This window comes from Paenibacillus sp. PAMC 26794 (assembly GCF_000316035.1).
Classification (GTDB): Bacteria; Bacillota; Bacilli; order Paenibacillales; family Paenibacillaceae; genus Paenibacillus.
In genome coordinates, this window is record NZ_ANHX01000011.1 from 576,465 (window position 1) to 680,473 (window position 104,009).

Here is a 104,009-nt window from a genome sequence, read left to right on the forward strand (position 1 = left end):
CACCTCCAGCTACACCGCCAACAATAAGTACTTTTTTGCTCATGATTCACAATCATCCTTTTCAAATAAAGTTTTGATAATCTGTTCAACCCGTGGATCGGCAAGCACATAGTTCACTTCAAGACCATTGCGCTCCGTAGCAACAATACCTGCACTACGAAGCTTCTGGAGATGTTGGGAGACTGTTGATTGGGGAAGTTCCAGACATTCCTGCATATAAGAAACATTACATTTCTTTTTCATCATCAGTCCCCGCACAATGCATAAACGAATGGGGTGAGACAAAGCTTTCAGCAGATTAGCAGGTTCATCGAACTGTTTAATATTATTGCTGTCAAAAGCGGGAGTGTTCAAAAGTATTCCTCCTAAATCGTTATATCGTAATAATACGTTTTATTGATTTGCTTGTCAAATTTATTCTGGAGTGAATACGTTCAATAAGTTCCATACCCGCTCAACCCTACGGCTTTGCTTGTTCCAGGTGGAAGATAAAAATGCCTGCCAAAACCGCTAAAAGCGACATTTGACAGGCATTCATGCTGTATCAGGTATTCATAAAATAGCGATTCAATTGAACGTCTTCTGTTAGAGTATGACAGGCTGAATCAGTCCGTCCTTACCAAAAAGAATCGGGTCCATACATATTTCGCGGTGATAACCCTTTCCAGAGGAAAATCTGGACAGTGGCGTGACAAAACGGTGATAGGCAATCCGGTATTGACCGGTTTCATTTTCATTAAATATACAGTGATGACCTGTTCCCAGCATGCCCTTCTCGACATTTTTGCTCAGGATTGGGTATCGATAGGTAATTGGACCGTATAACTGCTCTGACGTACCGTAATTCACATGATAGTCTTCGCTGCCTGTATCATCACAGGACCACGTAAAGTGGTATAGTCCACCCTGCTTCAACACGGTTACCGCCTCACGAAAATCATGCAAGCCCACCAGATTGCTCATTGTGTCCTCCACGACACTTATCATGTCTTCACCAAGCTCCACAATGGCAGCATGTCCATTGCCAAATAGCAGATAAGGTCTTCCATCATCTTCGACATAGATGGAGGGATCAATAGCCTGACCCATGGTAATGCCCAAACGTTTCAACTGTTCCATTGTGATTAAAGGCTGCGGCTCGGCCAGGAATGGACCAATTGGTGTATCTGCTACAGCAACGCCGATGGCACTCTCGCCGTTCAGCATTTTGCCACAGAAATAAAAATAGAACTTTTCGTTTCGGCTGGCAATTGCCGGTGCCCAGGCATTACCGGTTGCCCAGGCCACATCCTCTGTTCCCAGATCAAGGATAACACCTTCGTCTTGCCAATGCTTCAGGTCTGAAGAAGAAAACACCTTGAACTGTGTCCCCGACCACCCCTCGAAGCCATCTGTTGTCGGATACATATAGTAACGATCCTCAAACTGTGCGACATCAGGATCGGCATATTGTCCGGGAAGCACCTGATGACCATCCCCAAAAGCCGCGAGAAGCCGGCTGCACTCCTCAGCTGTGATTGGCAGGACACTTCCATGCCGCTTTTGAGTCGTTCCCATATCGAATTCACCATCAGGGACGATTCGGAATTCTCCGCTTCCCAGATCTGTAGTCAACAGAGGAAGATAACCCTTACCTTCAGCAAATCGATCAACAATCAGGCACCATTCCTCCCGGTCATTGAATTTAAAGATTTGAGGTCCCTCCACACCTGCCACAGCCTCCAGTACCGGGGCTTGCAGCGTAACAAACGCCCCTTTGTCAAGAGAGTCTCCTTTTTCTACACGTATGTTTTTGGTTGTTTCATCCTTGGAGTATCGATAATAAGAGCCATCCGCAGGTAGAATCGTTGTATCAATAATATGATTATCCCGCTCAATGTATTTTTCCGATGCGGAGAACGTACGAAAGTCTTTTGTACGAGCGCTGTATATTTTTTGTTTTCGTTCTTGCTCCTGAGGTTCCTGCGTCGCAGAAGCCCAGAATACAAGAAACTCATCTGTTGTTTCATCATACACAGCTTCGGGTGCCCAGACACATCCAGCCCCTTCAACACCTAGTGTAACGTTCCATGGGGATGACCAGTTTACGAGATTGCTAGATTCCCATACAATTACGTCACGGCTCCCGGCATTAACGGCATGAGTCCATCCTTTGCCGCTTGCGATGCGGAGATCCGTAGCAATCAGATAAAATTTATTTTCCTTAACTGAACGAACCAGAAACGGGTCCCGTACCCCCTTTTCTCCAAGGTCGGAAAACAGCACAGGTGATCCGCCATTAAGGTCCTTCCAGTGAAGACCATTCTCGCTATAGGAGAAATAAACCTGCTCTCCGTCTGGTTGTTCGCCAATAAAATGTACAAAGAGATACCCATCATAATTTGGAGTTGTTTTGGTCAATGGTAAAGAGCCTCCTGAAATGAAATTGATTTTATACTAACAGTAATATAAAAATGAAAGCGTTCTACTTATGTTGTATCATACTTCAAAAATAGCGGAATGAGTATATTTTTGTAATCTCGTATGTTGCAGATCATGTGAATCTTTCGCCGGAAATATATTGCCCTGATTGGAATGTTTGACTTGCTCCTCATGCAAAGAAATAAAGTTATCGCCGTATTTGTTTATTTTACCTCAGGTATACAAAATTGTTGGTTCTCATTTACAAATAAATGCTAATCTTCTTAATAATGAACAAATGAATATAGATTCATGCATTCATTTTGTTTTGAGATATTACGAGGAGGAATCATTTTGAAATTATCCAAAAGAGTACTACCAGCGGTAGCGCTGACTCTGGCTGTATCGGCTTCTACTCTCTTGTCCGCCGGACAAGCAAGTGCCGTTCAAGCTGTAAGTGTGGAGAAAAAACAAATCAAGAACATCATCTTCCTCATTGGGGATGGCATGGGGACCTCTTATACTTCAGCCTACCGTTATATGAAAGATGATCCTTCAACGAAGGGCATGGACAAAACCGTATTTGACCCTTATCTTGTTGGGGCACAAATGACCTATCCGGATGATGATAAACAAAATGTAACGGATTCTGCTTCCGCAGCAACGGCTATGTCGGCGGGCGTGAAAACCTACAATGCGGCCATTGCGGTTGACCCTGAGCAGAAGGAAGTCAAAACCGTACTTGAGCAAGCCAAAGAAAACGGCAAGTCCACCGGACTCGTGGCTACGTCGGAGATCACTCATGCCACACCAGCTGCATTCGGTGCCCATGATATCAGTCGAAAAAATATGGATGCAATTGCGGACGATTATTATGATGAGTTGATTAATGGCAAGCATAAGGTGGATGTACTTCTGGGTGGAGGGAAATCCAATTTTGTACGCGAGGGTCGTGACCTGACGAAGGAGTTCCAGAAGGCCGGATTCAGCTATGTGACGGATCGTTCCTCTCTCCTTGCTGATAAGAATCAACAAGTTCTTGGACTGTTTGCGGACGGAGGTCTGGACAAGTTGATTGATCGTACTGCTGCAACTCCATCATTGGCTGAGATGACCAATACAGCGATTGATCGTCTCAGTTCGAACGACAAAGGGTTCTTTCTAATGGTCGAAGGCAGCCAGATCGACTGGGCAGGACATGATAATGATATCGTTGGCGCGATGAGTGAAATGGAAGATTTCGCAGCAGCATTTCAGGCAGCTATTGATTTTGCCAAAAAAGACGGTGAAACACTTGTCGTAGCTACTGCCGACCACTCCACGGGCGGACTTACGCTTGGAAAAGACGGAGAATACAACTTCTTCGTAGACCCGATCAAAGCTGCACTGCGGACTCCAGACTTCATGGCAGCTCAAATTGCGAAAGGTGCTTCGGTTGAAGAAACACTGAAAAGTTATCTGAAACTGGAGTTGAAGCCGGAAGAGATTCAATCGGTGAAAGAAGCAGCCCAAAGTGCGGATGTAACAAAGATTGATAATGCCATTGAAGCAATTATTGATAACCGTTCATTTACGGGCTGGACAACAGGTGGACATACAGGTGAAGATGTTCCGGTCTATGCCTACGGCCCGGCAAGTCATCGCTTCGCCGGTTTGATCGACAACACAGATAATGCCAAGATCATATTTGATATTCTCAGCAAGCACCAGTAATTCAACAATAATTCAGTAGTTTACGATCATCCCTTCTCTTCTTTCATTCTTAGAGAAGGGGTTTTTTTCATTTCTGAGGTTGTCACTCTACATCAAATGAGACAAAACAGCATGATCCGTTATAATTAGAAAAATGATATAAAAATGAAAGCGGTTGATAAACCATGAAGCATTACATGAAGCAGATGCTTGTCACTAATCTGGACCGTTCACTTCCGATCTATTTGGAACAAACCGGATATAACGAATGGCAAGAAGAATTTGATAGACCTGATGGCTATCATTGTTATCACTGGCTGCAAACAACAGGCGGTGAAGGGCAATTTGAATGTGCGGGAAACACGATGACACTTGGGCCAAACCAGGGAATTCTCTTGCCGCCGCATGTTCCGCACCGTTATTACACGTCGTCACATCCCTGGTCTACCTGGTACATAACATTTAGTGGTAATTTAGCCTCTATGATCGTCTCTTCACTTGGATTGGCCACATCGAAGGTCATTCGTTGGGAAGACGATTCCAGGCTGTCGAGAATTCATAACACCACCAGCCGTTTGGCGAGGCAGCAGTCCGAATTCAGCGGAATGGATAGTTCCACGTTTGTTTATCGTTTTCTAATGGATCTGAAGCGTTACGGACAAGTGGACAAACAACGCTCTTATTCCCAACAATCCACCCGACTTGCACCCTATATTCGATTCATGGAGGAGCATTTTCAGGATGCCTCAATCGGCTTGGCTGATCTGTCGGAATATGCAGGCTTAAGCTCACAGCGGCTTAATTACTTGTTTCGTATGACGACTGGAATGAGCCCTTATCAATATCTGATCCAACTGCGAATCCAGAAAGCCAAGGAACACTTAATGAACAACAAACATATGACCATCAAAACCGTTGCTTCTCTCGTGGGATTTCTGGATGTGAGCCATTTTGTCTCAACCTTCCGAAAATTTGAGAATATTACGCCTCAACGTTTTCGTGAACTTCATTAATCAGTTTCATTTTATTATATGAGTATCGTTTTTTATTATATATATTATCCGATCATCAGCGATTAAAATAATTGATATATTTAATATTTTTATATGGCGGTGATCAGGATGTTATATGCAGGCGCTAACTACCACCCCCACGACTGGCCGCGCGAACGCTGGCAGCACGATATCAACTTGATGCGTGAAGCTTCGTTTACAATCGTTCGACTCGGCCATTTATGCTGGGACAGCTTCGAGCCATCGGAAGGAAACTACACTTTTGCATGGTTTGACGAAGTCATGACCTTGTTTGAGGAAGCCGGTATTCAGGTCATTCTGGATATTGCGACCCGCCCGGCTCCGACTTGGCTGCACAGAAAGTATCCCGAAATCTCTTTAAGTGCTCCGAGCGGCATCCGTATGGAAGCGCAAACAAGATATATGGAGGATATCGGTCATCCAACCTTCCAAGAATACGCTTATGATTTCGCCAGAAAACTTGTCATTCGCTACCGGCATCATCCGGCCCTTTATGCTTTCGGATTATGCAACGAGTTAGGTTCCGGTGCTCCATCCTATTCCAATGTGGCCCGGGACCGATTCGAGGTCTGGCTTCGCAATAAGTATGAAACGGTCGAGCAGCTTAATGAAGCTTGGAGTGCACAGCGCTGGTCTAGAAAACTGAACAGCTTCAGTGATGTGGTCCTCCCGATTTCGGGACAGGTCAAAGGTGCACCAGAACGCCTTCTGGACATGGCACGTTTTTACTCCGATGAGACGTTGGCTTATATGCAAGGATTGAGAGACATCGTGCGGGAGCTAGCTCCAGAAGTCAGAGAGACAACGAACCACTGGTCGGAAAATCCGGGCTACGGTTTCGATTATCTGAAGCAGTACCGGGAAATGATCGACTTACCAGGCATTGGCTTTTATCCCGGGACCAATCCCGAAGATAAACAAGCGTTAACTGCTGCCTGTTTCTTCATGGATCATCGCATCGGTGAGCTGGATCAGCCCATCTGGTGTCTGGAGTTCCAGACTGGGGACTTTGGCGGCTATGCTTCTCCACCGGGAGCGATGCGAATGTACGCGTACCTGTCTCTGATTCACAGAGCGCAGGCCGTCTGTGCCTGGACCTGGCGTACAATGCTGGGCGGTGAAGAGCAATATGTGTTCGGTCTTGTGGATCATGATGGCATACCAGGCTGGAAATATGATGAATTTGCACGTATTGCAGAGGAATTCAAACGGCTGCAGGATCTGGATATGCCAAGAAAAACGAACCCGGACATTGCGATTGCTTACTCTTTCGAGACGCTGAAGGTTATGGCTGGCAACCCGAGTTATTACAAGACTGACTATACCGGGCAGGTTTTGCAAGCATATAGCGCTCTGGAACAATCCAATCTGGATTGCAACATCGTCAATCTACGCAGCCTTCATCAAAACTACAAGCTGATTATCGTACCCGGACACGCGATCATGGATGAAGAATCGGCTGCAACGCTGCGCACTTTTGTTGAACAAGGTGGTACCGTTATCATGACGGCTTATTCTGCCAAAGTCACTGCGAACAATCGGGTGTTTGATACTACCCTGCCAGGAGGCTTGAGTGATGTATTTGGCATCCGCTGTGGTGCATTTGTTCGAACGCGCAGCCATACCCCTTGGGAGAATGCCGGAGGTTTGGAAAAAACCGAGCTTGGCCTGGAGCGTGAGAAGCCGGTCATCGTCATGGATTCGCAAAACATTCAGCCGGATATCGATTATTATGAGATCCTTGAGCCGCGTACCGCGAGGGTCATCGCCAGTTTCTCGAATACACGTGAGACTTCCCCGGCGGTCACCTGCAATAAATACGGACAGGGTCAAGCGATCTATGTGGCCTTGCCTGCCAATACAACGTTTTTGAGTGCGCTTCTGCATCGTTTGTATCCGGCGCTTGGCATAGTAGAAGGTCCCCCCACACCATCCGGTGTCGTGGCTCGTCATCTGGACAATGCAAATACCATCTATGTCAACACAACAGGCAAGTCGCAGACCGTGCCCCTTCAGGAAACGGCAGTTGGTATGCTGTCAGGCCAGACCATGGTCTCTGAGTTGAAGCTTGAGCCCTATGATGCTGAAATCATTCAATTCATTTCAAATTAAAGGAGATGTTACTCATGAGTCACTCCATTCAGACTCTTGCCAATATCACCCCGTCCGACCGTCAACTGGCCTGGCAGGAGCTCGAATTTTATTCGTTTATTCATTTTGGGATAAATACATTTACAGATAAGGAATGGGGATTCGGTGACGAATCACCTGCCCTCTTCAACCCTACCGATTTTGATGCCACGCAATGGGTAGAGGTGTGCAAATCCGCAGGGATAAAGGGTCTCATCCTTACCTGTAAACATCACGATGGTTTCTGTCTCTGGCCAAGCGCATATACGGAACATACGGTTAAGAGCAGCCCGTGGCGCGAAGGCAACGGCGATATGGTAAAGGAAGTCGCTGAGGCTTGCAGGCTAGGTGGTCTGGCATTTGGCGTATATCTATCCCCGTGGGATCGGCATGACCATCGATATGGAACCTCCGAATACAACGAATATTTCAAGCTGCAGTTGCGTGAACTGTTGACTTTCTATGGCGATATCTTCTGTGTATGGTTTGATGGTGCCTGCGGTGAAGGACCAAACGGTTTGAAACAAGTGTACGATTGGGATGGCTACTATGAAGTCATTCGCGAACTGCAGCCAGGTGCCGTCATATCCGTATGTGGTCCGGATGTACGCTGGTGCGGAAATGAAGCAGGACATACACGCGATTCCGAGTGGAGTGTTGTTCCGGAGGAACTCAGGGATTGCGAGAAGATTCAGGAGGCTTCGCAGCATGTGGATGATGGACAGTTTGCCAAGCTTGCCAACTCTCGCGACGAGAATCTGGGCAGCCGTGATGCTGTAGCTGGAAAGCAGGTTGCCTGGTACCCTGCCGAAGTTAACACTTCGATTCGGCCGGGCTGGTTCTACCACGCTGCTGAGGATGACCAGGTTAGAAGTCTTGAGAAGCTACTGGATATTTATTATAAGTCTGTTGGCGGTAATGCTACGTTCCTGTTAAATCTGCCTCCGGACCAACGCGGCAGAATTCATGAGAATGATGCCATACGGATGCAAGAGCTTGGCGATTGGCTTCGCGCTACGTTCCGCCATAACCTGGCCTTCGGAGGACAAGCTACTGCATCAGAGTCGCTTGATGAGAAACACGATGCCACTCGTGTGCTGGACGGGGACAAAATGACATATTGGTGCCCCAACGAAGGAACCGAACACGCCGCCATTGAGCTTGATTTGTTGGAGGAGCATACGTTTGATACGATCCTGCTTCAAGAGCATATCCGGTCCGGACAGCGCATTGAGAAACTACACATCGAATATCTGGATGGCGAGATATGGCGTGATCTATACGACTGTACAATCGTTGGATACAAACGGATTTGCCGCTTTCTCCCTGTCCGAGCAAGGAAGCTCCGCTTGATCATCGAAGAATCCAGATGGTGTCCGACATTATCTGCTGTTGAAGTATATTTAAGTCCTCAAGATGTGAATAAATAATAAAAAGGTCGCTTATCCTTGTTGGATAAACGACCTTTTTAACGTTTGGACTCACATATGCCTACTCCGAATTTGCTGATATGCATTATATCCCATGGAGTTGGTTACCTTATACAAAACCACTTGCATTGAAGGGAGAGAAATCCGATAAATGCAATTAACGATTGGTTAAGGCAGATTGGCCACAATTATCTACTTATTATCATTGCTGCGGTGCTCTTTTTTGCAGTCAAAGCAGTCATTGCATTCTATACGTACAAGCATTATGACAAAAAATTGGATGCACTTACAGATAAGGTGGATCGCCTTCTGGAAGAGAAGACAACGGAGTGATGCAGCTTATTGTGAGCTATAGAAGTAACAAGCTTTGGAGGGGAATTGCATGCTGGGAAACATTCTGTTGGGTATGGTCATTCCCATTATATTGGGTGTATGGATTCTGCGTCGGAACTTTACAATCCTTATTCTGTATTATCCACTTGGCGTGGCTGTCTCCGCTTGTATCAACAATATAGGTTTTAATTTTTTCTGGAATATTCTCCCGAATACACATAACCAATCCTTTGCTGCTCTTCCGATGAATCTTGGAGTCTATCCGATCGCCGGCTGCTTGATGATGTATGCCATTATAGTCAAAGGTGCCAAGCCATGGTTGGCGATCCTCGTTGCATCATTATCGCTGACAGTAATCGAATGGGTTGCCAAAATGATGGGACATGTCATTTATTTTAATGGATGGAACATTATTTGGACCTTTTTGTCATACCTCCTGCCATTTGTTCTTGCTTATGGATACAGTAAAATATTGAGGTATGCCAAGTGAAGTTTCAATGTAAATATGGCAGGACAGATGATATGGGTTAACGCTGATAGGCATACGTGCATATCCTAACTCATATTGGTCTTGGAGGGATTCGTAATGTATGTGACATATCCGTATGGTTACAGGTACACTTTTACTCCGGTATGGGCAACATCATCAGCCGAAGCGCTTGAATTAATCAAAACGGCTGTGCAAGGAGAACGAAATGATGAGATGTTCTATGATTCACTGATTCAGTTGTCACCCGATGCCAATCAGGCTGCCATCATCACGAGCATCCGCAATGATGAACGCGGACATAATCAAATGTTCCGCCAAATGTACAAGGATCTGACAGGTCAAGAGATTTCGGGCGTAAGCAGTGAGCCGGTTGAGACGGTCACCTCTTATCTTGCCGGACTGCAAAAGGCGTTTCAGGGTGAATTGGCCGCCGTGGAAAAGTATAGAAAAATATGGTTTGGTCTCCCTTATGGCATATATAAAGATACGGTGTGGGGAATCATCCTGGACGAACAGAAACATGCGGATAAATATAACAATCTGATTACCTACAATTTGCCGAGATAGTCATGTATGGGATCAATAACCGAGTATTCTTTTAAAAGTGAAAATTGAAATCAGTAAAAAACCAGTGAATAATTAAAGCTCACTGGTTTTTTTGCTTTGCCTAGTCCTTCTTTTATAATCCTGAGTTTAAATGCAATCTTCCAACGTATCAGGTTCCACATGAACGTGAACGGTGTATACGTCATGCTCCTCCATTAACTCGTTCTCCACGTCTGTACAGATATCGTGTGCTTGTTGAAGGTCCAGGCCAGCATGGACTGTTATGACAACGTCTACTACAACGTTATTGCCATAGTTCCGCGCTCTCACGTCTTTAACCGTCTCTACGCTGTCAATTCCGGCAATCGTCTTTTTGTACTCCTGAATCAGTTCAACATCAAAACCGTCCGTCAGATGATGTGTGGCTTCCTTGAAAATGTCCCAAGCGGTTTTGCAGATCAGGAAACCTACAATGACAGCCGTTACAGGGTCCAGCCATGGAAGGCCGAACTGGGAACCCACGATCCCGATGACCGTACCGGTACTTACCCAGGCATCGGAGATATTATCTCGAGCTGCAGCCATGACCGCCTGACTTTTAATGCGGGTAGCAAGTCTCTTGTTATAGCGATAGACCAGATACATGACAACCGCACAGAAAATGCCTGTGTAAGCGGCGATGATATCCGGAGATTCATGTGTACCCTGAAACACAGAACCAATGGCTTCAAACAGTACTTGCAAACCTACTGCCATCATAATGAAAGAAGCAACAAGTGACGCAACAGTCTCTGCTCTCCAGTGACCATATCTGTGATCTTTGTCGGCGGGGCGTTGGGCAAGCTTCAAGCCAATAAGTACAGCTATTGAGGCCACAATATCGGTGGCATTGTTTAATCCATCCGCCTTGAGCGCTTCTGATCCGGCCATATTGCCAATGACCAGTTTTAATACGGTCAAACATATGTAGGCGATAATGCTGATGATGGCTCCGCGCTCCCCCAGCTTTAGATTATCGTATTTAAGTTGATCCACAATGATATCCTCCTGCAATCTTCAATTCTAGCACGTGTATGATGGTATCATTGAAGATTTGTGTGGGTCTAGAGAAACGTTTTGAGCGTGACGAAACATAATCTGTAAGCGGCAATTTTTTTACGAGAATCCAAAAAAGTTGGATTTGGCAAACTTAAGTGTTTAATGGCAAGAGGGAGGTGGCCGACTGCCTTCTTTCCTTGTAACCACACTTTCTTGCGCCTAGACAAAAAGAGCCAAATGGATCGTTTTGATCCACTCGGCTCTTAGCGTTATTTTACACTAATTTGTATAACATCACTTACCTTCGTTCCACTTCCATTCATAATTCACTGCCATTATTCAGAAAGTGTCGGTTCACCACCTGACGCTTCATTTGCAAGCAGCTCCGAATCATCGGAATGCCGTTCGAACATAACTGCGTCAACCCTCGTATAGATCATATCCGCAGGAAGTGTTGGCGGGTCTACCGTTGTAGGCGTAACTCTGGTTAACCGGACATACTCGCTACCGTCACCCGTAAAGTCGAACGTTCCCAGATTAACCCAACCCGATGAGCCGGCCGTTGCATCGATATAGGTGACCTCGGTACCCGTCTTATGCTTCACTTCCACTTTGACATTATTATCGTTGGCTGTCGTATGGACGAGCTTGTAGATCGAGACCGTATATTTCCCCTCTGGAAACTGACCTTTCCACGTTGCGGATGATCCTTGAACTGTAGAGTAACGGGACTTAACCCCAATTTTATATCCGGCTAAATTGCTTTGGCTCCAAGACCCTTCTGTCGTGTATAAACCAGTTGTATCTGTACTGTCCACGATAACCGTTAGGTCCCTGATCGTGATATTCAAAGGCGGTGTGGTTAAGGTCACTCCATCAATCGTGACAGTAGCCCATACCTCAATGTGATCCGTGTCCCCATCGAGATTAAGAAGGGTCAACAACCCATTGTTATCCACTTCGGCCAGATCTGTACGATCAACGAAATACTGCACATTGGCCTGTGTTAGATCACCGACCAAACCGTTATCCAAATAGCCGATTACGCTCAGTTGTGCGGTTTGAGTCATCTGCACCTCGCTGCGATCGGATAGGATCACCGCAGACTCCAATTGCGGTATCTGGTTTGCATCCACCCACATGATCGCATCGGCAACGACCCTGGACTTGTTGGCCTTATTGGTTAGTTCCGCGTACCCGCTATCGCCTGCAGCAAAAGGATAATCCCCTAGGTGCACCCAAGTACCATTCGCCGTTGTCTCATCAACGGTAACCGTCTCAGAGCCCCCGCTATAATAAACGGTAAATGAGGCATTCGTTGCCCAATTCTCACTCGTAGCGGTGATTTGCGGAATCTTGTAATACACACTGTAAGTGACACTTTCCGGCAGCTCAGGCCGCCATCTCATTTTGCTTGTCGCTGTGCCAGCCGTAGATTTGGCATACACATAGTTATCATAGTAGTAGTTGTCAGCCGTCGTATCCCTTATCCAGACACCCTCTGTCTCCGCCTCCGTATTATCCACAATGATGGTTGAGCTATCCTGCCCATCGGGTTGGACTGGAGTTTCCGTTACCTGATCAGGCAGATAAAGTGTCCGCTTGCGGGTCTGTTTCCCCTCCGATTCCACGTAATACGTGAAAGTTTGGGATAAATCATTCACTCGTATCGACCATTCCATCGGATAGATCGTATCTGGGATGGTCGTGTACGTTGCCCCGCCATCCAAGGAATAGTGGATTGTCGCTGGTTTCGTTGTTTTGGCCTGTACATAAGCATCATAAACCGTTTCGTCAGGCTTAACGATCAGCATGCCTTTAACCGCATCAATTGGACTGTGGGTATCAAAGAAATAACTTGCATCCGATGTATCTGCCGTTCTGACCTGATGCAGCGGTACATCAATATCGAGTCCCTCTACAATGATCGCGGTGATGCCCTTGCCTGAAACCGTGGCTTGAATGATTCCACCACTCATTACCGTTTGCTCTGGTGTGCCATTGTCGCGGATGATCGTTACGGTATAATCCTGCGCCGGATTGAATCCAATGATCTGTTCGTTTAATTCAATTGGAGTCTGAACTTCTTCAGACGATGCATTGCTTAATCCGATGTAAAATTTATCCCCGCTCTCACCCGTTATCCAATTCAATTGAGGATGGTTGGTCTTAATAATCCCCTTAGGCATCCAGAGCCAAACGTCCGAATTACCATAAAATTGACCTGGTTTATTCCCATAGAGGTGATATTTGAACCATAAAAAATTCGTTTCAAATACGGAAGGAAACGTAATGCTCCCGTTTGATTTTAATGATTGTTCGCTAATCAAATAATCCATCGTTTGCCCGAGTTGCCCCGGGATATGGTGATAATAGATGGATGTAGCCCCGCTTGGGCCTTCCAGAGGAAAGTCCGGTTCAAGTTGGCTAACGGCGAACCCTTTATAATAATAACCTGGATAACTGGAATATCGTCCAATAACCGCATTATGAGCAATATCCTGCAGCAGTTCATCCCCTGTATAGAGCGACAATCTCAGCATGAACGGAGCTTCCTGAGCATTCATCCGATAATAGCCGGTTGTACTTCCTGCTTCAAACGTCAATCCGCTCGGTGAAATAAGCCAACGCTCCGCTTGAACACCTCCGGCAATATCTTCGGGAAGCTTGAGTCTTGGATATTGAAATTTACCACTTTCCGGCCAATGGAACGACTCGGCGTAATTATATGTCTCCGGCTGAGGAATCGTAACGTTACCTTCAGGAACTGGACGAGCAACGAACATTGTTGCATAGCGTTTGGCTTCCTTATAGGCGGCATCCAAGTATTTGGGATCCTGAGTTTCCTCATAAAGCTCCAAGATCTCCATCCACAGCTTGCTGTAATAATAAATGAACTCATTTTTACTCACATCGACGGATGCAGGCGTATCGATATGTTGCGTGATATAACTGTCGGCTGCATCCTTCGCAGCTTGCAAATACTGTGCATCTCCCGTCATCCGATACATCATCAGGGGCTGAATGACAGGCCCACGGTCTTTCTGATCCGGGTCACGTACAAGGTATTCTTCCTGAGCGAGTGCACCAATGCCTGCCGAAGTGCCCATCATCTGATTAACTGCCGCTACGCTTGAAACATCAAAAGGCAGAGTAGCCATTTTCCATAACGAAGGCACACCATATACTTTCTTCTGCGTTGGCGACCAACCGATACCATTTCGCGATACGCCATACTGGACGGACGGCAGTGCTCTCGTATCGTAAAGCTGGTCGTCCCCAGTTAAATAATAAGCTCCCAAAAGAACTGCATTTGAGCTTGTTCGGACGCTATCCTCGTTTTCGATATCGATAAAACCCTTGGCACGGCTCCACCACCCGCTAGGTGATGGGACATAATTAACAGAGTCGTCTCCTTGCGGCTCAATCTTAAGCAAATCGATCATATTAAACATCGCGTCAGTAAGCGACTGATCTGACACATTTTCCCGGTATGCCGAATAATCGTACTCATTGCGAAGAATATCCACGTAGGACTCATATAGATTGCTTTTTTGAGCGATTAGCCCCAAATGAAATTGATAGGTACTTTCTGCGGTCATTTGCGAATAAGTCCCTAATTGAGGCGCATACAGGATGGGCTGCACGTTGCCTTCGTTGTTGACCAGGCTCATGCCAAGCCGTTGTTTTGTAACACCTCCCGTCGGTTCAAATTCAACCGGAAGCTCTGCCGAAGGTACAAATACGCCATACGTCAATGGATTTCCTGAACCATCATTTTTCTCAACCAGGCTCATCGGAGCGCTCAGCTCTCTTAAACTTGTTGATTCCACCGTACCTACCATTTTGGCATGTGACCTGAATCCATTTAACACTTCATTGATGCCCGAGACTGCCTCTGTTGTGAAGGACTGATATCCAATCACATAATTGCCGTCGCGGCGAGGTGTAAAGGCAAAAGAAACATCTGGTTTATCCCCTGCCATGGACCAGTTCACTTCAAAATCGTAATCACTGCTATGCGTAGAATCGGTCAATATCGCCGTCTGGCTGTCGGGAAAATGGACCTCGTCGAATGTAATCCAGCGTTTGTTCATCGTATCGTAGTAATTGGTTCGGCTGCCCGCATTCCCATCTAATAAAACCCATTGTTCCTCAAGTCTTTCCGATTCATTATTGATTGGAACCCAGTTCCCTGTCTCCATGTTTTTGTAGAACATGTCACGAACGATGGATTTACCTTCATCCCATGCTGCCTCATAGAAGGTTGCCTTATAGTTCGCATTTTCGATGCTGCCTTTCTCTGTGTAACTGAGATTCGCTAAGGTACGGCTTCTTAGCGGGGGCAAAGGTGGTGCCTGTTGACGGATATTCCCCTCGAACTTGACTGCATCAGCCCGCGAAATAATTGTACCCGTAGAAGGCTGCGTTCGAGTCAGCCTGACAAATTCGCTATCATCACCACTAAACTCATACTCCCCCAGATCCACCCATCCAACCGATGGACCTGACGAAGGTCTAAGATCCATAAACTTAACATCCGTAATCCCGTTATGAACAATCTCAATTTTCACATTACTATCTGCTTTATCCGCCCAATCCAGCTTATAGAACGATATTCTCGCCGTCCCTGCTTCCAAGCGTGGATTCCAGGTGATGCTTCTACCTACAGCGTCTGTAAATTTGGAACTGGAATTATTGTATCCCTTCACTCCCGCGCTTGTGCTCCAATATGGAGCGGAGAATCCGTTATTAGCGTTGCCGGAATCAACCGTAACGACATGATCAATTGTGAGGCTCCCATCATCAATGATGATTGTCTTATGTGGCTCTTTCTGCGTTATATTCCCTTCGAACTTGACCGCATCCGCGCGTGTAAGGATCGTGTTTGTGGTCCCGGTAGACCGGGTCAATTGAACAAATTCTTCGCCAACTCCAGAAAAATAGTACTCTCCCAAATCAACCCACCCTGTTGGAGCGCCAGATGAGGGTCTTAGATCCATAAACACTACATCCGTTGTTCCATTATGAACAATTTCGATTTTCACATTCCTATCTGCTTTATCCGCCCAATCCAGCTTATAGAACGATATTTTCGCCGTTCCTGCTTCCAAGCGTGGATTCCATGTTATCGTTCTGCCTGCTGTACTCGTATATTTGGTGCTGGAAAGATCATACCCCTTCACCCCTGTGCTTGTAGTCCAATTCGGAGCCGCATATCCATTGTTCTCGTTACCCGCATCAGGTGTCACAACATCATTGATCTTGATACTCCCGTCATCGATGATAATCGTCTGATAAGGTAAGGTCTCCGCATAAGCGGTCCTTATTCCGATCAGGCTGGAAGGAACTACGACCGTCAACATGAAAACGATGAAGAAAAACAGCTTCCTTTTGACCATACAATTCACAGCCTCTCCTTAAAATGATAACGCTTCCAAAAATGAGTTGCATTCTGCCTAATCCCGCTCTGTCGTTTTTATCTTAGCATGTTACATCACGGTGAAATTTCTTTCATTTTAAGAATTTCTTATACGATTTTAAGTAAAAAAAGAAACCTACATCCTAATTGATTGCTCAGTTGCAGTCAGATAGAATATAGGTTTTCCAAGTGTCCTATGAGGACTAATCAATTATAATGGCGGCTGCACCAATAACAACTTTCCAAGCTGAATGACCGTTTGATCATACCAAGCTGGATGTTGCCGAATATGTTCCATACTTCGTTTATTGCCACTTGCCTCAAACACGGCCGCTTTGTCAGTTTTCTCGTGATCGATCTCGAAGCGAACTGTATGTTTCCCATTCGCTAGCTCCGGCAAGAAAACATATTGATTTCGATTATGATCGTTATAGGGTGTGAATCGATCAATAAGGAAGGGTTCCCCTCCACCCACCGACACCTTCAATCGGCCAGAATCCGGACCCCCGATATCAAATAAGCCGATGTGGGTTCCCTCAAACTCCACTGTGATCGCCTCTCCGGCATCAACTGCTCGCCATAAACCGGGGAACAACCAATCATACTCACGCACTAAAGGAAAATCATCAGAGGTCATGTAAGACCACCCTGCGGAAAAATGAGTAAGATAATCCAGTGGCTGCATGGTTGCATACTCCCAAGGATTGGCCGGTACCAAAGTGTCTTGTGGCAAATGATGTTCCACTTTTCCCGGGTGATCTCGAAGTTCGCTCATTTTCTCAAATGACCTGGTGATTGTATCTGTGTAAATCTGATGTCCTTCGGGAATCGTTGGATGGATCGAATCATGCGTGAAAATAACGGCTCCGTGGATGGACACGTCTGCTCTTGAAGTAAAAATAAGCTTTCCATCCGAAACCAATTGACTGACCGCTACGCCCAGATGAATGGAAGGAATGCCGTAATAGTCGGCGACTTCCTCTTGCATAAGAGCGCCCTTCTGGTATTCGCCGGATTGAAATGAGATCAAATCCCGCTCCTTCACCGTATACACAAACAAGATATCGATAAACCGGCTGCGCTTACGAATCTGTCGGACAATGCCTTCGATCCGCGCTTTGGACTCGGGAACTCCGCCATCGTTGCCAACAAATTCAACAAACACGAGATCAGGCTGATGACGCAGTACATCTGTCTCCAAACGGGCGCAGCCAAGGTCCGATCCTGTCCCATCAATGCCTGCATTCACAGAGCGGATATCCGCATGGGGATATTGCCCCCGCAGCCAATCCGCCGTCATGACTCTGTATCCTTCAGAACGTGTATTACTCCCGCCGAAATAAACGATGGTCACGGTTTCTCCATTTTCCAACTTCTGAATGACATTAGGTAGCCCTCTTCGTGGGAAAAATTCCTTCATCACGACTTCACCCGCCCTCACTTAGCGTTTTTAGGAGCAAAAAGTTTTACAGCAAACACTTCATAATATGGCGAACCATACGTTGCAGAGAAATCAAACCGGATGTGGGTTACACCTTGTGCATGCACCTGATGTTTATTCAATGAAAGATAATTCCCACGGACTTTAATTTCACTCTCGGTCCCGTCTTCCAAAGTTAAAGTCACATCATAATCTTGAATCAACGACTCGATTGGATCGTCGAAATGCTCCAAATTCAGCTGCGAATTGAAAACAAGATGGATTTCATCCAGATTCTTGGGGCTTGCAAAACCAAATTCCAACCATTCCTGTCCTTCCGTACGTTCCGAAATCCAGACGTTCGGCAGACCATAAGGTCTGGAGAAGCCGTTGACGACATTCGCGGGATTATACATATCCTGAGATGGTATCAGATCTTTGAAGCAAATGCTCTTATTAAGCTTCTTCAGCCTGGATGGCTCTTCCGGTCTATAAAGGAAGCTCACCGCTCCAGTCATTTTCTCTTCATTGCCATACACGGCAAGGCTCGCCGTACCTTCCAATACGATGTAGATTTTGTCGTCTTCTGGCTTCTTGCAGCTGAGTTCCAGTGTAATCCAGTCATCGTGACCCGCTGAAATCACCAAGTTGTAGCTTTTCAGCTCACAGGTGGGAATATAGTTTTCCTTCCGATCCCCACCAAACAGCTTCACTTGCAACGTTTCCGAATGCTCGGATCTATTTTTAATTTTGATCTGCACACTTTCAACCAGAGATGTTTGGATCGGCAAAACCAAACATAACGCGTTCTCCAAGGAGATCTCTTCGGTTGGATGAAGATGTTCATAGCTTCGCTGAGACGAGGCACGAATCGTTAATCCGTCTGCGAAATAAGGATCTAACGGCTCTTGAAGGCCTACAATTGTTTGCCCGTCTCGAAGCAGCTGCGCCTGAAGCTCACCCATATGGGCTTTGACGATGTCCGCAGGGTCTGTATCATATTTTACGCATAACGCAGCAGCCGTTCCTACCGCCTGCCCCATACAACCACAGGTTGCCATCACCCTTGTAGATCCAAAAGCCACATGTGTAGCGCTTATATTGCGGCCAGCAAACATGAGATTTGGGATATTACGTGAAAATAAGCTACGAAACGGGATATTGTACAATCCCGGCACAAAGTTCCACGCGGTAGCCGGCCCGTCATCGTAGATGCCTTTATTTGCATGCAAATCCATATACCAACCTCCGACGGATACCGCATCTTCGAAATGAGTCTTTTCTGTAAGATCGTTCTGAGACAGCATGTGTTCCCCTATAAACCGCCTCGACTCCCGCTTTCCCGGAATCGGGCATACATAATCCAGGATAAGATTGTCTACATCATCAAACTCACCGCTATTTTTGATATAATCCCAGATCCCATACACCAATTTCCGCAGTTCCAACGCGATGTCTTCATTATTCTTGATAATATCCATATGTCCGCCGTATTCCAGCCACCACAATCCGCCAAGCCCGTTGATTTTCCTTGGAAAAGATCGATGGTTTAATCCTTTTCTGATACTATCAAAAAACTCCAGCTTCGTAATATCATACGCAAAGCCTGGCCTTTTGTAAGGAACGGAATAGTTTACGTCACGGGCTTGAAACAGAATCGTATCACCCATCGTGTAATGATCTGCCACTTCTGGAGCGAGCTCCTCCTGGTATTCATACTTCGCCTCTCTTCCCCATCGGAAGTGAGCACCTGCTTGGTATCCAACAATTCCATCACCGGAGCAATCGATATAGGTTGGGCTTTCAAAACGAAATTTTCTTTCGGAAGCCAATTGAAGGCCCTCCACCCATTGAATTCTGCCGTTCTCCATGCCCGTTTCATGCACACATGTATTCAGAAATAGAGAAATGTTGGGTTCATCATAAACCATGTCAAGCAAGACCGTATCCGAAAGTGAAAGCATAAGCTTTTTGTTGTATAACGGATTATAATGAAAGATCTTCAGTTTGAGTTCTTCCACCAACCCGCCTTCGCGAGCATAATAGGATGGACTGTTTCCGAGATATGCCGACCCGTTAATGTGAACTCTGACCTCGCTGCTCGCATTTCCACCCAGAACTGGCCGATCATTGATAAGTGAAACCAGCAACCCTTGGCGTGCGGCAGCAATGGCAGCACATATCCCGGCAATTCCTCCACCTATGACGGTTACATCAGCTTTCATAAGCTCCATTTGGATAACCTCCATGATTAGATGCTCCTATCATGGTAATGGTTTTGACCTCTTTTTTTTTACAGGATTTCGCGAAAAAATCATACATTTTTTTGTATCCTTATTTGAATTCCTACCGTGTCATTTTTATCCGATATTGCTTAGGTGTATCCCCCGTATATTCTTTAAAAAGTTTGCAAAAGTACCCTTCATTGACGATGCCTACTTCCTCGCACAATTCCAATAAAGAATAATCTCGAACGTTTAACAACTCGAGGGCGAGATGGATTTTTTTACGGTTAATGTAGCTAATCACGCCTTCGTTCATTGTTTTTTTGAATAAGCTGCTAAAATACGATGGCGCTAAATTCACTTCCTCCGCAATTGCCTCCAATGTTAAGCGTTGTTTCAGGTTTGTCTCTATAAAATGCATAGCACTCATGATCTCTGCACGATGTAATAGTTGGCCCGCATGCACGTATTCGAATGTGAAGTCGCCAATATAAGCAAGCTGCTCTTGAAATGCCATAAATTCCATGGGGAAGTCTGGAACTTCCGTGGCCATCTTATTCCCCGATTTAAACTTTACGGTAATGTCTCTGTACAAGTCTCTAATCATTGGCGCCATGATGGACTTGTGGATTTTATGGTCCGTAACAAATTGCGACAGTTCGGCAAGTGCATTGTCCAGCTCTTCCTTGGAAATCTTTCGTTTCATCCGTATAAGAAAATCAGCCAGCTTCTGCTGAAAGTCTGCTTTTTTGTCATTATGGTATTGGAACCGATGCATCGGTGTTTTTACGACTTTCTCGGTATGATAATAGAAATCCTCACTCACATTTTTAGCTTCCGTGTACGCCTGTTTGATCGATTCCCAGCCTCGGTGCGGACTTCCAAAAGCGACAGATACCCTTTTATTCAAATATTGATGCAAATGAGAGATGATCTGCCCTCCCAAGGATAGGCAAGCATATTCCGTTTCCATATCACTGCGATTATTTTCCCAGGATAAAAAGCCAATAAAACGATTATCCGACAGATCCGCAGCTACCCCACTACTACCATTCATCACCGTTTCTTCGATGATATTTGTAATCGCATACTTCAAGATGTTTTGATCTGCGGCCGCGTATTCGTTTCGGAAACTTTCATACGTATTCATCTCAACGATGAAACAGCAATAGTTGGCTTGAAAGAAATGAAACTGCATGCGATTGGCAAAATCCGATGCCCGATGAGAAGGAATTTCACCTCGGATCAGTTCGTTGAAAAATTGCTTGCGCACTCTATATTTATTTTCAAGTACGGATACGTTTAACGAGTGAAATTCCGCCTCTTTTTTCTCAAACTCATTTAAAATTCCGGCTGCTTTATCCAACGCTCGATTCAAATCGGCTTCCCTTAGCGGAACCTTTACAATGTACTCCAATACGTTGGCTTGAATCGCTCGCTGAGCGTATTCGAAGGAGGAATAGGCGGTGAGAAGTATGTATTGGGTATGGGGGAGCTCCGCCTTGAGCTGCTCAATCATGGAGATTCCGTCCATTCGCGGCATTACAATATCGGATATGACGATATCCGGTTTAAGTTTTATGATCTCCTCGATCCCATTCAGCCCATTATTCGCTTTGCCCACTAGAACAAATCGTCTATCCCTATGAGAGAGTTCATTAAAAAACAATTCCAATCGTTGAATGATCAGGTCTTCATCGTCAACAATGAAGCAGGTATAGTCTCTCCCCATTATGCATCTCCTTTTGGCAATTCTGCCGGGAATAAAGCGCGTATACGGGTTATTTCCTTAGGTATGCTTATGATATCCAGTCCAAATTGATCTCCGTAGTGGAGTCTTATTCGACCATGAATATTGTTCAGCCCGATTCGTTTTCTTTTTACTTCCTCTTCACTCGGTTCTGAGATTAAAATATGCTTTATTTTATCAGCTGGAATTCCCTCACCTTGATCAACAACTTCGATGATGACGATGCCTTCCTCCCTGTACGCATGAATCGTAATAGGGCCCTCAATTCCCCCTCCGTTATAACCATGGAAGATACTATTCTCCACAAGGGGCTGTAACAGCATTCGGAAAACTGGAAAATCCATCAGTCCTGCTTCGATATTTTCAATCAAGTGGAAGTTTCGGTTATACCGAATGTTCTGGATCTCGATATAGTCCGCTACATTGCGTAATTCCTGGCGTAGGGAAACCTTCTCAGATGCATCGTCTATCCCGTACTCCAATAATGAAATGAGCGATCCGATCACCACATCTACTTTCTCTATTTGTCCGAGACGTATCACATTGCTGATTGAACCAAGTGTGTTATACAGAAAATGTGGGTTGATTTGAGACTGTAACACCTGGATTTCCAACTTGCGCTCTAGTTCATTATGAAGCTCGGCTCGGCGAATCAGTTCAACAATTTGCTGCAGCATACGATCGAATGCTCGTGAAAGATCGCCAAACTCATCGTTTCGATTAATCGTTATTGTCGTTGTGAGGATGCCTTGTTCCACCTGCTTCATTTTTGTTTTGAGCGTATAGAGTGGTTTTCTTATATATTTGGCAACCAAAAAAGAAATGAACAAACTTAAAATAAGACCTGCAGCGAGAAGCTCGAGGTAATAGGTTTCCAATCTGGACAACGCTGCTTTTAAGCGTGATTCATCGTTGATCGAGATGATGGTCCAGTTGAATTTCTCCGTTGTTTTTTTCAAAAGGGAGACCGGAATACCATCGTTGGTAAACAGTTGAAGGTTTGTTTCTGTCGTATCCAAAATTTCTTCCGCTGACGTCTCTCCGATCGAAAAAGAATGATCTTGTATATTCAGAGGTCCTTTATTTTCAGAAAATCCGGCAATGATCTTACCTGACGTAGTGATCAGAGCCAGATTCATTTGTTCCTGTTTATTGATCTTGAACAAGGTTTCTTCAATGGCATTTAGATCCAAATCAACCGCAATGGCCATAGGAAACGGAGCACCGTTCAGATATCGAACCATCGTAACGGTCCAGCCGGAATACTTCGATTTGTAAGGTTCACTAACAAAGGTAGTCCTTCTATTCTTGTCAGCCGCATCAAATAAAGGTGCTCTTTCAGATAAAGGTTCATCGAATATACGAGTAGGTGTACTTCCACCCAGAATGGATAAATCGCTTTTGATCAAATAAATATTACTGACATAAATACTGTTGAGTTCATACAGCTCTCTTAATTGTTTTTTAATCACTTCGGTATTGTTAATGTTGGCTTTCACTGATGTTTCGACTGAGAAGAGAATCGTCTGGAAGGAGGAAAAATTAACGGTGAAATACTGGTCTACCTTGTCTAGTATTTGATTGGTGTAAAAAATGTCATTGGTTCTTATTTCCTTTTGGACATAGCGATAAGACAATTGGCTTATCAAGATGATGCAGCCTAATACAAATGCAAATACGATAAAAAATAATTTTAAAGGCAAGCTGATTCTTCTTCGCATCGATCATCTTCCTTTTAGTTCCGTTTTAAACTAAGAATAGCATATGCTAATAAAGAGAGGGGCTACGAATAGCCACTCTCTCTTCGTTTATTTTACTTGATAAGGCCGGCTTCTTTAAATTGCTGGATTGCGGTTTCCTTATATTTCTGCATGTCAAACTTGGTATCCAGCGTCTGGAGGAAATTGTCCCAGTTGGAAAGAGGCTCTTTGCCCGTCATAAATTTAACCAAGCTTTCATTAATGAAACGTGTGCGGTCAGCATCCAAGGTATCGCTAGGGTCTGGGGTCAATAAATTTCCGGGCAACGTTGGCCCCACATATTGCTGATTGTCCTTGAAAGCTTCCGCCGTCTTCGGATTCTGGAAGCTGAAGTACTCTGCATCATCACCACGGCGTGGCATTCTATAATGATCAACCCACAAGTACTTCTCTTTCATTTCCTTTGATAACTCGGAGGTTTTATTTTTGATCTTGCCGTCTACGACATCCCAATGGATGCCTTTGATTCCGTATGCAAAGTTCGGATAGGCTTCTTCATCCGTAAAGAGATAATTTAGCATGGACAAGATCCGAATGATTTTGTCCTCGTCCGCTTTTGCGGATATGGCCCATGAATTGCCTTGGAACGATTTTCTCTCTACAATTTGATCCCCGTAAGGACCTTTCATCGGAGGAATAACGATCCATTCAGGCACCTCGCCACTAATTTCTTTCATTTTCTGTTGATAATCCGGCTCCAGTCTACGAGCATCTCTGATCATGAAGCCAACTCTACCCTTAAACATCTTTTGGTCCAACAGATCAGGCGAATTCATCGTCACCCAGTCTGGGTCAACCACCTTGGCTGCCATCATTTTATTAATGTAAGCAAGCGCCTCTTTCATTTTGGGATCGATAAACAGAAATACCGGTTTATTATCTTTTATCTCAACGGCCGAAGGAGGATTGACGCCAAACATCCACATCAAGCTATCAAAGCCGTAGGTTTGCAGATTGCCTTCTTTATTCATACCGCCGATGAATCCGTACGTATCGTTTTTACCATTACCGTCCGGATCTTTCTCTGTAAAGGCTTTCATAACTTCGAACAACTCATCAGGTGTGGTGGGCACTTCCATATTCAACTTTTTCAGCCAATCGTTGCGGATGAAGAAGCTTCGACTGATACCGTTTACATTATCATAACCTGGAACTCCAATCGTTTTTCCTTGATAGGACATCGCCTCCCAGGAGTCGTTGCCAAACCGTTTCTGTAGTTCAGGGAATTGGTCCATATACGGTGTCAAATCCGCAAGAACACCTTGGTCGTAATATTGCGCAAGATCAGCACGGCTCTTCAAGAAGATCAGGTCTGGAATATCCCCGCCTGCAATGAGTGTATTCAGTTTGGTTGTTGCTTGACCCGCTTGAGGAATCATCATATCCAAGTCGATGTTCATCTCTTCTTCCAACATTTGACGTTGAATATCTTCTTCACGTGGAGGTACCGGAGCAGCAGCATTAAAAGTGCCTTGGTTAAACATTGAGATTTTCATTTTGGTTGCAAACTGGCCAGACTGGCCTAGCGAATTACCCGAAGTTGTCAATGTAACTTCTTCATTTCCCCCACATCCTGACAAAAGCGTTCCAAGTGCTAAGATTGCCGACAGAATAGCAAATGAAATCTTTTTACGCTGCATATTGACCTCTCCTCTGCTTGTATATTATCACGGTTTCCCCGTAATAAGTTAGGTTGGAACACTTTTTAACCTTTAACGGATCCCAGGAGTACACCTTTGGTAAAATGCTTTTGCAAAAATGGATAAACGATCAATATCGGGACTGTAGTTACAACAACTGTAGCCATCTGCACAGCGAACGTACTGACAGCCCCGGAATTGGCAAGCGAATCAGCGCTTTGAGTTGCGACGTTAAGCAGGATGTTGCGCAAAATCACTTGAAGTGGCATGTAGTTGGAATCATTGATATATACAATGGCATCAAAATAACTGTTCCAATGCCCGACTGCGTAAAATAAGGAAATGGTGGAAAGGACGGGTAAGGACAAGGGTAAAATGATCCTCCATAACGTCTGAAGCTCACTGGCACCGTCTACCCTCGCTGATTCCTCGATTTCACCAGGTAATTGCTCAAAAAAACCTTTGATGATCACCAGATTAAATGCACTAATGAGATTTGGAATGATCAATACCCAAGGACTGTTTAACAATCCCAGAGAGCGGATTAGTAAATATGTCGGAATTAACCCCCCACTGAACATCATGGTAAACACAATGAAGAGTAAAAACGGACTTCTTCCGGGCAAATATTTTTTGGATAACGGGTAGGCCGCGATCACCGTAAAAAACACATTTAACGCAGTCCCTACAATCGTTCGGAACAACGTAATTTTATACGCCTGCCAGATCCCATGAGAAATGAATACTTCTTTATAGGCCAGAAAGGTAAAGGATTCTGGTATAATCACAATTCCTCTTCTTAATACTTCCGATTCTGGCGTTACGGAGACAGCAACCACATATAGGAAGGGCAGCACGCACAGTAGGGATAACAAAATAAGAATCACATAAACGACGGTTTGCCAGACTTTTTCCCCGATTGTCAAATGGATCATTCTAAAGACCACCTCACCAAATTTGCCCATCGAATTTTTTAGCGAGCTTATTCGCTGCCAATACTAAAGCAAATCCGATGACAGCTTTAAACAATCCTACAGCCGTAGCCAAGCCAATCTTAAGACGCTCCAACCCTTCCCGGTATACCCATGTGTCGATAATATCGATCTTCTCCTGGTTAAAGGTGTTGGCAAACATGAATATTTGGTCAAAGCCCGCATCCAGGATATGGCTTAATTTAAGAATCAGCATCAGAATAATGACTCCTCGAATGCCAGGTAACGTGATATGCCAGAGCTGTCTCCATTTAGAAGCGCCATCCATTCGAGCCGCTTCATATAAGCTTGGATCGATTCCTGCCAAGGCGGCAAGGTATAAAATCGCCCCCCATCCAATATCCTTCCATACTTCAGATAAGATGATCAGCATTCTGCCCCAGGCAGGTTCCGTTAGAAACGAGATGGGTTCAACACCTAAATCCTTCAAAATCATGTTAAAGAGACCATCGCCTGGGGCTAGTAATGCTACCATAATTCCATAAACAATGACCCATGACAGAAAATGAGGTAAATAGGTGATTGTCTGTACGATTTTCTTAAACCATTGGCTATACACTTCATTGAGGAGTAAAGCAAGTACGATGGGTGCGGAGAAACCGAACAATAGCTTATACAGCGATATGACGATCGTATTTTTCATGATGTCCCAGAAATAAACGCCGTTCATAAAATCCGTAAAATTCTTGAATCCCACCCATGGGCTATCCCATAGTCCCAGAGCCAGGTTGTAGTTTTTAAAAGCAATCATGATTCCCGCCATAGGAATGTATTTGAATACCGCAAAGTAAATTAAGGCTGGTAATAAGAGAGCATACATCACTTTGTACTTTTGTATCGTCCTTATCCATGTCTTTCGCTTTTTGGAGATGGGAATGGCGTCCGCTGCCAATTTTGCTTGCATTTCATCACCTCGTCTTTGTTTGTATTTGTATAATAGCACCCGCCTATCGGATAAATTTCTGAAATATCAAGAATTTCTTATAAGATTTTAAGGAAATGTGCTTGGGTTCGTTTCAACAGCTAATCCCGGCAAGTGCGACAAGAACTTGTTCTACTAAAATAAAAAAAAGCCGCTATAATAGCGACTTTCAAATGCCGTATTTATACTTCTCCCCAAAAAATCTCAGTTTCATAATCGAATTCAACAATACCCTCTTGATTATTTTTATCAAATAAATGCCGCAGTTCTGTCATAATAGGATCGTAATTTGCATGCCCTGGTACAGGGCTGTAAGAAGATGATAACAACCGGCCTTTCAATCCCTCGAAATCGAACTCCTGACTCATTTTGAATCGCATTTCATGCATTGAACCTTCCTTGAAAAAAGAGAGCAATATCGCCTGAGAAATATTTTTATGATTAACTTTTTCGTAATCGGTTCCATATGTATGGAGCAGTTGATTGTACTCTTCACGAAATGGAGTACCGTTAGTAAGACGTGAATTCCAGATGAGTATTACTTTCCCACCTGGCCGTAGAATTCTGCGAAACTCGATTTGGGCTGCGGAGCGATCAAACCAGTGAAATGCCTGAGCGCAGACAATAAAATCAACCGACTGATCAGGTAATCCAGTAGATTCAGCAGAACCTGATGTACTCTGAAATTTCGAACTGTTTATTAAAGTTTGCTCGGCGGCTTCCCGCATTGCCTGATTTGGCTCGACTGCGACTACACAGCTTCCGCGTTCCAGAAGTAGTTTTGAGATGATGCCAGTACCTGAACCGATTTCTGCTATATTACTGCTCACACGTAAACCAACGACGTCGTACAAATAGTCAATAGCCTCTTTTGGATAACTCGGGCGGTATTTCAAATACGAATCGACCCGGCTCGAAAACCGTTCTCTATTGTTCATCGATCGTCACGCTCCCATCACTATTTTGACATCCTATATACTGGCTTCAGTAATAGCTTCAAAATCTTACTGACCCAAAAAGCAAATACCGTCGTTCCGGTCCATGAGCTGCGCTTATCTTGGCTGTATTGATCGTTGATCATATAAGTCCGAGTCGAAATAGGACTCTTCAGACCGAACTGTTCCCATTTCTCGGGTTCATTCGAACCTCCGAGTTTTCTAAGCATATTCGCCGACTCATGATCTATTTTAGCCGGAATTTGCTCGAATGCTTGGGTGATTTGCGTATGAAACTCGTCGATTGGATTGCGACTGGTAATGCTCTCGAGATGGATGCTTTCGCGAATGTAAGAAACGTATGCGAGATGGTCAGCCCAGAACTCGTCGATATAAAAAAGCCGTACACGCCGCTCCGATGGACTCATCAGTCTCTCAGCTTTCAAAATTCCGAGCCGTTCTTCATATAGAATTCGCCTCTGATCCTCCACCATATCCGAATAACAGTTCAATTCCCGCTGAATATCGAAGTTTTGACCTATAATAACGCGCTGGATATGCTCGATTTTGCTGTGGAGCGCCGGATCATCAAGAACCTCGTCCTGATTTGGAGCGCGAAACAGTTTATGAATGCCAAAGCGAAGCATCAACTCGTCCTCCAGGCTAATATAAAATACGGAAGACCCAGGGTCACCTTGGCGGCCGCAACGTCCGCGCAACTGGTCGTCAATCCGCATGCTTTCGTTCACATATGTACCTATCACGTATAATCCGCCCAGTTTGGCAACCACTTCTGCCTGTGCGGGATTACCGCCGCCGAGACGAATGTCGACGCCGCGCCCTGCCATATTCGTAGATACCGTTACCGCGCCTATTTCTCCCGCTTTAGCGATGATTTCGGCTTCTTTTGCATCATTTTTTGCATTCAGAACCTGGCAAGGTACGCCATCAGCGGCAAGCGCCTCCGCCAGCATATCAGACTCCTCGACGCTTGAAGTACCAATAAGAATGGGACGTCCCATCCTATGGACGGAAGAGATTTCTTGTACGAGCGCCTTATATTTGGCTTCTTTATGGGTGTAAATTCGGTGCTTGTGGTCGATCCGTATGTTTGGCGGGATTTGCACGACTTGCAGCGCATAGATATCCTCAAATTCCATTGCTGAAGCGTGCGCCGTAGCCGTCATTCCGCAAATTCCCGAATACAGGCTAATAAAATGTTGAATCGTGATCGTGCCGAGAATTCTCCCACCGGCCTTCCACTGCAACCCTTCTTTTGCCACCAGCGCAGCTTGCAGCCCGTCCGGCAAATACCTGTTCTCGGCCACACGTCCGGTGTGTTCTTCGATTAGCTCGATTACACCGTCCCGGACGATGTAATCGACGTCTTTTTTTAATAACGATTCCACATGCAGCGCACAATTCAATGACGTTAACCAATGACTGTTATGGCTATCGTACAAATTGCCACATCCCAGCAGCAACTCCGCTTTCGCAGCACCCGCTTCATTCAAGTAAACGTTCCGCTGGAACTCGTCAAAATCGTAATGCTCTCCTGGCCGCAGCTGCCGGGCCACTTCTGCGAAAAGATTACCATCACTCTTGGAAGCACTCGAATCGCCACTAATGACTAACGGCACCCGTGCTTCATCAAGAAGCAATGAATCTGCTTCGTCGACGATGACGTAATGGAAAGGACGATGCACGGTATCCGCTTCATTAAATGCGATTGTGTCACGCAAATAATCGAACCCTGCTTCTTTAGCCGTAACATAGGTTATGTCCTTGGCGTAAGCTTCCCGTTTCTCTAACAGGCTCATGCCGGCTTGAACCGAGCTTACCGTTAACCCGAGGAAACGGTAGATCGGGCCCATCCACGCTGCATCTCGATTTGCCAAGTAGTCGTTAAAAGTAAGCACATGAACACCTTTGCCTGTCAAAGCGTTGAGATAAACAGGCATAACAGCAGAGAGTGTTTTTCCTTCACCGGTATGCTGCTCGATCAAAAATCTCTCGTGCAAAGCAATCGCAGCCATAATTTGCACATCGTAAGGCTGTAATCCGACTGTTCTTTTCGCAACCTCGCAGACTAGAGCATAAGCATCAACAAGCAGATCATCCAAAGGCTTGCCTGATCTTGCTTCTTCTTGCAGCCGAAGAGATTCCGCTTGCAGGTGCTTATCATCCCAAACTTCCAAGTTTCGTTTCCTGATAAGCTCCACTTTGTCTCGATAATCCTTCAACAAACGCCGGTTATCCCGCTCTTTGAATTCACGTATCAACTTGACGACTACATTCATCGGAATTTGATTCCTCCTTAGTAGAAATAAGTTGTGAAAAGAAAAGACTCCATATGGAGTCTTTTCTGTCGATGATTAACGTGCCACCAAACCATCTGTTATAAGAGACACCTACATTACTTCTCCGATGGGAGTGGTGTAAAGAGCAGATTCACCGGCAGGTTGCTTCCTGGCGCGGCAGAGAATAGAATCGTTACGCTCTCTCCAGATGATCCGGTGCGGTAAAGAACGCTTTGTTCACTTGAATTGGCAACGGCAACGTTACCTTCAGCAATCGATACCAACTGATTGTTCACCAGAGCTACTCCGGAATACTTCCCTCCACGAGGGTTAAAGGAGATAAGCGTACGCGGTGCAACATTGGTCAGCGTGATTTTGTACAATACGCCGAAATTACCCGCATTGGATGCGTCTGTGTAAGCCATCGGATCTGTTCCTACCAGATTGGGATCGCTTGAATTGTCACCAAGTGGCAGACGGGCCGGTTTGGTTCCCACGTGCTCATCGTACTTTATGATGCGAGTCGCATTCGGATACGTACCCCGGTTGTGCACTCCGTCACGATCCAGCACAGGTAGCAATGGCAGAGCCTCAAACGGATCTTTATTTTCTTCCACCAGGATAACGTTATAGTCTAGGGAATAATCACTATAAGCGTCCGAATAGAGAGAAATGACTTGTCCTTCTTTCATTGGCGTTTTATTAAGTTCTGTCAAAATCAATTTGCTTTCCCCAGGTTGAAGGTACTCTTTCTTTTGATCCGCTCCAGTCTGAATGGACTTGAACCATTTATCAATAGACAATTTCCCAGCTACGGTAGCATACGGTGTAGGTCCGGCAAAGCCCATATTCTGTTGTTCAAATACGGCTGGATTTGGATTGTTATTGGTTGCAATCACATACATTTTTACTCTTTTGCCTGTATTGTTCACGTGATGAATCATGAAACGGGTCTGCCCTGAAGATGATTCTTTATATACAATGCCTTCCGTATTCACAGTTTCCGGACTGTTACTGCGGATCAGCAAACTTGGCTCATCCATGTACGTATAAGGCACTTTCTCCATCGTAGTCACTTCGCCGCCGTTAAAGGTGAATTTCTGTCCTACAGGCGTGAAGAGTAAATTAAAATCGGTAAATGAATATAAGGTCTCATTCGTTATGGTAATGACTTTGGAGTACGTGTTCGTAGCACCGTGATTGTCCGTAACCGTAAGAGTCACCGTTTTTGGACCCGGTTCAAAGAACGCAAGTGAATTATTCTCCCATACCGCTTTATCAATATTATTTTCGTCATCTGTACTTTGGTCTGTGTATGTTATTTTTTCGCCCATTTTATACTGTTCTTTATCCGTGGCGAACATGGCTACAGGAGGAAGATTAGGAGCCAAAACTTCAATCGTAGTTGAATAGGGATCGCTCCATTGACCGTTGGAATCCTGTACTTGATATGAAATCGTATATGTACCTGCTTGATCATATGAATCCTGGCGACCTGTCCAGCGTTCGTCAACGATATCCATTCCATTGGGTGAACTGTTAGAAGTCACGTAGTCTACTTGATCTCCTGCAAAGATTTCCTTTTGGGAAATGGTAAAGCTTGCAACAGGTTTCGTATTCAGATTCAGCACAACCGTCTTGGCTGACTGATTCACTTTATAGGTGATGTTCAGGGCTTGAGTAATGGAAGTTAACGGCACCATGAACGTACTTTTTTGCTGATAAGCAGGGCCTTTCATCGTTCTGGTCTCTCCATTTACCGTATAGTCCTTGCTGTTCGTCTTGAATCGGAGTTCATCCTCACCACTAATAATGATGGTTTCCTTGGTTTTGTTATCGTATTTGACGCCATATCCCACACGGTCAACCAGCGCACGGATTGCAACATAGGATACACCGTTTTTTACAGCCATTGGCTGTCCAGCAAGATACGTTTTTCCATCCTGCTCCATTTTGTTGCTATTCATGTACAACGTCAGATTTCCACCTGCTACTGCAGGAGACGTCCCATCAACGGATGGTTGCTCTATCTGAGCAGGTGTAGCTGGCGTTTCAACCTTCTCAGGGGTCTCTCCCCCATCCAATGCAGGTTTCTCGCTATCTGTTTTAGGTGTTGCCTCAGTGCCGGTTGAGGTTTGAGTGTCCTTGGCTTCAGTGGGCGGAGTATTGATAGATTTGTTATTGCTCTCCGTCTTCACTTCACGCTCTGCAATCGGCTGCTCTTGTTTTAACACCTCAACTGATTCTACATTGGCCGTGTTTACTGACGCGGTGTCACCTTGCGGTGCTGATTGCGCATTCACAGAACCGACTGCAAATGCTTGAAAAACGGCTAAAGCGGTAAAAATGGATAATTTCTTCTTCATATTCATGTGTTGTCTTTGGCTCCTTCTACTCTCTAGTAATGTATAACCCCTCAAAAAGTCATAATATTAGACGCTAGATTTAGGAAAAAGTTTCTAATTGAATTGTAAATTATGGATTTTAGTGCAGTTATTTTTCAATGTTTGGTTATAAGTTCTTTGAATAAGAAGCGCCTATTGCATAATAGTCTTGATTTTGTACAAGATAATCCATGTCGCATTTGATAAAGAGGTGGATCAATGACCCCAAGCAATCAGGCATTCTCTGAATTAAATATGAATATTTCTTATGTGGAACAGTCCCTCTACTGTACTGACGATTTGAGACAACAACAGTTTCTACTTAATGGTGTACAGAGTGTGCTTCTCTATATCGATTCACTTGTAGATCAGGAGATCATTCAAACACATGTCTTAACAGCACTGAATGGCCAAGCTCATTCGGAAATCTACCCATCGTTCACCACTTTAGAAAGTCGAAAAGACACGGATCTGCAACGTGGAATAGACTCACTTATTCAAGGGAAATGTCTTTACATAGTCGACGGGCACCCGGAGTTTTACATTCTTTCTACCGAAAAAGTGTATGTCCGTAGCACAACCGAACCAGAAAACGAAGGTGTTATTCGAGGGCCACACAATGGATTCGTAGAGCAGCTTTCCGTTAATTTGAATCTGATCCGTAGACAAATTATTAGTCCATCTTTAATCGTTCGATATTTTACCGTCGGCGAGAAGACACATACCAAAATTGCAGTTGTATATCTTCAGGACTTGGCCAATCCGGAGTTGGTGAACGAAGTTAAAGAGCGAATCACATCCATATCTTCAGATATGGTGCTCGCACCAGGCTTTATTGAAGAGTTTGTGGAGGATAACCCCTTCTCTCTGTTTCCTCAGCAGCTCAATACAGAAAGACCTGACCGGGTTATTGCCAACTTAATGGAAGGACGCGTCGCCATACTTGCCGAAGGAAGTCCGTCAGCTCTTATTGCTCCAGTTACGTTTTTTGCTTTTTATCAAAGTCCGGATGATTATCATGGTCGCTGGATTGTCAGTTCCTTTTTACGGTTAATTCGCATGATGAGTTTTATCATTGCTTTTACATTACCTGCTGTTTATATTGCTACGATCTCTTTTCACTCCGCTATTTTACCGATCGAGCTGGCACACACAATCAAGAAATCATTGCAGAACATCCCCTTTCCTGCACTTGTAGAGGCAATGTTGCTTGAACTGATCTCCTCATGATGCCCGCCCGCAGCGGCTGAATCAGCAGAAGTTCTCTAGGAGTTGGAAAAAACGTGAATAAGGAAACAACAATCACTCGGGGACAATTATTCTTGCTCATTATGAAATTTGAAATCGGTGTAGATATATTGTCTCTCCCTTATCGGATACATCTTTTGTCAAAAGGTGGTGGGTGGATCTCTGTTTTCCTTGGAAGGTTCCTGATTCAACTTGTCATACTGTTGTGCTGGCTTTTGATGCGAAGATTCCCGAGTTCGTCCATTTATCACATCGTAACGCTGATTACGGGTAAATGGATTGGCAAGTTGCTGATCATTGCCTACGTTGGATATTTCCTATTAATGGGCACTTCTGTTCTGGTGAACGCTTACGGTGTGATTAACCGCTGGATGCTGCAGGATACGCCTCGGTGGGCTATATTAGCCCTCTTCTTGTTCAGCAGTATCTATTTGGTTCGGCAAAAATTACGAATCATTGCCCGAGTACTGGTACTCATCTCCTTTTTGGTCTTGCCCATGATGGTATTGATCAGTTATGGACTCAAGGAAATCAATCTGTTATATCTTTTGCCGTTAACCGAAGCGGGATGGCCCAATATCATTAGTGGATCAACCGAAACATTAATGGCTATGTTCGGATTTGAGTTTTTTCTCGTTGTGTTTGCTATGGTTGAAGGTAGCAGCGGTGGCAAACTCAAGTCTGTTGCTTTAGCAAGTGCTGTAGTCGTGGTGTTGTATGCATTCACCGTGTTCATTTGTTCAACGGCGTTCAGCCCCCAGCAACTTGACTTAATGCCTGAACCGGTCATATATCTGCTCCGCTCTATCCCACTCGGAACAATGGATCGGGCCGATTTCCTGTTCCTCCCTATCTGGTTAATTTCAATTTTCGGGGCCATATGTGGCTATTACTATACGGCATCCTATGGTATAAGTTATCTCTTCAAACAAAAACACCATAAAAAAGCGGTGCCTTATGTCGTTCTTGCTTCTTGCATAATTGCGTATCTGCCACAACAGAAGGAAAAACTTGAGTTAATTAGTACGATAGCCAACAGATCGGCATACTTTTTTCTCATGATCCTGCCTCTGCTCCTGTTGGTTCTATCTTATATAATGAAACGAAAAGAGAAGATGATATGAGTAAACGGGGGAAAATCCTCATCCTGCTGACCCTGCTCATGGTGATGACGGGATGTTGGGATCAGGATAGTTTAAAAGATGCAAGACTAGCTAATGCTTCGGCGTTTGACATCACCTCAGAGGGTGAAATTAAACAGACGCTTGAAATTGTCGATGATTCTGAGAGTCAACAAGGGAGCAGCGGTAATGAAGTCCACTCAGGCACAGGGAGATCCGTCCGTCAAAGCACGGATAGGATTCGCGCTAAAGTGACTGGTGATATCCGGTTTTTCAAATATGGGATGATCTTATACGGCAACAAACTCGCACAAAATGATATCTACCCCTACCTGGACGTCTTATATCGGGAACCCGATTACCCAACCTCACATGTGAAAATTGCGATTGTGGATGGCGATGCCGGAGATCTGTTACACCAAAAAAAAGTTGGCAGCATATTGATTGGTGATTTTATTACGAAAAAAATTAAGAGTCTGGAGGAATTATGTATTTTTCCGGAAATGACGTTAGAGACCCTTCTCCCTCCCATGCTGGATCCGGGACAGGATTTTACACTGCCTTATCTATATAAGGATGGAGAGGAGATTGATGCTCGGGGAATCGCCCTGTTTCATGGGCAAAGGTTCAATGGGAGTCTTACTACCGAACAGGCTCCTCTATACATTATTATGAGTGGGAAATGGAATAAAGCAGCGCGTTTTGTCAAAAAGGTCCACCCAGGGCCTTCCAACAACCCGCGGAACTATGTCACTTATGAAGCAAATATCGCACAAATTAAGCGCAAACTTGCGGTAAAGGTGGCAAGTGATAGCCAAATTGATGTGAACCTCCGTATCGAACTTCCAGTAACGATCGTTGAGTATGCAATGAATCATCTTCAGGAAAAAGACACGATTGAACGTCTGAACAGCCAGTTATCCGATGACATGACTCAGGACGCAGAACAGATTATCAAGACACTTCAGCAAAGTGGTTGTAATTCCTTCGGTATTGGCAGACATTTAATTGCCCATTACCCGGACTTATGGAAGAGCCTAAACTGGAATAAACAATATGCCCAAGTTCGTTTTCACCCGGAAGTAAAGGTTACAATAGTCGGCAGCGGCGTTTTAAATTAATAACATGCTGTTGTGCAATTGGGAAAGCTCTCTTCCATTTGGAAGAGAGCTTTTAACTGTTGACTTAAAAAGAAAGATTTGCTAATACTCTAGTCGTTAAGAAGCACTTCAGTGAAAAGCTTTATCGTGCCTGGTTGAGTATAACATCGGCAGTGAAGCTGACCTATAAAATAGGTGAAAGAAGACGTGATATTCCTTCTTTAAATTTGATAATAAGGGACCTATTTCTATAACGCTCAGAAGTAAGTTCTGTACTTAACTGGCTATCTTGATGAAACAATTCTTGAAGTTGTTTCGCAACTCGCTCGTCATATACAATTGCATTCACCTCAAAATTCAACCTAAAGCTCCGGGAATCAATATTCATCGTCCCTACGGAAGCGACTTCTTCGTCTACTACAATGGTCTTTGCGTGTAAGAATCCATTATCATATAACAGAATCTTGGCTCCATAGTCCAATAATTCACCAGCATACGCCCAAGTCGCCCAATATACAAACGGGTGATCGGGCTTATTGGGAATCATAATGCGCAGATCCACCCCGGATAGGAGTGCGATTTTACATGCATCCATAAAAGTGCTATCAGGAATAAAGTAAGGCGTTTGAATATACACACTCTTTTTGGCATTTACTATAAGCTTAATGTACATATTCTTCAGGTGTTCCACCTGTGAGTTAGGACCACTAGACACAATCTGAACTGGACTTGAACCATCAAGCCTTGCTGTGTTGAAGGAGAATTGTTCGTAACTTAATTGATCGGATTTGCTGGCGTGTTTCCAATCCAAAATAAACCTTCCTTGAATATGATTAACGGCATCTCCGTGCATTTTAAAATGTGTATCACGCCAGTATCCAAACTTTTTATCCATGCCTAGATACTCATTTCCCAGATTAAATCCGCCAATATAAGCAATCTCCCCATCAATAATACATAGTTTTCGATGATTTCGATTATTCATACGGAAATTTAATGGCCTAATCAGTGACGGGAAAAAGACCTCTACTTCTCCACCGGCAGAGATCAGTTCTCTAAAAAACTTCAATGAAAGTTTCTTTGAACCAATTTCGTCATAGAGAACTCGCACTTTTACGCCTTCTTTAGCTTTTATGGTTAATTCATCTCGTAATTTCTTCCCTAAGGAATCCGGTTGAATGATGTAATATTGGATGTTAATCTCTTTCTTGGCTTTCTTGATATCAGCAAATAAAGAATCAAATTTCTCTTGTCCATCATCGAAGATGAATATCTCATTGTCATTGGTTAGGATTGCATTGGATGAAGTGAGATTCAATTGAATCAGGTCAGCATATTTCATGAGCAGGGGGTTGTTTTCCTTACGTTGCTCCTTCAATGTCACTAATTGGTTCTCGACAATTAACTTTAGGGAGTTTCTCTCTTCAGCTGAAAGCCCATAGAAATTTTTCTTTTTGAGGTTACGGCCCAGAAAGAGATAAACGATAAAACCTAAAATAGGAATGAAGTAAAAAATCATGAGCCAGGCCCAAGTATAACCGATGTCTCTCCTTTCAAAAAACAAAAATACCGCTGAGAGTAATATGTTCATAATCATAACGAGCGAAAGTATCAGCGTGACCATACTGCTATATCTCCTGCCTTCCATTGACTTTATGTAAATAATAAAAAGTGCTTATTACTTAGCTATTCTCGAATGAACCCGTCATCACAAAGAATATGATAACATACTTGAGGAAAACTAAATCTATTAAATGATAATCACTAGACATCGAACTGAAAAAGAATCCACTTCCTATAAAAGAAGGGATTCTTTCACATTGAATATTTATGCTTCGGTTAGTTCCTTACAACAGGAATCCACATTTCACCATATACCACGCCGTTTCTCTCTCCCATTTCAACCGTTGCATTCGGACCGCCAACGTAGGCATAATCCTTTTCTACAGGTAGGGCTTGACCAAAGGCAATGCCAGTAAGCATATTACTGAGCGCATCAGCCGTCTCTGCTTCGCCCTGCACAACCAGGTATTTTCCCTTAGGGAATTGAATCACTCTCGTTGCTTCTGGCAGAGATTCTTCTGTCATGACCCCAGCATAATGCATCATCTTGTTATTCACTGCTTCGTTTACGGCAAGAATGTATTCATTTGTTGCCAGGGACTTTAGTTTGTCTAGGCTTCCATCTTCTTTCACTGTAGACCAAAAATCCGCTTTCTCCTTGTTGATGCCAGCATAATCTGTGTAGTCGCTCTTAAGATCTGTTCCAATACCTAAAACGATAAAGCTGTCTTTTTCTTCGAAATGATAATTACTCATGGTTTACACCGTCCTCTTTAAATTTTCAATTGATTTGTGTTTTCACTTGATAGGTTTATAATAACCTTAAATCATGTCAGAATATGATACTGTTTAGGGGGCCCAATGAAAAAGGTTGAACGCATAAATATCATCACGCGGTATATCAATAATCGTGCCCACTTTACCATCTCTGAAATCATGCGAGAATTTAACATTTCTCGTTCGACAGCCATTCGAGATATCAGAGAAATTGAAGCCATGGGAATGCCACTTGTCGCTGAAGTTGGGCGGGACGGGGGTTATTTTGTCATGAACAACTCCCTCCTGCCCACGGTCCGGTTTACCGATAATGAAATCAAAGCGTTATTCATTGCCTTTATGGCGACAAGAAATCAACAACTTCCTTATCTGAAGAGTCGTCAATCTTTGGCTGAAAAATTATTGGGCCTCATCTCAGAAAATCAGCAAGATGACCTTGTGCATTTGAATCAAATATTGCTTTTTGAAGGGACCAATCCCCATAATCCAGACTTGCTTGATCTGTCAGACCTGCCTCACCCTACCTTAGAAAAACTCATCCAAATTCTTCTTATAGAACGTGATTTGTTAGTTACTGTTCAAGAAGAGAAGGAAACAAAGTCTTATCCTATTGTGCTCTTGCACCTTCATCATCAAAAAGGCCATTGGATCATTGAAGGTTTTGACTTGGAGGAAGAAAAAAGACGAATCGTATCAGTTGACAACCTCATCCATGTCGAAGCATACCCGGCGAAAAAAAGACTGAGTACAAAAAAGATTGTGGAACAACTAAAACGAAACACGCAGGAAGAAGTTATCAACCTTGTCCTGGAACTTGGTCCAAAGGCGATTGCGCAATTCAAAAAATACCATCCTTTAAGGTTTTCAATTGCCTATACGAATCCATACCAAACTATGGCCCTCCTAAAGGCATTTATGAATGTTCATAACTCAGAAGAGTTAACCGAAATCACCAATTGGTTGCTTTTTCTAGGAGAAGATATCAAGGTCAAGGAGATTCCGGAAGAAGTCCTGAATGCTGTACAAGAGAGATTAAGCTTATTCTGCCCTTAAACCAAAAAAAGCCGCTGTGTTAGCGACTTGTAATGGAATCATGTTCATGTCTCACGCCAATGCTTGGCGAGCTGTTCCTTCTATACTAAAAGTCAGCATTAGACTGGGCATGATTAGGTGTATGCTGCGAGATTTTTTTAACGAGTAGAAAATAAGTAACAATCGCAATAATACTGGTCATTAATAAAGTGAGTCCTAACGGGACGGCAGTGTCCTCACCTGCGATACCGACCAGAGGAGCAACCAGTGCACCGAGAAGAAAAGGAACAACGCCGAGCAGTGCTGCTGCACTTCCGGCCATCTTAGCTTGACTCTCCATGGCAAGCGGGAATGCCGCTGTAGACGTAATGCCGATCGAGCAAACAAAGAAGAACAACGGAATGACCAAAGCGAAAAGCGGACCGTGAACCAGAGTTACCACCAAGGCAGCAACACTTGCTATTAAAGCAAGCCATAGTCCCGATAATAACAGGGTCTGCTCAGGGATACGTTTTGCCAATCGACCCACGATTTGAGATCCGATGATCAAGCTGATGCCGTTCGAAGCAAACAGTATAGCAAATACTGTAGGTGTGACTCCATATATATTTTGGTAAATAAATGGTGTTCCTGCCACGTAAGCAAAGACCCCTGCCGTCATGATTCCCTGTGCCAGCATGTAACCAACAAACTTTCGGTCACGCAGAAGCATTCTGTAATTACCCAATTGTTGTTTGAATTCAGGAACCATACGTCTTTCGACAGGATGTGTTTCTTTTAAACTCCACTTTGTCATGATTAATAAGAAAATCCCCAAGAATGAAAGGCAGATAAATACGCCAATCCATGTTGTGAATGAAAGAACCCCACTTCCCGCGATGGGTGCTGCCAGAGGCCCCAAATTCCCTACAAGCAACAGCAAAGAGAAAAATTTAGTGAGTTCATGTCCACTGTATAGATCTCTAGCTATCGCACGGGAAATGACAATTCCCGCTGAAGCCGCAAATCCTTGCGTGAAACGAAACAAAATCAATAGTCCGATATTCGGAGCAAAAGCACATGCCAAGGAACAAATAATATAGGCTGCCATACAGATCAATAATGGTCTACGTCTACCGTACGCGTCACTCAAAGGACCCATAACAAGTTGTCCTACACCGAGTCCTAATAAACAAGCAGTAAGGCTAAATTGTACAAGTGATGCCGTTGTATTCATATTTTGTGCAATCTCCGGAAAAGCCGGTAAATACATATCAATCGTAAATGGACCTAATGTAGAAAATAAACCTAGTAGTACTGCAAGTCCAAAAACATTCCAATTCGTGCTCTTTGCCATGATAAATAAAATCTCCAATTCCATATATAATTTGCAAGCCTAATCGGAGTATAAGACCTAGAGTTAACTGTAGGTCAAGTCTTTAGGTTTATTAAAACCAAAAAAAGCCGCTTATTAAGCGACTTTGAATGGAAAACCATTAAATTGTGTAACTTCCCCGGCCTGAACCCATATGACTCATGATCATTTCGGCAGCTCGCTTGTAACCGCCCGCCTGCCTTAAAGATTCACCAATGAGGTAAGCCTGCCGTCTATAAAGTGAATTGTGTAGCACTTCTGTTAATGCCTCTCTCAAATTAGTCGCACTGAGGTTATGTTTATTTAAAGTAATACCCGCGCCCAACTCCTGTACCCGATTGGCGACAAGAGGTTGATCCGATGTTAATGGAATCATCACCATCGGAACGTTGTAATATAACGCCTCACTCGTGCTGTTCATTCCAGCATGTGTAATAAAAACATCGGTATGCTGCAACATGTCCAACTGGGCAATGTATGGCTTGACGATAAAATTAGGAGGAACTTGATCCGCCAGCGGCGTCATGTCCGTGTACTTTCCTGAAGATAGAACAACATTCACGGGTAGACCCCCTAATGCTTCAAAGCAAAGCTGATAGAAATCCAAATTTTTATTTAAAATCGTACCCATAGCAATGTACACGGTTTGCGGGTACCGTTCACGAAGCACCTCAAACGAGAAGGTCGGAGCATCTTGACGTGTGATGATCGAAGGACCCGTGAAAATAAAACGATCATCCAGCTTTTCTGCCTGCGGCTGAAAATAACGGCTGGTGTACACGAGCTTTAACTGACCTGCATGTGCCGGAATCTCTTCCATGGCTGGAATACTCACTTGAAGCTCTTCAGCTAACTCCGTTGTGATCTTCATCGTAGCCTCATAAAGCTCCTTCGTCTCCGTCTCATTCAGAACTGAGCTAGACCCCAGAGGCTCCACAAAAGCAAAGGACGCAATCGAGCACACCGCAGGAATTCCCAGTTTTTCTGCAAGAATAGTCCCTCCCCATCCCATCAGGGAATCAAAGATCATATAATCGAACTTTTGATCCTCGATCACCTGTAGCACATTGGGGATGATCCTCCGGATAATACCGCTTACCATCATATAAATGAACTGATAAGAATGCTTGTATTCCTGGGGTTTCAACACCGGATCATGAGAGAAGGCATCTTGTGGAAACGGATAGGTAATGATCTGGGCACCGGTTTGTTCAATTCGGGAACGGTACTCCTCCGTGCACACATAGATGACTTCCTCACCATTGTCTATCAACTGAGTAACTAATCCTAACGATGGATTCACATGTCCTTCAGCTGGAGTAATGACTACTAATACACGTGCCATCTTACCCACCTCCCAATGCAATTAGTCCCCCCGTTCTTCATGATGTATTTAACGACGCGGTCGTCATCCGTTACATGGAGATGTTATCCTTCACTTGGCTGATTGGATGATGTTCTTGATGAACGAGTTTGGTAATTCGTAGTGATGCTAAGAAACTTAACAAGACCCATAGTAATTGCAGTGTTAACACGATCAAAACACCTGTCGATATACCCCACTGTAAAGTTTCAGACAAGGCAATCAATGCGCCACCAACTCCAATGCTTACTCCCATATAGAAGGAATCCACAAATTGCAGATTCGCGGACATTTCTCCCTCTTTCCTGGGCAAGGCATGTTGTAAAGCAATGGCTGCCGTTGTAGGGTTGGCCAATCCAACACCGAACCCTGTAATCATTTGTGAGAGAAGGATGAGTATAATCCCGCCGTCCGTCAAAATAAGAGCCAGGATCACGAGTACAGTTCCAACGATCATAATCCCAATGCCCGTCATGACCCTGCCCTTTCGGGCACGACCTTGATCTCGTGCGTCAAGCTTGGCTTGTAACCACGCTGCGGCGGACCAGCTCAGAGAACCTGCTGCTACAATGAGACCAGCAAGGTCAGCTGATAACCCCTTCACTTCGGTTAGTGCCAAGATCACAAAACTTTCCGTTGTAAAATAACAAGCAACATATAGCCCTCTCGAAACCAAAGTAGCAGGCAATCCTTTTTTTACCGAAAAAGTGCCCACAGGCAGCAATTTACGCATTGGTGTGATCATGACGACTAATCCACCCAAAGTGAGTAATATACCTCTCCAATCGGTTATCATACCAAGGCCTGTGAGTAACAGCCCCGTTCCAACGGCAAGCAGAATCGCATACATAATCTTTGAGTCGGTTGCTCGCGCTGGACCTGTCAGATCTTGCTGAAGCTGCAAATTACGAAAAGAACGGAATGTGAGACTCAATGCTATTCCAATCAAGGGTAAAACGATCCAGAAAACATATCGCCACGAGATGTAGGAAGCTATAAGGCCTGCTGCATAAGGTCCGATTAAGGTTGGTAGGACAAATGCCATAGAGAATGCGGCCAGGATTTGAGTACGAAGTGTATCTGGATAATGTAACGTCACACAGGTATAAACACATGTGATCAGGGCCCCCGCTCCAAAACCTTGAAGGGCTCTTCCGGCAATAAGCATGTGCATATCGAAAGAAATAGCGGAGACCACAGTTCCTAACACAAAAACACTAAAAGATATCAGCATGGATGTAAAAACGCCGCGCTTGTCAATCTGCTGACCCATAACCAATGTTCCAATAAGCTGAGATAACAAAAATGCGCTGAAGATCCAACCGTATAAATGAATGCCCTCTAAACTTTGTGCCATTTTCGCGGCAATCGTTGTGATAGCCAGACCTTCGAAAGCTACGGTTGACAGAACCAGCATAATACCAATTGTAGGCGCCCTGTACTGAGCATCAAAAATCCCAATCTGATTGTTGTTTGTCTTCTACACCTCCGTAATTCGATGGTTATTATGGTAAAATAAACCTTTTTACTTCCTGAATATACATGAAGTTTTCTACTTTGTAAATTTAAATGTTTAAAAAGTAATATTAGGGTCTAGAATATGATTCCTATGTTCAATAGGAGATTTTACTTGAAAAAATGCCATTTTCATTACAGTCAATTTGGAGAAGTTCATCCTGCAGGATCCAGGCATCTGTTTTTTCAACAAAGAAATGAAATCCTCCGATGGATTGAACCAATGCGGGATCGACCGGTGTAGCACTCGCATTTATGCCGATTGTAAAAGCATCGGAGCCTCCTCCGACATATTTTGCATAAATTCTTACATATTGGTCCTCTTCCAATTCCCATTCATTCTTAAATGAATCGATCGCTTGATCAGATATTACAAATGAAATCATTGCTCTGCACTCCTTCCTTCCTTCATTAATCACATTTTTTCACTTCGCCACGATAATTGGCCATTCTGAAACTGGCCCCGCATCCACACGAAACTTTGGCATTTGGATTATTCATGGTGAATCCGCCTAACATTCCGCTCTCTTCATAGTCAATCTCAAGACCATCAATATATGGAATACTGTTCGCGTGAACCAATATTTTAAATTGTTTTTTATTTAACACAATGTCTTCTTCTGCCTGCTGTTCATCCACGATAAGGGTATAAGATAAACCACTGCATCCCCCTTCATCAACGCCTACTCTAAGAAAGGCATTTTGGATATCCGCACTTGATAAGATCTCAACGATTTTGTCCGATGCTGTATCACTGACCTCAATGATCATCTTTATTCCTCCCGGTGGTATCATTTTGAAATTTGGTATCCCAGTCCATTAGACAGGGTATGAATGCTGCAAGAGCAGCTCCTTTTGGCGTAAGTTCATAAATAATTTGTGTAGGGCGTGTCCGTATTGTTCTTTTGACCAAATGATCATGTTGAAGACCCTTTAAACGGCTGGAGAGGATCATTTCGGAAATGGAAGGAATGCTATCGAATATTTCACCGAATCTCTTCGGGCCTTGAGACAGAGCACATAAAATATGGATCGTCCATTTCGTTCCGATGATGCGATAAGCTTTAAATAGTTTATTCGGGTCTTCAGTGAACAATGGTCTGTACACCCACTTTCTTATTCATCCGCGTGGTGAGATCCGAGTGCTGGCAATGATACTCGTGACGATTAACAAGAGATGGAAACCCATGGCTACAATTAAGCCGGATTGAAGTGACATACCGCCAGCCTGACACACGACAAGAATGGAACCACCAATGCCGATCACTACACCAGGTGTAAAAGAATCTGCAAATTGCAGATTTGCCGAGGTTTGGCCCACGCCTTCTTCCCCCGTTTGGGAAAATGCGACAACACCGCTAATCGGATGCGCCAATCCAATACCAACTCCTGCAATGATCTGACCAATAACTGCGATGGTAACGGTCACAACAGGTACCCAAAACACGATGGCAATCCCTATCGCAAGCAGCAAAACCCCAAGAAAAATTCTCATATGACGTCCACTGCCCTGATCTGCCGCATCCCACCGTCCTTGCAGATACGCAATGATACACCAACTTAATGCAGCACTTGCGACAATTAATCCGGCCTGTGAAGGTGTAATTCCTTTCACGTCGATTAGAGCTAATACCAGGAAATTCTGTGTACTAGTATAGGCAGCGAAGAACAATCCACGTGTTGCCAAAATAGCTGGCATTCCTCTGCGCAACGTAAGTGTTCCCTTCGGTAGCAATTTACGGAGAGGAAATATCATCAATACGAAGCCAATTATGACTAAAACAAATCCCATAATGCTCGGAAGCCTACTTAGACCAACCAGGAAAATCCCTGTACCCAACGTTAAGAGTAACGCCATCCAAGTGGATGATGATCCGCTATCCCCTCCCGTCTTCTGCACTTTCAATTTCCTAAAGGCAGGTAAACTAAGCAATGCTGAAACCACCAGCACAGGTAAGATCCCCCAGAAAACAAAGCGCCAGGACCACTGATCTGCGATAACTCCTGCTACATATGGACCGAGCATGGACGGAAGAACATAGGCAGTACCAAATGCTCCAAGAATTTTGGCACGCAACTCATCCGGGTAACTTAACGATATAGCTGTATACACACAAGTCATCATAGCTCCGGCACCCAAACCCTGTAGAGCCCGTGATCCTATCATGGTATACATGTCGCCTGCAGTTGCGGCAGCGATCAGCCCTACGATAAACAACAGAAGTGCAAAAGTGAACGGTGCTGCAGGTCCTCTTTTATCAATGATTCGACCGACGACCAGCGTTCCGATAATCTGCGCAAGCAGATATGTACTGAATATCCATCCGAACAGGCTAAGGCCGTTCAAGTCTCCAGCAATCGAAGGAGCAATGGTGGTTACGGATAGACCTTCGAATCCAACGGCCATCACTGATAAAATAATCCCTATGGACAATGCAAAATAACGCGGGCTGAAAATACTTTGATGATTAGACGACATGAAATGTGACCTCCAAGAAAATTGGTATGTATACATCGTATCCGGATACTTAGTAAACATTTTTGTTTATAATGTCTAAGCTACAGTTCGGCTTTGACTTTGTCAACATTTTTGTTTAAAATGTAGTTAGTCATGAAGATTCAGTTGCGTCACAAGGAGGTGCACCATGAGCGGAAATCAAACCAAAAAAGATGTCTCGACCAGTACCCGGAGAGCAATTATTAATCTGTTAAAAGAGCGCGGGGGAATGGATGTTGTCACTCTCTCCTCTCAGTTTTCGTTATCCGGAATGGCTATTCGTCAACATCTGAATGCGCTAAAAGGAGAAGGATTGGTTACCACTGTGGAAGAGGCTCGTCCCATGGGTCGCCCCACCAAGTTATGGATATTAACTTCCGCGGCTAATCGTTTTTTTCCAAGTGGATATTCGGATTTATCCGTCAGCCTCATCAATTCGATGAAAGAAGCTTTTGGTACTGAAGGGCTGGACAAGCTGCTGGATGTTCGAAATAAAAATATGCAAGAACAATATCTTCAGCATCTTGGCGATTCATCAGGAGTCAGAGAGAGATTGGAGAAATTGGCCGAAATTCGTACGAATGAAGGTTATATGGCCGAGGTTAAGGAGCAGGATGATGGCAGTCTCCTATTCATTGAAAAGCATTGTCCGATCTGTGAAGCGGCCGCGGTATGTACCGGGTTATGCAAGAATGAGTTACATTTATTCAAAACGATTCTAGGCGATAATGTTCATATTGAACGGGGAGAATACATTCTAGCCGGAGGAAGAAACTGCGTATACACCGTTAGGCAAAATAAGCCGTGACCAAAAGAGCAACCTCATTGGAGATTGCTCTTTTTGGATTTTGAACTGATTAGAACAATGCAGATTTCTCTAAATCATCCTTCATTATACCGGTTATTTCTAACGCTTACATAATCGTATGTACCCGATTATGTAATTTTGAATTGAGGTAGAGTATAGTAAGAGTGTTGAAAATATACTCTAGGAGGCTACAGCCATGTCACAAAAAATCTGGATGAACCTGCCGGTGAAAGATGTTGTGAAATCCACTACCTTTTTCAATGAGATTGGATTCCATGGGGAGAATGTTGGCAACGAGAGAGCCCAGCTTGTCATAGGCTCAACAACGATTCTACTGTTTCCGGATGCAACGTTTGAGAAATTTACAGGTGCCAAAACGGCAGATACTCCTGATCCTTAAGAATCGCAGAGATATTGCGCTGATGCTGATAATCGTCCAGAACGAAATAGGATACTTAGTTTATAAGTTTAAATACGGCCTGTAATTTCTGCTCTTGCTCTAGTGGCGTTGATTCCATGCAGAGCAACATGCGGTTGGTGAACCGGATCATGTCCGGCTCGGAGACCCTAACTGTAACTGTTATAAGGAGAGCTTGGTCAACATATGTTCTATTTCATCCATATACCCATCCACTGTAATACTTCTCGGAGCAAACAAAAATCGTAGTGATTGTTTCCATTCCAAGCCTGCAATAGAGGTTGGTAGCATCGAATGTTCTGTATTAGAGAAGATTTTCACATGAAGCAAGGATGATGGCTGAATTCCTTTACGGTATGCTTGTTCTGTATCAACAATGTCCACATTCACATCATCTTCTCCAAGCAGAAGTAATACAGGGGTCTTGAAATAATGCAAGTCCGCCGTGGCGTCTGAAGCAAAATTTTTTCTTATGAAGTTCCAGCGTTCTTTGGAAATCAGATCATCCTCTCGAGCAATCTTGATGTACTCTTCATATGTACCCTGATTTTTTAAAATTTCTTTGATCTGGTTTTCATAATCGACCTGATTTTGAATCTCCTCGGGGGAATGACCCTCCTTCGCCATTTGGCTGCGTGTGTTGTATTCCCCCTGTTCCAACCAGTTTATTGCTGGTGATACCAAGATACTGAAGGCGAGATGTTCTTTGCCAGCAAGCTTAGGAATCACCCAACCTGCTTGGCTGGCACCCCATACGCCTATTTTGGAATCATCAATGATGGATTGTTCTTTCGCCCATGCAATAGCTTGCTGTGCCTCCACAACACGATCATCCATGCTTTGATCTAGCCAGTTTCCCTCTGAACCCCCGATTCCCCGTTTATCTAGCGACAAGGACGCATACCCGATCGATGCCAGTCGCTCCCATAATGGTTTGTATCCCTCACCATGAGTAGAGTCTATCGGACCGTCACCGTGAATAAACAGTACTAGACCTAGCTTGTCTGAATGGTTTCTGGGTAACGTGAGCGTACCTGTTAACTTAACCTGTGGAGATTGAATTTCAACGGTTTGTTCCTCCATGTCAAAATCATTTTGATCGACTATGTACAGTCCTGAACCAACCATCAGTAAGATTGCCACAATAACTGAGATGAATCGTTTTTTCCAATTAAACATAACTATCTCCTTTGTAAATCATGTAATGCCATTGGTTTTCGCCTAAGAGCAGGCCGGTCAGAAAGCTATTTGTACTATACTGCTTGCGAAATTGATAGCGTTCATATAACTGTATCGCTTGATGATTCTGACTTGCCACATGCAAGCTAAGAAACGACATTGATTTGGATTGCAACATATATTTCTGTGCCCATTGGAGCAACTGTGTACCAATTCGCTTGCCTTGATGCTGTGGATGTACAACGAGATCTTCCACATAACATTCGCCTAATTTAGGAGTATGCTTCAGCAGATGTAAACCAGTGATTAACTGAAGCAGTTTCCACTTGCCAACCCTTTTGCACTGGCCCCACCAATGAGAATTGGCACGAACGCTTGTTATTTCTGCTCTGTTATCTGCTTCCTTCCATTTCAAGCACATGCTGCCAACAATCTCCTCATTTTCACGGGCAATGACTCGAAGAGTACTGTGTTCCATGGGCGGATGATTGAGCAACTAATCAATCATTTGTAACAAGAGCTCATAATGGAGCTTTTCTGGGGTGAATAAAGATAAATAAGATTTCTCTACCATAATAAGTGGACCGTGATAAGGATAGCCCTGATGTTCGGCGTAAGCATTTTGAGTTCAGCTTCAATTTGTACATATACATGACGAGAAAGGTATTTTCCTCTAGGCAAAACTAAATCGTTTGCTCCCTCCTTTTGTGTATAAATTCCTACGGTGTCCGTCTCGTCGTACGCATAATGGATGTCAGCTTCAAATAAATCGGGAATGTTTCCCTTATGTTGGGTCAGTTGCCTTGCTTGCAAGTACCCTTGCGCTTCCATATGGAACCACAGTGATAAGTGAACCTCCTCACGAGTAACAATATAATAAGTCACTTGATCTTCAGGCGGGATATGCTCTTTCTCATGCAACAACTTGCTGATAAGTTGCTTTGTTTGCTGAAGCTGATTGATAGCTGCTTCCGTGTCTGCCAACGCTTGGCGAAATAATGATGTGATTTGAACGGTTGTCAGATTACTCAAACATTCCTTGATCATTTGAACAGACAGTCCCATTTTGCGAAGCAACAAAATATGAGATAGACGGTAGATTTCATCAACCCCATACATCCTGTATTGGTTTTCTGCTATATAAGCAGGGTTGAGCACCCCTTTTTCTTCGAAGTATCGAATTTGATGTACAGAGACATTCATGAGCTTTGCCAGCTCGCTAATCGTAATTTCATCACTCAACCAATTCACCGCCTTTGCTGTTTTTCACAATACAAGCATAAACCTTAGGTTTGACCTAAGGTCAAGTCTTTATTTTAACCTCTCCTGATAACAAAAAACCACGGCACCCATTTTGGGCCCGCAGTTCAATGATCAATTATACTATTGTATTTCTTTCATATAAGATTTGAATTCCTCGGCGATTTCTTTGTATTTCGTATGATGCAGGTAATGCGAACCTTCCATTGGGATCATTTTGCCCTGATCCGATTGTTTCACTTGTTCTTCATGCAGCGGAATCCACTGTGGATTATTCTCGTTATTCGATTGTACGAAGAGGAGCATCGGCAGGTCACGAGGGTAAGTGAGATTTTCTCCATTTTTGAAATTGGAACCCAGGTGTTTAAGTTCATCAATCAAAGTCGGATTCGTCGAGACTTGATTTGAAATTAACTTCATCTGTTCTTTGGTATGCTCATCGTATGCAAGTGATGCATATGAATCACCGCTCACTTTGTTGAGTACTCTCATTAAGCCCGATTTTTGAAGGAATTTCATTAGGTTCAAAGGTAATTTAACATCCATGCCAGGTTGATTTGGAACACTGCTATCGATCCCGACAAAAGCAGAAACTTCATCCGGATACGTGTTCACATAAGTCGCCGCGTACAATCCCGTGATGGAATGCCCCATCAGAATATAACGATCTATACCGAGCTGCTGTACAGCTTCATGAATTTCACTAACAATATTCTCGGTGGTTCTCTCCGTCTCGGTTTCGTCGCTTAACCCATAACCGAAAGGCTCAATCGCCACAACTTTGTAATCAGGCGTCAATTCATCGATTAATAATTTGAAATCAAGTACTGGCGACGTTGTTCCTTGTCCAGGTAGTAGCACAATCGTTTGTTCACCGCTGCCTTGAATGGACACATTCATATTTTTTCCATCGACATTAACATATTGACCATACGATTCAATTTTCTTTTTCTCGATCCCATTACTGATTGTATGAACGACAAACGTGATGCCCATGAACAGCACCAGCGCGCCGACAATACCACCTATTATTTTCAACCATAAGTTCCGTTTTTTACGGCCCTTAGTCCCCGTTGTTGTTACATCCACTGCTTCTGCCATATCCATCTTCTCCTGTCCTTTATATCTGTAGAGCCGCTCTTGCGACATAGGTATAGTGTAACCATGAAAGATGTCCCCTTCGTGACGGGAATATGAACGGAGTATGAACAAGTAAAAAAAAGAGAGCTGCTTGTTGAGAGCAGTTCTCCATAGGATAAGACAGTTTTAGTGGTCCAGGAACACAAGCTGAATGAAGAACAATACCGCAAAAATGTAGAAGATTGGATGAACATCTTTACCTTTTCCACGAAGCAGCTTGAGTACCGGATAGAAGATGAAACCTACGCCGATGCCTGTCGCAATACTATGCGTCAATGGAGTAAGGATGATAATCAGGAAAGCAGGAAATGCTTCTTCGAGATCATCCCATTTGATTTTGCTGATAACGTTAATCATAAAGTATCCAACAATGATCAGTGCCGGAGAAGTAATCGCCGGAATGCTTGATATTACACTTACGATCGGTGTGAAGAACAAGGTCAGCGCAAGCAGCACACTTACCGTTACCGCTGTCAGTCCCGTTCTTCCTCCTGCAGCTACCCCTGTGCTGGATTCGATATAAGCCGATGTTGGACTTGTTCCGAGTAAAGCACCTGAGGTTGTTCCTACGGCATCTGCCAATAATGCGCCACGCGAGCGTGGAAATTTACCATCTTTAAGCAATCCTGCTTGTTCAGCAACGCCGAGCATCGTACCCGTCGTATCAAACAGTGTGATCAACAAGAAGGTAAATATGATTGTATATAAACCATTCGAGAATACCCCTGCCAGATCCAGTTGCAAAGCCGTTGACGCGAGGCCTTGCGGCATGGATACAATCGATTCCGGCATTTGGAATAGTCCCATGATCCAGGCAAGTATCGCTGTTACCACCATTCCGATGAACAGGTAGCCTTTCACATTGTAAGCCATCAGCACAACGGTAATAATCAATCCGATAATGGTCAGATAAGCCATTGGCTCAGCCAAGTTCCCGATCGTAATCAAATTCGATTCTGAATCGGCAATAATCCCGGCATTTTGCAAACCTACCGTTGTAATAAACAATCCGATCCCTGCGGTTATGGCATGTTTTAAGCTAGCAGGAATTGCATCAAGCAACATGTAACGGAATGAAGTCAGTGATAAAATAATAAACAAAATCCCTGCTATAAATACGGCTCCCAGTGCAACCTGCCAAGACACGCCATACCCTGCAACTACGCTATAGGCAAAGAATGCATTCAGGCCCATACCCGGCGCGATGACGATTGGATAATTGGACCATATTCCCATAATCAGAGTTCCCACAATACTTGCCAGTACCGTTGCTATGAATACTCCGTTAAAGTCCATGCCTGTGCTGCTGAGTATTCCTGGGTTTACGATAACTATGTATACCATTGTGAAGAATGTTGTAACCCCTGCGATAATTTCTGTGGGGATGGTCGTGCCTCGTTCTTTAAGTTTGAACCATTTGTCCATGGTAAAGCCAGCCTCCAACTTTCAAATTATACTCCAAAGCTAAAAACAAAAAATCCTAATCTTCATATAGGATTGTAATATTGTCGCTCCTATATTCGTTGTTAGGATTTAAAGATTCAACAGCTAAGCTCTAAACTAAACATAAAGATACTCATATCTGTTTTCAACCTGAAGTCCATTTCGTATTCTAATTAAAATTACATGCAATGTCAATGAATTAACGATTTGTTCACAGTTATTTACGAACTATACAGACATTATATCTTGTGTTCATTCGTTTATAGAATAGAGACGGAAAGATTGTCAAAAAATCCGATTCCAATATACCGGAATCGGATTCTTCATTATATAGAGAATTCAGAAGCTAATTGGCAGGACCCAGATTAATCAAGCTGACCTCGGACAATGAGACGGTTGTGTTGCCGTCTTGTACACCGTCAATGTTACCCAGATCAAATGAGATTCGAGTATTCGCATAGCTGGCTTCTGTTGCAAATGTAAACGTGAACTCCTGTTCTTCTGGAGTCAAATCAACTCGTGCCCCAAAGAAACCATGCCATTCATAGTTGGCAGCGGCATCGACCCATCCAATCCCCAAACCCAATTTCCTGGACTTCTCCGCTTTGGCTCTAAACGTCAATTTATATTTAAAACCTTGCTGTATGCCGAATCCTTCATTGATGACTTGACGATCCCATGGATGCTGTCCTGCATGACCAATCTTGGCTTGAAGCTGTTGATTGCTAACTTGCATCTCAAGGTCCGCTGCATTACCGTCCGCATGGGTAAACCAGCCTTCCTTACCTTTGGAGAAGTCTCCATTGGGAATAAGATTAACATGAACAGGTTGCCCTCCTTGATCTGCATTCGGATCAACTTCATATAACTGGACGTTATGGATGTGAATCGAGTGTTCACCTGTAGAGAGCGGATATCCTAATCCAAATGCAAGCATAGCTGCCGAATCGGAGGTATCTCCCATGGTGAAGGTATAACTATACGACTTTTGATCTGCGGTTAATTCCACTTCTTCTTCAAAATATTTCACAAAATCCCCTGCATTCTGAGAAAGAACCGCTTGCATGGATTTAGGACTTGAAACAGATGCCCCGAAGGTAAGTCGGTACGTTTTGTTTGCATCAAGTTTAATCTGACCTTGTTGCAACAAAGCATCCCACCAATGTTCACTTGTACCAGGCAAATTAATCGTTAATCCTTCGCCCTCGTCATGTGAGGCTGTCAGATGATTAGGAATTAGCTCCCAATGATTCAGATCAGCTGTTAGCTCACTGTTCTGAATTTTGTTTTGTGAAATATCGACCCAGCGTGTATTATAATCTGCTCCTTCAAAATTCACATAATAGGGTTTGCCTGCTGTCAAGTTGACCCCTGGAAAATACACCGTTTGATATGCTTGCCATCCACCCGTGTCTCCGAGACTCAGGTCTGATTGTGCAACGGTTGTCCCTTGTTCATCCTGAATGCTGAACTGAACCTTGGAATCACTTTTTCCACTGGCCATTCGGGCAGACAGAACATAAACTCCGTCGTGAGCTACATCGATTTTATATTGCAGCAGATCTCCCTGATCCATGTAACTGACATGTTTTCCTCCTTCTACGGAGTCCTCCAGTTGTAAGCCCTGCATCATCCAAGCTTCGGTTGCAGGTACATGTGCGTAGCCATTCACTGACAGAGGTTTTCCGCGTTTCGTCAGACGAACATTGTCCACATATACCTTACCTTTAGAACTGCCAAATAACAGTCTTAGCTCGGATTGTGCGATTGATGCTCCATCTCCAATGATGATTTCTCCGGTGAATGTTTTCATTTCCTGGTTCAAGGAGAGGTTTTGTCCTTGATGAACCTGTACTGTATGCCCATTACTGCTGACAACATCAATGTCGATGCTTCGCGGTGTGTCTGCCTTGGCATCTAAGGAAAAACCATACGTTGTATTCGCTTCCAGTTTCAAATCCGGTTGGTTTACCGAAACTTGTTGTGGGTCATTATTCGTTTGAGTAACATCAACAACCAGCTGACGCTCCATAATTGGGAATTTCGAAAAGTTATTTACACTTATATTGGCTGCCGCACTGTCCTGAATGCTGCTTGACCAGAATCCCAGACGCTCCTTGCCTTGATCGAATGTGCCATTGTAAATAAAGTTGCCATCAGGTAGCGCGTTTCGTTCGACAGTTAACGGATCAGCCTCACCCACCTCGATCAGTCTGACATTGGCCAGCGAAACCGTTGTATCATCCAGCCCCAGATTAAATTCGAATCTGGCATTGTTATCCGTGCCATCCCGCATATTAACGGTATAGTCATAGGATTGCCAATCTGTCGTGAGTGCAAAGGTGTTATCACCCGAATAATTGGTCCAGCTTTTTTCAAATTGGTTCAGTTTGGACATGATTGTACGGTTAGCAGATGCTTTCGCATCAAATTGTATCTTGTACTTTTTGTTTTTCTTGATGTACATCGGCATCTGAGTCAGTTGAACCGAGTAGTTTTCAGTACCCGATGCATCAATGGTAACTTCTGCTGCTTTCCCTTTCTGCTCATCCGTTACAACTTTGACACTGCCAGCTCCATCAGCATTTGTAATGAATTTCCACTGAAGAGGCACTCCATTGTCTGCAGACCCTTCCGAAAAACGATCATTGTAGATTTGATTGCCGTCGGCTTGTGGTTCCCGCTGTTGCGCAGGCTCGATGGGATTTGTTGTTACATCAGGCCATGTGTCTAGATTTTTGTAAGAATATACACGCACAAAATCAACATTCATCTTTTCGGAAGTGAAGTTGCTTTCAGGTGAACCCGGCCAGTCTCCTCCAACTGCCAGATTCAGAATCAGATAGAATGGACGATCAAATGGAGCAGGGAACGTATAATACTCTGGTTGGCCCGCGGCCTTCGTTTGCCAGTTGGTCACTTCATGATGCAGCTTTCCATCCACATAGAAACGAATCATACCCGGCAACCATTCCACCTGGAAATCGTGATAATCGTCAGCGAAAGTTTCTCCCTTCGGAAGAGTAAGGCTTCCCTGATCATGTCCATGGGAGCCGTCAGGCTTCACACTGTCATAATGCAATGTGCTATATACCTTGTTATTACTCTCTTTGCCACCAATTAGCTCCATAATATCGATTTCTCCAGAGGCAGGCCATCCACCATAATGTGCTTCATCTGTTGGCATCATCCATATGGCAGGCCACATGCCTTTTTCAATCGGAAGCTTCGCACGTACAACTACCTTACCGTAGGTCCAGTCGCCTTTTCCCATGGAGATCAGTTTGCCAGAGCTGTAATCTTTACCGTTTTTCGGACCCTTTTTTGCTTCAATCTGCAACACGCTTCGATTCTGATCTTTGGTAATGCGAGTGTTATCCGGGCTGTAATATTGCATTTCATTGTTATAAACGAGTCCTGTATCCTGCACGGTCCATTTGGAAGAATCAATCGAAGGTCCGTTAAACTCATCATTCCAGACCAGCTTCCATTGATCATGCGGAATCGTTGTTGCTGGAACCGGTTTTTCGCCCGCCGGATTGCTTGGTGTCGATGGTGTAGACGGTGATTGCCCGTCTGGAGAAGATGGTGTGGGTGTGCTTGTCACATTTGTTGAACCACCAGGCTGCGATGAAGCAGGTGGTTGGGCTTCACCCACCATGGATGTGCGCAATCCTTGTTTTACTTTCTCTCCGTTGATCACAACATCATCGGCATCTACACTCAATTTTTGGATCGTACCTTTGGTATCCATTCGAGTCTGACTCGCTTCTGCATGAATATTCATGGAATCAATCAGGCTGTTTGAAGAGATCTCCAGAATGGATCTCTGCATTACATGCATCTCCTGAATGTTACTTTCTTCCGTAATAGAGATTCTGACGGGTTCCCCACGTTTGCCAACGACTACTCGATTCAGCTTGGAGTTGTTAATGTTGATGGAATGGCTGCCTCCGCCTTTAATGATGACACTTCCTGTAACAGTTACGCCCTGAAGAACAACAGATCCCTCACCAATGCCTTCTGCCAGCAGCAGATTTCCATTGACAACCATATTTTTCAACTTGACATCCGTTGAATTAATAATCAAGTTGCCATCTACCCTGGACTCATATATACCAGGAGCACTTTTTACATCTGCAATCATCGCTGACAGTAACCCTGCCGTCTCCGCTCGTGTAATCGGTGCTTCGGGATTTAATTTGCCTTGGAAACCTTTAAGAATATTTTCGTTCACTAAATAGGTAAGCGCTTTCTTTGCGTAGCTGGAAATATCATCTGCATCCTGAAATTTCAATTGTTCACTATCTTCATCTGTAGCGGCTGAAAGTTGAAAAGCTCGATCTACCATAACCGCTGCATCTTGCCGTGTCATCGGTTGTTGTGGTGACAGATGTTCACGGTCTGTCCCTTCGATGATGCCAGAACCATTCGCTCGTACCATCACGTCATAGTACCAATCGTCTGAAGTCATATCCGCATATGAACCAGTCGCCGCATTACCGGTGAAACCAAAGGCCCGATCCAGAATCATGACGAATTCAGCTCGGCTAATGACCTGACTGGGCTTGAACGTACCGTCCGTATAACCTTTCAATACATTCAAGTCTTGCAAACGTGTAACTGCAGATTGTGACCAATGCCCCGTCAGGTCTGTATAGGGAACAGAGAAGTGCAGGCTTTTCGCCTGCACATTTCCCACCTCCGCTTGACCCTGTACACTTTCTGCTCCAGCAGTTGCTGGATAAACGAGAGAAGCTATTAAACTCCATGCCACCATACATGCCAGTCCTTTTCTCATCCTTCTTCCTCCCTCAGCTCAGTTATCCTTGCATTTGCATAGCCTATTCCTTAACTGCTCCAATAACGATCCCCTTAACGAAGAAACGTTGTAAAAACGGGTATACCATCAGGATCGGAAGCGCGCCGATAAAGATCTGTGCTGCGCGTACAGTTCGCTGCGAGATATTTTCCAACATGGAAGGATCGACGTTGATTTTGCTGAGATCTTGCTGAACGATAATGGTCTGTAATAGAGAAGCAAGTGGATAATTTTTAATATCAGACATATAGATCATGCCGTCGAACCAGGAGTTCCACTGATACACCATCGTAAACAAGGACAAGGTTGCGATAGCTGGAAGCGACAGTGGTACGTAGACCAGAATCAACGTTTTGATATGACCTGCTCCATCCAAATAGGCTGCTTCTTCAAGTTCTTTGGGCAGTCCGCGGAAGAAGTTCATCATGAGAATAACGTTCCACACGGACAGTGCGCCAGGCAGAATAAGCGCCCAGATTGTATTCATCAGGCCAAGCTTCTGGATCAGAATGTAACTTGGAATCAAACCGCCGCTGAACAAAATGGTAAATACGAAAAACCACGTATATAAGGAGCGACCTTTAAAACTGATATCTTCCTTCGACAACGGAAATGCGGTTAAGAGCATGATGACCATACCAATGATCGTCGCAATTACAGTCCGTTTAAGTGATACGATCAAGGAGTTGATGAAGTTTGAATTCCCGAATGTTTTCACATATGCGTCGGTTGTGAACCCGATGGGCCAGAAGGTAACCAGGTTTGATGATGCTGGCGCCATACTGCTGAATGAAACAGCCAATATATGAATAATTGGTAAAATGCAGAGTATCGATAATATCCCAAGAAAAGTATAGTTAGCGATGCTGAATATGCGGTATCCTTTTGTTTTATAATACAAGCCCTTTTCTCCTCTCTAGAAAACTCGATAATTGGCCAGTTTGTAAGCCATTCTGTACGATATAACAATCAAAATGGTAGCAACCACAGATTTGAACAACCCTACTGCTGTGGCAAAACTCATCTTCCCGTTCAGAATCCCGAGTCGATATACAAAGGTGTCAATGATGTCGCCTTTGTCATACACAAGCGGATTGTACAAGTTGAACACCTGATCAAAACCGGCGTTCAGGATATTGCCGATAGAGAGTGTCATCAGTACGATTGTAATCGGCATTAATGCCGGAATCGTAATGTGCAGCGTCTGTTTAAATCGGTTGGCCCCATCCACCTCGGCAGCCTCGTAGAGTGCAGGATTAATTCCTGAGAGAGAAGCCAGAAATACGATCGTACCAAAACCAAATTCTTTCCACACATCACTGAGGATCAGCGTTATTCGGAACCATGTACCGTCTCCCAGGAAGAAGATCGGTTCTCCTCCAAAGGCTACGACAAGCTGGTTGACCATGCCGCCCTGAGGAGACAGGATATCGAGTAGAATACCGCCGAGAATAACCCATGATAGGAAATGCGGTAGATACACAAGCGTTTGACTTACTCTCTTGAATGCCGTCAAGCGTACTTCATTGAGCAAAATGGCAAACAGGAATGGAGCGAATAGTCCTGCGATGATTTTGAAAAATGCAATGACCAGCGTATTCCAGATCACCTGACCTACGTCCGGATATAAAAATAAATATCGGAAATTGTCCCAACCCACCCATTTGGATTCAGAAAATCCCAAGTATGGTTTGAAATCCTGAAAAGCAATTACAATGCCGCCCATCGGTATGTACTGAAACACCAGTGCCAGCAATACAGCTGGAATGAGCATCATATGCAAGGTCCAGTTCCGTTGCATATTCCAGCGCTGTTTAACCCTGGTGGAGCGCCGTTTATGCGGCGTTTCTAACGTATGTTCCTTCACTCCTGCATCCCCCATGTTCTAAATTTTGTATTTTACAAGTCATCGTGAACTTGTATATTAAAATTATAGCAATGGAAATTTGTGATCTATATCCTAATATTGCAACAACGATATCAATATTTTAATAAGATTAAGGAGGTTGGACTTTGTTCACACGCTTGAATGTCTTTACCAAAATTACACTGTTGTTTGTGATGCTGCTTATTCTGGTGCTGTTTCTCTATACATACTCGAACCGGGAAAGCGTGCGTGTTATCGAACACGAGATTCAGAACAATACGATGAATCATCTCTCGACATTTGCTGATTCAGTAGAATCCAACATTTACCAACTGTCATTGTATGGGATGTCTATTGGGCAAGATTCGAGTATTCAGGAATATCAACGTCCCGACTACAAGGACATTCCCTATGAACGTGTGAAAGTTGGAAGTGCCATTCTGGAGAAAATGAATCTGTACAACGCAGCAAGCAAATGGCATTCGACCATCACACTATACTTCCCAAGGATGCAAAAAGTGATATCAACGGATTATTATGCTTACATTCCGTATAGGGATGATGAATTTAAGGAGCCTCTCTCGCAGTCCTGGACCTATGCCGACAATCAGTTTATCTGGTACACTACCGATCCAACGACAGCGATGGCGAGACCTGGCAAAGCCAGATTGATTACCAAAATCAGTTTTCCAGTTCATCACTTAACTGCACTTCTTAATCAAAACAAGTTAAATAATAAAGGTGACCCGTTCATGTTCCATCCCGATTATGGATTAATCAGCAATAGTTCTGGAAAGGAAACCTTGAACGCCATCCTGCCTTCCCTGAAAGAAGCAAAACTGCAGGCCAGTGGTGGATTCAGTACAACGTTGAACAAAACGGAATATTACGTCTCCTACATTCAATCCAAGAGCCTCGGCTGGTATTATGTTGACTATGTGCCTTTGCAGCAAATTTTGAAACCGATTACGAGCAGCCGGAATCTCTTTTACGCTTCAATTGCTGTTCTGATCGTGATGAGCGTTGTTGTATTATATACACTCTACCGAAGTGTGCAGCTTCCACTCTTACAGTTGGTGAAAGGGACGAATCGCTTGTCCACCGGGGACTTTTCTGTTCGGCTTCATCATTCTGCACGCAATGAGTTCAGCCTGTTATTTGCACGTTTCAACATCATGGCTCAACGAATTCAAGAATTAATCGAGAATGTATATGAGGAGAAATTACGAAGTCGGGAAGCCACACTCAAACAGTTGCAGTCGCAGATTAATCCGCATTTTTTATATAACTGCCTGTTCTATATCAAGAACATGGCCCGAATGAAAAATGAAAAGGCCGTGGTAGCCATGGCACTGAATCTGGGGGAGTATTACCGATACATAACCAGGTCCGAAAAGGATCAAGCCACGCTTCGTGAAGAACTGACGATGGTCAAAAATTATTTGGAAATCCAGTCACTTCGTCTGGAACGAATGCATTTTACAATCGACGTGCCCCATGATATTTTAGATAAAACAGTTCCCAGACTAACCCTCCAGCCTATTATTGAGAACGCTATTATTCATGGTCTGGAGCCCAAATCGGTAGATGGTGAGATTAAAATCTATGCGGACTGCGAGGATGATGTGTACACGATTATCGTGGAGGACAGCGGGCTTGGCATGTCTGAGAAACAGCTTGATCATCTGAGAGATAATCTTTTTAAACCGCTGGATGAGAATATGGGATGTGGTACATGGAATGTCCATCAACGTTTATCTTTTCTGTACGGTGAAGGCTCTGGACTATCTTATGATCATTCTTCAATGGGTGGGATTAAAGTTAACATCACATGGCACGACAATACAGACAAGTAGGTGAACGACCCATGCTGCAAATATTACTAGTAGACGATGAACGTTCCGTCGTGGAAACGCTGGCAGAGACCATTCCGTGGGAAAGCTGCGGGATCGGTACAGTTCATGAAGCCTTATCCGGTGCAGTAGCGCTGGAAATTATGGACAACCACGACATTGACATTGTAATTACGGATATACGTATGCCCGAAATGTCAGGCATTGCACTGATTACAGCGATTCATGAAAAGTGGCCGCATGTGCAGACAATTCTGTTATCAGGTCACGCCGACTTTGAATATGCGAAACAGGCCATTGCGCAGGAAAGCTTTGATTACTTGCTGAAACCTGTTAGCGATGAAGATCTGATCGAATCCGTGCAACGTCTTGTTCATCGAATCAAAGAAAAGTGGGAAACAGCAGCATCTCATCAAAGAGCCTTACACGCGTTTCAGGATCATCTGCCATTGCTTCAATCCACGATGCTGCATGAGTTGCTGACTGGAAAAGTCTATGATCAGAAGACGCTGGCAGACAAGCTTGATCTGCTTGAGCTCCCCTACTCCGTAGGAGAAGATCTCGGCATGCTTATTATTCGTATGGAGAAACATCTATCCGATATGGCACACGGTGACCTGGCCCTAATGGAATATGCGATATGTAATATCATAAGCGAAGTGATGCATAATCATTTTCATATCTGGCATACACGTGACGTGCACGATTACATTGTTGTTCTGGTAAGCATGAAACATTCCACAACGATGAGTTATAGCAGGAGCGAGACGCCTCAAACATTGCTTGAGCAGTATGCTGCCCAGATTCAAACCAATGTTCAGTTATACTTGAAAGGTGCAATCTCCATTTCCGTCTCCAGTTGGGGCAAGTTTCCCCATGAGATTGGAGAACTCTATGAGCGAACGGTTATGTCCATGCGTAAACGGATGGGTCAGGTGCAAGGTTTGTTTGTCACCGCTTCCGATGAAACGGATGCCAACCCTCTACATACGATCAGGTCGCTGTATCAGCCACCAACGTTGATTAGCCTGCTCGAAGCTGGTCGCTTTGAGGATGTGGAACAGAAAATCGAACACATTTTTGAGGAACTGCTGCATTCCAATGAACATCATGATATTGCCGAGTCAACCTTTGAGGTGTATTTTGCTATCGCGGGTGCTTTTGCGTACATCATTCATAAAAATGGCAAACAAATCTCTTCTTTGATACCAGCAGAGTCCTATCGTTACTTTCAAGCTCCCAGCTATTCCACTGCGCAGCAGTTACAGGACTGGTCCGTGCGTACACTTCATTACATACGAGATGATGCTGAGCAAGAGCTTAGAGACAATCACAGCACCATTGTGCGCAGCGTGAAAAGTTTCGTCGACCTTCATCTGGCTGGTGATGTATCACTGCCTGCAATTGCTGACCATGTTCATCTGCACCCGGTGTACCTGTCCAAGGTATACAAAGCCGAGACCGGTGAAGCACTTACAGCATACGTATACCGATTAAGAATGGAGAAAGCAGCCTATCATTTGCGAACATCAACCGCCAAAGTGTTTGAGATTGCAGAACTTGTCGGTTACAACAATACCGCATATTTCATTCGAGTCTTTAAGAAATTTTATGATCTTACTCCGCAAGAATATCGGGAAAATCTGCCGGTTTAAGAGAGTACTCAGGCCAGACTTAACGTTCTGGTAATCTTCTCCGGTTTCCTCTTCTCCATATCGAATACAAAAAGGCATTGCCGGAGATCTTCTCCTGCAATGCCTTTTTGGTGCTTATGTGGCCGCGATGAATTAATTCAGCCAGCCCGTCATCCTATTTTCCGCTTTTCACGGAATCATACCACTCGTTAACTTCTTTCGTAATCTGATCTCCACCTGAAGACTTCCACTTCTCAACAAATGAGTCGAACGCGTCCACAGAGGTTTTGCCATATACAATTTGAGAGAAGGTATCCTTCTCCATCTTTGTCAAAATATCATTGTTCATCTGCATTGTCATTGAAGGTGCACCGGTAAACATCTGATTGAACACGATATCTTTTTGATCCAGTACAATCTTGGCTGCATCAAGCATAGGTGCAGGTACACCTGATTTGATTTTTTTCTCAAATGGCGTTGTTGCTTCTTCACCACTTGCCAGCTTCGCGAGTGTTGTCATACTCAGATTCGGAATTCTCGCTCCATCAAAAGTCAAAGTGTACTTCTCGGGAGCATAACCACCCGTAAGACTTGCATCGGTTGATGGTTTCCCATCTACCATAACCCAATCGTATCCTTCCGCAAATCCATGCTCAAACTCATCGCCCTCTTTAGGATTCGCATAGTGATCAAAGAGATAGTTCTGATAGGTGAAAAAGGCTTCCGGATTTTTCATGTCTTTGTTAATCAGAACTACGCCATTTCCGTTTGACGTCCCATGTCTTCCTGCTTGACCGTTTGGACCGGAAGGAATCGGATAGGCTTTGTATTCAGCCTCAGGATTGTTTTTCTTCACATCCTCCAACGGCCAGGATGGCATCCAGTGAGGACCTACCACAATACCTGCTTTTCCAGCAGTAAATTCTTCAGCAGCTTTTGTCTCGTCATACACGCCAGCTTCTTCCGGGATATACCCTTTGCTCATCCAGCTCTGTAATTTGGCCAAAGCCTGTTTTGCACCAGGTGTAACGGAACCGTATTCAAGTTTTCCGTCTGCCGTCAGATTCCATTGGTTTGGCATTGTACCATAAGCGCCAAATACCCACCCAGCTTCAGACATCCATGTGTTCAGCCAGTTCTTGAAGCCAATGGTGAGTCCGTAAGTGTCCTGCTTCCCATTGCCATCCGGATCTTGATTCGTAAACGTTTCCATAATGACTTCAAGATCATCTATAGTTTTAGGTGCTTCCAGATGGAATTTCTTCATCCAGTCTTCACGGATCCACATGACAGGATCACCATTATAGGAATAGTCCAGAATCGGAATGCCGATCTTTTTGCCATCTTGCATGTAAGGATACCACACGGAAGGATCTTCGTTTACGGCTGCTTTCCATGTGTCGCTGGCATATTTGTCAAACAACTCGCCCGCATCGACAAATTTTCCGGACTCAATCAGTTCACGCACCAGATTGAATTCGCCGCGATACGAAATAATGTCCGGCATGTCCGCATTGGAAGCAAGCGATAGACGCAGTTTTGTCTCAAATGCATTATTGGTGGATGGAGATATCCACTGGTTTTTCAACTCAATTCCGAGTTTCTCCTTGGCCCATTTTGTATGGACGTTGTTATCCTGATCCTCGCCTGACTTAAACTTCACGTCTGGACCCCATGGTCGTAAATACGTAATGGATACTGGTGGATCATACTTCCCATTTTTGAGCTCCAACGTTGTCGCTGGTGTACTCGATTCTGTTTTCTTTTCGCTCCCGTTACTACACCCACTCAAGGCTGCAGATAGGGCCAATACACCGATCATGACCAAACTGCCTACTCGTCTCTTTTTACTTGTGTCCAACTTCGTTCCCCCAGTCTATGTAATGTTGCTTACAGGTTAATCATAATGAATGTTTGATATTTATGCCCATACTAATATTGCAACATTTATTGCATTAATTTAGGATATTGGATATTGAATACATATATTGAATAAATACAATACCAGAAAATAGAAAAAAGCAGCCGCTAACGGCTGCTTCAGTCTGCTTAATTACTCGTATATTTAACCCAATCGTACTCAGCATAGAGCGGATTGGCGCCGTTATAAGGACCGAGCCAGCTATCTACTCCTGTTCCATTCCAGAGGTTCATCATGATTTTTCCGGGTGTTTTAGGAATATTGCTGGTTGCCGTATGCTTCAATACACCATCAACATACCATTTGATATGTCCCGGCTGCCAGTCAAATGCGTACGTATGGAAACCTTGGGATGCATCAAAACCTAGATTGATAATCTTCTCATGATTACCAACCCCATTGGTATAATAATTAAACTGCACTTTGGTTGTGTCTTTTCCTAAAAATTCGATATCAATCTCATCCCATTGGGTGCCATGTGCAGGGCCTGTGTATGTGAAAAATGAGGAAACTACACCTGTGTTCTTGGCAGGTTTCATACTGACTTCATACAAGCCGTACCCATACGTATTCGTGGAACGGTACTCTCCGCAATCAAACTTGTTCTGTGCAGAGCTGGTCAAACCAAGCTTAAGCTTGCCGTCACTTGTAAAATTAACATTGTTAGCCCTCCACGTACAGTTAAACATGTTCCCATTGGAATACCCATCCGCTTTTTGCCACGTACTTGCGTTAAAATAGGTTAGAGGTTCCCAGAAAACATAACCCGCGAAAGCGCTTACCGAAAAAAACAAAGAGATGACACCAGTTACCGCCAAAGTATACCAAGACTTCCTCTTCATCATACACCTCCATGAATGATTCCAACATGTACAAGCGGTACAATAATAGATAGCGCTTACATGGTTGGTATTTCCATTTTATCTGGAAGCATAGTGGTACACTATAGTAAACTTTAAAGCAGAGATATTCATTTTTAAAGATTCTTGTAACTCATTATGACGCGCATATTGACAGTGATAATCGTTATCAATAATGTTGGAGTAAGGTGCACAACGATTTATCTTAGAATGACCGGCAAACACTTTTGAAATGAGGTACGTAATGTGAAAGTAGACGTTAATCAGTTAGCAGCCCATTTTGCACACATTCCTTTTCAAGTAGAAGGAGTATATCGATATGCTAGAAATCCAGGGGTTCCCCAGGCTGACTATACCGATTCTTTTCCTGGATTTGTATTTCCTCTTACAGGAAAAATACAATTTCAATTTGATGGTACGCCATATATTTTTTCACCAGGAAAAGTTGTACATGGGGGCGCGAAAATGAAACTGGATCAAACCGTGTTTCATAGAACGGACTGGGAATACATCCTCGTTTTATACCGGATATGTAGTTCGGACCTCGAAGAGACAAGCTTTTCCCATCAGCATTTTGAATTATCAACGGGTCAATCCCCACGTCTGATCGAATTAATCATGCGTCTTTGGCATGTGTATAATCAGCGCGGAGGTATTTCAAAGTTTCAGACCGAGATGCTGTTTCGCGATGTACTGAACGAGACCTTAATATGTGTTGATCATAGGCAAAATAGTTGTGAATCAGATGTTTTATTCGAGCGGGTCTCTACCTATATCCAAGAATACTATGATCAAAGTCTGACTGTCGCATCGCTTGCAGAACAAAATAATGTTAATCGAAATCGACTCTCCTACGTGTTTAGAAGACATGCAGGTATGGGTCCAGCAGAATATGTATTGAAATATCGTATAAACATGGCACAGCAAATGTTATTGGCAAGTGATGCGTCTGTACAACAGATAGCTGAGACCGTTGGCATTGCTGACCCCTTTTATTTTAGCAGAGTGTTTAAGAAACAATGTGGCATTTCTCCTACGGAGTATCGTCTGAAGTTCATCAATAATCCATCCTGATTTCAATAGGCATCCATGTTATACAAAAGCTTAGATCAGTATACTGAACATATAGGATTAATACACAGGAGGAATGACGATGCACTATCAAGCTATTAAATTATATGAGGAATTTTCGAAATTAAACGATCTTTGGTCTCCGAAACTCATTGGTGAAATGAATGACTATCAATTTAAGATCGTTAAGATTGCTGGAGATTTTGAGTGGCATGTTCATGAGGAGACTGACAAGTTATTTTTTGTGCTCGAAGGGGAAATGATAATTGATTTTCGTGATGGGCAAGTGAAGATTTCCAAGGGCGAGATGTATATTGTCCCCAAGGGAGTCGAGATCAAGCCTTCCGCCGAAAAGGAATGTCATATCATGTTGATGGAGCCTGGAAGCGAAGTAAACACTGGCGGGACTAAGGCCGAATAAACGTCAGTTATTGGAACCAGGATGTCAATTTGCAATATCAGAGAGCCGATAACCGCGTAATAGGGGTTATCGGCTCTGCGTCTGTACGGCTAGCTCTTCGACATACATTAATTAGCAAACTCTCGGTTATGTCACTTGTTGCTGGTCTTCCTGATCAATTCCACACCATCGTATGCCAGACTTTCCACACTTGCTGCCTTCTGCAGTATGTAATGATCAAAAAAGTTCTTCGCATAGTCTGTAACAATATTTCGCATCTCCATAGCATCTCGTTCCCCTCTGAGTTCCTCATTAACACTGGTAAACACGATGTCACAGTAATCCAAATGTGCAACACGATCAACTGAGAAATAATAGGTTTCCATGCTATTGTTAGCGCCAATAATCGCATTCATATTATAGTTAGGTTGACAAAACTGGAGCAAGAAAGGTTTCTTAAGATCGCTGTCAAGAAGTCCAAACGCACCGCTATCCAAACCAATCCCGCAGGCGAACCGGTCATCATCCCGGCAAACCATCGCCGTGGTAGGCCCTCCATAGGAATGTCCGACTATACCCATGCCGATGTCAAGCAACAATCTGCCCTTAAAGATGGAATTCAGCTCTCCAGAGTCCAGTTTGTAAAGATAATCGGCTACATACCTTACATCTTCTGCCTGTGATTCACTATACTCTGTTATCTTGGAAAGTATCGGCAGTGCAAGCACGTTACGGCACATCTCAATGGCAGTTTCATCGTCAGGCCGCATCTCCATCTTACCAGCCAACGCCAGCATCTGCGGATCTTCACCAAAGGCTGTAATGACATCCGAAAAGTCCTTTGATACATTAAACAGGCGCCCATCTTTACGTTTATACATCGTGCTATTCTGATGGCCGATGCTTACCACAACATACCCCATGCTTGCCAAGTCTGTACAGAGCACTGTACCCCATTCTGGAGAACCTCCCCCGCCGCAAACATAGAATAACACTGGATAGCGCTTTTCCTTCCCGGAAAGAGCAAGGTCGTCGTAACACTGGGTCTTGATATCTATAGAGAAAACATCCTTCAACGCGGTGACAAGTGGCTGCTCATTAAACATCTCGTAGACTTCAGGAAACATGTACGTTGATGTAGTCTTACCTTCGCTACTGTCAGACGGATAGTACACAAAAGCGGTCAGTTCTCTTTTGGAGTAATCTGATGCCGTGTACTCCAAATCCATCTGGGTTCGACCGACAGTATAGCCGCCAATTGGTTCTGGAAATGCAGTATAGGTTTTCATTTTCTTTCCCCCTTGAGATCGCTAACCATTTCAGAATATTTATGATCTTCAAGCAGCCCATGGCCCATAAATTCAGCAAAGTACTTGCTGATCTTATGTTGCAGCTTAGAGTCCTTAATATCGAATTCCCTAAAAAACAAGATTAAATTAAGCTGCATTGACTCAAACATAAAAGAAATCAGGTCGTCGTCAACATCCGGTCGGAGATATCCATCAACCCTCATTCGACGTAAAATGTCCTTGATCATGGGGAATGACTCGCCCTTTAACACATTCACATATACTTTCAGCAAAATGTCCTCAGGAATATATGAAAATGTTTTAGTGAGTTTAATTTCCAACTCATTCAGTGGCTCGGTCACCATGCCATTAACGTTACCAAATAAGCCAGTAAGGAAATAGCTGTAAAGGGAATCTTCATTACTGTTACTAAAATATACAGCTCTTTTCTGGGTCACATTACGTATTAAGTGACAATAAAGGTCATCTTTGTCTTCAAAATACCGATAATACATTCACAAGTCAAGTCGTATTAAAATAGAGTGTTCACTCCATTCTCGCTATCATTCAGGCTGACCGGGAACAGCTTTAGACAGGAATTTGGTCCCTGATAACAAAAAAAGCCGCTAAATAGCGACTTTTAATGGTACTATGTTTTTGTTCTTGGCTTCATTACAACCCGAGATCATCAGCGAGTCCTTCAACACCTGTGAAGATGGAATCCCCGTAACCCCAGAAGTTGTTGAAATCAATAATGTAGATTTTCTTGTTTTTAACTGCGTTAATGTTTTGCACCTGCTTGTTGGCAAGCAGCTTTTTAATCGTTTCTTCTGGATCAATACCACCTGCATATCTCGAAATAATCATGGCATCCGGATTAATCTCGATTAGCTTCTCCAGACTGAGTGTGCCGGTTTCATTAATCAGCATATTATGCATATTGATTAATGACATTGCACTTTCAATAAACGTATCACCATTTCCGTTGTAAATGCCAATGGTTCCATCACCATTATCTGAAAAAGATGCATAGTTGATCGTTTCAGCGCTAGCTCGGGCCGACAAGGCATTCTCGCGTGCTTTAAGTGTCTCAATATATGCCGCTGCATTTGCTTGTACGTTGAATATCTCACCTAATTCAGTAATGTCCTGATACAGACTATCTAACGATGCATCAGGAACACTGGTGCTTTGTACGTACGTTTTAATCCCCATATCATTCAAGCTGCTTACTGTACCAACACCCCAGTCCGCATCCTCAAACAATCCACCACGCCCTACAACCAGGTCAGGCGTAGCCCCTATTGTCACTTCCTTACCTACATAGCCTTCAGCAAGCACAGGAATTTGTTTGAACTTGTCAGCAATATCTTCAGGTACACTACCAAACAACGCAGCTACACCTACAAGCTTGTCTGTCAAACCAAGACGAATCATCAGCTCGGCTGCACCTTGGGTATTGGCAACTACTCGTTCAGGTGCCTTATCGAAGGTTTGTTCTTTAGCCACCCATGTTCCATTTTCAGTCGTATAGTTAGAAACGGTTAATGGATACGTTGTTTGAGCAGCACCTGAAGCTTCTGCATCCGATTTCTTCTCATCTGTTGCAACATTTTTCGCTGCTTGCTGCGAGTTATTGTTTGCCTGATCGCTACCATCATTACTATTGGAGCAGGCTGCAAGTACAACAACAAGTGCAGCAATAAAACAAAATAACATTCCTTTTTTAAAGCGTGTAGACATTTAATTCTCTCCCTTTTGAATCCTTAATTTTCTATTTATGCATTATGTAAAATAGTTATTGTCAGTATACAGCAAATGTCGAATCTCGTAAATGATAATTATAATCATTCTCAATTGATGAAAAAAGGACATTCTCCTCTCCGTTTTTTTCTTTTGCTTTCGTCAACAATAACAAAAAAGCCGATCCAATTTATGATCGGCTTTGCTTGACACTATTCATACTCCAGTTGTTCTATCTGCTCTTACCAACCACGGTTGGACATGCGCTCTTCTGGAGCCAATTTAGAAATTTCGATCCCTTTCATAGGGGCGCCCAAGTTTTTGGATACTTCGGCAATCAGTTTGTAATCCGTGTAATGTGTTGTAGCTTCAACGATTGCACGAGCGAATTTCTCAGGGCTATCGGATTTGAAAATACCTGATCCTACAAACACACCATCTGCTCCCAGGTGCATCATTAGTGCTGCGTCTGCCGGAGTAGCTACACCGCCTGCTGCAAAGTTAACGACAGGAAGTTTACCATTTTCATGAACTTCGCGCAGTAACTCATAAGCTACACCCAAATTTTTGGCTTCAGCGTACAGCTCATCCTTTGACATGTTTTGCACTTTGCGGAGCTGGCTGTTAATTAGACGCATATGACGAACTGCCTCAACAATGTTGCCCGTTCCAGGCTCACCTTTTGTACGAATCATCGATGCACCCTCACCAATACGGCGAAGAGCTTCTCCCAAATCTTTGGCTCCACATACAAATGGTACAGTAAACTCATGTTTATCGATATGGAACATTTCGTCTGCAGGCGTAAGAACTTCACTTTCATCGAGATAGTCCACACCTAGGGATTCAAGCACTTTGGCTTCTATGTAATGACCGATACGTGCTTTAGCCATAACTGGGATAGATACAACCTTCATAACCTCTTCAACGATGGTTGGATCTGCCATACGAGCTACACCGCCAGCTGCGCGAATATCGGAAGGTACCCGTTCAAGAGCCATAACAGCTGTTGCCCCTGCCGCCTCAGCAATTTTAGCTTGCTCTGCATTCATAACGTCCATGATGACGCCACCTTTTTGCATCTCAGCCATTCCTCTTTTTACACGATCTGTACCTGTTTGCATGATTGTAGTCCTCCTAAGTAACTTTTGGGTGGTTTTCAATAAAGGCATCGCTCTAATCTATGATTTAGTATAGAATGAGAATGGTCATATAAAAAGATCCAATATTTTTGGTTTTTAATGTACCACTTCAATGATAACTCTGGAGGTCCTATGCAATTTCATGTAGCTTACAGTTCATATTTGAACCGAAAATATACGAAGATGAAGGCTCTCTATCATGCCATTCGTGATGCAATTCATGAAGGTAATCTTATACATGGCGAGAAGTTACCCTCTACTCGAGAGTTAGCCGCAACGTATCACATTTCCAGAGGAACCGTGAATCAGGTCTATGATACGTTGACTGCTCAAGGTTACATTCATTCAGAGCATGGAAGAGGAACCTTTGTTGCATATCAGTTGGACTTAAGCAATGATGCGTCCACCGAGAAAGCTTGTACGCATCACTTATCCGCCTGGGGAAATCGTATTCAGCAGTTTGAACAGCAGTCGATTCAAAGAAATACACCAGCCAATGCTCATACACTTGATTCCAGAATGAATAGCGACGAAGTGATCGACTTTAGCAAATATCAACCTGACTTCTCCAAGTTTCCTTACGATGAATGGAATAATCGATTGTATGCAGAGATAAGGCATCGTGAGCATCACCTGAAAACAACCTCTGCCATGGTTAGTTCAACCGGGGATCCAAAATTGAGAGAAGCCATTGCTGCCTATCTTCGGAGGATGCGGGGCATCCAAGTCGATCCGGATCATATTGCAGTAACTGCAGGCTCCATGCAAGCTATAGCCCTACTCACTCAATTACTTGCAGATCCTGGGGATTATGTCGTGACAGAAAGTCCTTGTTATGTCGGGATTTCTAAAGCCATATTGGCTGCGGGTGCTAAGTTAATTGAAGCCAATCTCGATGGTCAGGGCGTTGTGCCCCAAGACTGGGAAGCACGTATGTTGTTTGTCACGCCGTCACGACAATTTCCTACTGGTGAAATGCTCAGTCTGGAACGCAGACAAACCTTGCTGGACTGGGCACAGCGAAATGATGCCATGATTGTTGAGGATGATTATGATAGTGAATTCCGATATCGTGGAATGCATGTTGAACCCCTGAAAACACTTGATAAAGCAGGACGTGTAATCTACCTGGGTAGCTTTACCAAAACCTTGCCTTTAGAAGTACGACTTGGTTATGTGGTTCTTCCCCCTACCTTGGCTGACACCTTTAGAAAGGCACAGGCATTATACGAGCCAAGACCCGTCAACCTGATCGAACAACGGGCATTAGCTGCATTCATGACAAGCGGTCAATATGAGCGTCATCTGCGCAGAATGAATCGATTATACAGTCGGAAATTCCATCTGTTACTCAAACTTTTGAACAAGCAACTCTCTACATGGTTTGATTGGGTGGAGAATGAAGCGGGTCTCCACGTGTTTGGCTGGTGGCGAGGTAATGTGTCCACCTATGAGGCCTTTCGGGAATCAGCTAGGTCACAAGGTGTGGTATACTCAGAAGTCAGCAGTTCAACGGCTGTTGGTATGAAGTATGGTATCTATTTATCTTTTGCACATTTGTCAGATGAACAATTACAGGAAGGCGTATCCAGATTAAAAAATGCCGTTACAACTGCATTGTGAGGTAAATCGTCTCCAAAGTGAGTACAAGAAGATCATCATTCGGAAGAGGGGCGATCGTTATGAATTGGTTAAATGAACTTTATACAATAAAAAAGCAGGAACCGGACAAGGAAATCGAACGTTCTTTGGTTAACGCCATCTTCCGAATATATGACCGGTTCCCCCGAATTGGCCTTAGAGAGCGGATCGGACAGCAAGAAATGTCTCTCGATATCGCCGATGCTTATATCCATGGGCATAATGCCATGATTGAAGCTGGTGTCGGAATCGGTAAGTCTTTTGCGTACCTGATCCCAAGTCTACTCACGAATCAAATGTCTCAGAAACCAGTCATTATAGCTACATCCTCCATTCAGCTCTCGGAACAGATACATAAAGATTTAAGGATTATTGGTAGTCGATTGGGATTCTCAACGGTTCGGTCCGTCGTGGGAAAAGGCATGGGTCAGTATGCCTGCCGAAGTAGAGCAGCGGAGTGGATCAATCTTGATGATGCAAACTCCTCCGTGTCTACCCTTGCGCAGCGCATATTAGATTATGAAATCGATGAACGAGCCGATATTAAAGCTGGGGTTAGTGATGCTGAATGGTCCCACGTTTCCGTGAATGATTGCAAATTTGAACGTTGTCATCATAAAACTGCATGTTTGTTTTACGACATGAGAGCGAAATTAAATGCAAAAGCTCACGAGATTGATTTTATTATCGTGAACCAGGACTTGCTCATACGAGATTTGATGAAGAAAAAAGAAGGAACCAAGAGCATCATCTCGGAACAGCCTGCTCTGATCGTCATTGATGAAGCGCATAATCTAGAAACAAAAGTTCGGGATGCCAGAACACTCGAGTTCACATATCGGGGAATTTGCCGCATTCTGGATACCACGGTGCAGCTTCTAACTAAGCAGTCCGGGGATAAAAGTCTCTTCTCACAATCCAAGTTCATCAAAAACTGCGCTGAGCGCATCTTCAAACAGGCAAACGCGGATTTGCTCCACCATGCCAAGCAGGATAACGACCGAATCAAAGTGTCGGAAATCAAAGGAATACCGTTAAACCAAATCTTAAACGATTTAAAAGATCTCAGTCTGCGACTTTCCATTTTGACCTCACGCCACGAGCGGGAGATCGATGACGCTTTTGAAGCCATCAACGGGCTTATTACCCTCATTCGTGTCTTATCTGAAATTGAGGACAACTATCTTTTATGGGCAAGCAGTCCCCTTAGAGTAACCACAATCAGCATCTGTCCCAAAGATATAAGCCAATTTCTGAAATACGCTTTATTTAATGGCAAGGTACCTGTAATCCAAACATCAGCAACGCTGTGCCAAGGCGGGGATACGCTGGAGGAACAATATTCTTATATGACGCACTCTCTTGGATATAAGGGAGATTTCCTAGAGCGCCAACCCTCCCCTTTTGACTACACCAACCATGCCATGATGTATATTTCGAACAAAGTTCCCTATTACCACCACGATCAACGCGAAAACTATCTTGAAGCAGCGTACAACGAAGTGGTTCAACTCTGTAATCTAACTCAAGGGAGAACAATCGTCCTTTATTCAGCTAAAGAGGACATGAGGTACATTCACAAAAAGTTGATCTCAAGGGCTAATGAATACACATGGGCAGTCCATGTTCAAAAAGAAGGATCTTCCCAGGACAGTGTCATCGCCGAATTCAGGAAAAGCAAAGGTGTACTGCTGGGTACTGGTGTATTCTGGGAAGGTGTGAATATCGAGGGGTCTGACCTGTCACAGGTCATTATTTTCCGTCTGCCCTTCCCTGTTCCTTCAGATCCTGTTTATGAATATAAGGCATCTGTAACAGAGAATCCGTTCATGGAGGTGTTTGTACCGGACATGCTTCTTCGATTACGGCAAGGAACTGGACGCTTGATCCGTAGTGAAACGGACCTTGGTATACTCAGCATACTTGACTCCCGTCTCAGCGCACCGGCTAAAAAGAGTTACCGGGAACAGGTGCTGGACACGTTACCGTTCAAAAAAGTGACGGAGGATTTTGCGGTTTTGGAGAAGTTTGTGCAAAATAAAGGGATAGGACGTACGGATTAGAAGTGGTACACCCAAACGCTATAAACTGTTCAAATCAAATCACATGAAGAAGCCCTTCCACACATCAAGCGGAAGGGCCAATTTTAATGCTGGAAGCAAGATATATGCTACAATATATTCCAGAGTTATGAATTCCAAAGGAGGCATTACCATGGTTGAAAGACCAACTACAGATGAGTATGCAGCTTTTTATGAAGGCTATATCCGGCTTGTTCCTGAAGGTAACATCATCGAACGCTTAGAGCTGCAAGCCAACATCGTACAAAATTTTCTTTCTTCATTGACAGAGGAGCAAGCAAATTATCGTTACGCCACAGGCAAATGGAGCGTGAAGGAGGTCATCGGACACCTTTTGGATAACGAACGAATCATGAGCAGCCGATTGCTTCGCATCGCCAGAGGTGACCAAGTGAATCATCCCGGCTACGATCAGGACGTGCTTATGCAGACCCACCCTTTCAATGCATATACCCTGGTCGATTTGAGCGAAGAATATGCCGTCACACGCCGGTCAACCATTCTTATGCTCCGTCGCCTCACCCCAGAAGCATGGCTCTGTAAAGGGATCGTCAGTGATAATCCTGCTTCAGCTCGATCAATCGCCGTTATTATGGTTGGACATGAGCTCCACCATTTATCAGTACTTCGCGATCGCTATTCGCTGGATGTGAAATTATAAAATTCATTCAAAAAGACTTTGAACCTTCATTCTCTGTAGGGTCAAAGTCTTTTCTCATTAACCGCTTATCTCACTTCTATTATTCTCATATTGCAAATTTCGTTAATTTGTGTCAGATCCAAATACCTTCACTTCCCAAAGTCTTGGCGTGTACCAATTGTTGGGGTTGTTATGAAGTGCCGCATTTTGCATATTAATTCGTACATACCTGGCAGCAGTGCTCGGTAGAGTATCTGAGGTGAAGCCGTAAGATGTATTATTGGTTCGATCCAATGCCACGGTCCAGTTTACATTATCTGTGCTGGTCTCAATTTTATATTTGTAAAATCCTTCGGAGCCCTTTTGCATCCACCAGGAGATTTGCACATTATTCAATTGTTGAACGGAGCCTAGATCTACCTTCCACCAATGTGGCCAGGAGCTGCCTGTACCTACCCATTCGGTTTGATAGTTACCATCATTAGCATAACTTGCCGGGTTTGTTCCGGTAGCTGTTTGCGCTGTTGCAGGTTTACCTTGTGACAGCAGTTTTCCATTTTGAATGGGAACAACGACATCGTCGCTTGAGTTATACAGGACTTGATCAAAATAATCATAAAATGCGTAACCATCGGAGAACCAAACGGGAAGCAGTCGTTCCTCCGTTGTTCCATTTTGCGTACCTGCCCAGCCGAACATCCAGCGATACGCAACCATAACCACGTTGTTACCCGTATCTGGCTTCACCCGCATGACGGAACCCGACTGCGCCGAGAAGGTTGACGTGTTGCCAATTGTCCGTAATTCAGACCAATCTCCGTCTATGCTCGTTGCTGATGAATACAGGGGGATACTCGGATACCAACCTGCCGCTTGGGAAGAGAACAAATAATAAATGTCATCTTTTTTGATCATTTTGGGCAGTTCCCTGTGTTGATTTTGGTAAATAACTGAAACTTGATGATCCACATCCAGCCAATCGGAGGTCAACTTATACAGAATAGTGTCCGAATTATTATTGGCCGTAGAGATCAGATACGCCGAATCATCATCATCTTTGAAAATAGAGATATCCCGGGATTGGTTCCCTTCCGGTCGAAAGCTTTTGTGAAATGTAAAGTCTTCTCCAGGCGTAGCCGAAGCCACCGATACTCTGGCAAGTGTGTAGTCTGTACTGTTTTCATAGTGAGCCCAAAAAACAAATTTGTTCGTGGGTGCATGGTATAGGATATTAATCCCCTCAAACTTAGAATTCGCCAGATCGGGATGATCCGTGTAGGAAAGGACCACTTTGTCGTTACCATACGTGATGTCATCCGTTGACGTCTGTTGAATCATTTCTCCAAAACCACCTGATGACTTTTGCACGAAATTGAATCTGTAGTAGGTGTCTCCAACTTTAAGTTCATTCGGGAGCATGAGCGTAGATTGCGTTGTGTTATCAAAAGTTGTGAGGTTTTCTGGAAGGCTGTAAGGGGTATATTCTGGTGAGACAGCTGAGGTAATTAAGGAAGTTCCGGCATATGCCTTCACTTGGTATTTGTACGTGCTACCTATGTTGAGTTCATAATCATCCGTCGTTGTACCGGTTAGGGTCTGTAATAACGTATAAGGCGCATTGTTCTCGGATCTGTACAACTCGTATGCAGTCGCTCCCTGGACAGGTGACCAATGGATTTTGGCATTGGATACTTCGGATTCATTCTTCAGCACAAACAGTGTTGCAGCGACCTTGGTCTCTTCACCAGCAGCGTGAACGGTTTGAGCTGAGGACGTTAAATGAAGGGTTAACAACATCAATGCAATGACAATAACAATCCACGATTTACCTTTGATCATGTCTCATCATCTCCTTTTTTAGAAGACCAACCTTCCTGTTGTCGGAAGGCTGATCCAGGTGAAACTTGACTTTATTTCAAATTCATTAGTGTCATTACATCCGTCTCGCTGGCTTGGTTGTACCATTCGTTAACTTCTTGGATTACGGTGTCTCCGCCTTTTTCATGCCACTGTTTCACAAAGGTATCAAATGCTTCAAGCGGCTCATTGCCATATATGATTTTGGTGAACGTCTCTTGTTCCATGGTGGTCAACTGTTCCCACACATTTTGCATCGTTGGCGTTGGTGGACCGTTAAACTCATTTGGCAGTAAAACATCTCTGTTTTCATACGAAATCCGATATCCGTCCTGCGTCGTTTGATCCTTCGAGGCGCTTTGAATGAGGACACCCGTGTCGGCTTTAACTCCATTCGCCAGATCGTAGTACGATTGGCCGGGACCATCAACACTCGGTGTATTTTTGGTAAATGCCATTTTCCCAACGCCTTGCACAGCCTCTAATGGCGTATTAAATTTCGTTGGATCGAAAGTGACTTCGTCATTGACGATATCGTAATCGTATCTCTGAGCATAGCCGTATTTGAAATCCCCCGTGCTGAACGCCGCATCGTACATTTTATCGTAGTACAGGAAGAAGGCTTCCATGTTCTGAAAGTCCTTGTTAAACATGAACACGCCATCGTTCAACTGTGCGGACTGATAGGTCTTATCACCGTTCACACCTTGAATGGTCGGATAAGCACTAATTTTTGCACCCTCTACATTTTTCTCCACGTCCTTCACACTGTCATACAGCCAAGGACGACCAATGATGATCCCTGCTTTCCCCTCCGTAAAATCGGACAGTGCATCCCATGCACCTTGGGTGGCCAATTCTTTGTTCAAGTACCCTTTGGCATACCAATCGCGTAACTTGGCAAGTGCCTCTTTGTTGCCATCAGCCACAGATCCATAGGTGAGTTTGCCGTTGTCGTTATGCCATTGCCTTGGAAGATGTTTACCCGTGTATGCGCTGAATATCATGACCGGATCGCTGACCCAGCCCGTGTTGTAGGAATCTTTACCCGAAAAAGTAAAGCCGTATGTGTCTTTCTTGCCGTTCCCATCCGGGTCCTCATTGGTGAACGCCGCGATGACTTGCTCAAACTCATCAATCGTTGTTGGCGCTTCCAAATTCAATCTGTCCAACCAGTCCTGGCGGATCAACATGACTTCGCCTTCCGTCAGATTCGGCGCAATCGCCATCCCGTAGACCTTACCCTCCCTAACCACTGGATTGAACGTCGTCGGGTATTGTTTGTAAATTTCTTTTATTCGATCAGGCATATAGGTTGAGATGTCTTCTGTAATCTCCTTGACTTGCCCCGACTCGATCAGATCATTGACCAGCATGGTATCATAGACGGGCAGAACGTCTGGCAGCTTCTCGGAACCCGTCAGTGCCAGCCGCAGCTTGGTATTATATTGTGAAGCATCACCTCCCAGCAGGGTGGTTTGGATTTTGATACCCAGGTTTTGTTCGCCCCAGCGGGTCAACACATTGTCATTCAACGTCTCACCGTTGATGTACTTTCCAGCATTTTCATCCTGTTGTTTGGCGATGGTGATCGTAAACGGCGGATCATATTTTCCGTCCTTAAGCACCGATGCCGGTGCGGTCTCGGAAGCACTCTCCCCTTTGCTACAGCCAGCCACAAGAATAGCCGACAGCATAACCATACTTACCATTTTCCATAAATCGGTTCTTTTCTTCATGGAAACATGCCCCCTTCACTCAAGCTCAATTTGTTTTCTATATAAGTTCAACTAATTGAATATTTACACTGGCACTCCGATGACAGAACAACCTTCCGATCGCTGTTATCCCCAGAATTTTTTGATTCACTTTTACAAAGGTGAAATTCTGGTGATAAAGGCGAACGCTCCGCTTCTTCAGGTTATTTCTGTCCTCTCCGTGATTGTGTAAATTTCAGTTGATTATAGTAATCCAATTTTTCGTCATCCTAACTATTCTTTGACAGCTCCTAGTACAATCCCCTTTACGAAATATCGTTGTAAAAAAGGATAGACCAAAATGATCGGTAGCGTGCTGACAAAAATTTGAGCTGCCTTGATGCTCTGTTCAGACATGGCTGCCACCTCAGACTGGCTCATCGCCATATTCTGCATGTTGCTCTGTACGACAACGGTCTGGAGGAACGAAGCCAGTGGATACTTACTTGCATCGGACATGTACAAAATCCCGTCAAACCAGGAGTTCCAGTGCCCCACCATAATGAACAAGGATACGGTCGCTATGCCAGGCAGAGATAATGGTAAATATATTTTGCTGAGAATTACGAAAAAGGACGCTCCGTCAATGAAAGCTGCTTCTTCCAGGGCTTTTGGAATCGTTTTGAAAAAATTGACGAGAAGAATCAAATTATAAGCACCAAAAGCGCCCGGTAACACAAGTGCCCAAATCGTGTCTTTTAAACCAAGAGCTGTGATCAATATGTAAGAAGGTATCAATCCCCCCGAGAAGAGCATGGTAAAGATAAAAAACCACATGAGCACGTTGCGTCCCCTGAATTCTTTGGACAGGGCATATCCTGCACAGGTAAGGATAAACATGCTGATGGTTGTACCCAATACAGTTCGAGTGATGGATGTTAACATGGCACCGTTGAAATTAGAATTGTTGAATGTTTTTACATAGGCGTCCACGTTGAACCCCACCGGCCAAAATGAAACCATATTACCACTAATGGCCGCTTTGCTGCTGAGCGATTGTGCCAACAGATGAAGCAGTGGAAGAAAACACGCCAGACCCGCCAGTATCATGAACGCGTAATTAAAATAGGAGAATACTCTATAGCCTGTCGTTTTATGGTACATGATCCCTCTCCCTCCTTGTTAGAATATTTTGTAATTGGCGTATTTATAGGCTAGCCTGTAAGAGACAACAATCAAGATCAAGCTAATCCCCGATTTGAACAGTCCTACAGCGGTCCCGAAGCCGTATTGCCCGTTTAACAAGGATGAACGGTAAACATAGGTGTCAATGATATCTCCCGTACTGTAGACAAGCGGATTGTACAGATTGAAAACTTGATCAAAGCCCGCATCCAGAATATTGCCCAGACTCAGCGTAGAAATGACGATAATCATGGGCAACATGCTAGGCAAGGTAACGTATCGAATTTGCTGCCGGCGTGTGGCGCCATCGATCTCGGCCGCTTCGTAATAAGATGGATTAATCCCTGCAATGGTCGCTAAGTAGACAATCATGCCGAAGCCAAAGCTCTTCCACACATCGCTGATCACAACCGTGAATCGAAACAGATCAGGATCACCCAAGAAGTAAATGGGATCGTTCCCGAAAATCTGGGTCAAGATGTGATTGATTCCTCCGTCTAATCCGAGAATGTCAATCATCAACCCTGCCACAGTAACCCAGGACAAGAAATGTGGCAGATACACCAGTGTCTGTACACTTTTCTTAATGCCCATATTTCGGATCTCACTCAGCAGAATAGCCATGACGATCGGAACGATAATACCTACGATAATTTTAGAAACGGCGATAATTAACGTATTAACTATCGCTTGTGTTGCTTCTTTGTACTGGAAAATTCGTTCGAAATTATCTAACCCGATCCACCGTGAACCTGTGATGCCCAGCCATGGTTTGTAGTCCTGAAATGCCATAAGCAAACCTACCATCGGGCCATAAGAAAAGATGCAGACAAACACAAAAGCGGGAATACACAGTACGTACAAAGGCCAGCTTTTCTTGATTTCCTTTTTGAATGAAGTCCGCTGGGAAAGCTTTGTTTTTGTTTTTTTTACGGATCTGGCGGGCACAATCTCGTTAATGTTGCATACCTCCTCTATGATGGCTTTTCGAAAGCGATCCTTGAAGATAAGCTTAACAAAAGCGCTTGCACTCCAAAATGCCAAAATTTCAAGATCATCACCCCACCCTGAAGTACTTTAAAATCGCTTTCATTTATCGCTGTTGCTGCCCTTCCGCTTTTCGAAGGTTTGGCTTATATTAAAGTTAATCCGATCTGGAGTTTAACTTCTACGTTTAGCGATGTGAAAGGAAACACATATGATTAGAAAAATGTATATGAAGCGATTCATCTATTTCTTTGTTTTTTTTCTGCTGCTGACGTTAAGTTTGTTTTTCGTGATGAACCGATTGAGCTCCAAGACACTTGAAGAAAATCTGATTGGCGCTTCCAAAAACCAGCTTGATTATGTGAAAGGCATTCTGGACGGGATTATATACGAGGCTAACATGTACGGAGTTCAATATGCAGCTGACAGTGATGTCCGATTTTATCAGAGGCATGTTATTGAGCTGAGCAATTACGATTCCCAAATGAAGAAAAACGATATCGTTGATCGCTTGCGGCAAACGCTCCTCTCCAGTCGATCGATTGAATCGATCGGCATTTACTGGAAGTCTGAAGAAACGTTTCTGTCCACCAACAGTACGCCGGAGGCGAGACTTCCGTTCAAGGATGTTCAGCAACGGGGATGGCAAATTGTCGGCAATAGCTTGTATTATTTTGCCCTCTACCCTTACATCCAAAAATCCGGACAAAATGAACCGACTCAGTACGTCGTTGGTGTAAAGCTGAATACCGATTATTTGAAAAATCTGCTGAAAAAGGCTGTGAACAACGACAGCTCAAACGCTTTTTTTTGGTTTAATTCCCATCAGTTATGGAGTGAGAAAGAAGTTGACAACGATCTATTGAAAGCGGTTACTGATATGCTTTCTCCACAGCCGGAGATCACTTTGAAATATGATTATCACACCAAGTCGGACGATTACTATGTTCTTTCCCGATATATTGAATCAATCGACGCCTACCTGATTACATATACACAGACGAATGATTTTCTGCAACCGATTGACCGCAACCGTAAAGTTTTTTTTGCCAGCATTTTAGCCGTTTTCACGCTTGGTCTGGTTGTGATCTTTACGTTTTACCGGAACTATTACCGTAATATTCGTTTGTTGGAGCGGAAGTTTTCACAGGTCGAACAAGGTAATCACAATACACGTATTACCGAAAATACGGGCAAAGAGTTTTACAGCCTGTTCAGAAGTTTTAATCATATGGTTACCGAGATCCAGGATCTGTTCGTATCCTTGAAGACTGAAACGGAACTAAGACGAAGTGCCGAACTTCAACAACTCCAAGCTCAGATCAATCCTCATTTTTTGTACAACAGTTTATTTTTCATCATGTCGGTGGCACAGTTTTCACCTGATTCTGTCATGCGCATGAGCAAGCATCTGGCTGAATATTATCGTTATTTAACCAAATTAGACCGGCATGAAGTCACGCTAGAAAGCGAGCTCCAGTTTGCGGATCATTTCCTGATTATTATGGCCCTCAGCAAAAAAATGGAGTACAGCATTGATCTGCCGCCAGAACTGGCCTCCCTTCCCCTGATGCCGCTGATCATCCAGCCAGTGGTCGAAAATGCGATTCAACATGGAATTGAAGGACAACAAGGTGCCCATCGGGTGACGATCGATGTCAAACAGACAGAGACTGCGATAACGATCAAGGTCTCTGATGACGGTAAACGTCTTTCGCTGGATGATATCCGTAGCCTGGAGGCTCGGCTTGAGAGTGATACCCCGCCTGAAGGAATTAAAGGCGTAGGGCTCTGGAATGTAAATCGACGTCTGAAAAATACGTACGGCGAACGTAGCGGGTTACATTTTACTACTAATGATTGGGGCGGCTTGTCCGTCCTGCTGCTCATCAGTATTCCCGAGGTGAAAGGAGATAACTAATGCGATTATTAATTGTGGATGACGGACATTATGTCGTTGAGTATATGAAGCACTTACTTGATTGGAGCACCTTTGGCATTGATCAGATCGAGACGATGACCAATTCGATTGAAGCCCGAGAGATGTTGACTCAAAACCACATCGATATTCTGATCACTGATATACGAATGCCCGAGGTTTCAGGAATCGATCTGCTTCAACATATCCACCAACATAACTTGCCAACCAAAGTGATCATCCTTTCCGGCTACTCCGAGTTCGAATACGCGCAACAAGGAATCCGTTTAGGTGCGCTCGACTATCTGCTCAAGCCTGTCGATAAAGATGATGTGGAGAAAGCCATGTCCAAAGCCATCAACAATATTACAAACACACGGCCCGCTCAATCTGTTGCATGGGAGAACTTCGATGGATTGGGGTATCTGCTTTCACTGCTTGGTCACAATGAGACATTAAGGAAGGAATATGATGCGTATACTGAATTTTTATTAGGGCGTCGTCGTATGTGCTGCTTCAAACTGGACGGTTTTACACAGGAACATGAGGATGTTATAAAACATGCTGTCGGAGATAAATTGGATCGGCTCGTGTGGAATGCGGGAACGGGACTGTTCGGTCTGGTTCCGGAAGAAGCTGCTGGGGACCTGACTATCAAACTGGAGCAATCGGTCGTGTCTCCTCCCTTTTCATTGACTGATCGAAACGTGACCCGGCAGATGTTCTACAGCTTCTTTCTTAATGAGGACGTACACTTAGAAGACTTCAATGGCATATTCAACCATTCTCCGTCATGCGGTGATTGGGAGTCGGCGGGAAATATCATTAAAAAATATGATCAAATCCATCTCCAAAAGCAAAAAATGATCTTTCTCATGGAGACCATTTTATATGTATATCTGACGGATAAGGATCGCGATCCCTCTGAAACCGTGGAGTGGATATTCAACCAGTTACGGTATCCTGATGAACTATCCTCAACTCTCATGGATCGGGTCAATCGAATCAGAAACAACAAACAGATGTCGATCCAAACCATCGTTGACAAAGTACAAACGTATATCGAAGACCATCTGTCACATGGCCTTAGCCTGGATGAACTGGGGAAAGTTGCACATCTCCATCCCGTCTACTTTTCCAAACTGTTTAAACAGGAGACGGGCGAAAATGTGTCAAACTACATTTCCAGGAAAAGGTTGGAGAAGGCTTCTCAATTGCTTCAAGATTCGGAACTCCGTGTAGCCGATATAGCGCAGATGGTTGGTTACCGAAAAAATCAATATTTTATCCAGTTGTTCAAAGTCGAATACGGAGTTACGCCCTACCAGTACCGGAGAAATATAATCCATCAATGACTTCGGTTGTATATGTTACATATATGATATGTCCAATGCAGTACCGAAAAAGCCCAACTTCCAATCTTCAGTTTAAAGAGTGGAAGTTGGGCTTTTTAGTGCAATTAATGGGTTAGGTCGATCATCTTATCAAAGCAATATGAATCTCTGTCATAGCCGTTATGCTCATAAAAAGTATGGGCGTCGGTTCGCTTCATTCCGCTACATAAAATAATACTTGATATTCCCCGTTCTTTAGCATAATTTTCAGTCTGTCTTAGTAGTTTTGTACCTATCCCTCTATGTTGCAGATCCCTTTTAACAGCAAGAGCTTGAATATGTAGATAACCAATTGGAACTCCTACGGATAATGCCTGTACAATAGTTACAAAACCGACCACATCATTTTCTATCAATGCGACAAATGTTTTGTAATTCCCGGCCTTATTCATCTCTTCCATAGTCACTCGAAAGTTTACATCATTAACATTACGAATTTCAAGTACATTATTCCATAAAGAAACAACTTCAGCATAATCATCTGATATAATTTCTCGAATTTTAATATCCACACTAAACAACCTCCTCAAGATAAAATAATCGAACAATATCCCCTATCCCTCTATTTGTGTTAAGGTTCTCCGCGCTATTTGCAACGGCAAGTTATAGGGCCATCCTTTGTGGGGATGACCCTGTATTATAATCTAAATTTTTTCAGTTGTCTTCTTCGTTAACGCCTGCATTTCGCTCATATAAAAGCGTTATTTTTTCTTCACGGGTATCCAGATTTCTCCTGAAACATTCCCATGCCGTGCCATTCCATAATACATTTCGAAAGTAGGGCCCTCAACCTGTTCGTATTCAGATGTCGGAAACCACTCGGAATAGATTCGTTCCCATAGTTTTTGCATATCACACTGCGGCTCCGGGAAGACCGCCCACGTTAATGTTGGGACAGCAAGTTTTGTGAATCTCTCCGGAATCTCAAGCCCTTTAGGTACATGATAACAGACCATGTATTTGAAAGATTCTTTAGTGTGATCGTAAAGGGCGGCGTGTAACATGGTGTCACCAAAACGTCCCAGTAAGTCGTTCATCATATCAACGCTGCCATCATCATCACATTTTATACGGAATAGAGGAACTTCAGAGAACGCTGTTTTCTGGTCTGCATTTATAATTCCATATACTCCAAACATCTCAAAAGAATCTCTTTGCTCAATACGGTAATTCATTTCGACATCCCCTTTTATTGAAATATGAAAGGACATTCGAGGATAGGCTTTTAGAGAAACGCCTGTATCGCGTGCAGATGTAGGCATAATGCCATGAAGATTTTTAAAGGCCCGTGCAAACGCCTCCGGCGAATCATATCCATATTTCATAGCTACATCAATAACCTTTGAATCTGTTGTCTGCAGTTCGAATGCCGCCAATGTCAACCGTCGACGTCGAATGTACTCCGATAACGTTACGCCAGTAATAAATGGAAACATCCTTTGAAAATGATAGGTAGAGCAACAGGCTCTCTGTGCTATTTCATCATATGAAATAGTGTCCGCTAGATTTGTTTCGATATATTCCATGGCACTATTCATCCTGACCAACCAATCCATCGTATTCCCTCCCTTCAAGGTAACTTTATGGGAAATAAATAATGAATACCTTGCAATTTCTGCACGAAAAAGTCAGTAAAAAACTTGCTCTTATGGATGATACGGTTCACCGGGTCATCACTGGAGTAATCAAAAACAGAGTAGACATGAGCGAATCATCTGGAAGTACAACGATGGGACTCGTTTTTCCTGCATATCTTAATCGGATACTCTCGCAATCTATGTTACGAAGTATATCGATAAAAAACTTTCCATTTAGTGATATCACGAATTCTTTCCCACACTTCTCTAATAATGGAATTTCATTCTGAATATCTCCAACATCGGCTGTTTTGGACAACAGTTTTAATGTGTCTGCATTAGCTACTAGTCTAATCACTTGTGCACTAGCCATTACAGTCACACATTCAACTGCTCTCAACAAACATGCTGTATCAACTGTGATTTCACACATATAAGATTGAGGGATTACATTCTTTATGGATGGAAACGTTCCTTCAATAAGAGCAGACTCCACTTTCAGTCCAGTTGTCATGAATTTAACTCGATTATTACTCACTTCAATTTCAGTCGTGTCATCTGCTTTGTTTAACATTTTCGATAATTCATAGAGATTCTTCGCTGGAATAATAGCGTTCAAACTGTTGTGGGTAGCATCTTCTAAATGCAAAGCACGGTATGCAAGCCGCACTCCGTCTGTAGCAATTAGGTTTAGACAATCATTACGGCATTCCAAGGAAACTCCTGTTAATATGGGGCTGGTCTCGGACGTTGATGCTACGAGCGCTAGCTGTTTAATAGTCGAACGAAGTAAGGCAGTATTCATGCGTAGTTTAGTAGAAGGGAATGCCTCTCCATCATCAAAGGAAGGGAATTCTGTAGGGTCCATTCCGCATAAACGTAATTGAGAATGACCTGATACAATCGAAAGAATCATTGACTCTTTAATCTCAAGTATAAGCTGGTCATCATTAAATTTACGAATAATATCGTGAAAATAACGCGATGGTATAACGATAGCCCCTGTTCTATGTACAGTCACAGAAACACCATCTTGAGCAATCAAAGACTGTATCGTCATACTTGTATTACTTGCCCTAAAAGTAACGCCATCTGCATTTGCTTGAATATGTATTCCTTGAAGAATAGGTATTGAACTGTTTGCTGCTACTGCCTTTATCACATATTGTATGGCATCCATAAGAGAATCTTTTGTTATCTCTACCAGCAAAGACCTCACCTACCTCAAATAAAAAATTATTTTGAATAGAAGGACTCAATCATGTTACGTATAACCTCCGAACGAGAAAGTTTATGCTCTGTGCAATGGTTTTCGATTTTTCCCCACATGTCCTCTGTTAGAGTTAAAGATATTTTTTTGGTCACACCTATACTCTTTCTCCCGGAACCTTCTCGCAGACCTCCTCTCGAAAAGACAAAACCTAACTGACCTTCTTTATTAGAGACACCAACTTTAATGTTATTGTTGTTCAATATAATAACGCTCCTATATTTTGATTTAGGTAACCTCATTCAAAAGGATCTCTTCTCATCTTATCATAGCTCAGTATAGATTTACAATATTTTCAAATCGATCACTGAAGAGCAACTCATCAAATGCAAAAAAGCCCGGTTGATGATCCGGGCCAAAAACAATTACATATAGACGATTTCCCTAAAAAGTCAATACGATATTAAATCAGAAGTGGACGTATCAATGCGCTGTAAAACCTCTTCAGACATGTGAAAATGAATGTTTTGTTCGTGATCTTCCGCACGTTCAATCTGGTTGTCGACTGCAAATACATTCTCCGCAAAACATTTACATCCCATAGATGCTAATAATGGCTTTAGCGCATAATCGATAGATAGTAAGTTGGAGATCGTTCCCCCTACAAAATAGGCAGCTACAATTTTATCTTTAAAACCTTTTTGTGGCAACAAATCCAAATAAGCCTTGAGCACTCCTGTATAAGTTGTTTTGTAAACCGGGCTTGCAATAATAATGCCTGCGGCTTCTTCTACTTTGGCATTGGCGCTTTGAATCGGCTTGCTATTAAAGTTGGCGTGCATTAAGTCCTCAGGGGGCAATGAGTATACTTCAATCATGGACACCTCACAACCGCTCTGCTCCAACGTTTCCTTCGCATAGTTTACAACGCCGTTTACACGAGACTTCTCATTTGGACTACCCGAAATGATGGTTATTTTTTTCATAGCTTAAGCTCACTCAACTCGTTAGTTTTAAAAAAAGCTGCTGCACTTAATGTCATAACATGTTGTGGAGGTAATCCCATCAGAACCCTTCCATACAATTCCAGGCCCGTAGATGCTGTAGTAAGAGCATGATTTGCCCCGCCTCGAATATCCCGGAATATTTGAGACAAGCGATTGGAGTCTGCAATGACGCCCCCTCCGCTCTCTGCCATTAACATATCAACGGCTTCCCAGCAAAGCATGGATGCATAAGTGATGTCTGTTTGAATTTGTGCAAATTCCTTCAGCGTGAATCGTTCTCCATTTTGAACGTGATGCTCTAAATGATCTATAGCACGGCTAATATGAAGATGAGCGGATTCCACTTTCATCGCTGCAAGCCCCACTTTGTACTGAATATGTCCAACTTCAGCTTGCGAAGTGTGAGTGGTCATTGTAATCCCTTTATTGGGTGCCTTTTCTGCAAAATATTCAATGGCCCCTCTGGCAAGTCCAAGGACTGCACTTATTCCAGTCGTTATCGCAGTTGTAACCTGAGTATAAGGTTTATATCGGTCTATTCCTTCTAATTCTGCTGGCAAGGTACTCACATGACTCAAGTCCTGTGTTATAACATACTTTTCTGGAATAAATACATTTTTGATTTCCAGACTATTACTTGCTGAGCCTTTTAAACTCATCGTATACCAATCGTCTACAATTGTAACTTCATGCATTGGAACGACAGCCAGCATCATGCCTGTACTTTTGCTTTGCTGCATAGACTTGACGTCTAATAAATTGATAAATGCATGCGTTGCATGTTTAGAACCCGAACCGAAACCCCAAAAGCCTTCCTCTACCAGATATCCTCCTTCTACTTTTTTTACGACAGCCTTCCTGGCAGCCAGAACAGAGCAAAAACGGATTTCCTCTTCCTGGCTAAAGATAGAATCCAGGGTTTCGCCAGGCAAAGATAATGATACATTATAGTTGTTCCCGTTGATGATTTGAACTACCCATCCGACCGAACCATTTCCTTTTGCCACTTCAGAAATGATTTCGACCATTGCACGGATACTGACTTCGTAACCACCGTACTTTTTAAGTGTACCAAGCTTGAATAAGCCAGCATCGGATACTTTTTGGATAACCTCGTCCGGGATATGTCTTTCTTCATCAATTTGTGGCGCAAACTTTTGCAGATAGGGAACTAAATTCGTAGCATGTTCAAGCAGTTGAAGTTCGGTTGTTGTGAGTTGATGTTTTGCACTCAGATTTACCATATAAGTTCCTCTTTTCTACACATGTATATTAAATATCACTGTGTATAATATATATTATGGTGTAGAATAAGCTTCATCAACCGATAAAAACATGAATGTGTCGAAAAACGATACAGAAAGAGGTAATTGTCTTGGAAAGTAAACCAAAAGAGGATCTTCGAGTCCGAAGAACCCACAAGCATCTCTATAATGCCTTATTAGAGCTAATGGAAACCCAGCCCTTTGAAAATATAACTGTGAAGCAGATCTGTGACTTAGCTATGGTACATCGAACCACATTCTATACTCATTTTAATGACAAATACGACTTGCTTTCGAATACGCTGAGACAAATTGCTGAAGAAGAACTGGACTTTTCCACGACTCTGCATTCACCGGCGGAAAGCTTAAAGGAAATCTTTTCGGCTGCAAGTAAAAATAAAAATGTATTCACCCAACTTCTGTCCGAGGACAGAGATTCATTAAGGAATTTGTTGCGTCGAGAAATGGGAGCCGGCATATATAAGCATTTGACTGAGGATCTGTTGAATGAGAATCTGTTGACTGAAGAAAAGTCCACTGATATTCAAATTATTGTCGAGGCCTACACTGGAGCAATGATTGGAGTCTTGAGCTGGTGGATTGAAAACAATATGCCTATTGATCAAGAAGATATATACAAAAGGTTATTTGAATTGGATATATTTCCTGAGTGGAATTTCATGAAAACGTCAACGCAATGAGATGGAAAACAAGGAAACGATGCTCGAGGGCGTTGGCTTACTAAAGCTAATGTTTTTCGGTAAACTAAAATCGATATATATGCTTATGATGAGGTGGATCAGATGGCAAATATTCAAGAGATTGCACGTCTTGCAGGCGTTTCTACAGCAACAGTGTCAGTCAGGGGCTGGCTAGCGGTTTTACCTCACTCATGCAATTCAGCCCAATGTTGGCAGGAGCAGTCACCGGTGGTTTCTGGCAGGTCATTGTTATCTTTGGACTTCACTGGGCTTTCCTTCCAATTACTCTCAATAATCTGGCGACACTAGGCTATGATCTAATGCGGCCGATGTTGACCGCAGCCGTGCTGGCTCAAGCCGGTGCTTTGCTCGCCGTTATGCTGAAAACCCGCAATTCACAGCTTAAAACCCTTTCCGGATCTGCTACGATTACTGCGATTTTCGGAATTACGGAACCAGGCATTTACGGGGTTACTTTACGATTGAAAAAACCGTTCATTTACGCTTGTATTTCCGCAGCGATCGGGGGCGCAATTATCGGAGTCGGGGGTGGTCGGGCAGTCGCTTACTCACTTCCCAGCCTGCTCGCTTTTCCTACTTACGTAACAACGGGGTTCGCCTCGGTTGTCATCGGTGTTTCCGTATCTTTTGTCCTGGCTTTTCTACTCACGTTGCTGCTTGGATTCAAGGATCTTGAGGCTACTGTTGAGGAGCCGCAGACTGAAACTTCTGGACAGGAAAAACAAACGATTGAGCCAAACGAATCGCGGTTGAACAAGGAATTCATTGTGAGTCCGCTGAAAGGCAGTGTTCAGCTACTTGAAGATTTGCCTGATCCCGCCTTCTCTTCAGGTGCCATGGGACAGGGGCTTGTTATTGAACCCACTGATGGAATTTTGGTATCACCAATCAATGGTGTCGTAACCACCGTATTCCCTACTGGTCATGCGCTCGGTCTGACCACGGACAGTGGTATGGAGCTTCTGATCCATATTGGAGTGAATACGGTAAAGCTAAAAGGACAATTTTTTGAAAAAAAAGTTAAAGAGGGCGATCGGGTTTCTTGCGGGCAACTACTTGTAGAGTTTGACGCGGAGCAAATCCGGACAGCGAGTTACATCACTGCCACCTCAGTCATCGTTACCAACTCTGCCAACTACTTGGACGTGTTAAAAACTACCGAACAGGAAGTGAAGCAAGGCGATTATCTAATGTCGGCGGTAGTCTAACGATTGGAGATGGATTACCTGTCGGTAACCGAACTATTTTCGGGTTATATAACTCTCTACTAATTCACTTATTCCGTATGATCCAAAGAAGCCACTCCGGCAAAGGAGTGGTTCTTCTCTGGATAGCACTTTCCATTTATTTAACAGAGTAAGGCTATAATGTAGCAAACTCCTTCATTGCTTCCACCCCACTGGTTGATGCGAATGGAGACCTATCCAAAGCAAAAAGTTATGCATAATTATCTAATCGATCATTGGAATAAGTTCTTTCCCCTCAACCTTTGAGATAGGCAATTACATGAATAAACAAAAACCAGCTAATGTTTGTCAAGCATTTCAGGTTGGTGGATTTCTTTTTTCGTGATATACTTTTTCCGACCAAGCCAAATAACCTCCACACCTATGGAGGTTTTGGTTAAATATGGTTTAAACTTGGTAGGGCTGCCCCTTCTGCAAGATGGCAAAAATGTGGTGCAACAGCTTGTTCGCGCAGGCAATCACAGCCACCTTGTAGGGCTTGCCCTCTTTTCTTTTTTTCTCGTAGTACGAACGGATTCTTGCATTCGCATTTTTCCGCATACCGCATTGCACAGCCAAATATAGAGAACGTCTGAGCCTTTTAGAACCTCGTTTCGTTATTCGTGTACTGGTTGCTGTAAACTTCCCTGAACTGAAAATCCCAGGGTCCAAGCCCGCAAACGCCACGAGTTGCTTCGCATCGCTAAATTGCCTGACATCTCCCACTTCAGCTACAATGGCTGCGGCCAGTTTCGTTCCAATTCCCGGGATGCTTTTCACGAGTTCGACTTCAGGCAGGCTTGCCGCCATGTCCTCCATTTGCTTTTCCAGCTCGTCCAGCTGCCGGATCATCGTCAGCAGTAAAGATACCATCCCGAGCAACGCCTTGCTTTGAGATGGACTACGCCGAGCCTCTCTCCAATGACACAGCAATTCCTCTAGTTTCCCGGCTTTTTCATTTGCCCAGCGTTTGGAGTGGGATTTCTCAACGCTTCCCTGAATGACTGCCCTCCAATCCTCGGCATCTCCCTCTAAACAATGGGCCAGTACCGTTAATGACGTTGTCGAAAATACATTGTAGAATACCTGCTCATACGCTGGAAACACCTGCTCAAGCAAGGCTCTGCTGTTCAGCTTCGCCTGTACAAAGATTCCCGTGACGAACTCATGCTGCCGGGTCAAATGCTGCAGCTCCGTAAACGTCTCATCCCAGGTTCGATGCGGCTTCACGTCGCCACGGTAATACATCTCGGCCAGATGCCAGGCATCCATGGCATCCGTTTTGACTTTGCGTAACTGCGCTCCTTTGGCTCGTTTGGATTGCAACGGATTCACAATGTAATAGGTGTAGCCACTCCGATCCAAGTAGGACACCAATGCACGGTGGTAATGCCCTGTCGCTTCCAAGACCACCACGGGAGCAACCCCCGTTTCAACTTGAAGCGTGCCCAGCATTTCCGCGAATTGTTCGAACCCACTCGTTCCATGCACAATGTCTACAGCTTTGCCATACGGCTCGTTTCGTTTCCGAAACGCTTGTACCACACTCGAACCTTTTGCGACATCCACACCAACAACAGGTTCCATCTCTTCACTCACTCCTTACCTTGAATTTCGCCGGCCCTTTCCACGATGGTTCCAAATCCATAGCTTCGCTTGTTATACGGGGTCAACTGTCCCTACCAGCTCAAACATGGTATTTTGGAGGTCGTGGGAGAACAGTTTTTGTTACGGGGTCATTTCCCCTAAAGCCGCCACGTTCTCCCGGCTCCCCCCATCGTAAAACGACCACAAAAAAAGGCCAACCAGTAATTACTGGCTAACCCGATAATACGAAAAAGCCGCTGCTTTAGCGACTTTGAATGATATTATAAAACCAACGATTCAAACTCTTGAATACCTAATCTCCAGCAGAGTATCCTATGAAAAATATTTCCCTGAGTGCAGATCTTCTATTTCTTGAGAAAGTCTTTTAGTATGTAACTTCATATAACATTGAGCTTTTTGCAAAATATCTGTATGCCCGCCTAGATCATACAAGATTGTAGTAGATAACACTTGTACAATATAGAGGCTCGTTTGAGTTGCCATCCATTCAAAAAAATTGAAAAACTTCTCAATTTGTTCTGTATCATCATTTTCACGAAGCAATCCCTCAACATAAGTAGCCACTTCATCACCAAAAAACACATGTCCTAGAAACTCTTGATATAAATCCAAATGTTCTATATAACAATCGTGGAATTCAGGAAAAAGTTCTAAGAATTTATTAATTAAAATGTCACTGTCCATTCTCAAACCTCCATACTTACTGTTCTTTTCGTTTAAAAAACATCTTACCAACCATAAGTCCCATAGCCGATGAACAGATCAGATATCCAAAGAACAAGAAAAGTAAATAAACACCATGAAGATCTGCAGGAATCTGTTTCAAACCTTCAAACCAAGCAAAACGAAAAGGATAAAAGATGACTACCCAAATGATCAGCAAGAAAAGAAGAAAATTAATTATTTTCAGCACAATAATGATCCTTTCAAGCTTGAGTGGAAACAGTTGAATGTATATGCTTCATCTTTCATTTCGCATTACCTTACCACTGCCCGCACTATATTAGTTAGCTTATGTATTAGGGTTGATATGTTGAATCTATAAATAATTACTAATTATAACAGGAAACATTAGGAAGATGATTGTTACGGCAAAAAGAAGCCCTTTCTTTTGGTAGAACGAGCTTCTTTTTGCGTTTCACGATAGCACTTTATGCTTACTGAACACCAGGCGCGTTTTCATTCGTAGTTAAGTTCGATCTTTTCTTCTTTCTTGGCTGCCCTTTCCAGGACAGATATGTCCAAATCCGTAGCACATACTCGACCGGCCCATTGCTAAATTTCTTAAGATATAGCGGACTGAGCCACAATTGAATGCCGTAGACAGCAAGCGCAATAACTGCTCCGATAAACACGCCAGCACTTCCAAACAGTCCCAGGCCATATCCATAGAAAATTGTCGTACAGATTACGCTCTGCATCAGGTAATTCGTCAACGAGAGACGGCCGACCGCCTCGAACCTGCCCATCAGGCTGGAACAGCGGTTTCCAGCATACAACAGCGCAAATGCGTATATGTATCCCAGTGCAAGCAACGTTCCTCCAAGCGTCCCCCCGATTCCGATACCGAGCCAACCTTCCGCACCCAATTGTGGCGCCAATACGCCGTATGCTTTGAGTATCAAACCTACTGGAATCAATAACGATGCCCGGCGAAGATACATAGTCCGCATCGTTTGGGGATCGCTAAACGTGCCGATTCTGGCAGCGCGCATGCCGAGCAGGAACATCGGCACCGTCATGAGTGGGGCTAACAGCAGGATCAACAGGGCGTATGACACCTCCAAATCCCCACCGAATGGATCGCCGTTATTGCTGAAATTCCTTATTTCCGCGTATGTGCCGTTGCCGTATACATCCTGACTCTGAATGATGTAGTTCTCCATATGAATGGACTCAATCGCCAGCGGGTTCATCGGATTAGATGCCGGGAGACCAAGTATGCCCGCTCCCACGAGTAGCAGTACCGCCCAAATGAGCAGCGTTTTGGGCTTCCGATTAAGGAACATGAGCAGGAAGAAACCGAGTACGCCATAAAATGCCAGGATATCCCCTTCCCACAGATAGATGATGTGCAGTAATCCGATTCCAAACAGTAGTAGAAAACGGCGTGCCAAATGACACTTTGGTCGTAAATCTCGTGATTTTAGGCTTTCCGAGAGCTTAACCATTCCGAAGCCAAACATAAATGCAAAAATCGGCATAAAACTGCCTACCACAGTGATCAGCAGGAACGAGAGGAAAGCCTGATCTGCTCCGCCGATCCCGAACAGTTGGGGTTTACTCTGGCCATACATTCCATATTGAAAAGCCAGCATATTCGCCAGCACAATGCCGGCCAGACTGAATCCGCGCAGTCCATCAATGACTTGAACGCGCTTTTTTGATGTGCTCAATCAATCACCTCTGTCTATAACATAAAGATCAGATCTAAATATACGTTAAATCCTTCCATAATTTCAACATAAATTAATAAGTGAACGTTTATATTATGATTTGCTTTGACGTACCAATAAAATAAAAACAAAAAAAGTCGCCAAATTTAGCGACTTTCAGTTTGAACACCTTAAAGAGTGACAATAATCGGACCATTTTTAGTAAGAATAATGGTATGTTCGATTTGAGCTACATAGCTGTTTTTAGTAACAAAGGTCCAGCCATCTCCAGTTTGGACTACTTCTTCTTCTGAAGTTGAGATAAATGGCTCAAATGCGATAACCATACCTTCTTTTAACAATTCATCATCCGATGGATCATTATAATTATAGATGTGGTCAGGTGCTTCGTGTATTCCACGTCCAACACCATGTCCTGTAAGGTTTTTGATAACCGTTAATTCATGTTGTCTTGCAGTTTGGAATACGGCTTTTCCGATCCCGCTTTTTTTGGAGCCCGGTTTTGCTTTTTTAAGACCTGCTTCAAATGCCAGTTTAACGACGTCGCATATTTTCGTTAACACTTCTTCACCTTCGCCTACGACAAACGAGATTCCCGTATCTGCAAAATAACTGTTCTTAGAGCCAGACACATCAATATTGACGATGTCCCCCTCTTGAATAACCCGCTCTCCTGGAATACCATGTGCCACTTCTTCGTTAACACTAATACAAGTGAATCCTGGGAAATTATATTCACTTTTGGGAGCAGAAACTGCGCCTGCTTTCTCAAAAAGTTCTCCGGCTAGATCATCAAGCTCTTTAGTCGTTATGCCCGGAATGGTTTTTTGAACCAATTCATCTCTAATGGAAGCCACAATTTTCCCAATTTCCTTTAAACCATTAAAGTCTTCTTCTGTTTTTGCGATCATTTTTTCTACCTCACTATCTTTTATCATCCATTGAGTACATAAGTGTTATCTTTGATTGCACATTAGATAATCATATCCAAAGCAGCAAAGCTTCGCAACTTTTTTGTCAACATTATGAGTGTGGTTGTTCTCTTGTTCCTTCGTATTATTGAAGTTTAATTCTCCATCCCTTCATATATTCTGCACCATAAGTGAGGGTATAGTTTTGAAGTAGTCCTTGTATGCAGTATACAAAGTTTCTTCAAATCGAAAAATGTTGTTGGGGCTTACATTATTTTCCTGAAGGGTTTTCTTAAGATACGCATGTGAATCGCCTTTTACTAATTCAGACAGCTTGATCAAATATGGAGAAGTTGAATTTTGTTCATCATGTCCAAATATATCGATGTGAATCCATTTATTTAGTTCGCTGTTTACCGTCTCAGGAATTTCAAATAATCTACGATGTCTTGCAAAAACTAATGCTGGATCGATGATTTCCTTACAGTGATCTTTCATCTCCTGTTTCTTTTTATGTTGTTCACGAAATGCTTTCGGTCCTTCCGGGAAAATCTTATTAAATCGTTGATAAAAATATCTGGGTGAAGAAAAACCACTCTCAATTGATATTTCTACCAGACTTCGATCTGTCGTCAATAATTGTTTGATTGCGTGCTCAATGCGCAAGTAATGAAGCAAGTTTCGCAGCGTATCTCCTATTAATAACTTGAATTGTGATGATAAATAATCCAAATTTAAATATTCCTCTGTGTGCTTGGCGATATCATTCAAAGATGCCTTGTTAATAAACCCCCTGTTATTGAATAAGTAATCATATATTCTTCCTATTCGTTGAAGCTTGGTTGGGTTCCCTTCGAACATTCTTTTCGCATCAAAATTCATAATAAGCAGGTCCAACAACTGTTCGACTGTATTCTTTAACGTTAAAAATGGCATCTCACTCTTAGTTACAATTGGAGTTATTAACGTGCATATGGCCTCAATGATTCCTTCTGCTCGTTCTAATCCTAGATATGCTCCAGGGCTAAATTCATGCGCAAACCATACATAGGATAAATCAGGGTAATATTCCTTTGCAAATTCAGCATCGATATTTATTTGGAGGACGACATTGTTTTCATCGGTCTGTCATAGACGGTGAACTTGATTGATATTGAAAATTTCTATTGTACCCGCACCTAATGTTCGTTGCTCATCTGCAATGGCAACATGAATGCTACCTTCCAATATAATCACCACTTCAATGGAATTATGCCATCGGAACGGTTCATCTTTGAACTTTAGAAACTGTACGTTCATGGGAGAACTGTCGGTGAAATAACTTCTACCACTCATCTTGTGATCTCCTCCTTCCACTCCAATCCAACGAGTCGCAAGCAACATCCGAAGGAAATCTAAGAAATGTACCCACAACTCAAAGAAATGTAAATTGTTCACGCTTCTGCATTTTAGGAAAATAAATGATAGAACATCAACAAAATCTTAAATGAAGGATTGGGAGATATGAATGAACCAAATTCAAATCACACAGCAGCTTAATGCACAACAACAAGAACAAGTTGCTCATTTATTTTACGAAGCTTTTCCATTGAAAGTAACACATCTTTGGTTTTATGCAAAAACGAAAAAACAAGCAGTAGAACTATTATTTCAGTCTATTCAATTTGAACAGGGCATTTACGCATTAAGGAATGAAGAAGTGGTTGGATTTCTTGGATACAATATAGGAAAACAAGCGTTCACACCTGCCAATTATGCAGCTTTTCGGAACGTGTACTCCCCAGTGGTAGCGACTTGACGATTTTTATTTTATGCGTTTTATTTGAAATTTCATTTGTATCACGAACATGTATTGCATATTGACCCTATTGCCGTATCTGAAGAAGCACGTGGTTATGGGATAGGTAAATTGCTATTAAGTAAGTTGGAACAAGTCGCAAGAAATAAGCAAATCACTAAAATCAATCTAGAGGTCGTTGATACGAATCCTTCAGCACAAAAATTATATGAGCGGTTCGGTTATATGCTTAAAAAAGAACTGAAATCGGGCCCGTTTACTGCCAAGGCAGGCTTCAAAAAAGTGATATTTATGCAAAAATGTTTAGCGAGCACCCATTCATCAATCAAATCAGAATAAAATGTTTGCAGGAATGCTCATAATCTGAAAACGTGACGGGATTTCCACATTGTCATCCAAGTTAACTTTAACATCTTCCGTGTTTTCCTTAGCTTAAACATGTTCCCTCCTTTCATTAGTGTGATGGAAACATGGGGAATGGATTATAAGAAGCTCAATGAGGATACTTCGACCGATACAGACGAATAGGATTACGGACAGTAGAAAACGAGCGCATCCATGTTTAGGATGCGCTCTGAACTAGCTGTTCATGGAGAAGTCGCTTTTGGCCCACTCAGTAACCCTTCGACTACTTTCTTCTTCCGATAGATCTTCAATCCGAGTCAGAATAGACCACCGTACGCCAAAAGGGTCTAGTATACTTCCGAATCGATCACCAGACGCAAAGTTAATTATTTCTTCTCTTACTTTCGCCCCTCTGGATACAGCGGTTGCAATGGTTTCATCCACATTAATGACGTAAATCCCTAAAGAATAACATGCATGATCTTGATCTGGGGGCAAAGCCAATTGATATGCCGGGTTCGCTGCTCCCAGCTGTAAAAAACCATTTCCAAAATCTAATTCGGCATGAACAATAATCGTACTACCATTTCCATCTGGATGCTCAGTGATATCCTTCACCCTTGCATTGAAAACAATTTTATAGAAATGGATTGCTTCAGAAGGATCCTTCACTGTTATAAATGGGGTAATCGATGTAACGCCTTTTGGCGTACCGTTCTTTGTATATTTTCCTGATGTCGCCTTGTGTTGTGTCTGTTCACTCATATGTCTACTCCGCCTTCCTTCTCAGTAATCCGAGATTGTCATCATTATAAAACAACTTCACTGACATCTACTGTCAGTGAAGTTGTTAAAGTTGATAGTATGCCATTAACTCGGATACAACAGCAACAAGTCTGTCCTTCAAGCGCTGTGGTTCGATGACTTGAATGGATTTCCCATAGGAGAGGAGAAAATAGGGGACGTATGTATCAATTGATTTTTCATCAAATAAAAAGATGGCTTGATTAGAAGTCCGCTCTTTCAGATAATGTCCCATAAACCAATGCAGCCCCAAGTCATCCAATGCCTCTGATCGGCCTTCGATAACCAAGGAAATTAACCCCTCTTTCCCTCCTACATCAGGTAACAAATTTTGCAGAAAAAATTCACGAGCAGAAAAAGATTCCGAACGCTTAAAGCGGAGCGGAGTAAGCTTGATTCGCAGAATACGATCTACCCGAAAGCTGCGGAATTCATTTCTCAAGTGGCAAAACGCAATGGTATACCATTTATTATTCCAGTAAACCATCCCATACGGGTCTATTACTCTATTCTTGGGTTGTTCATCACGGCTTCTGCGATAATCAATTTCAACAGAGCAATCATTAGCCACCGCTTGCTCCAATTCCGCCAAGATAGGCTGAACGGATGGATCTCCCATGCGATTGATAACGTTAAACCCAGCTAAATGACGACGAAGTGTGTTTTCCTGATCCTGATTTGTATACATTTTCAATTTGGATGTCGCATTGTCCAATGCCTCACTCAAAGGGTATCCAGCTTCTTTTGCAAACACAGCAGCTTGGAGAAGTGCCTTTTTTTCATCAATATCAAATAACAGAGGTGCTTTGATATGCTGATTCAGCAAGCTATACCCGCCGTTGTGACCTGTATCGGAAATGATCGGTACTCCACTGGCACATAATGCATCAATATATCGATATACGGTTCTTATATTGATTTCTAACTTTTCGGACATTTGTTTTGCAGTTACTTTGGTGCCTGAATTCAACATCCATAGGATGGCTAACATATTATCGTTCTTTGGCATAACCTGCATCCTCATCTTCAATTCATTATTGGATATCTCTACATTATATTCAGTACAGCATATTTTTTACATAAAACAACTGCGTTGGGCGATACTACCTAGAAATATATTCTCCGGTTTGGAGCGAAGGCCAATGAAGCAATCCACATTTAATATTAATACCTCCGAGGTAATTATTGTAGTTATCAATTCAATACTCGGAGCTGGAATTCTAACACTTCCTCGTACAATTAGTAAAGCAGTAGGGACACCAGATGTATGGATTTCTGTCATTTTATCAGGATTAATTGTAACCACAATCAGCATTCTCCTTGTAACCTTGTGTCGTAGATTCCCCGGTAAAACGGTGTTCGAATTTATACCCGAAATCACAGGTCGTTGGATTTCTTATCTATTGGGACTTTTAATTATCGTGTATTTTGTTGTTCTTTGTTCATTCGAAGTTAGAGTCATGGCCGAAATTACAAGTATGTACATCCTTGAGCGCACGCCTACTTGGGTCACCATTATGGTCAGTTTGTGGATTGGTATTTATATGTTAACGGGTGGCCTTAAGGTCATCATCCGGGTCTTTTCAATTGTATTGCCCGTTACGCTCGTGTTGTTAGCGCTGGTTTTCCTTTTAAGCACTAAAATGTTTGAAATCAATAATCTCAGACCGCTCCTAGGCGATGGATTCATGCCTGTGTTGAAGGGACTCAAGCCTTCGTGTCTCTCCTATTCCGGTTATGAAGTTTTACTTATCATCACAGCTTACATGACAGATGTAAAGGCAAGCAATAAGGCTGCTATATACAGCATACTTAGTTGTACGATTATATATTTGGTCACGATTGTCACCGTGGTAGGAAATTTATCTTTGCCAGGAATTCAAACACGAATGTGGCCAACGTTCGACATGGTTCGAAGTTTTGAAATTGAGGGATTTCTATTTGAACGTTATGAATCACTGTTCATTGTGTTTTGGCTGATGCAGATCTTTGCAACCTATGCTTTTAAACACTATTTTGCGGCAATCGGGGTCCGAGATTTGTTTCGTCTCAAAAATATTACGAGCATACAATTCGCGATGTTGCCAGTCTTGTATGTAATTGCTTACTTGCCTAAAAACCTGGAGGAAACGTTAGCTTTGGGTGATTTTCTCGGAAACATGTCCATTTTCTTATTTGGCTTGTTACCACTGCTGCTGCTCATCATTAGTTTTATTCGCAAAAAAGGCGGGAAGCGAGCTTCTAGTGAAGCACTTAAGGCAAGCTGAATGTTTGGTTCTTATTGTATGTAGACAGTACAAAAATGCAAAAAAGCCGCTAAAATAGCGACTTTAATGGGATTGTATTTTCTTCATTATTTATTAAAAGTAACCGATTCAGGATGAGGAGATTGAGAGTGTTGTGCTGGTTGAGGAGGATATTGTTCTGGTTGTGCCCACGAATCATACATACGGCGGAGAGACAAGTATCTCGTTAAGTGTTGTTGCAAATGAGCCCTTTATTTCTCTTGCTGATAATAAGGAGTACAGTCGGTTTACAACCATGCTCTGTGAAAAAGCAGGCTTCCTGCCCAATCATGCATTTGAGGTCGATTCTCATACCCTGCTTGAAATTATCAGGCTTAATCAGGGTGTGGTATTACTTCCTATCTCTGTATGTAGAACACTGGGGTTACGTTATGTAAAAATTGCTGATGAATCAGCGATATATCCAATTAGCCTATCCTGGGTCAAACAAAAATGGTTATCTCCTGCTGTAAGAGAATTTCGTGATTTTATTACTTCGTACTATGAAGACCATGCTGGCTTGTTTAAAGTGGAGTAGGATTTCTTGATAAATGATAAATGATAAAAGATAAATGATAAGACCACGTTAGCCCTTGAAGGAGCTGACGTGGTCTATTATCGTTCTCTATTCTTAGCTATACTGCAGTCTGTCCTTATACCAAACGTCCGGAATCATCTTACGCTCCAGTTCCAACAATTCATGGATGATCTTGTCCGCGTCACTGATGGAATTCACGAGTGGGTCAGTGAGCATCGCCCTTCTCAGCTTCTCGTAGCTCTGTTCGAGAACAGCTTCAACCGTAAGCTCATGCGTATCCAGTACAAGTTCTTGCATACCTCTAATTCCGCGCGGCATCTCGCCTACATGGAGTGGCTTCACCCCATCCATATCTACATCGCTTAGTAGTTCCAGGAACGAATCGTTATTCATATTGGTTACTGCACCTTGATTGAGCGTATTAATGAAGAATTTTTTGCCCAAGTTCCCCACCATATTTTCGATGATATCGGTCGCATGATCCGGTCCGAAGGTGCTCATGTAATCGGCAATCGGGATGTTTCCTGCAAGAAAGTCATCCACCTGACGCCACATTTCATCGTGACGCTCATACCTGTCCTCTGTCTCCCAGATCGATAATGGGGGAATGGTATCCGAAGTTTTGCCAAGCCCCTGCCAATACCGAACGTATTCTTTCGTATGCGCTGTGCAAGTGGGAATGATTCCGAAAATATCATACAGTTCATAGGTAATCGCATCGTTAAAAAGAGCTTTTGCGCCGCGATCGCCGCCGTTATTCTCCTCACCTGCCAGCTTGCGCATGGCTTCTGCGATTGTGGGCATCACATTTTTTCCTTCATACTCGGCTTTGAGCAACCAAGTGAAATGATTGACACCAGCGATGCGGAAATCGAATTTCTGGTTGATCTCTTCGGTGAACTGGCTTGTATTTTCAATGATTTCGGCTCGTACGGCATAATAGGCTTTCTTATGTGGCATATGATGACTATCGCACAGTGCAAATGATTTAAGCTTCGGAGCATATCGATGTAATGCGATGCCATGAACGGTAGACGGGTTAATATAATTGATCACCCAAGCATCCGGACATAACTCCTCAATGTCTTTGGCGCATTCCATAATAACCGGCAGTTCACGCATCGCACGAAAGATCCCACCCGGGCCAATCGTATCGCCAGAACACATGCGAATCCCATACTTTAGAGAAATCTGGCAGTCGATGCCCCGATATTTCACCGATTCTTCCGCAAAGCTGAGCACAACGAAGTCGGCTCCCGGTAGTACCTGTCTTCGGTCCACTGAACCCTCAATCTTTAGGGAGACGTTGTTCTCCTTGGCGACCATTTCCGCTAGTGTTACCATTTTCAAGAGTCGTTCCTCGTCCGTATCCACCAAAGCCAGCGTTCCGTGATTCAAATATGGGGAGTGTACCATCTGCCAGATGGACTGCCGACCGAAAAACAGGCTGCCCGCCCCAATAACAACTACCTTTGGATGCTGTGTACTTGTAGCATTCATCAATAACCCCTCCCACTAAAAAGTAATGTTTTCGCCTGTTTTCTCTCTCATTCTTAGATTTACAACTTCGACACCTCAGGGTAAATGGAAGGAGATTGGTTTAGACCATATTTTTCCTAAAAGGCCGGTGACGGGAATAGGGCTTGGACTCGAT

Annotated in this window: 83 protein-coding genes and 1 pseudogene (1 of these 84 only partly in view); 27 read left to right on the plus strand and 57 right to left on the minus strand. The window is 43.5% G+C overall.

Annotated features, from left to right (window positions below; translation table 11 throughout):
- From D829_RS0107825 to D829_RS0107835, 3 genes are all read right to left on the minus strand, one after another.
- On the minus strand, positions 1-43 hold the 5' portion of the coding sequence (locus D829_RS0107825) for an FAD-dependent oxidoreductase (protein WP_017688313.1). Its footprint begins 2,426 nt before the window's first position; the window shows 43 of its 2,469 coding nt (coding positions 1-43); its start codon is at positions 41-43; the stop codon falls past the left edge of the window.
- Positions 40-354 (minus strand): metalloregulator ArsR/SmtB family transcription factor, encoded by a 315-nt coding sequence (locus D829_RS0107830; RefSeq protein WP_017688314.1) that lies wholly within the window; start codon positions 352-354, stop codon positions 40-42. Before D829_RS0107830 ends, D829_RS0107825 begins: the two co-directional genes overlap by 4 nt.
- A gap of 231 nt (positions 355-585) precedes the next feature.
- Positions 586-2,400 (minus strand): family 43 glycosylhydrolase, encoded by a 1,815-nt coding sequence (locus D829_RS0107835; RefSeq protein WP_017688315.1) that lies wholly within the window; start codon positions 2,398-2,400, stop codon positions 586-588.
- A gap of 312 nt (positions 2,401-2,712) precedes the next feature.
- On the opposite strand from D829_RS0107835, the gene D829_RS0107840 reads away from it, so the two are divergent.
- The 6 genes from D829_RS0107840 to D829_RS0107865 all read left to right on the plus strand — a co-directional run bounded on the left by D829_RS0107840 (position 2,713) and on the right by D829_RS0107865 (position 10,076).
- On the plus strand, positions 2,713-4,113 hold the full coding sequence (locus tag D829_RS0107840) for an alkaline phosphatase (RefSeq protein WP_051153882.1): 1,401 nt from the start codon (positions 2,713-2,715) through the stop codon (positions 4,111-4,113).
- A 164-nt stretch (positions 4,114-4,277) separates the two neighbouring features.
- Positions 4,278-5,105, plus strand: coding sequence for an AraC family transcriptional regulator (locus D829_RS0107845; protein WP_017688317.1), 828 nt, complete (start codon positions 4,278-4,280; stop codon positions 5,103-5,105).
- A 108-nt stretch (positions 5,106-5,213) separates the two neighbouring features.
- Positions 5,214-7,238 (plus strand): beta-galactosidase, encoded by a 2,025-nt coding sequence (locus D829_RS30655; RefSeq protein WP_017688318.1) that lies wholly within the window; start codon positions 5,214-5,216, stop codon positions 7,236-7,238.
- A 14-nt stretch (positions 7,239-7,252) separates the two neighbouring features.
- On the plus strand, positions 7,253-8,686 hold the full coding sequence (locus D829_RS0107855; protein ID WP_017688319.1) for an alpha-L-fucosidase: 1,434 nt from the start codon (positions 7,253-7,255) through the stop codon (positions 8,684-8,686).
- 382 nt (positions 8,687-9,068) lie between these two features.
- Positions 9,069-9,509 (plus strand): hypothetical protein, encoded by a 441-nt coding sequence (locus D829_RS0107860; RefSeq protein ID WP_017688320.1) that lies wholly within the window; start codon positions 9,069-9,071, stop codon positions 9,507-9,509.
- Positions 9,510-9,605: 96 nt separating this feature from the next.
- Complete coding sequence (locus tag D829_RS0107865) at positions 9,606-10,076, plus strand: ferritin-like domain-containing protein (protein ID WP_017688321.1); 471 nt, start codon at positions 9,606-9,608, stop codon at positions 10,074-10,076.
- Positions 10,077-10,202: 126 nt separating this feature from the next.
- Here D829_RS0107865 and D829_RS0107870 read toward each other — a convergent pair whose 3' ends face one another.
- The 12 genes from D829_RS0107870 to D829_RS0107925 form a co-directional block, all read right to left on the minus strand.
- The gene (locus D829_RS0107870; protein WP_017688322.1) at positions 10,203-11,090 is read right to left on the minus strand and encodes a cation diffusion facilitator family transporter; all 888 of its coding nucleotides are present in this window, start codon (positions 11,088-11,090) and stop codon (positions 10,203-10,205) included.
- A gap of 338 nt (positions 11,091-11,428) precedes the next feature.
- Entirely contained in the window at positions 11,429-16,495 is a 5,067-nt protein-coding gene (locus tag D829_RS0107875; RefSeq protein ID WP_017688323.1) for a hypothetical protein, read from the minus strand.
- A gap of 231 nt (positions 16,496-16,726) precedes the next feature.
- Positions 16,727-17,935: an SGNH/GDSL hydrolase family protein gene (locus tag D829_RS0107880; RefSeq protein WP_017688324.1), complete on the minus strand. Its 1,209-nt coding sequence runs from the start codon at positions 17,933-17,935 to the stop codon at positions 16,727-16,729.
- A gap of 17 nt (positions 17,936-17,952) precedes the next feature.
- Positions 17,953-20,169, minus strand: a complete 2,217-nt coding sequence (locus tag D829_RS0107885; RefSeq protein ID WP_152416981.1) for an FAD-dependent oxidoreductase — start codon at positions 20,167-20,169, stop codon at positions 17,953-17,955.
- A 112-nt stretch (positions 20,170-20,281) separates the two neighbouring features.
- Positions 20,282-21,892: a response regulator gene (locus tag D829_RS0107890; RefSeq protein ID WP_017688326.1), complete on the minus strand. Its 1,611-nt coding sequence runs from the start codon at positions 21,890-21,892 to the stop codon at positions 20,282-20,284.
- Positions 21,892-23,631 (minus strand): histidine kinase, encoded by a 1,740-nt coding sequence (locus tag D829_RS0107895; RefSeq protein WP_017688327.1) that lies wholly within the window; start codon positions 23,629-23,631, stop codon positions 21,892-21,894. The genes D829_RS0107890 and D829_RS0107895 overlap by 1 nt, the downstream gene beginning before the upstream one ends.
- A 92-nt stretch (positions 23,632-23,723) precedes the next feature.
- Entirely contained in the window at positions 23,724-25,310 is a 1,587-nt protein-coding gene (locus D829_RS0107900) for an extracellular solute-binding protein (protein WP_017688328.1), read from the minus strand.
- A 65-nt stretch (positions 25,311-25,375) separates the two neighbouring features.
- Positions 25,376-26,245 carry a carbohydrate ABC transporter permease gene (locus D829_RS0107905; protein ID WP_017688329.1) on the minus strand — a complete coding sequence of 290 codons (870 nt, stop codon included), beginning with the start codon at positions 26,243-26,245 and terminating at the stop codon, positions 25,376-25,378.
- Between the two features lie 13 nt (positions 26,246-26,258).
- Positions 26,259-27,206 (minus strand): ABC transporter permease subunit, encoded by a 948-nt coding sequence (locus D829_RS0107910; RefSeq protein ID WP_017688330.1) that lies wholly within the window; start codon positions 27,204-27,206, stop codon positions 26,259-26,261.
- A 200-nt stretch (positions 27,207-27,406) separates the two neighbouring features.
- Positions 27,407-28,162 carry a class I SAM-dependent methyltransferase gene (locus D829_RS0107915; RefSeq protein ID WP_017688331.1) on the minus strand — a complete coding sequence of 252 codons (756 nt, stop codon included), beginning with the start codon at positions 28,160-28,162 and terminating at the stop codon, positions 27,407-27,409.
- A 20-nt stretch (positions 28,163-28,182) separates the two neighbouring features.
- The gene (locus tag D829_RS0107920) at positions 28,183-30,459 is read right to left on the minus strand and encodes a DEAD/DEAH box helicase (RefSeq protein WP_017688332.1); all 2,277 of its coding nucleotides are present in this window, start codon (positions 30,457-30,459) and stop codon (positions 28,183-28,185) included.
- 116 nt (positions 30,460-30,575) lie between these two features.
- Positions 30,576-32,831, minus strand: coding sequence for a stalk domain-containing protein (locus D829_RS0107925; protein WP_017688333.1), 2,256 nt, complete (start codon positions 32,829-32,831; stop codon positions 30,576-30,578).
- Positions 32,832-33,062: 231 nt separating this feature from the next.
- Here D829_RS0107925 and D829_RS30660 point away from each other — a divergent pair, with 231 nt between their 5' ends.
- From D829_RS30660 to D829_RS0107940, 3 genes are read left to right on the plus strand one after another with little or no spacing between them, the layout of a single operon-like run.
- On the plus strand, positions 33,063-34,073 hold the full coding sequence (locus D829_RS30660) for a spore germination protein (protein WP_017688334.1): 1,011 nt from the start codon (positions 33,063-33,065) through the stop codon (positions 34,071-34,073).
- A 53-nt stretch (positions 34,074-34,126) separates the two neighbouring features.
- The gene (locus D829_RS0107935) at positions 34,127-35,215 is read left to right on the plus strand and encodes a GerAB/ArcD/ProY family transporter (protein ID WP_017688335.1); all 1,089 of its coding nucleotides are present in this window, start codon (positions 34,127-34,129) and stop codon (positions 35,213-35,215) included.
- Positions 35,212-36,333: a Ger(x)C family spore germination protein gene (locus tag D829_RS0107940; RefSeq protein ID WP_017688336.1), complete on the plus strand. Its 1,122-nt coding sequence runs from the start codon at positions 35,212-35,214 to the stop codon at positions 36,331-36,333. Before D829_RS0107935 ends, D829_RS0107940 begins: the two co-directional genes overlap by 4 nt.
- A gap of 163 nt (positions 36,334-36,496) precedes the next feature.
- Here D829_RS0107940 and cls read toward each other — a convergent pair whose 3' ends face one another.
- Positions 36,497-37,936 (minus strand): cardiolipin synthase, encoded by a 1,440-nt coding sequence (gene cls / locus D829_RS0107945; protein WP_017688337.1) that lies wholly within the window; start codon positions 37,934-37,936, stop codon positions 36,497-36,499.
- A 215-nt stretch (positions 37,937-38,151) separates the two neighbouring features.
- A complete protein-coding gene (locus tag D829_RS0107950; RefSeq protein ID WP_017688338.1) occupies positions 38,152-38,631 on the minus strand; it encodes a GyrI-like domain-containing protein in 480 nt (159 codons plus the stop codon).
- A gap of 105 nt (positions 38,632-38,736) precedes the next feature.
- Here D829_RS0107950 and D829_RS0107955 point away from each other — a divergent pair, with 105 nt between their 5' ends.
- Positions 38,737-39,705: an HTH domain-containing protein gene (locus D829_RS0107955; protein ID WP_017688339.1), complete on the plus strand. Its 969-nt coding sequence runs from the start codon at positions 38,737-38,739 to the stop codon at positions 39,703-39,705.
- 85 nt (positions 39,706-39,790) lie between these two features.
- Here D829_RS0107955 and D829_RS0107960 read toward each other — a convergent pair whose 3' ends face one another.
- The 6 genes from D829_RS0107960 to D829_RS0107990 all read right to left on the minus strand — a co-directional run bounded on the left by D829_RS0107960 (position 39,791) and on the right by D829_RS0107990 (position 46,395).
- Positions 39,791-41,020 (minus strand): multidrug effflux MFS transporter, encoded by a 1,230-nt coding sequence (locus D829_RS0107960; RefSeq protein WP_017688340.1) that lies wholly within the window; start codon positions 41,018-41,020, stop codon positions 39,791-39,793.
- 139 nt (positions 41,021-41,159) lie between these two features.
- Positions 41,160-42,383: a macrolide family glycosyltransferase gene (locus D829_RS0107965; RefSeq protein ID WP_017688341.1), complete on the minus strand. Its 1,224-nt coding sequence runs from the start codon at positions 42,381-42,383 to the stop codon at positions 41,160-41,162.
- Positions 42,384-42,453: 70 nt separating this feature from the next.
- Positions 42,454-43,818 (minus strand): MFS transporter, encoded by a 1,365-nt coding sequence (locus D829_RS0107970; protein WP_017688342.1) that lies wholly within the window; start codon positions 43,816-43,818, stop codon positions 42,454-42,456.
- 196 nt (positions 43,819-44,014) lie between these two features.
- On the minus strand, positions 44,015-44,302 hold the full coding sequence (locus D829_RS30665) for a hypothetical protein (RefSeq protein WP_017688343.1): 288 nt from the start codon (positions 44,300-44,302) through the stop codon (positions 44,015-44,017).
- Between the two features lie 25 nt (positions 44,303-44,327).
- Entirely contained in the window at positions 44,328-44,687 is a 360-nt protein-coding gene (locus D829_RS0107980; RefSeq protein WP_017688344.1) for an iron-sulfur cluster assembly accessory protein, read from the minus strand.
- 349 nt (positions 44,688-45,036) lie between these two features.
- Positions 45,037-46,395 (minus strand): MFS transporter, encoded by a 1,359-nt coding sequence (locus D829_RS0107990; RefSeq protein ID WP_017688346.1) that lies wholly within the window; start codon positions 46,393-46,395, stop codon positions 45,037-45,039.
- Positions 46,396-46,561: 166 nt separating this feature from the next.
- Here D829_RS0107990 and D829_RS0107995 point away from each other — a divergent pair, with 166 nt between their 5' ends.
- Together D829_RS0107995 and D829_RS30675 are read left to right on the plus strand one after the other, a co-directional pair.
- Entirely contained in the window at positions 46,562-47,221 is a 660-nt protein-coding gene (locus tag D829_RS0107995; RefSeq protein ID WP_017688347.1) for a metalloregulator ArsR/SmtB family transcription factor, read from the plus strand.
- Positions 47,222-47,417: 196 nt separating this feature from the next.
- The gene (locus tag D829_RS30675) at positions 47,418-47,621 is read left to right on the plus strand and encodes a hypothetical protein (RefSeq protein ID WP_017688348.1); all 204 of its coding nucleotides are present in this window, start codon (positions 47,418-47,420) and stop codon (positions 47,619-47,621) included.
- On the opposite strand, the pseudogene D829_RS34000 reads toward D829_RS30675, so the two are convergent.
- The 9 genes and pseudogenes from D829_RS34000 to D829_RS0108040 all read right to left on the minus strand — a co-directional run.
- Positions 47,608-47,817 (minus strand): annotated as a pseudogene (locus D829_RS34000) (hypothetical protein); the annotation flags it as partial. The gene D829_RS30675 and the pseudogene D829_RS34000 overlap by 14 nt on opposite strands.
- Positions 47,802-48,818 (minus strand): alpha/beta hydrolase, encoded by a 1,017-nt coding sequence (locus D829_RS0108005; protein WP_017688349.1) that lies wholly within the window; start codon positions 48,816-48,818, stop codon positions 47,802-47,804. The gene D829_RS0108005 and the pseudogene D829_RS34000, both read right to left, overlap by 16 nt.
- Positions 48,811-49,239: a GNAT family N-acetyltransferase gene (locus tag D829_RS0108010; protein ID WP_017688350.1), complete on the minus strand. Its 429-nt coding sequence runs from the start codon at positions 49,237-49,239 to the stop codon at positions 48,811-48,813. Before D829_RS0108010 ends, D829_RS0108005 begins: the two co-directional genes overlap by 8 nt.
- A gap of 146 nt (positions 49,240-49,385) precedes the next feature.
- Positions 49,386-50,060 carry a MerR family transcriptional regulator gene (locus D829_RS30680; RefSeq protein ID WP_051153884.1) on the minus strand — a complete coding sequence of 225 codons (675 nt, stop codon included), beginning with the start codon at positions 50,058-50,060 and terminating at the stop codon, positions 49,386-49,388.
- A 141-nt stretch (positions 50,061-50,201) separates the two neighbouring features.
- Positions 50,202-51,179, minus strand: a complete 978-nt coding sequence (locus tag D829_RS0108020; RefSeq protein ID WP_017688351.1) for an alpha/beta hydrolase — start codon at positions 51,177-51,179, stop codon at positions 50,202-50,204.
- Between the two features lie 165 nt (positions 51,180-51,344).
- Positions 51,345-52,643, minus strand: coding sequence for an NCS2 family permease (locus D829_RS0108025; RefSeq protein WP_017688352.1), 1,299 nt, complete (start codon positions 52,641-52,643; stop codon positions 51,345-51,347).
- Between the two features lie 364 nt (positions 52,644-53,007).
- Positions 53,008-57,462: a carbohydrate binding domain-containing protein gene (locus D829_RS0108030; RefSeq protein ID WP_017688353.1), complete on the minus strand. Its 4,455-nt coding sequence runs from the start codon at positions 57,460-57,462 to the stop codon at positions 53,008-53,010.
- A gap of 43 nt (positions 57,463-57,505) precedes the next feature.
- Positions 57,506-58,384, minus strand: a complete 879-nt coding sequence (locus tag D829_RS0108035; protein WP_017688354.1) for a carbohydrate ABC transporter permease — start codon at positions 58,382-58,384, stop codon at positions 57,506-57,508.
- Positions 58,385-58,399: 15 nt separating this feature from the next.
- Complete coding sequence (locus tag D829_RS0108040; RefSeq protein WP_100527900.1) at positions 58,400-59,284, minus strand: ABC transporter permease subunit; 885 nt, start codon at positions 59,282-59,284, stop codon at positions 58,400-58,402.
- Positions 59,285-59,496: 212 nt separating this feature from the next.
- On the opposite strand from D829_RS0108040, the gene D829_RS0108045 reads away from it, so the two are divergent.
- Together D829_RS0108045 and D829_RS0108050 are read left to right on the plus strand one after the other, a co-directional pair.
- Positions 59,497-61,206, plus strand: a complete 1,710-nt coding sequence (locus tag D829_RS0108045) for a sensor histidine kinase (protein WP_017688356.1) — start codon at positions 59,497-59,499, stop codon at positions 61,204-61,206.
- A gap of 11 nt (positions 61,207-61,217) precedes the next feature.
- Positions 61,218-62,858, plus strand: coding sequence for a response regulator (locus D829_RS0108050; RefSeq protein WP_017688357.1), 1,641 nt, complete (start codon positions 61,218-61,220; stop codon positions 62,856-62,858).
- 154 nt (positions 62,859-63,012) lie between these two features.
- Here the strand turns inward: D829_RS0108050 and D829_RS0108055 are convergent, their stop codons facing one another.
- On the minus strand, positions 63,013-64,698 hold the full coding sequence (locus tag D829_RS0108055) for an extracellular solute-binding protein (protein ID WP_017688358.1): 1,686 nt from the start codon (positions 64,696-64,698) through the stop codon (positions 63,013-63,015).
- 188 nt (positions 64,699-64,886) lie between these two features.
- Positions 64,887-65,600, minus strand: a complete 714-nt coding sequence (locus D829_RS0108060) for a glycoside hydrolase family 16 protein (protein ID WP_017688359.1) — start codon at positions 65,598-65,600, stop codon at positions 64,887-64,889.
- Between the two features lie 264 nt (positions 65,601-65,864).
- On the opposite strand from D829_RS0108060, the gene D829_RS0108065 reads away from it, so the two are divergent.
- Entirely contained in the window at positions 65,865-66,692 is an 828-nt protein-coding gene (locus tag D829_RS0108065) for an AraC family transcriptional regulator (protein WP_026081070.1), read from the plus strand.
- Positions 66,693-66,771: 79 nt separating this feature from the next.
- Positions 66,772-67,110: a cupin domain-containing protein gene (locus D829_RS0108070; RefSeq protein WP_017688362.1), complete on the plus strand. Its 339-nt coding sequence runs from the start codon at positions 66,772-66,774 to the stop codon at positions 67,108-67,110.
- 131 nt (positions 67,111-67,241) lie between these two features.
- Here the strand turns inward: D829_RS0108070 and D829_RS0108075 are convergent, their stop codons facing one another.
- The 4 genes from D829_RS0108075 to pdxS form a co-directional block, all read right to left on the minus strand.
- A complete protein-coding gene (locus tag D829_RS0108075; RefSeq protein ID WP_017688363.1) occupies positions 67,242-68,378 on the minus strand; it encodes a choline esterase in 1,137 nt (378 codons plus the stop codon).
- Entirely contained in the window at positions 68,375-68,743 is a 369-nt protein-coding gene (locus D829_RS0108080) for a TetR/AcrR family transcriptional regulator (RefSeq protein WP_241230739.1), read from the minus strand. The genes D829_RS0108075 and D829_RS0108080 overlap by 4 nt, the downstream gene beginning before the upstream one ends.
- A 307-nt stretch (positions 68,744-69,050) precedes the next feature.
- Positions 69,051-70,121, minus strand: a complete 1,071-nt coding sequence (locus D829_RS0108085; protein ID WP_017688365.1) for an ABC transporter substrate-binding protein — start codon at positions 70,119-70,121, stop codon at positions 69,051-69,053.
- A gap of 242 nt (positions 70,122-70,363) precedes the next feature.
- Complete coding sequence (gene pdxS, locus D829_RS0108090) at positions 70,364-71,248, minus strand: pyridoxal 5'-phosphate synthase lyase subunit PdxS (protein ID WP_206537060.1); 885 nt, start codon at positions 71,246-71,248, stop codon at positions 70,364-70,366.
- Positions 71,249-71,395: 147 nt separating this feature from the next.
- On the opposite strand from pdxS, the gene D829_RS0108095 reads away from it, so the two are divergent.
- The 3 genes from D829_RS0108095 to D829_RS0108105 all read left to right on the plus strand — a co-directional run bounded on the left by D829_RS0108095 (position 71,396) and on the right by D829_RS0108105 (position 75,646).
- A complete protein-coding gene (locus D829_RS0108095; RefSeq protein WP_017688367.1) occupies positions 71,396-72,886 on the plus strand; it encodes a PLP-dependent aminotransferase family protein in 1,491 nt (496 codons plus the stop codon).
- Positions 72,887-72,945: 59 nt separating this feature from the next.
- Positions 72,946-74,967, plus strand: coding sequence for an ATP-dependent DNA helicase (locus tag D829_RS0108100; protein WP_017688368.1), 2,022 nt, complete (start codon positions 72,946-72,948; stop codon positions 74,965-74,967).
- A 151-nt stretch (positions 74,968-75,118) separates the two neighbouring features.
- The gene (locus D829_RS0108105) at positions 75,119-75,646 is read left to right on the plus strand and encodes a DinB family protein (protein WP_017688369.1); all 528 of its coding nucleotides are present in this window, start codon (positions 75,119-75,121) and stop codon (positions 75,644-75,646) included.
- Positions 75,647-75,748: 102 nt separating this feature from the next.
- Here the strand turns inward: D829_RS0108105 and D829_RS30685 are convergent, their stop codons facing one another.
- The 4 genes from D829_RS30685 to D829_RS0108125 form a co-directional block, all read right to left on the minus strand.
- The gene (locus tag D829_RS30685; RefSeq protein ID WP_017688370.1) at positions 75,749-77,464 is read right to left on the minus strand and encodes a discoidin domain-containing protein; all 1,716 of its coding nucleotides are present in this window, start codon (positions 77,462-77,464) and stop codon (positions 75,749-75,751) included.
- A 71-nt stretch (positions 77,465-77,535) separates the two neighbouring features.
- Positions 77,536-79,221 (minus strand): hypothetical protein, encoded by a 1,686-nt coding sequence (locus tag D829_RS0108115; RefSeq protein WP_017688371.1) that lies wholly within the window; start codon positions 79,219-79,221, stop codon positions 77,536-77,538.
- A gap of 252 nt (positions 79,222-79,473) precedes the next feature.
- On the minus strand, positions 79,474-80,343 hold the full coding sequence (locus D829_RS0108120; RefSeq protein WP_017688372.1) for a carbohydrate ABC transporter permease: 870 nt from the start codon (positions 80,341-80,343) through the stop codon (positions 79,474-79,476).
- A gap of 18 nt (positions 80,344-80,361) precedes the next feature.
- Positions 80,362-81,246: an ABC transporter permease subunit gene (locus tag D829_RS0108125; protein WP_026081071.1), complete on the minus strand. Its 885-nt coding sequence runs from the start codon at positions 81,244-81,246 to the stop codon at positions 80,362-80,364.
- Between the two features lie 316 nt (positions 81,247-81,562).
- Here D829_RS0108125 and D829_RS0108130 point away from each other — a divergent pair, with 316 nt between their 5' ends.
- Together D829_RS0108130 and D829_RS0108135 are read left to right on the plus strand one after the other, a co-directional pair.
- On the plus strand, positions 81,563-83,272 hold the full coding sequence (locus D829_RS0108130) for a histidine kinase (protein ID WP_017688374.1): 1,710 nt from the start codon (positions 81,563-81,565) through the stop codon (positions 83,270-83,272).
- Positions 83,272-84,624, plus strand: coding sequence for a response regulator (locus tag D829_RS0108135; RefSeq protein WP_017688375.1), 1,353 nt, complete (start codon positions 83,272-83,274; stop codon positions 84,622-84,624). Before D829_RS0108130 ends, D829_RS0108135 begins: the two co-directional genes overlap by 1 nt.
- Positions 84,625-84,728: 104 nt before the next feature.
- Here D829_RS0108135 and D829_RS0108140 read toward each other — a convergent pair whose 3' ends face one another.
- From D829_RS0108140 to D829_RS0108165, 6 genes are all read right to left on the minus strand, one after another.
- The gene (locus tag D829_RS0108140) at positions 84,729-85,175 is read right to left on the minus strand and encodes a GNAT family N-acetyltransferase (protein WP_017688376.1); all 447 of its coding nucleotides are present in this window, start codon (positions 85,173-85,175) and stop codon (positions 84,729-84,731) included.
- A 189-nt stretch (positions 85,176-85,364) separates the two neighbouring features.
- Positions 85,365-86,219, minus strand: a complete 855-nt coding sequence (locus tag D829_RS0108145) for an AraC family transcriptional regulator (protein ID WP_017688377.1) — start codon at positions 86,217-86,219, stop codon at positions 85,365-85,367.
- Between the two features lie 106 nt (positions 86,220-86,325).
- The gene (dnaN, locus tag D829_RS0108150) at positions 86,326-87,450 is read right to left on the minus strand and encodes a DNA polymerase III subunit beta (RefSeq protein WP_017688378.1); all 1,125 of its coding nucleotides are present in this window, start codon (positions 87,448-87,450) and stop codon (positions 86,326-86,328) included.
- A gap of 26 nt (positions 87,451-87,476) precedes the next feature.
- The gene (locus D829_RS34245) at positions 87,477-87,752 is read right to left on the minus strand and encodes a ribbon-helix-helix protein, CopG family (protein WP_017688379.1); all 276 of its coding nucleotides are present in this window, start codon (positions 87,750-87,752) and stop codon (positions 87,477-87,479) included.
- A 150-nt stretch (positions 87,753-87,902) separates the two neighbouring features.
- Entirely contained in the window at positions 87,903-88,436 is a 534-nt protein-coding gene (gene ssuE, locus D829_RS0108160) for an NADPH-dependent FMN reductase (RefSeq protein ID WP_017688380.1), read from the minus strand.
- Positions 88,433-89,701, minus strand: coding sequence for an acyl-CoA dehydrogenase family protein (locus D829_RS0108165; protein WP_017688381.1), 1,269 nt, complete (start codon positions 89,699-89,701; stop codon positions 88,433-88,435). The genes ssuE and D829_RS0108165 overlap by 4 nt, the downstream gene beginning before the upstream one ends.
- 131 nt (positions 89,702-89,832) lie before the next feature.
- Here D829_RS0108165 and D829_RS0108170 point away from each other — a divergent pair, with 131 nt between their 5' ends.
- On the plus strand, positions 89,833-90,423 hold the full coding sequence (locus D829_RS0108170; RefSeq protein WP_017688382.1) for a TetR/AcrR family transcriptional regulator: 591 nt from the start codon (positions 89,833-89,835) through the stop codon (positions 90,421-90,423).
- 167 nt (positions 90,424-90,590) lie between these two features.
- Positions 90,591-91,652: a glucose PTS transporter subunit IIA gene (locus tag D829_RS34365; protein ID WP_346773275.1), complete on the plus strand. Its 1,062-nt coding sequence runs from the start codon at positions 90,591-90,593 to the stop codon at positions 91,650-91,652.
- A gap of 426 nt (positions 91,653-92,078) precedes the next feature.
- On the opposite strand, the gene D829_RS0108185 is transcribed toward D829_RS34365, so the two are convergent.
- The 6 genes from D829_RS0108185 to D829_RS0108215 form a co-directional block, all read right to left on the minus strand.
- Positions 92,079-93,257 carry an IS110 family transposase gene (locus D829_RS0108185; RefSeq protein ID WP_017688385.1) on the minus strand — a complete coding sequence of 393 codons (1,179 nt, stop codon included), beginning with the start codon at positions 93,255-93,257 and terminating at the stop codon, positions 92,079-92,081.
- 333 nt (positions 93,258-93,590) lie between these two features.
- Entirely contained in the window at positions 93,591-93,962 is a 372-nt protein-coding gene (locus D829_RS0108190; RefSeq protein ID WP_017688386.1) for a hypothetical protein, read from the minus strand.
- Between the two features lie 473 nt (positions 93,963-94,435).
- Entirely contained in the window at positions 94,436-95,674 is a 1,239-nt protein-coding gene (locus D829_RS0108200) for a DUF418 domain-containing protein (protein WP_017688388.1), read from the minus strand.
- Between the two features lie 170 nt (positions 95,675-95,844).
- Positions 95,845-96,585 carry a type I methionyl aminopeptidase gene (gene map / locus D829_RS0108205; protein WP_017688389.1) on the minus strand — a complete coding sequence of 247 codons (741 nt, stop codon included), beginning with the start codon at positions 96,583-96,585 and terminating at the stop codon, positions 95,845-95,847.
- A gap of 171 nt (positions 96,586-96,756) precedes the next feature.
- Entirely contained in the window at positions 96,757-97,467 is a 711-nt protein-coding gene (locus tag D829_RS32370) for a helix-turn-helix transcriptional regulator (protein WP_193748455.1), read from the minus strand.
- Between the two features lie 246 nt (positions 97,468-97,713).
- Positions 97,714-97,920, minus strand: coding sequence for a cupin domain-containing protein (locus D829_RS0108215; protein WP_017688391.1), 207 nt, complete (start codon positions 97,918-97,920; stop codon positions 97,714-97,716).
- Between the two features lie 172 nt (positions 97,921-98,092).
- On the opposite strand from D829_RS0108215, the gene D829_RS0108220 reads away from it, so the two are divergent.
- Positions 98,093-98,383: a hypothetical protein gene (locus D829_RS0108220; protein ID WP_017688392.1), complete on the plus strand. Its 291-nt coding sequence runs from the start codon at positions 98,093-98,095 to the stop codon at positions 98,381-98,383.
- Between the two features lie 36 nt (positions 98,384-98,419).
- Positions 98,420-98,722, plus strand: a complete 303-nt coding sequence (locus tag D829_RS32375; protein ID WP_193748456.1) for a GNAT family N-acetyltransferase — start codon at positions 98,420-98,422, stop codon at positions 98,720-98,722.
- A 240-nt stretch (positions 98,723-98,962) separates the two neighbouring features.
- Here D829_RS32375 and D829_RS0108230 read toward each other — a convergent pair whose 3' ends face one another.
- Together D829_RS0108230 and D829_RS0108235 are read right to left on the minus strand one after the other, a co-directional pair.
- Positions 98,963-99,493: a VOC family protein gene (locus D829_RS0108230; RefSeq protein WP_017688394.1), complete on the minus strand. Its 531-nt coding sequence runs from the start codon at positions 99,491-99,493 to the stop codon at positions 98,963-98,965.
- A gap of 85 nt (positions 99,494-99,578) precedes the next feature.
- Positions 99,579-100,541, minus strand: coding sequence for a WYL domain-containing protein (locus tag D829_RS0108235; protein ID WP_017688395.1), 963 nt, complete (start codon positions 100,539-100,541; stop codon positions 99,579-99,581).
- 133 nt (positions 100,542-100,674) lie between these two features.
- Between D829_RS0108235 and D829_RS0108240 the strand changes: the two genes are divergently transcribed.
- Positions 100,675-101,799: a GerAB/ArcD/ProY family transporter gene (locus tag D829_RS0108240; RefSeq protein WP_017688396.1), complete on the plus strand. Its 1,125-nt coding sequence runs from the start codon at positions 100,675-100,677 to the stop codon at positions 101,797-101,799.
- Between the two features lie 106 nt (positions 101,800-101,905).
- Positions 101,906-102,355, plus strand: coding sequence for a LysR family transcriptional regulator substrate-binding protein (locus D829_RS30705; protein WP_081594962.1), 450 nt, complete (start codon positions 101,906-101,908; stop codon positions 102,353-102,355).
- Positions 102,356-102,448: 93 nt separating this feature from the next.
- Here the strand turns inward: D829_RS30705 and D829_RS0108250 are convergent, their stop codons facing one another.
- Entirely contained in the window at positions 102,449-103,855 is a 1,407-nt protein-coding gene (locus D829_RS0108250; protein WP_017688398.1) for a glycoside hydrolase family 4, read from the minus strand.
- Positions 103,856-104,009 lie beyond the last annotated feature (154 nt).

Coding starts and splice junctions, on each gene's coding strand:
- D829_RS0107840 (WP_051153882.1), top strand. CDS start 2,713: ATGCATTCATTTTGTTTTGAGATATTACGAGGAGGAATCATTTTGAAA.
- D829_RS0107845 (WP_017688317.1), top strand. CDS start 4,278: ATGAAGCATTACATGAAGCAGATGCTTGTCACTAATCTGGACCGTTCA.
- D829_RS30655 (WP_017688318.1), top strand. CDS start 5,214: ATGTTATATGCAGGCGCTAACTACCACCCCCACGACTGGCCGCGCGAA.
- D829_RS0107855 (WP_017688319.1), top strand. CDS start 7,253: ATGAGTCACTCCATTCAGACTCTTGCCAATATCACCCCGTCCGACCGT.
- D829_RS0107860 (WP_017688320.1), top strand. CDS start 9,069: ATGCTGGGAAACATTCTGTTGGGTATGGTCATTCCCATTATATTGGGT.
- D829_RS0107865 (WP_017688321.1), top strand. CDS start 9,606: ATGTATGTGACATATCCGTATGGTTACAGGTACACTTTTACTCCGGTA.
- D829_RS0107875 (WP_017688323.1), bottom strand. CDS start 16,495: ATGGTCAAAAGGAAGCTGTTTTTCTTCATCGTTTTCATGTTGACGGTC.
- D829_RS0107880 (WP_017688324.1), bottom strand. CDS start 17,935: ATGAAGGAATTTTTCCCACGAAGAGGGCTACCTAATGTCATTCAGAAG.
- D829_RS0107885 (WP_152416981.1), bottom strand. CDS start 20,169: ATGGAGCTTATGAAAGCTGATGTAACCGTCATAGGTGGAGGAATTGCC.
- D829_RS0107890 (WP_017688326.1), bottom strand. CDS start 21,892: ATGGGGAGAGACTATACCTGCTTCATTGTTGACGATGAAGACCTGATC.
- D829_RS0107895 (WP_017688327.1), bottom strand. CDS start 23,631: ATGCGAAGAAGAATCAGCTTGCCTTTAAAATTATTTTTTATCGTATTT.
- D829_RS0107900 (WP_017688328.1), bottom strand. CDS start 25,310: ATGCAGCGTAAAAAGATTTCATTTGCTATTCTGTCGGCAATCTTAGCA.
- D829_RS0107905 (WP_017688329.1), bottom strand. CDS start 26,245: ATGATCCATTTGACAATCGGGGAAAAAGTCTGGCAAACCGTCGTTTAT.
- D829_RS0107910 (WP_017688330.1), bottom strand. CDS start 27,206: ATGCAAGCAAAATTGGCAGCGGACGCCATTCCCATCTCCAAAAAGCGA.
- D829_RS0107915 (WP_017688331.1), bottom strand. CDS start 28,162: ATGAACAATAGAGAACGGTTTTCGAGCCGGGTCGATTCGTATTTGAAA.
- D829_RS0107920 (WP_017688332.1), bottom strand. CDS start 30,459: ATGAATGTAGTCGTCAAGTTGATACGTGAATTCAAAGAGCGGGATAAC.
- D829_RS0107925 (WP_017688333.1), bottom strand. CDS start 32,831: ATGAATATGAAGAAGAAATTATCCATTTTTACCGCTTTAGCCGTTTTT.
- D829_RS30660 (WP_017688334.1), top strand. CDS start 33,063: ATGACCCCAAGCAATCAGGCATTCTCTGAATTAAATATGAATATTTCT.
- D829_RS0107940 (WP_017688336.1), top strand. CDS start 35,212: ATGAGTAAACGGGGGAAAATCCTCATCCTGCTGACCCTGCTCATGGTG.
- cls (WP_017688337.1), bottom strand. CDS start 37,936: ATGGTCACGCTGATACTTTCGCTCGTTATGATTATGAACATATTACTC.
- D829_RS0107950 (WP_017688338.1), bottom strand. CDS start 38,631: ATGAGTAATTATCATTTCGAAGAAAAAGACAGCTTTATCGTTTTAGGT.
- D829_RS0107955 (WP_017688339.1), top strand. CDS start 38,737: ATGAAAAAGGTTGAACGCATAAATATCATCACGCGGTATATCAATAAT.
- D829_RS0107960 (WP_017688340.1), bottom strand. CDS start 41,020: ATGGCAAAGAGCACGAATTGGAATGTTTTTGGACTTGCAGTACTACTA.
- D829_RS0107965 (WP_017688341.1), bottom strand. CDS start 42,383: ATGGCACGTGTATTAGTAGTCATTACTCCAGCTGAAGGACATGTGAAT.
- D829_RS0107970 (WP_017688342.1), bottom strand. CDS start 43,818: ATGCTGGTTCTGTCAACCGTAGCTTTCGAAGGTCTGGCTATCACAACG.
- D829_RS30665 (WP_017688343.1), bottom strand. CDS start 44,302: ATGATTTCATTTGTAATATCTGATCAAGCGATCGATTCATTTAAGAAT.
- D829_RS0107980 (WP_017688344.1), bottom strand. CDS start 44,687: ATGATCATTGAGGTCAGTGATACAGCATCGGACAAAATCGTTGAGATC.
- D829_RS0107990 (WP_017688346.1), bottom strand. CDS start 46,395: ATGTCGTCTAATCATCAAAGTATTTTCAGCCCGCGTTATTTTGCATTG.
- D829_RS0107995 (WP_017688347.1), top strand. CDS start 46,562: ATGAGCGGAAATCAAACCAAAAAAGATGTCTCGACCAGTACCCGGAGA.
- D829_RS30675 (WP_017688348.1), top strand. CDS start 47,418: ATGTCACAAAAAATCTGGATGAACCTGCCGGTGAAAGATGTTGTGAAA.
- D829_RS0108005 (WP_017688349.1), bottom strand. CDS start 48,818: ATGTTTAATTGGAAAAAACGATTCATCTCAGTTATTGTGGCAATCTTA.
- D829_RS0108010 (WP_017688350.1), bottom strand. CDS start 49,239: ATGTGCTTGAAATGGAAGGAAGCAGATAACAGAGCAGAAATAACAAGC.
- D829_RS0108020 (WP_017688351.1), bottom strand. CDS start 51,179: ATGGCAGAAGCAGTGGATGTAACAACAACGGGGACTAAGGGCCGTAAA.
- D829_RS0108025 (WP_017688352.1), bottom strand. CDS start 52,643: ATGGACAAATGGTTCAAACTTAAAGAACGAGGCACGACCATCCCCACA.
- D829_RS0108030 (WP_017688353.1), bottom strand. CDS start 57,462: ATGAGAAAAGGACTGGCATGTATGGTGGCATGGAGTTTAATAGCTTCT.
- D829_RS0108040 (WP_100527900.1), bottom strand. CDS start 59,284: ATGCAACGGAACTGGACCTTGCATATGATGCTCATTCCAGCTGTATTG.
- D829_RS0108050 (WP_017688357.1), top strand. CDS start 61,218: ATGCTGCAAATATTACTAGTAGACGATGAACGTTCCGTCGTGGAAACG.
- D829_RS0108060 (WP_017688359.1), bottom strand. CDS start 65,600: ATGAAGAGGAAGTCTTGGTATACTTTGGCGGTAACTGGTGTCATCTCT.
- D829_RS0108070 (WP_017688362.1), top strand. CDS start 66,772: ATGCACTATCAAGCTATTAAATTATATGAGGAATTTTCGAAATTAAAC.
- D829_RS0108075 (WP_017688363.1), bottom strand. CDS start 68,378: ATGAAAACCTATACTGCATTTCCAGAACCAATTGGCGGCTATACTGTC.
- D829_RS0108080 (WP_241230739.1), bottom strand. CDS start 68,743: ATGGTGACCGAGCCACTGAATGAGTTGGAAATTAAACTCACTAAAACA.
- D829_RS0108085 (WP_017688365.1), bottom strand. CDS start 70,121: ATGTCTACACGCTTTAAAAAAGGAATGTTATTTTGTTTTATTGCTGCA.
- D829_RS0108095 (WP_017688367.1), top strand. CDS start 71,396: ATGCAATTTCATGTAGCTTACAGTTCATATTTGAACCGAAAATATACG.
- D829_RS0108100 (WP_017688368.1), top strand. CDS start 72,946: ATGAATTGGTTAAATGAACTTTATACAATAAAAAAGCAGGAACCGGAC.
- D829_RS0108105 (WP_017688369.1), top strand. CDS start 75,119: ATGGTTGAAAGACCAACTACAGATGAGTATGCAGCTTTTTATGAAGGC.
- D829_RS30685 (WP_017688370.1), bottom strand. CDS start 77,464: ATGATCAAAGGTAAATCGTGGATTGTTATTGTCATTGCATTGATGTTG.
- D829_RS0108115 (WP_017688371.1), bottom strand. CDS start 79,221: ATGAAGAAAAGAACCGATTTATGGAAAATGGTAAGTATGGTTATGCTG.
- D829_RS0108120 (WP_017688372.1), bottom strand. CDS start 80,343: ATGTACCATAAAACGACAGGCTATAGAGTATTCTCCTATTTTAATTAC.
- D829_RS0108130 (WP_017688374.1), top strand. CDS start 81,563: ATGATTAGAAAAATGTATATGAAGCGATTCATCTATTTCTTTGTTTTT.
- D829_RS0108135 (WP_017688375.1), top strand. CDS start 83,272: ATGCGATTATTAATTGTGGATGACGGACATTATGTCGTTGAGTATATG.
- D829_RS0108145 (WP_017688377.1), bottom strand. CDS start 86,219: ATGGATTGGTTGGTCAGGATGAATAGTGCCATGGAATATATCGAAACA.
- D829_RS34245 (WP_017688379.1), bottom strand. CDS start 87,752: ATGAGGTTACCTAAATCAAAATATAGGAGCGTTATTATATTGAACAAC.
- ssuE (WP_017688380.1), bottom strand. CDS start 88,436: ATGAAAAAAATAACCATCATTTCGGGTAGTCCAAATGAGAAGTCTCGT.
- D829_RS0108165 (WP_017688381.1), bottom strand. CDS start 89,701: ATGGTAAATCTGAGTGCAAAACATCAACTCACAACAACCGAACTTCAA.
- D829_RS0108185 (WP_017688385.1), bottom strand. CDS start 93,257: ATGGAACCTGTTGTTGGTGTGGATGTCGCAAAAGGTTCGAGTGTGGTA.
- D829_RS0108190 (WP_017688386.1), bottom strand. CDS start 93,962: ATGGACAGTGACATTTTAATTAATAAATTCTTAGAACTTTTTCCTGAA.
- map (WP_017688389.1), bottom strand. CDS start 96,585: ATGATCGCAAAAACAGAAGAAGACTTTAATGGTTTAAAGGAAATTGGG.
- D829_RS32370 (WP_193748455.1), bottom strand. CDS start 97,467: ATGAATTTTGATGCGAAAAGAATGTTCGAAGGGAACCCAACCAAGCTT.
- D829_RS0108215 (WP_017688391.1), bottom strand. CDS start 97,920: ATGAGTGGTAGAAGTTATTTCACCGACAGTTCTCCCATGAACGTACAG.
- D829_RS0108220 (WP_017688392.1), top strand. CDS start 98,093: ATGAACCAAATTCAAATCACACAGCAGCTTAATGCACAACAACAAGAA.
- D829_RS0108230 (WP_017688394.1), bottom strand. CDS start 99,493: ATGAGTGAACAGACACAACACAAGGCGACATCAGGAAAATATACAAAG.
- D829_RS0108235 (WP_017688395.1), bottom strand. CDS start 100,541: ATGCCAAAGAACGATAATATGTTAGCCATCCTATGGATGTTGAATTCA.
- D829_RS0108240 (WP_017688396.1), top strand. CDS start 100,675: ATGAAGCAATCCACATTTAATATTAATACCTCCGAGGTAATTATTGTA.
- D829_RS0108250 (WP_017688398.1), bottom strand. CDS start 103,855: ATGAATGCTACAAGTACACAGCATCCAAAGGTAGTTGTTATTGGGGCG.